This is a genomic window from Metamycoplasma hyosynoviae (assembly GCF_004365165.1).
Taxonomy (GTDB): Bacteria; Bacillota_I; Bacilli_A; order Mycoplasmatales; family Metamycoplasmataceae; genus Metamycoplasma; species Metamycoplasma hyosynoviae.
Genome location: NZ_SOCH01000003.1, coordinates 1 through 115,343, shown reverse-complemented (window position 1 = coordinate 115,343; position 115,343 = coordinate 1). Strand labels below are relative to the sequence as shown.

Sequence of the window (115,343 nt, the reverse complement as noted above, 5' to 3'; positions counted from 1 at the left end):
ATCTTTTTTAAGAAAAACAATTACTAAATTGTTTTCATATTTTTTAGATGTAGCTAGTTTAAGTGAATCAATAGATCTTTTCTTGCCCACCCTAATATGGTCTTCAGAAAAAGGCACTATGATTTGATTTTTGATTGCTATGTATGGTAATTTCATATTCAACTCCTTCATTACTAGTATATTTTAGCACTTTATAAAAAAGAGTGCTAGAAATTTTATTTATTAAAGAATATTTTTTTGCCTAGTTTGATATATTCTTCAATTTTTTCATCGATAGTTTTAAAAGCTTTGTCATAAACTTCACTTTTATAGACATCAATACCACAATTTTTTAATGTTTCAGTAGGTCAAGACCTATCACCCGAACATAAAAAGTTGGCGATATAGTTTTGCAGTGACACACTTCCTTGCATTTTATAATCTAAGAAAAATGAATTTGCAATAATGTATCCAAGAGCATATTTGTATACATAAAAGCCATAGTAGAAATGTGGAATGGTAACAGAATAAATGTTTTCTTTGTCACCTAATTTCAATTTTGTAGAATGACTATATCTATTATAAACCTCAGAATATAGTTTTTCCATTTCAGGATATGAATTTAGAAATTTGCCTTTATCAATCCCATTATAAAGTTCATATTCGAAATTAGCTCAAATAGTTTGAATCAACACCGTTCCTATGAAATTATTAATATCTTGATTTAATAAATAAAACTTTTCTTCATCAGATTTAGCGTGCGTGATTAAGTAATCACTAAGAAGGAGTTCATTAAATATTGAGGCTATTTCTGCTAAAAATAAAGGATAAGAACTTCTAAATATAGAATTAGACTTATCTGAATAATAAGAATGCATTGAATGTCCCAGTTCATGAATTAAGGTGAAAAGTGAATTGATTGTGCCATCAAAATTCATTAAAATGTATTTTTTATTAATACCATAAGTTTCACCAATTGAATAAGCACCACTCATTTTTGAACTTGTTTCAATATAATCAATTCATTTTTCATTGATTGCTTTTGAAGCAAGCTTGCGATATTCTTCAGGCATTACATTCAATGCATCAAGTACAGTTTGCTGCATTTCTTCGATTGAATAAGTGTTTTTGATATTCACTAAATCAACCGACGAATCTCATTTTTCAAATTTTTTGCCAAATTTCTTTTCAAAAAACATTTTTTTGTATTTTTTGAATTTAGTAAAAATCTTTGATTTTTCTATAACAGTAGCAAATAAATTTGAAAGCAAGTTTTCATTTATTTGATCATCTTCTAAAATAGCGTTAATGGTTGAAGGATATTTACGGTAGAGTGATTCAACCGACATTTTTTTGAAGTGGTTATATAAAAACTTAGTTAATGTGTCTTTATGTTTTAAAAAGCCATTAAAGTAATTAAAATAAGCATTTTTACGTACAGTTTCATCTAAATTTTTCATTAAAAGGCTTCTATTTGATTCTGTTAGAGGAAATTTTTCACCTTTTGAAGACAATACATCTTCAAATTTAATTTCAACATTAGTTAAAATACTGAATAGTTCTTCCATAGAAGGATTAGAAATAGCAGTATCATTTAAATAAGATTCGATTTTTTCATCCAATTTATGGTCGAATTGCTTTAAAGTAAATTCTAGATCTTTTTTAATATCTTTTAGGCGCGAGTCATTTAGTCAAGAAGTTATTTTATCTTTATTTTTATATAAATTATTTAGCTCACTTCCCATTTTAATGTCATAAGCTTGTGATTTTTGTTCAAAATCATTTGATATAGCATTAATTTCATTATCAACTAGGTTGATATTAAGTCTATTAGATAAATAATTTGTGATTTTGTTTTTTAAAAGTATTGATTTTTCACTTAATTTTAAAAACTGAATGTAGTTTTCAATATTTTCATATTTACTATCTTTGATTTTGATTTGTTCTTCGCAAAGTAAAAAATATTCATCGATATACTCTTGAATAGTTTTACCTTCTAAAATGTCTTCTAAATCTCACTTGTATTTTGTAGGAATATCGACATATGTTTTATATTTTTTAATTTTTTGCATATTTTATTGTTCATTTTCGCCAATGAAAATTAGATTTTCCACATCACATTTTAATCTCTTTCGAGCATCAAAACCTTCTAATTCCATTAATACAATAATTTTTGAAACATCAACTTTTTCTGATTCTAATAATTTTATAATAGCTTCTAATGTTCCACCAGTTGCAAGAACATCATCTATAATAACTGCTTTTTGTCCTGGTTTTGTTACGCCTTTTTGCAGTTCAAGTACATTTCTTCCATATTCAAGACCATAATCACAACTTACAACGTCGCCTGGAAGTTTACCTTTTTTACGTACCATAATAAAAGGTTTTTTTAATTTAGCAGCAACTGGGGTTCCAAATAAAAATCCACGTGCATCTGGTCCTACAATTATGTCAGCATCTTTTGCTAAATCTGCCATTTTTTCAATGGTGTAATGCAAAGCTTCGCCATTTGCTAAAAGTAAAGAAATATCTTTAAATGAAATTCCTGGCTTAGGAAAATCTTTTACTGTACGAATATATTTTTTCAAGTCCATAATTCAAATATTATAGTTTATAAACCCTTAAAAATGTTAATTTTGTGAAAGTGAATCTTTGGGTGGTTGGACTGTAGTTTAAATTAAAAAACTACCACACTGCGATGTGGTAGTTTGTTCGTAAGACGAAAGTTTTTTATTAATAAATTAGCGCAGTGTTTTATCGTAGTTAATCCCGACGGCTGCTGGGGCATGTGATTTTTTAGCTGTTGCCATAACCACAATTATTGTTACTAGATAAGGAACTAAATTTAGTATATCACGGTAATGTTTTAGTTCATAGATAAATGTTCCCGAGTAGTATGAAAATGAATATAGTAAGGCAAATATGAAAGTAATTACAGTAATTAATCCAATGTTTCATTGACCCATAATCATAATAGCAAGTGCTAAATATCCAAACCCACGCACGTCACCAGTTTTTAAATCACTACTAAATTCTTGAGCAAATATAACTCCAGCAACTCCTGCAATAACACCCGAAATGAAAATTCCTTGTCATTTATATTTATTAACATTAATTCCCGCAACATCAGCTGCTTGTGGATTTTCACCAATTGATCTGAAACGTAGTCCTCATATTGTTTTATTTAAAACAATAAATGAACCTACTATAATTGCAATTGTTAGAACTAGTTTAAATGAAATTATTTCTCAAGAACGACCTGCTGAATCTATAACTGAATATTTTAGTTCGTTTATGTTTGTATATGGTGCTTTTGAACCATGTCCAAAAATCCCAAGCAAAATGAAACAAATTCCAGTAGCTAGTAGATTTATTGCAAATCCCGAAATGGTATGTTCACTTTTTAGTTTAATTGTAGCAAGACCATGGAGTAATGCATAACATCCAGCAATGCCAGCAGAAATTGGTAGTGCTATAAGTTGTCATAGCATACTAGAAGCACCAGCTACACCAAATATTCTTGTGATAATATCTTGGAAGATGATATAAGATGTAGCTCCTATTACCATAATTCCATTAATACCAACGTTAACTATTCCAACTTTTTCACTAAACATTCCACCAATAGAAGCTAGGACGAAGATACAAAAGTATAAAATCATTGATGAATAAATTGCATTAAATAAATTCATTAATTGCCTCCTTTTGTATTGCTAGTGGCAGAAGATTTACCGAACAGTAGATTCAAGTATTCTTTAATGTAATACATTTTTTCTTCATAAAGTGCATTTACATTTTTGTTGTATTCATTTTTGAGCGTAAATTTAGCTGATTTATAGTTTTGTTTAAGATTATATTGTTGATTTCCTTTTAAAGAAGTGATTTGCTCATTTAATTCTCTTTTTAAAATAGAAATTCTTTGGAAGTTTTCAGCAACAGCAATACTTGTTTTATTACTTTGGCTGTCAAGTGTTTTTAAAAGTAAATCTTTTTCTTGTTGATTTGCTTTTTGTTTTAAGCTTTTAATACTTTGAACTTTTGAAGTTTGACTTATAGTAAATTGTTTAGTAAATTCTTCAAGGGTAAGCGGAATAAAATCTTTGATTCCGCTATGAGTTAATGAAGCTATTTTTTCAAAACTTAATTTTAAATTAGTTTGTGTGTTAGTGATTTGAGTTTTGATTGAATTAATTTCAGTTATAACTTCATTTTTATGAGTTTCAGTGACACTTTCATTAGATTTTTGTAAAACTTTTAATTCTTTTGAAAGTGTGATAAGTTTTAATTTTAATTCACTTACATTTTTTAAATCACTAGCATAAGGTAGCATTAATTCTATTTTTCTTAGTAAGAGAGTATGCTCTTTTTTTAATAAGTGAATTTTTTTATCAATACTGTTGATCATTGATAAATACTTAGTTAGAAGTTTATCTTTATTAGTTTCATCAATTGTTAAATCAATTTTGGTTAATATAACTTGTTTTTTGTATTCTAAATGATCTATTTTTTGCTTGCATTTATAACTAGCAGAGTAATTTTTAGCAAAAGGATGGGATTTTATGACAATTCATCTTCAAATGAAATTCATTGGTTTGAAATTGTTTAATACTTGACTAATTGCAGCTAGATATAAGATTAATGAAGTTACAATTCCATAATAATCAGCTGGTAAATATAAAGGAGCTAGTTGAGTGTAACTTTGACCGTTGTATAATAATGCATAAAATAGCGAAGTAAATGAAATTCCAATAGGAGAATTTAATGCTAGAAGCGAAATTGCAATTGCTTCAAATCCTAGGTTGTGAGGAGAGGATATACTATTAAAACTTTTTTCTTTTACTACAAAAAAGTAAAATCCACCAATTCCAGCAAATAGTCCAGAAATTCCCATAACAAGCATAGTAATTAATTTTTCATTAATTCCCATGTATTGTCCATTGGTTTTAGAAAGTCCTAACATTCTAAGTTTGTAACCCAATGTTGTAAAACGGTAGATACCTCACAAGGTTACAATTGAAGCTATTAGTAGGATATATCCAAATGTTAGAAAAATGTTTTCAACATTCTTAGATATAGAAAAGACTCCTGAAGTTCCTGGTTTAATGCCTAGAAATGGTTTTGCATATTCACCAAATAAATTAGAATCACGGGTGAAAAATGCAAGACAAATATTGACTATAATTCAGTTAATTAGAATTGTTGATATAACTTCATGAACATTTAAATAAGCTTTTAAAGCACCTGCAACTAAGGAAAATAGAAATGCTACTATCATTGAAAGCATCAATGATAAGAATAAATATCCACCAGTCATATTTCCTTGCTTGCGCATTATGAAAATAGCAAATGTGGTAAATCCAGCTGACATCATTTGGCCACTTATACCAATATTAAATAAGCCGGATTTAAAACCAATTGCTGAACTTAGTCCAATAAAACCAAATACTAAAAGATATTAGAAAAAGCTACGTTGTCCAGTACCACGCAAACTTTTAAATAAAATGCTAAAAAATAGAAAAGGGTTATTTTTGGTAACAATAGCAATAAATGCTAGTGAAAAAAGTAGTCCAAAAACAATTGATCAAATAGATGAAATTACTTTTCTAGCATTAGACTTTGTTTGTTCTAAACGAAAGAAAAAGCGAAGCTTTTCTCAAAAATTTAATTTTGATGTATCAATTTCACTATTTTGCATTTACTCCTCCTTTATTTTTAGCTGATGAAATCATATATTTTCCGATTTCTGCACGTGTTAGCTCACGTGCAGGTTTTGTTAACATCAAATGTCCTTCATTGATTACGGCAATTGTGTCAGCGAGTGCTATTACTTCATCAAGTTCATATGATATTAATAGAATAGCTTTACCTGCTGTTTTTTCAGCTAATATTCTATTGTGAATATTATTAATAGCACCGATGTCAAGCCCACGTGTAGGTTGAACTATGATAATAAAATCATGTTCTGATGTAAATTCACGTCCTACAATGAATTTTTGCTGATTACCACCCGACATTGAACGAGCAAAGCCATATCCATTATGAGATCCACGAACATCATATTCTTTAATTATTTGATCAACATATTTTCTAATTGCGGATTTTTTCAAAAATCCCATTTTTTGAAACTGTGGATCTCACAATCTTCTAATGATTGCATTTTCATGAATTGAATAATCTAGTATAAGTCCGTGGTGGTGTCTATCAGCAGGAACATATGCCATTTTAGATTTACTTCTTTTATAGACATTAACATTAGTTATATCAACTAATGATTTACCTTCACCACTAGCATTTGCGATTTTCATTGAAATTTTTCCAGCAGAAGGTTTTATCATTCCTGAACAAACTTTTTCAAGTTCATTTTGACCATTTCCTTCAACACCAGCTATAGCAAATATTTCACCACTATGAATTTTTAATGATAAATCGTGTAAGTTTTTATATTCTTTTTTGGTCGAAATACCTTCAAGCTCAAAGATTATGTCATCTGAATATTTCTTGCCATCATTTTGAATAACTTCAACTTTAGAACCAACCATTGCTTCAATAATTTGTTCCATTTTTGAATTCTTCATTTCAAAATTACCAGCTACTTTGCCTTTTCTAAGTACAGTAGCATAATCAGCAACTTGTTCTATTTCTTTTAGTTTATGTGAAATAAAAACAATGGTTTTACCAGAGGCTTTAAAAATCTTGAAAGATTTTAAAAGTCCTTGAATTTCTTTTTCAGTTAACACAGCAGTAGGTTCATCAAAAATTAAAATGTCATTGTCACGGTATAACATTTTCATAATTTCAACTTTTTGTTGAACTGCAACAGTGGCTTGTCCACTTTTTTGATTCAAATCAAAATGAAGATCATAAATTTCTTGCAATGCTTTGATTTTTTTAATGGCTATATTACGGTCAATAATATAACCTTTTTTAGTTCATTCAGCACCTAAAATGATGTTATCTAAATTAGAATAAACATCAACTAATTTAAAGTGTTGATGAACCATACCAATACCTAATGCATTAGCGTCATTAGGCCCTTTGAAAAATACTTTGTTTTCATTTATAAGAATTTCACCAGCAGTTGGTTCGTACAATCCAAACAAAATAGACATAAGCGTACTTTTACCGGCACCATTTTCGCCGATAAGAGCATGAATGCTACCTTTTTTGACGGTAAAACTTATATCTTCATTTGCTCGAATGCCGGGAAATTCTTTTGTTATATTCCTGAATTCTATAGCATTCATAATATTAAAATTTAATGTAATATCAAAAAAGAACTATTTAAATAATAGTTCTGATAATGCATCGATAGTTTCTTGACTATCTTTGTGTTCTATAGATCCAGCTTCTAATTTAGAACGTTTTGAGTTTAATCATTCTAAATCTTTTTGTTCTAGATTTTTGAATACATTTTTAGCTTTTTCAAAGGCTTCAGTAGCAATTTTACCTTTATCACCAGGTATTCTTGTAGGTGCTATTCCTACTCAGTTGTCTTTATATCCTTTATTTAAAAGTGCATTTTTCTTTCCAGGTTCATATCCAGTTGCATATTTATCTAATTGTTTTCCTGAAATTAGTGCAGAAACAACGTCATATGTAGCTTGTCCAATACCTTTTGTAATTGAAGTAAAGAATGTTTCTTGTTTTTTAGCAACTATTTGTGATTGATCAACATCAACACCAATGATGTATTTGTCTGAGAATTTTTCTCTTGAAAGTACTTCATCAGTAGCAGATCCCGCTACTGGAAGAACCATTTTAGCTTCTTGTGAAAGTACGTTATCTATAGAAGCAGTCATTGTGGGTCCAGGTTCATAACCAGTAGATAAGTCAACTTTTTTAGCTTTTGTATGAACTTCTTTTCCTGCATTTTTAGTGTTTCAGTAGTAAATACCTTTGTAAAATCCTTCGATGAAATCACCAGGTCCTGGGTCATTTGAACCACCAAATGATGATACAGTTCTATTTGCTTCTGCTGTTTCAGTTTCACTTAAGAAAGCACCTGCTGCATAACCAGCTAAGAATCCGCCTTCTTTGGTTTTGTATAAAATACTTACACAATCTCCAGGATCGGCTTTATTAGAAAAGTCAAAGTCAATTGTAATCAATACAACACCTTTTTCTTTCATAGCAGCTTTATTTGCAGCATAGAATTTGGTCATTGCATCAATGTGTGAAAATCCTGGTAGGATTCAGTATTTATAACCATTGTTTAGTGCTGCTTTATATCCATCATCAAATTTATTTTCTTTGATTTCAGCAGCATCATATTTATCGAATGTTAAATTATTTTGTTCTCCAAAAGCAATCAATCCTTCTCAAGATGATTGATTAAAAGATTTATCTTTTAAAGGACCACCATCAGTAATAACAATAGACTTTGGAGCATTTTTTGCTTGTTCTTCTGTTAATTTTAATTGGTCGTTAGTTTTAACACCTGCTACTATTTGTGCGGGTTTTTGGGGGTGAGTTTTTACACAACTTAATGCGATTAGCGGAAATGAGCCACTTGCTACTAGTAAAGTAGATAAGCCCAATATTAATTTTTTAATTTTTCTCATCTTTGCCTCAAAAATATATTTTAAAAATTTTACTTCTTAAATTTGAAGAATACAAAAAAAACATAGAAAACTACATAAATATGTGTAAATTCAAGTTATTTATCCTTACACTTTTTGAAGTTTTGAAGAAACTTAATGATTGATTTTGAAAGCTTATAAAATCGCTATGCTAAAAATATATTAATATTTTTAGCAGCAAAATATTTGCAAATAGTAAAATTAAAATATATACAAATGAAGAAAATATAATTTCAAAGTTTTTGTTCAATACATAGTATTGAACATACTAATGAAATTGAATAGAAATTGCATTTATCCATAAAAATGAGAGGGCATTAATGGTAGATGATGTTTTACCTTTAAATAAAATTTTACTAGGAGATAATATTGAACTATTTAAACAAATTCCTAATGATTCAATTGATTTAATTTTTGCAGATCCACCCTACAATATGAACTTGCAAAAAGATTTAATTAGATATGATGGTTCAAAATTTGATGGTGTAGACGACGAGTGAGACAAATATGAATCATTAGAAGAATATGATAAAGAATGTAAGTTGTGACTTGCAGAATGTTTGCGTGTTTTGAAAAAAGATGGTTCTTTATGAGTTATAGGATCTTTTCAAAATATCCACCACTTGAGATATATTTTACAAGATATGGGTGCTTGAATTATTAATGAAATAGTTTGAGAGAAATCAAATCCTGTTCCAAATTTTGGTGGAACTAGATTTGTTAATGCACAAGAAACTATGCTTTGGGTTACTAAAAATAGCAAAGCTAAATTTACTTTCAATTATAAAACAATGAAACATATAAACGGTGGAACTCAAATGAAATCAGTTTGAAAACTACCAATTTGCACAGGAAGCGAAAGATTGAAAGATGAAAGCGGCAAAAAAGTTCATTCAACACAAAAACTACTCGCACTACTAGAAAGAATAATTTTGGCTTGTTCAAAACCAAATGATATAATTTTAGATCCCTTTTCAGGAACCGCAACTACAGCTCATACTGCTAAAATGTTAGGTAGAAACTATATTGGTTTTGAAAAAGATAAAACATACTATGAACAAAGTATTTTGAGGTTAGAAAAAATCACAAAAGACAAAAGTAAAAACAATCTAATCAATGCTATTTATGACATCAAACCCAAAAAAGTAGATTTTGTAGATTTAATTAAAAACAACTATATTTCTACTATTGATAAATTAAAAATAATTGGTGATGATTATGAACTTTATTTTGACATCAATGGAAATATTTCCTTTGAGGGCAAGTTAATGTCTTCAAATAGATTGTGTAGAAAAATATTTAATAAACCCATTAATGCATGAGATGTAATTTCAGTTAATGGTGTAACATTAAGTAAAATAAGAGAAAAATATAGGGCAGAAAGCTAATTTCTGCCCTATTATTATTATTTAAAAAGTTTCTTAATTTCTTCTACTTTGTCTAATTTTTCTCAAGGAAGTGATAAATCAAGTCTTCCAAAATGTCCATAAGTTGCAAGTGGTTTATATTTTATCTTTTTCAAAGATAGGCTATTTATAATACCTTCCACGCTTAAATCAAAAATGTCTTCAATAACAGCAATAATTTTATCAACTGGATATTTACCATCTTTTATATGAGAAATTCAAATACTTTGGGGTCTAGGAAGTCCAATTGCATAAGAAAGTTGAATTTCAAGTTCAGAAGCTGCTCCTGCTGCTACTAAGTTTTTTGCTACATAACGAGCCATATAAGCAGCAGAACGATCTATTTTTGTAGGATCTTTACCGCTAAAAGCTCCGCCTCCATGGCGAGCAAAACCTCCATAAGTGTCAACGATAATTTTACGTCCGGTAAGTCCGGTATCGCCTTTAGGACCGCCGATTACAAAACGACCAGTAGGATTAATTAAAATTTCACAATCAATGTTAAATTTGAATTTCTTTAAGATAAATTCAATAATTTGTTCTTTGATGAATTTTTTGAAACTTTTTTCATCATAGTTTTCATCATGCTGAATTGAAAGTAAAACTTTTTTGATTTTGCGTGTGTTAGTTTCATCATCATATTCAATTGTAACTTGGCTTTTCATATCAGCTTTAGCAAACTTGAATGAGCCATTTTGACGTAATTCGTCAGCACGTCGCATTAATTCATGGGCAAGCACTAAAGTTCAAGGCATATAAAATTCATTTTCATTTGTAGCATATCCAAATAAAATTCCTTGATCACCAGCGCCTAATTCTTTATTTTGGGTTTTATTCACTCCTAAGGCAATATCTGCACTTTGTGGGCAAATAGCATTAATGATTTTAAAATCATTTTCTTTATATCCTAATGGTTTTAAAACATTTCACGCTTCTTGAATGGTATCAGCATATCCTTTAGTTGTAATTTGACCACCAATATAAATAAAATCATCGTTGGCAATAACATCACATGCTATACGTGAATCTTCATCTTGTTCTAAAAGTTTATCGACAATAGCATCACTTATTTGGTCGCAAATTTTATCAGGATGACCTGCTCCTACTGATTCAGAAGTCATTAAAATTTTCATAAATAAAAAAACCTTTCTACCATACATAGTATTGCAGAAAGATTTCCCAAAAAGTACATGTTGGTTTTACCCCTGGCTTTTCCACCTTGCAGCGTGACTTGTAGGTTGGCATGACTAAGCGAGCTCCGCTAATCAACTCTATATGTATGATTTTTGTATAGTTAGTTAATAATTAGTTAATAAATGTTATTGTTCTTATTGTTAGACGTTATTGAGATGCCTTTATATAAAGCCACTCAATAACAAAGTAAATTATAAATTATAAAATCGATATTTTTTCAGAATTTGCAAAATTCTTGTTATTTTTATCCCAAACGCTCACTTGAACCTCTCCAATATGGCGTTTTTCAAGTAAAAACATAGCAATTCTGCTTTGTCCAATGCCTCCGCCTATTGTAAAAGGGTAAGTTTCTTGAACTACTGATTTATGGTATTCACTTATTTTTGAAACTTCAGATGCAGTAAGTGAGTATTGTTTTAATATAGCGTCGCGATCTACTCTAATTCCCATACTACTTAATTCCATAGCAGAATCGTTAATTTCGTCATATACAACCAAATCACCATTTAAAGTTCAATCGTCATAATCTTTTGCTCGATTAGAATGAGGCAAATTATTAGAAAGCGGGTAACCAATTCCGATAATGAAAGTTGAGCCTTTTTCTTTAGTGATTGCTTTTTCACGTTCAGAAATTGAAAGGTCGGGATATTTTGCTTCAAGATCACGAGCGGTTATAAAATAAACATCAGGTGAAAGTTTAGGTTTTAATATAGGATATATTTCATTGATAGTAGATTCAGTTAAAAGTAAAGCGGAATAAATTTTTCTAACTATTGATTTTAAAAAATCAATATTACGATCTTTTTTTTCAATAATTAATTCTCAGTCTCATTGATCGACATAAAGCGAGTGATATTTATCAAGATCTTCTTCTTTACGAATAGCATTCATATCAGTATAAATGCCTTCATAAACTGAAAAATTATATTTTTGAAGCGCATATCGCTTTCATTTTGCAAGTGAATGTACTATTTCAATATCATCTTCAACAGTTTTTGTTTTGAAACTAACTGGTTTTTCACCGCTTAATGAATCATTTAAGCCGCTACTTTTTTCCAAAAATAAAGGCGCTGAAACTCTAACTAAATTTAAAGAAGAAGCTAAAGATGCAGAAAATATTGATTTTAATTTATCAATTGCATATTGAGTTTCTTTTAAATTTAATTTAGATTTCACCATTTATTTTCTAAAACTCCCATCTCTACTTTGGATTTTTATTGAAGTTGTATCATTTAAACTGCGTGCAAATTTAATTGCTTCTTCTTGGGTTCCAAAAGTTTTAATAGCTTTTTCTCCATTAGCATTTTTTACACATCAGCCGTTTTTATGATGCACAACATATCTGATAGCCATTTATTCTCCTTAAAATATTGTTAAGTAATTGTTAAAATTTAATGGTTATTGCAAGTTTATTGTTTATGTATATTAGAAAACTAATTAACATTAGTTAAAATTATAAGTAAAAATCGAAATTATTTACCTTTAATTTAAATTAAAAAAATTACTTCAAAATACTAAGTAATCTAACACTAAATATTTTTTGCTTATTAACTTAGATTTTAAAGAAATTACACATGTATAATCTTAATAAGACACTATAAAACTTTATAAAAACTTTAATTTATCAGTAAGTTTTAAAATATAAGTCTTTTAAATGTGTAAATACTATTTTATTATTAAGTCTTTATCTTTCTATTTATTACATAAATAGAAGATAAAGGTTATTTTAATAGTATTTAAAAACTTTAAAAAATGATTTTAAACCAACTCATAAATTAAAGTTTTTATAAAATAAAACAAACTGCTTAAAATCAATGATGATTTTCTATTGTTTTGATAAAAGAATAGGTTTTATTGTTTAAAACTTTAATAAAAAAACGCAGCAGAGATAAATATGCAAGCGTTTTATTATTAATAGAAAGAAAATTTTAGTTAAATTAATTTTTATTTATCTTGAATAGCATCTATTCCTGGAAGGGTTCCATTTTGAATGAATTCAATAGAAGCACCACCACCAGTTGAAATGAAACTAAATTTGTCTTGGTAGCCTAATTTATTAATAGCAGTAACTGAATCGCCACCACCTACTACTGAAAATACATCTTTTTTATTTGCAATAGTAATTGCAACTGATTTAGTTCCTTTTTCATATTCACTAAATTCAGTTACACCTAAAGGCCCGTTTCAGAAAATAGTTTTTGCATTTGAAATTTCAGAAGCAAATAATTTAATTGTTTCAGGACCTATGTCTAGTCCCATATATCCTTCAGGGATGTTGTCATTATCAGGAGTAGTAAATTTAGCTGGTAGATTTGCAAATTCTGTAGAAATAGCATTATCTATTGGAAGAACAATTTTATCTTTATGTTCTACTAAATATTTTTTAACATCTTCTACTCTATCAGGTTCAAATAGTGATGTTCCAATTTCTTTGCCCATAGCTTTTTTGAAAGTATAAGCCATTCCACCACCAATCAAAACCTTGTCAGCTATGCCAAAAAGTTTTTCTAATACTTTAATTTTATCGCTTACTTTAGCTCCACCTATAATTGAAACAAATGGACGTTTGAAACCTTTTAAAAGTTTTGAAAGGTTTTCGACTTCAGTTTGCATTAAAAATCCTAATGCACTTTCTTTGATAAAGTTTGCTATCCCAACAGTAGAAGCATGCGCTCTATGAGCAGTGGCAAAAGCATCATTTACATAAACATCAGCTAGCGATGCTCAGAATTTTGCTAAAACTTCACTATTTTTTGATTCAGCTTTATCGTTTAAATCTTCAAATCTAGTATTTTCTAAGAATAAAATTTGACCAGGTTTTAATGCTTTTGCTGCTTTTTCTACTTCTTCTCCACGAGTTTGGGCTAAGAATGTAACTCCTATTTTAGGTAGTAATGATTGTAATTTTTCAGCTACTATTTTTAATGATTTAGAAGCTTTATCAGCTTCTTCTTTAACTCTTCCAAGGTGTGAAAGAATAATAATAGAAGCTCCTTTATCTAATACATATTGAATTGTTGGAAGAGCGGCATCAATTCTTTTTGTGTCCATAATTTTGCCATCGGCAATAGGAACATTGAAATCCACTCTTAGAATAACCTTTTTGTTTTTTAAGTTTAAATCTTTAATGGTTTTTTTCATATTTGACTCCTCGCAAAAAATAAATAAAATTAATTAATTTCACATTATTATATATTTTTAATGAATAAAAATTAATTTATTAATTATAATTTTTTATAAATAAAGAGGCTAATATTTATGAAAGCAAAAAGACCAATAAAACTAAATGCTTTGAAGCAAAAAGATAAAAGGGTTTTAAATTATGATCCTGAAAAAGAAAGTATTTCTTTAATTATCAATCAATTTAGAACTTATTTAAAAAATGCAAACTACATTAAAGATTATTCTGAACTTGAAATCTTTGAATTTTTCAAAGAAATTTTTTGAATGCAAGCAACAGAAGAAAAATTAACTGAAAAAATCAAAGAATTTTCAAAAAGACAAGCGAAAATGAAAGCTAAATATAATAACTACGTAGAGTATGCTTCTTGATCAGAAAATCCAATAGCTGAATCTACCAAACCACTTTCTATTCGCAAAAGAATATTTATCATTCTTGGTTTTGCTTTAATTTTTATTATCATGCTTTTAATTATTATTGGTCTTAACAAATGGTGATAATATGAATCAAGTTTTACTCTACATTATAACCACACTTGCTGCCATTATATTTGCAATTCTAGCGGCTCATTATTTAGTAATTTTAGTTTTAAAATTCAAAAAGAATAAAAAAACTAAGTTAAGTTTAGGTGAATCTACAAGAATTAGATTAATTCACCAAATTCGTGAATCACTTGAATATTTATCAAAGAATAAAATTGGTGCTATTATCACAATTGAACAAAATGACAATCTTGATATGATGAGAACTGATGGAATTATCATAAATGCTAATATTTCAAGTTCTTTAATAATATCAATATTTAATAAACACTGTCCACTCCATGATGGTGCTATCATTATTCGTGATAATAAAATAGAATATGCTGCTACTTACTATAAAATCACACGTAAATCTATTGACAATAGGTTCGGAGCAAGGCATAGAGCTGCTTTGGGAATTTCAGAAATAAGTGACTCAATTACATTTGTAGTTAGTGAAGAAAATGGTGGAATTAGTATTGCAAAAAATGGTGCATTAAACTTAATTCAAAATGACCAAATTCAAGAATTTTTAATTAATATCTTCAAAAATTAAGGATGATAAATTGAAATCATTGTTCAAACTAAACTGGTTAACTTTCAAAAGAAGTGTTATAAATTGAATTCTAATCGGACTTGCTTCCGCACTTATATTTGTAATGACTGCTATCCAGTTTTTTAGTATGCGTTTTATTGGTAATGGTAAAATCGAAGTTTCAAATTTCTTAAAATTTACTTACATTACATTCTTTATTGCAAGTTTTTGGGTAATACTACTTTCATGTATTACTACCGCAAGGGTATATCAACTACCTAAAACAAATGGAATTTCATATATTTTATTCAGTAAACCAATATCAAGACCAAAAATTTACTGAACTAATTTATTAATTTCTTATGTTTTAAACTTTTTTAACAACGCTGTTATTTTTATAAGCATATTCATTTCTTCTATTATTATGCTTTCTGCAACCGATGCTACAGCACAAGCAAAAACTATAATGTTTATAAAATACACTTTTGCTTTTGCTGTAACTGTTACATTTATAATTATGTTCTTTATGGGCTTTATAGCACTACTTTCAGCTAAGTTAAAAGATAAAGCAACATTAGGAACTGTACTTGGAAGTTATTTTGGTTTGATGTTCTTTTCAACTATTATTTATACTATAAGCAGTTTATCAGGTTCTAAATGAGACTTTATAGCTGCCTCAGATGTAGCAATTAGCAAAAAAAATCCAACCAAATCATTGTTTAGTACTGGTTCTGTAAATCAATTTGTAAGAAAAACTTTCTTTACTGATAGAGAAAAACTAAAATTTGATGCAACAAATATTCTAGAATTAATTAATATTAATTCTATTACAAATCAACTTTTTACTGATTTAATGTCAAATAATCCATATATTAATGGATTAAAAGGTTCTTTAACTGGTAGCTATGGTTTATATATACCTAGAAAAGTAAATAAAAATGACCTTATTGGAAATTATCACACCATTTATTCATTTGATTCATTTGCAAGCCCTTTAAGTTATGACCAAAGAAAAGATGCTTATCTTCTTTTAGCAGATCCAGAAGAAACTAATTTTGTTCAAGAATTTATTAAAAAAATAGCTACTAAAAAATCTATTGAATTTTTTATCAGTAAAAAACACAATTTCCTAAATAACACTTTAAAAATAAGATCATTTAATGAAACTTATAAAAAAGAAATGGAAACTGAAATTAAAAATATAGCAGCATTTTCACAAGATGAACTTAATGAAATTAAAAAATTCCAAGATTTAATGGAAAAAGTACATAAAGATAAACTTTCTATTTCAATAAATGATCCTGATTTTATTAACTTCAAAACTAAATTCAATGAAATTATTGAAAATAAACTTAAAAAAATCTTACAGGTAATTTGAAAAAATATTGATTTCAAATTTAATGAAGAACAATTTGATAACTATGTTGATACTATAGTTAATGAAAAATTTAATGTTTATCCAGAATCATCAGTTAAAAAAGAATTAATAGAACAAGAATTAAAAAAATATAAAAAGTTTAAAGAAATTATTAAAGCTATTGATGTAAACAATCCCGAAACTATTCTAAATTTCTTTGAAGTACTCACAAATCATGAAATTGATATAGAATCATCTAATTTAAAACTATCATTAATAAAAAATTATTTATTAAGCGAATTGTCAAAAAATATTCTTACAAATAATTCAATGCCTAAAGAACTACTTTCTCCTAGTTTATATGAAGAAAGTTGAGGCAATATTAAATCTATTTCAATTGACGATAAAAAAATACATGAAATAACAAATGTAAAAGTTTATCCTTGATACTTTACTATTATTATCATCTTATCGCTTTCTATCGGTCTTCAATTCTTAGGACAACACTTATATAAAAAAGAAAGCTTTAAAAATTAAGGAGGAAAAATGCCTGAAAATAATGAAACTGTAATTGAATTTAAAAACGTTACTAAAACTTTTCAAAATTTAACTGCCTTAAATAACGTAAGCTTTCAAATCAAAAAAGGTCAATTCCACGGCTTTATTGGTGCCAATGGTGCTGGTAAAACCACTTTATTTAGAAGTATCTTAGGTTTTTATCCAGATGTAAAAGGCGAAATTCTAATTAATGGCAAATCTTGAAAAGACATATCTTTCAAAGAAAAGATAGGATATATTCCTGAAGTTGCTATGTTTCCTAAGAAACTAACTGTTTTAGAATATCTAGAAATTTTTGCTGGACTTTCAAATATTCCTTGAAAAGAAATTCGTCCTAAAGTTTTCCAACTTTTAGAACATTACAATATCACTTCTGAAATTTACAACAAAAACGGAAACAATCTTTCATCAGGGCAAAAGAAAAAAATTCTTTTAATTCAAGCGCTATTAAACGACCCTGAAATATTAATCTTAGATGAACCTGCTGCTAATTTAGATCCTAAAATTAGAGTAGAACTTTATGAAAGTTTAAAAGAACTAGCTAAAAAAGGTAAAACTATTTTTGTATCTTCTCACATTTTAACCGAACTTCAAGAATATATAGATAGTTTTACTGTACTTGATAAGGGCAATGTTGTAGAAACTAGCACTATAGAAGGCAAAATTTCTAAATCAAACTACAAATTTACTATTGAATCTGATGAAGTTAAAGCTATTGAAGAAATTTTAAAAAATGTTTTAAAGATTACCAAAACCAAAAACCTTGATAAATTTGAATTAAAAGAAAATATCTTTTTAATAATGTGTGGCCAAGATGAATTTGATAAAATCCTTCTTGAAATCATAAAACAAAAAATTCCTTACAAATTTGCTGGTAAATATATCCCTAAACTAAATGACATTTATTTTGATGTTTTAAAAGCAGAATAGCCAATTTTAAAACTAATTTCAAGAACTCAAATTATTGATTTCACAAACCCATTTTAGTATTAAAAATAAAAAATTATTTTGGTAAAATGTATATGCTCATACAAAACGCACTTTAATAATTGGACAGGATGTAGGTGAAAGACTACACTATGGTAGGTTAAACGCGTTTAATCATAATAATTAAATAAAAAAAACTTATAAGTATAAATATAAAAACGAAAGGAAAATTAATATGGCAAAACAAGATTTTGATCGTTCAAAACCACACGTTAATATTGGAACAATTGGTCACGTTGACCACGGTAAAACTACTTTAACCGCTGCTATTGCAACAGTATTATCAAAAAAAGGACTATCAGAAGCCAAAGCTTACGATGCTATTGATAATGCTCCAGAAGAAAAAGCTCGTGGTATAACTATCAATACATCACACATTGAATACAACACAGAAAAACGTCACTATGCTCACGTTGACTGTCCAGGACACGCCGACTATGTTAAAAACATGATTACTGGTGCTGCACAAATGGATGGAGCTATTCTAGTTGTTGCTGCAACAGATGGTCCTATGCCTCAAACTCGTGAACACATCCTTCTTGCTAAACAAGTTGGTGTTCCAAGAATCGTAGTATTCTTGAACAAAATTGACATGTTCAAACCAGAAGAAAGAGAAGAAATGGTTGGACTTGTTGAAATGGATGTTCGTGGATTATTATCACAATACAATTTCGACGGAGATAATACACCAGTTATTGCTGGTTCAGCTTTAAAAGCACTACAAGGTGTTCCTGAATATGAAGCTAACGTTTTAGAACTAATGGATGCAGTTGATACTTACATTGAAGAACCAAAACGTGAAACCGAAAAACCTTTCCTAATGGCAGTCGAAGACGTATTTACCATTACAGGACGTGGAACAGTTGCAACCGGTAGAGTTGAACGTGGCACACTTCAATTAAACGATGAAGTTGAAATCGTTGGACTAAAACCAACCAAGAAAACCGTTGTTACCGGAATTGAAATGTTCCGTAAAAACCTAAAACAAGCACAAGCTGGAGATAATGCTGGTCTATTACTTCGTGGTATTGAAAGAGACGAAGTTGAACGTGGTCAAGTTTTAGCAAAACCTAAAACAATCGTTCCACATACAGAATTTGAAGCCACTGTATATGTTCTTAAAAAAGAAGAAGGTGGACGTCACACTCCATTCTTTGAACACTACAAACCACAATTTTATTTCCGTACAACAGACGTTACTGGTGGAATCAAATTCAAACCAGGACGTGAAATGGTTATGCCTGGAGACCAAGTAGAATTCACCGTTACTTTAATAGCTCCTATTGCTGTTGAAGAAGGAACTAAGTTCTCTATCCGTGAAGGTGGTAGAACTGTTGGTGCTGGTTCAGTAGTTAAAATTATTAAATAATAATTCAGCAATTATTTATTTTAGATAAAAATCAACAATACTTTAATAGAAATCTAAGCCTTACGCTTGGGTTTTTATTTTTATAGTTTTTTTTAAAATACATTTCAAAACACTGTTAGCAAAAAAATCTCTTTTAAAAAAGCATATTTTTGCTTTTTGAAATTTCTTTAAACCGTTTTTTTTTTTTTTTTTTTTTTTAAATAAAATTCATTTGAATTTTACGTAAAAATTTAAGGAGAAAAAATGGCTGAGAAAAAGTTTCTATTAAGAGAAACTATCCATCCACAAACAAAACAAACTGTTTATTTGATTTCTGAAGTTGGAGTGCAAGCAAAACCGGTAGTCTTGCCAAACTTACTAGAATCATTAAAACAATTTGTTATGCAAAACGCTAAGGCTCCACAAACTATGCTTTATTTTTACTTTCAAAATAAAGTTTGTGGGATTTTAGATGTTTTAAAATCAAAACAACTTTTAGATAAATTAGTAGCTTTAAAAGTTGATATTAAAACTACCAATATTGAATTTTTGTTGAAAAACAAACTTTTAGAAATTCAAGCAGGTAAAACTGAAGAAATTAAACAAGTTTCAACAGCCGCTGCTAGTCAAACACTTGACGATTTGGCTTCAAAAGTAAAAATTGAATTACTTGCTAAAACTAAAAAAGCTAAAGATATTCAAAAAACTGATATTAAAGGATCCCTAGAAAACTTTAACGGCAAAATTGTTATTGAAAATACTTTGGAAAATGGTAGCGATGTTGATGTTTATTATTTTCTAGAACAAGACAAAACCAAATCCCAAATTTTCATTAAAACTATAGGTGGTCTTGGCACACCAACGCAATATTATTCAGAAGCAATTTTGGCAAGTTCTAAAATTTCTGAAATCTTGAAAAACACAGGTTTTGAAGCCACCGAATCAATCAAAATTTCTACTGTTAGATACAAAATGCCAAAATGAGTATTTGCAGTTATCGGCATTATTTCAGGCTTGTTTTTAATTAACTTAATTTTTCTAATCTTATCATTTGCAAAAATCTTGTAATTTAAGGAAACTAAATGAAAGAGCAAGAACAGAAAAATTTAAACACACAAGAACAATTGCCTCAGCAAAATCAAGATAAAGTTAAAAGTCAAAACCCTAAAACTAAGGTTATAGTATGATCTACTGCTGGTGCAGCTATTGCGGCATTATCATCGGTAGCCTCAATTACTACGGTTTTTTCAAGCCAAAGAAAAGTATCTTTTCTTGATAAAGTTTTACAATCAATCAAAATTGATGTAAAAGATAAAGAAACTAAGACAAAAGATGATATTAAAACCATTGCTAATTTTGTTTCATCTAATTTAGATACAAAACTTTATGAACTTGTGGTTGAAGAAGTTGATGGCGAAGTTAACAAGCAACCGCTTGATAAAGATAAACCTTATACTACCTTCCGTACTAAGTTTGCTATTCGTAATAAAATTACAAAAGCACAATCAAACTATAAAATTTTTGAATTTAGAGATATAAAACCTCCAAAAGAAAAAGTTGAACTTAATGAATTAGGTAAAATTAGTGAAAATGAAATTGATAGAGTCAATGATAAAGTCAAAATCGAATTCATCAATTTTAACCGCGAACAACACTTAGCTTCAGCAATTGCCGCTAAAGATGAAAGTGGTAAATTTAAACACTTTAACATTTATTTAAAACAGGATAATGATGACGCTTTACAATACGAAATTGTCAATGTTAATGTTGAAACTAACGATAATGAAGCCGAAGCCACATTTTCTTATCAATTAAAAGTTAAATCAATAGATGATGAAAAATTCATATCTGATAAACTTTCGATTAAATTCAAAGACTTTGCTATACCTTCAACACAATTAACTCATTATTTAAATAGTTTAGATATTAAATATAGAGATGCCGAAAAAACTTATCTTCAAGATGCTATTAAAGAAGGAATTATTGAAGGTACAACTTTATCAAATTCAAACTACAGTTTGGAATTTGAAAGTTTTGAAAAACTTGAAAACGAGCAAAAAGTTAAAGCAAAAGTTAAAATTACAGATAAAAACACAAAAGAATCTTCAAATCTTCGTGAAATTGAAATAGCAGGTTTTTATGATTACAAAAAAATTGCTAATGAAGTTTTAAATAAAATTAATTTTAATTACACAAGTAAGGATTTAACGTTCGCAAATGAAATTAATAAAGATCTACTAACAAATAATTTAGTAACACTTGATAACAATAGAGATTTAGCGATATTTGATTTAACTTATAAACAAGAGAATGAAGAAGATAGTTCTAAAAGAACTAATTTATTAGTAACATTTAAACTTTTAAACACTAAAACAGGTTTTAAAACGGAAGAAAAAAACTATTTAGTTTCAGGTTTTAAAAATTATTTAGTCGAATCCGAACTTGATGATTATGCTAAAACAATAGTTTTAAATGTCGAAGATAAAGAAAACAAATTCGCTAAAGATATTAAAACTTTCAATGAAATCAAAAAAGAAACATTTAATGATACAAAATACGAATTTAATCTAAATGATGTCAATATTTCACAACCAGTTGACTTAGAAACTGTAAGAGTTCACTTTTCTATTAGAGAAATTGGGGGCAAACAAAATATTAAAAGTTCACAACATTTTTTTGATATTAAAGGTTTCTCTCTTCCGATTGAAAAATTAAATCAACTAATTGAAAACGTTTCTATTACTATGCCTAGTGCAAGTTCTACATTCGCCTACGATATGTGAGATGATATTGGTTGAAATAAACTTACAAAATCACAATTATCAGATAAATGTGAATTTAACACCCACTTAGTCAAACAAATAGATAAAGATAAAATTAAAATCGAATTTACAATAAAACAAAAAAATAAAAGTTTATCTTCAAACACGAAAATAATTACAATAGAAAATTTCAAAGTAAATAATCTTCTAGAAGAATGAAAATATACGACATATTCATACAACGGGCATCAAGTTGCATCTTTAAATAAATTCTTGGACTCTGACTACAAAGACGTCACCGTACCATCACATATTGATGGATATGCGGTCAAAAAAGCCTCATATTTATTTGTAAATGATTCATACACATCAAAGTTACATACAATAACTTTTTCCAAAGGTATTGAAGAATTAGAAAATACTTTTTTAAACTATTTAAGAGTTGAAGAAATTATTCTTCCTAAAACCATTAAAAAAATTACTAATGGAATGATCGGATGTCCTAATATATCGAAACTAGCATTTTATGACAATATAGAAACTATAGATGGACTGATTGATAAATATAAAGAAAATATCAACATCACACTTAAAGAATCTTCTATTACTGAAAAAAAATTAAAACTAACTACAAATAGTAATTTAGAATTATTAACTTCACAAAACGGTGAAAAACTAATTAAAATATTTAATAAAAATAACACCAACAACATTCAAGAGTTGAAAATTGTAAATGATATTAAAGAAATCGCCGCACTTGCTTTGCATAATTTAAATATTAAAAAATTAAGTGTTGATAATAGTTCTAAATTAGAAAAACTACCATCTTATTTACTAGATAAAACTGAAAATATTGAAGAAATTGATTTAGAAAATGCTGTTAATTTAAAAATAATCCCTCAATCTTTCATAACTTCTAATAGTCTAAAAATTGTAAAATTACCTGATGGACTTGAAGAAGTGTTAGCTAATGCGTTTATTTATTCAAAAAATATAGAATCTATAAATTTACCTACAAAACTAAAGTTTATAGGTGACTCAGCGTTTTTTGGATTATCTAATTTTAATTTTTCAAATGAAATAAAGAAATTGGCTAATATAGAAAATATTTCAAATTATGCATTAGGAAATACTAAAACTGAAAAATTTGATTTAACCAATTTATCTAAACTTAAAAAAATTAATGGCGCAGCATTTTTAAATGATCCATTCTTCACTCATTCTATAAAAATGCTTATTCTTCCAAGCCATTGTTCATCTATTGAAATTGGAACTAAAATTATTCTAGATACTTCAGAACTTAAAATTTATGTAAGAGGTGTTTCATCAAAACCAAATAGTTGATCAAACACTTGATTTGCTGGTTGAAGTGAATCAAACCCAACTGCAAGCGGCAAAATAATTTGAAATTACAATGGTTCAAATCCTAGATAAAATTTTCTAAAATCTTAATTTTGCAAAATCCAGGCTAAACATTAAACAATATTAATGACAAATGCTTGGATTTTATTTGCATTCTTATATCATAAATTTATTTATTTTTCGAAAATATAGTATAATTTTTTAATTATTTTACATATTATGGTAATTGTTGGAGGTGCAAGTGAAAAACAATAAAAACATTCAGGAAATAATTAATCATTTAAAAGTTAGTGGTTTTGTATATCAAAACTCTGAAATTTATGGTGGATTAGTAAACACTTGAGATTATGGTCCGCTTGCTATCAACATATTAAATGAAATAAAAAATATCTGAAAAGAAGAATTTATCAGAAAAGAACAAAACTATTTAGTAGATACTAAAATCATAATGAATCCAAGTGTTTGAAAAGCTAGTGGGCACACAGAAAATTTTTTAGATTCATTAATTGAAAATAAAATTAATCATAAAAGATATAGAGCAGATCATTTACTAAAAGATTTGTTTCCTGATCTAAATGTAGAACAACTAACACCCATTCAAATGGAAACTATCATTAAAGAAAAAGTTAAAAACTATGATGGTTCTAATTGTGAGTGAGACAAAATTAAACCTTTTAATTTAATGTTTAAAACTACATTGGGTGTAATTGAAGATGAAACTAATTTAACTTATTTACGTCCTGAAACTGCCCAGGGTATTTTTATTAATTTCAAAAATGTACAACGTACAACAAGAGCAAAACTTCCATTCGGTATTGGTCAAATTGGAAAAAGTTTTCGTAATGAAATAACTCCTCGTGATTTTATTTTTAGAACTAGAGAATTCGAACAAATGGAACTTGAATTTTTTTGCTATGAAAAAGAAAGTGATAAATTCTACAAATATTGAATTCAAAAATGTTTTAACTTCGTTAACGCTTTAGGTTTAAACAAAAAAAACATTAGAATAAGAGAACACGAAAAAGAAGAATTAAGCCATTATTCAAAAGGAACAAGTGATATTGAATATTTATTCCCTTTTGGTTGAGGAGAACTTCTTGGAATAGCTAATCGTGGAAATTATGATTTAAGCCAACATATGAAACACTCAGGCCAATCACTTGAATATTTGGAAGTAGATGGATCTAAAATAATTCCTTATGTAATAGAACCTTCTATTGGTCTTGATAGATTACTTCTTGCTTTATTAATCGAAGCTTATGATGAAGAAAAACTCGAAAAAGATGATTCTAGAATAGTGTTACACTTAAATTATAAAATAGCACCAATTCAACTTGCAGTTTTACCACTTGTTAAAAAGTTAAATGATAAAGCTAAAGAAATTTATGATAAATTAATCAAAGAAACAAACATCCGTCTAACATTTGATGAAACTGGATCAATTGGAAAAAGATACAGAAGACAAGATGCAATTGGAACTCCTTATGCTATAACAATTGATTTTGACACACTTGAAAATGAAACTGTAACAATCAGAAATAGAGACAATATGAAACAAGATCGCATCAAAGTCTCTGAAATTTTCAAATATCTACAAAATAGCAACAAATAGAAATAGGTATAAATGAGCAATAATAATGATATTTGAAATTTAGTAATAGAGAAAAGCGACATTGTTTCAGTTATATCTGAACACATACAAATTTCTAAATATGGTCGAAATTTCCGTGCTTGTTGTCCTTTTCATGGTGAAAAAACACCTTCTTTTATTGTAAGTCCTGAAAAGCAAATCTTTAAATGCTTTGGCTGTGGTAAAAGTGGCAATGCCATAAAGTTCATTGAACTTTATAAAAATATAAGTTCAATTGAAGCTTTAAAAATCATTGCTGAGAAAGCAAACATTGATATTAGTGATTATGCTTCAAAGTATAGCAGTGAAAATTCTTTTTCAGAAGAACAATTAAAACTAATAGATGTTATGGCTGATGCTTCTATTTATTTCCAACAAAGATTAAACAAAAATACTTCTTTAGATTTAAAAAACTTTTTAGAAAAAAGAAAATTAACCAAAGATTTAATCAAAGATTTTGAAATAGGTTTTGCTCCCGAAGATGAAAGTATTTTTGAATACTTGCAACAAAAAGGACATGAAGATTTTTATATTGCAACTTCTTCTGTAATAAGTCAAAACATTATTAAAAAGAACTTTTTTAATAATCGTTTGATGTTTCCAATCAAAAATAAATATGGTAATGTTGTAGCTTTTTCAGGACGCGACATCATTGGCACTTCTGAAACAAAGTATTTAAATAGCTACGAAACACAAATTTTCAAAAAAAGCGATGTTTTATTTAATTACTATAATGCAATTTCACATACTCGTGACAGTAAAGATATTTATTTAGTAGAAGGTCAATTTGATGTAATTGCCTTACACCGCATAGGACATAAAAACACAATTGGTTTGATGGGAACTTATCTGTCTTATAACCATTTAAGTTTATTAAGAGATTTATGTATTAATATCTTTTTTGATAATGATAAAGCTGGAAATGAAGCTTTAAAGAAAAACCTTGCAATTATTTTATATTATGCAAAAGAGTTAAATTTAAAAGTAAGTATTATCCAAAACACCTTCCAAAAAGATGCTGATGAAGTTTATAAAGAAGACGAAGGTAAAACACTCGCAAAAATAGTTGATGCTAAAATTGATTTATCTCAATATTTAATTAACATTTATTGTAATAAAGAACAAATTAAAACTTCTTCAAGCGAAAAAAATATCCAAAATTGAAAAGAAATGTTTGAATATGCATATTATATGGATGATAATATCTACCTCATATTCAAAAATAAAATTATTGAAAACAAATTAATTGCAAAAGAAATCTATGAAGAATTAGAATCCAAATACAAAAAACCAAACTTTCCTTCAATCAAAAACTTTTCAACAATCGTAAAACAAAAAAACACACATTTCTCACATCCAAATCAAATAAATTCTACTTGAAACACAGTACCAAATCCACCGAATACAACAAATTTTCAACCGCAATATGATCCTTACAATAATTTAGTTGATGATAATACTATAGTTGAAAAACTAAGACAAAACAACCAAAAGAAAAAAAATCTTTCTAAATGAAAAAATAAGCCTTTGATGGGACGAGGATATGACATGCTAGCAATAATTAAGTATATATTATCTGATCCAAGTTATTTAGAAGATTTAAAAATAGATGAATTTATTAATTTCAAATGCGAAGGCGAAAATCAACGTCGAAAAGAATTAATATGTTATGCCGTTGAAAGTCAAAAAAAGCAAAAACCACTTGATCAAATAATTAAAGATGATGACCAAATAGATACCGTAAGTAAAACAATATATTTAAATATATTAGATGAAATTAAAAATATAGACACTGTATTAACTAAACCTGAATTCGATAAAATAGTAAAAAATATGATTAGTGAACCTAATTCTTCACCTAAAGAATTAATAAAGCTGACAAAAGAGGATACAAATGCCAAGAACTAAGAAAACTCAAGAAAACGAAATTAAAAAAGAACAAAAAAAACAAGTCGTAATTGTAAATAATTCATATGATGAAGCATTAAATACTATTCAAAAACATTTTAAAACTAAAAAACTAGCTACACTTTCACAAGATGATGTATTTCATATTCTAGAAAAAAATAATTTTGAATTATCAGATGATGATATGGAAAAATTATATGATGCACTTTTAACTTCAAAAATGTTAACAATGGATATTGACTTCACTGATGCAGCTGATGTTGAAGAAACTGACTTTTTTGATAGTATGAAAAAAGAAGAAGATGAAGATGACGTTGATGAAAGTGATTCTGAAGAAGAATTTGATGAAACAAAATTAAAAGAAATTGAAGATGATGAAGAACTAGATAAAGAAATTAATATTGATGAAGAATTTGATGATAGTTCATACCGTCAAACTAGTGATGACATTGACATTGATGAAGAAGTTAAAGAAGATGATGAATATAGCCGTAAGTATGTAAATCAATTCGAAGAAACCGATGAATTTGATGCAGAAGATCTACTTAAAGAATATGATACATTCGAAATTAAATTAGATGACAATCAACTTTCTTTAAAAGATAATGAACTTTCAAATAAATTAACCGAAACCAATGACATTGTTAAATGATATATGCGTTGAATTGGTAAATATGGAAAACTGCTCACTCCTAAAGAAGAACGTGAACTAGCTATTAAAATGGATGAAGCACAAAAAGCTAATAATTACTACAAGTTCAAAAGAGCAAGAGATATGCTTGTAAAAAGAAACTTACGTTTAGTAATTAATAATGCTAAAAGATATAAAAACAGAGGTCTAAGCTTTATCGACTTAATTAGCGAAGGTAATGCGGGAATTATGAAAGCTGTAAGTAAATATGACTATAAAAAAGGTTTCAAATTCTCAACTTATGCTACTTGATGAATTCGTCAAGCTATCACACGCGCTGTTGCCGACCAAGCTAGAACTATTAGAATTCCAGTTCATATGGTAGAAACTATCAATAAGATTCTAAAAATCGAAAGAGAATTACAACAAGAACACGGTTATGCTCCTTCTGATGAAGAAATAGCTAAAAGATATGGAAATGATTTTACCGCCGAAAAAGTAAGATACATTAGAAAAATCAACATTGATCCTATTAGTCTAGATAAAAACATTGGTAAAGAAGAAAATTCAAGCTTTTCAGATTTTGTTAAAGATGAAAGTGTTATGCGTCCAACCGACTATGCTTCAAATGAAGAATTGAATGCTATAGTAAATGAAATGATCGAAGATACACTTGATCCTGAAGATAGAATCTTAATCCGTAAAAGATATGGTATCGGAAAAGATCCTAATGGTAATTTATATAAACCTCATAGTTTAGATGAACTTGCTAAAGAAATGAATAAAACCAAAGAAAAAATTAGACAAATGGAAACTAAAATCTTACGTAAGTTAAAACATCCTCAAAAAAGAAAGAAATTAAAGGCTTATTTCTTAAATGAAGCTTACGACTTAGATTAATTCAGCTCAACACTTAAATAATCTCTTTATTGCAAACCAAAATCAACTTTCCACAGTTGATTTTTTTATACAAAAAAGCACAACCTTGTGCAGCGTTGTACTTTTTAAAATTATTCTTTATAGAAAGTTATTTATTGTCTTTATCCATATCTTTGTATAGATAACCATATTGAAGCATTTTTGCAATTAATACTATGTTATTTTTTTTATGATGTTTACTTTCTGTTTTATTGTAATTTACTATATATGCAGTAATTGAATCATCTGACCAATCAGTTCATTTTCTAAAATTATCATCACGTGAATTTTTACCTTCGGCATAACCTGCAAAATAGTGATCATCATAACTTATACTGCTTGTTAAACCAATGAATTTATGATTATTGCTTCCGTTATATAGACTTTTAATTTTAGATTTTAAGTTGTCTTTTTCTAAAACTTTCTTATAAGCAAATTGAACACCTTTTGAAATATAATTTTCTGGATAAGCACCTAATGTATATTGTCCTCATTTTACAAAATCTCAAAAACTTGGTTTAGGCATTCAGAATTCATCAGCTGACATATTTGAACATAACATTACAGACAGTGCTGTATAAACTCTTGAAGTTGCACGATATCCTGGCAATTTTTTAACTATTTTATTTAGTTCATCAACTGAAGAATATTTCTTTGTAGATACACTATTTAAGAATTGATCTACTGATGGGATAAATATTGAACCTATTAATTTATCAGCTGATATAAGACTTAATAATTCAAGACCTGTACCTATTTGTAAATCAATTTTGATATCTTCAACTTCTTCATATGCTTCTTGACCACGTGGCGGAATGCTTCTACGTGCTCTAATAGCAGAAGGAAGTATTAATCTTTCGCCTTTTACATTATTTTTAATTTCTTGTAAATATGTTGTAGCTTCTGCTTTAAATCTACCACCAAATAAGAATGAATATACACCAGCATCTAAATTAAATATTGTTGCATCAAATACATAGTTTATCATATTAGTGAATGCTGCTGAATCTATATGTTCAAATAAAGTAACAATATTATCTTTATAACTTCCAACTAAAGTAGGTAAGTGAATTGCTTTATCATTTCCAGTTTTTGTTACAAACTTAATTGCACCAAGAATAATCTTATTCTTGATTTCTTTCATTTGGTCTTTTGCTTTAACATTTACTGTTTTCAATTTATCAAATACATTATTAATTATGATAGTAAATAAATTATTTTCTTTTATTGAAGCTTTAAAAAATGTGTCTACAAATTTTTCAATTGTATGTTGATTGTCATCAATTACATTTCTTCTATATAGTGAAGGATTATCTTTTCAAGATTTCGTTAGAACAACATCAATTTGTTTAGCAAGAGAAGCATTCGGATCATTTAACATTGCTTTTACAAATTCTACAAATGTATTTTTCAATTCATTTGTGTCATTTTCAAAAACTACTCTTATAACTTCAATTCATCTTTTTGCGGTTTGAAGTTTATCTGAATTTGTAAAAATTGATAGTAATATTGCTTTAATAAATGGAAATAACTTCTCGTTTTTAATAGTATTTTTAATAAAGTCTTTTGTAATTGATTGAGTCGCTGGATCTTTGTTAATTAATTCAACTATCTTAAATTTATTTAAGAAAGTTTCAATTTTTTCATCATCTTTTTGGAATTCTCTAAAAATTTCATCAAACAATTTAACTATTTGATCAGCTGAAGTTTTAATTTGTTGTTGATTTAGTATACTTACTAAAAATTGAACCGAATATAATTCTTGGATAAATGTAGGATCTAATAATTTTTGAGATATTTTTTGAGGTTCTCTAATATTATCTAAAACAATGTCAAACATATAATCTAAAATAGGAGTATTTTTAACTTTAATATCATTCAAAATATCAAACATATTTTGAATTAGTTTTTTGAAAAATGCATCATGTTCATTTGATAACTCAATTTTTGTATATTCTTTAAAGTTAGCTTTAATTAATCTAACTAAAACATCTTGATTTGTAGCATTAGATACAAAATCTTTACCAATTAGTTTGATTTTATCTTTAATGTATTGTTTTTCTTTATCAACAAATTTGTATAAAATTTCTAATGGATTTGTAATTAAAAGATTATTGTAAGTAGTTGTATCTTTATCAATTTTGTCAATAATATCAAATATTGTTTCATATATCTTTTCATTATCAAATATTGATTTAAGAACATTAATTAATTCTGATTCTGAAATGTAATTTGAAACACTTTGTGGAAGCTTTTTAACTAATGAATCAGCATTTGCTTTTAAAATGCTCTTAATTATATTGAGATTTTCTGGTTGTTTAAATAATGCAACATTATTATTAATAAATTTAACTAGTGTTTTTAGATCCATTAATGAATCTAATTTTTCTTTAAATTTAGCAAATACAGTTTCTTGCAATTTTGTAATATTAAATCCATTAATTCCAAGCGAAGTAATAGCTACTTTCAAAATATCTTCAACTAATTTAAATTCAGTATTAGCTTTTTTAGCAAGTTCAGGAATTATATTAGAAATTAATTTGTCTATATCGGCATCATCTATTTTAATTCGTGATGAAGCAAAACCTTTGATTACAGATTTTAACAAACCTACAACTGATGGTTTTTTAATAATAGCATCAATATTATTTGAAATTAACGTAATTACTTCATCAAAAGCACTAGCATTTGAAAATGCTTGTTTAATAAATTCATCAAATGTTTTAATGGTTGCAAATTTGCCATCAACATTTTGAACTATTGCTTTTAATGTTTTTGCAAATATTTCTTTAATTTTGTCACTTGAAACAAATTCATTAATAAAATATCTAAGTTTTTCCTGAGTGAAATCTGAACCTAATTTACTTTTAATTTCAGAAGGAACTAATTTTCAAATAAATTCATCTAAGAAAGTAGATTGTTGAGATACTGTAACTCCAAATACTTCTTTAATAACATTGAAGAATTTATTTACAAATTCTTGTTCATTATTCTTAATTTTTGAAATTAATTTATCAAATACAACAAGTTTGATTTTTTCTAAATCAAAGCCGTTTGTAGATATAGAAGAAATAATTGCTTTTGATATATCTTCAAATAATTTAAACTGTTCTTCTAATTTCTTTAAAGAGTTTGGAATAAAGTTATCTACTATATCACCTACTGTACTATCATCATTTACACCTGAAGGTAATAAGTTTTTAAGTACTGATTTCAATATTCCTTTTATAGAAGATTTGTTTAATATTTCTGCTAAATTATTAGAAATTAATTTAATAGTTTCATTATAAGCTTCAGGATCTGAAAATACTACCTTAATAAAGTCATCAAATGATTTAATTGAAGTCATTTTACCTTCAACATTTTTAATCATTGCTTTTAGTAAAGAAGTTAGCAATTCTTTTGCTTTATTACTTTCAATAAATTGATTAAATAAATGTGTGAATTTATCTTCGTCAATAAATTTAGAAACATTTGATTTAATACCAGCCGGAATAAGATCTCAGATGAATTTGGTTAAAAAGTTTTGTTGAGTTGTATCTTGTAAGTTTAAAACTTCTTTTAAAGTTTCAAAAATTTTGTTGATAAATTCATCTTCATTACCTTTTAACATTGATAAAAGTTTTGTAGTGGTTTTAGCAGCAAAATCTTTTATGAATTTTGAAACATCAAATGATGAGATATTAGTTTCAAAATATCTCAACGCTCATTTAATTCCATTTTTCAAAGCAGAATGTTTATCTTCGGTTTCAACTACAAATTCAATAATCTTTTTAATGAATTTTTCAAAGTTTTCAGATGTAATTTTACCTTTTAATTTAGGGAATTTGGTTTCTAAATAACTTTTTACAAATGCAGCTATAATCTTTTGATTATCAGTTTCTTTAATTAATTTCTTAATTAATTCAACAACTTTGTCAGGAATGCTGTTATAGAAAGTAGAACCCTCACCAATTATTTTTTTAATTATTCTTGTTTTATCAAGGCTTGAAATATCTTCAAAAGTTAAAGAAGAAAATATTGTAAATATTGTTTCTGCTGATAAATCAATAATATTTTCGCTATCGTATAACTTTTTAAGTAATTTTTCAATGCTTCCATCATTCAATAATGCTATTATTTCTGCATTATTTAAACCTTTCAAGTATTTAATAATTCAAGTCTTTCCGCCTTGCATTATTGGTTCACTTAACAAGTCCTTAATTATAGACTTAACCTTTTCTTTAGTACCAAATAATTCTGTTTTAAGTGCTTCATACAATCTCTTATATACACTTTCTGAAGAAGGTGTTTTATCTAGAAGAATATCAGCAACAGTAAGAATGATTCTTTTTAAAAAATGTTGCTTGTCATCTAAATTAACACAAAGTGTTAAGAAATTACGCATTAAAACAGAAATTTGCTGCTCAGATACATATCCCATAAATGGAAGTGAGCCAAATTTTTGTTTTAATATTTTTGCAAGCACATCAGTTATTGATGTATTATCAATTAAATTACTTTTAATTAGATCTTTTAAAAGATCTAATGGATTTACAGAAGGAGTTTCGAGTATTTTTTGAAGTAATTGTTTTGGCGTGGTGACATTAGTTAAATCTAAATCTTTTACTGATAAAACATTTACAAAATAATCTGCTATTTTAGAAATATTTTGACTTGAAACTAATTTTGTGTAAATTGTTGAAATTTGTTCTTTGGTTAAAAACTTATTTAAAAATTCTTGTTTTTCAATAGTTTCTTTTAATTTAAATGATTTTTCTGCAAATTTAATTATGTTTTCAATTAATTTCTTCAATACATCTTTGTGATCTTTTAGTTGTTGTTCATCAGCTAAAAGTTTCAAAATTTCAAGTGCTTTTTCAAATGAACCAAATGTTTGTGAAATTTCACCAATAAATACATCTTTAAATTTATCAAATTTAAATGAAAGTCCATTTTGTGCAATTTCAGCCATTAATGCTTTTGCAAGTGAAGTTGATACATTAAATTTATCTTCAAATTTGATAAATACATTAGTAAATGCACCAATGATGTTTTTAATACCATCTGCTTCAATACCTTCAAATAATGGAGCAAATTGTGGATTAGATTTAATAAATTTATTTAAAACTCTTACAAGAACTGGATTTACATTAGGTTTTTTAATTATTTCTTGGAACAACTTGGTGAATGATTTTCCAATTTCACTGTTTTCATTTTGATTTGAAAATAGTAATTTAATTAGCCCTTCAAAAGAAGTAATTTTATTGAAAGTCTCTTCTGAACTTAGTTCAGTGTTTCCTGCGGTCAATATTGATTTTAGTGAAGTACCAAAAAATGAAGGAAGATTATCGGAATGGAAAATTTCTTTTAATAAAATTACTAAATCACTTTTATCAATGAAGTTTTTGTATTTATCTTCAAATTTAGCTGCAATAAATTCAATTACTGCATTTAATTTATTAGATTTAAATGCATTTTTGATAAATCCTTCAATTGCTTTTGCAAATCCATCTTTGAAATCTTTTGTAAAATCAGAAGCCAAAAATTCTTTTAGTAAGAATAAAAGATTTTGTTTATCAAAAAATGTTTTACTAAATAGTTCTAAAATATGTTGTTTTTTAAGAACTTTAATTCCTGGAATTCCATCTTTATCTCAGTCGGTTTCAATTAAAAGTTTTTGGAAATTATCTAATTGGTCATTTATGTACTTAGATTTTTTAATTCATTTAACTAATGCAAATGTTGCAGCCTCGCCATTTTCTTTGAAGAAACTTGGAATATTAGCTTCAGGATCAAGTTCTTGTAAATAACTTCAACGTTGGCTTTTTGTTAGTATAGATATAACAATTTCAGTAATTTGTGCATCAGTAAAACTTCTAAATCTTCTTGAAATATGGGTAAGTGAAATATGAGATTTTACAGAATCATAAACTGCATCTTCTTCATATAGTTTTTTAAGCGAATCTTCTTTATTGGTTCCAAAAGTTGATTTATAGAAACTTGTATAATCTTCATTATTAAGTTCTATAAATTGTTGATGAGTATTAGCATTATCATTTAAATAAGATTCAGTTCATCCAAAACGTTTTAAATTGGCTTTACTAATACTTGAATTAGTTAGTTTAATAAAAGCATCTGTTGCAAGCTTTTTGTATCCTGAAGTTGTTGGATGTAGGTCTAAAAATACAGAAGTTAGTTTATCTTGATTTTCAGCTCAAAACTCACTATCAAATATGTTTACAAAGCTTACATTGGGCTTAGCAGCTGCTTTTACAGCTGAATAAATTGCTTCTGATAAAGGTGAAATTAGAAAACTTATAATATCTTTACCTTTAATCATTGATTTAATACCATCAGGTAAAAAATCATATAAAGAAACCAGCAATCTTAAAAAAGGTGCTGGATAATTAAATACTGCAATATTAGTTTTTGAATTAAGTTCACTAATTTTTTGAATTAAAGTTTTTAATCTAGCAGTAATTTCTGTTTTAGCTTTACCAATAAATTCTAAATAAAAACTTAATAAAGCACCATAATCTAATGGTTTTCCTTGCTGAGTTGCCGCAATTACTTGTTCAATTATTTTTGAAATGTTGGTTGATCTTAAAAGTTCACCAAAAAATCTAAAAAAGTCATTAGCACCCAGTGTTAAAGTAATTAAATTTGATTCTTTAATTTCTTTAACTAATTGTTTTTTGAATTCAGTTTTATCTGTATATCTTCCATCAAAAGTGTGCTGATATACACTTTCTTCATTTTTAAAAATATCAGGATTAGCTGAAATGTATTCAGTGTCTAGTAAATCCAATCATTCTAAAATAGTAGAATTAGATGTAGCAAAGTTATTAAATTTTTCAACTCTATTTGCTTTATCTTTGTTTAAAAAATGTGCTAAATATACTGGATATGACATTCCCGAAAGTGATCCATCAGAATTTAGTGTTCCCTGATAATCTTTATCAAGAACGCCAGTAAATCCCGCTGTAATAGAATCGCCTAATGCTAAATATCTAACACGTTCATCTTTTTTGATGATATTTTTTGATTTTTGAACTTCAAGTTGTCTTGGATCAGAAGGAATAATTGGAGGATTTGGTTGATCTTCACCACCTCCTGGATTTGGAGATTGAGCTAATTTAAAACTATTAAGAGTGATTTTTTGAAGTTTTGAAACATTGTTTGTTTTCTTGTTTTTTAGTTGATAGTACACATCAACTGTACCTTGTGAGTTATTAGATTCTAACCTAATAACTTCACAAGTGTATTTTAAAGTGTCATAATTGTAAAATTTAACTTGATCTTTAGTTAGTTCAGAAGCTTTGATTTCTGATTTATTTGGAATCTCATGAATTTTTACGTTCTGGGCAATTTTATTTAAATCAGCTTCACGGCAAGAACAACTCATAGTTAAAAGAGTTGTTGTGGCAGAAGTAAAACCTAACGATGATAATATCATTAAAAGTTTTTTGTTTATTTTGCTATTACTCATAAAGTTCTCTTTTTAAATTTGAAAGGACATTCTATATGTCCTTGTATTCTTTTAACAATCAAGCTTCGTAGTTGTTACGTACTATTTCAACTTCTTTATAGGCTGCATGTCACAAACTTTTTGTCATCTTGTTGTCTTTACGCAACTTTTCAATGTTGTCATATGTTACACCAAGCGGTGTAAATATTCTCTTCAAGTTTAATCCAAGTGAAACATTTTTTAAGAATAAATCATCATGGTCTTTCTTGAATTTGTTGTACTCTTTTTGGGTTTTTTCAATATCTTTATTAACCGCTTCAAGTTCTGCAAGTAAACCTGGATCATTAATGTTTGTTTTTAATTTTTCATTAATTTCGTCTTTTTTGGTTACAAGTTTTTTAACTTGAGCATCTATATCTTCATATTTTATTTTCAGCGTACTTACTTCTTTATCACGTTTATCATAAACTTCTTTGTGCTTCTTTTGAAATCCAGATAGTTTTTGAATTAAAGTTAGTGTTTTTAATTTAGGCCCATGAATTGCTACAACTGAAGTTATAGTAATTATTGCCGCAGATGTAATCGGTACTAGTGTGGCTGTTAAAATTCTTCAATTCTTTAACATTGCAGTTACCTATTTTAATAGTTTCACCGAAACGTTATAGAATGTTTTGTATCCAGTACCTAAATCAATAATTGGAGCGCCTAATGACCATATTGCATCTGAAAATAGTTTAACTTTCTTTTGGTTTTCAGGTACATAATATTCTTTAAATAATTTATCTGCTGTTGTATGGTCATAATATTTTTCAAATATTTTGAAACCTTCTCTATCTTGTTCTTTAACTAGATTATTTCAAATGATAAGAACAGGTGCTAATTCATTTTCAAGCATTTTTTTAGGATCAGAAATATCAAGTGATTGAATTTTTTCTAATGCTTCTTTTACTTGAGGAATAACACTTTTAACAGGAGGATTCTTTTTGTCATTACCATAAATTTTGTCCACATAGTAATCAATATTTCATTGAGCAAATTCTACTAAACATTCTTTTTTAATGTTTTTTATCAACACTTCATTTTCAAGTATTGAATAGAATAATGCTGAATATGTTTTTTCAACAACTGGAGCAAATTTATCAATTAAATCAGATAAAGCAGCTGTTATTTTTTTAATTTTTCTTTGTATTGCTTTACTTAGAAAATCAAATCCAGCGCTAGTATCATCTTTTAATTCAAATGCACCTTCTAAAATAACAGTTGTCATAGTATTTATAAGTTCAGTAAATCCTAATAGTGCTTCCTCCATTACTTTTGAATCTTCTGATTTAAGTTGAAGACCAATAATTGCATTTGTAAATTGAGTAAATAATGATCTTATAGTTTTCTTTTGTGATTCTAAAAGAGTTTGAAATGCATTATGCATTTCATTAGGACTGGTTGATTGTGCTACTAATTGATTTCCATAACTATCAAGTCTAGTTTCAACATTGTGAACTGCTTTTTCTTCAGCTTGTTTTAAAGCTAAACGAATTTCATTAGCGTTTATGAAATTTTTGATTTTTTGATGGTTTTTGATATTTTCAAGAACTTTTCTTTGTTCATCTAATGCTTCATTTCCTGATAAAGGAGAATTTAGTAAATTTTCTGCTTTTTGAAGATTATCTTTAATATTTAATTTTAGATTTTCAATATCCTCATCATCTTCAGCACCAACTAGTTTTACTTTAAGTTCATTAGTTATAGTTTTTAGTGCATCATAACTATTCAATCAACTAAGGTTTTTGATTAAAAGATAAAAATCAATAATTTCTAATTTTACTTTAAAAGCATATTCAAGTGTGGTTCCCAGTACTTCAATTGCTTTCTTAGCTTTATTTATAGCATTATCTACATAATCCACATAGATACTATTTTTTGAAGAATTTTTCTTATTAACTAAATCTTTATAGTTTTGTGGTAATCCTTTAAATACGTTTTCAGCCGGATCAGGATTATCTGAGAATAAAGTTTTTAAAACTCCTGAAGTTTCAGCAAGTTCTTTTTCTGTAAGTTTTTTAATAACCTCATCAATGAATTTTTGGTATAGGTTTTTCTTTTCTTCTTCTGTAGTTGATGATTCTTTTAATTTCTTTTCATCATCTTCTGACAAAATTGTGTTTCCAAGTTTAGCAGTAGCTTTTGTTTTTACTGCTTCATATTTTTCAGAAATTGGTTTTGATTTTTCAGCAATTTCAGCTTCTAAAAGTTCTTTAATGAACTTTAGGTTTTCATCAATGTGCTTAAAAATAAAATAATTTCCAAAGAAATAATCAGATGTTTTATCTTTGGAATTTTCAAAAACGGCACTAGCGGTGTCTAAAAGTTTTTGTGAAATACTGTCTTTTTCCTGTTTTACAGTGTCTTTTCAGAAAGTATCATTCATATAATTATTAACAATTTGTTTTGATGGTTCAATAACTTTTGCAATTGTTAATTGGTAAATGTCATCAAATAATTTGAACTTACTTTGGATTTTGTTAAGTTCATCATCATTTCAATTTTCGTTATCTAGGAAAGTTACAAGGACTTTGTTATATTCACTATATTTTTGTTCAAATTTAGTTTGTTCAATATTATCTTTAAAAGTTGTGGTAATAGTTTCTCAATAAACTTTATTTTTTATGTAAAACTCATCGAAGAAAAATAGTCTATCTTTTATAGTTTTCTTGATTAAGTTAATATTGCTTCTTACTTGTTGTACTTCTTTTTTTCAAGTATTATAAGTAACTTTTTTAAGTTTCTTATCATGCTGAATTTTTAATCTTAATGATTCAATTTCAGATTTTGTATTGTTTGCAAGTTTACTAATACTATCGCTGTCACTCTGCTCATGGAATTTAATTTGAGGAGCTACATTTAACAAATTATTGTTTAAATTTGAAAGCAATTGAATTTCAGTCTGGAGTTGATCTACTAACTCTTTTTTAACTTCACCTTCACCACACCTTGCGGCTAACAAAGGTAGGGGTAAAATCCCTACTGTTGATAGTGAAGATAGTAATAAAACTTTTGTTTTTTTGTTCATTTTATTATTTCTCCTTGAATGTGAAAAACCTAGGGTTATAAAAAATATGTAATATTTTACTACAAAACAAAAAAAAAAAAAACGTTTAGTGTTCTGGGAGTTAAACACAAAAATTGCAATTTCTTAAAAATTAAGCAGGAAGCTATAATTTTTGCCTTTTACATTTCTATGAAATGTAAAATGTTCTTGTATAAACTGGTTTTTTCAGGATTTTGAATAAGATCAGATTTAATCAAATTTAAGATTAAAGAAGATACAGTCATAGGTCCAACCCCGCCTGGAACCGGGGTAATAAATGATGCTTTCTGGGCAAAAATTTCAAAGTCTAAATCACCTGAAATTTTGCCATTTATTTTATGAATTCCGACATCTACTATCACACAATTCTGCTTAATATCTTCTAGTTTTATTGGGTTTTTTTGACCTGTTGCAACAACAATAATATTGCTATTTTTTAGGTCATTTCTAGATGTATTTTCATCATAAACACGTACTAAATTATTAGTTTTTTGAAAGTAATGGGCAAGTGGTTTTCCTACTATTTTTGATTTTCCAATAATAGCAATATCATTATTTATAACATTAATTTTATACTCTTTTAAAAGCAAAATTATACCTAAAGCAGTAGCTGGAAGAAAAGCTTTTTTATGGTCTTCAAGCTCATAATTTATGTCATTTAAACCATCAATATCTTTTTCTTTTGGAACATAATTCAAAAGCTTTTCTAACTCATTTGCAGAAATTTTATTGCTCATTATAGGAAGTTGAATTATCATTCCGGTTGAATTATTTGCAGTTTCACAAATAGCATCTTTGATTTCATCAAAACTTGCATTTTCTGCTATTTTTTTGAAGTAAGTTTTAATGTTTAAATCTTCTGCAAATTTAAGTTTGTGTCTTATATAAATGTTGGATTGTTCTAAATCTCCAACTTGCAAAATTCCAAGTGTGATAGTATTATCTTTTTGGTCAATATTAGAAAAAATTTCAGCTAATTTTTCTTTAATTTCAAGTGAATATTTTTTGCCATCTAACAATTTATACATACTATCACCAATGATTATTAAATTATATATGATATAAATTTAATAACAACTTTAAATTAAAAAATTGCAAGAATTATTTTACAATTATTGAATATTAATTTAATAATTAAAAATGAAATTTAGTCTTTATATAAGAAACATTTTTTAACATGGTCATTAACAATACCAATTGATTGTATATAGGCATAAACACTTGTGCTGCCTATAAATTTAAAGCCAAGTTTTTTTAAATCTTTGCTTATTTTATCTGAAAGCAAAGATGTTGCGGGCATTTGGCTTTCATTATCAAAATGATTATAAATAACCTTATTTTGAGTATAAGATCAAATAAATTTATCAAAACTACCATATTTTTCTTGCACTTCTATGAATTTTTGAGCATTTATTATTGCTGCTTTTATTTTTACTTTATTACGAATAATTAACTCATTTTGCATAAGTTCTTCTTGTTTTTTATCATCATATAATGCAATTTTTCTATAATCAAAATTATCAAAAGCCTTGCGCAAACTTTCTCTTTTATTCAAAATTGTTATTCAAGAAAGTCCTGCTTGCATACACTCAAGCAGTAACATTTCAAATAAAATTTGCTCACTATGAAGCGGTTTTCCTCATTCTTCATCATGATATTTTTTATAAAGTTCAGTAGTAGCTCACGAACATCTTTGAATGCTATCTTTATTCATATTTTTGCCTTAGAAAATAATATTTTTGGATTATAAAAACACTAAATTAATTTTATCATTTAACACAATTTTTCTAATTTTAAGCCTTAAAAAAGATCATTTCTAATCTAATAAAATTAGATTAGATTATGAAATTTAGTACATTAAAATCTAATTATACCCTTAATGTACTTTACAGCCAGAAGCGTTAATTGAAATAGTGTTAATGTTTCTGCGAAAAAGCGTTTTATGTGCAAGATGTGCAAGGTCTATAAGATGTTTTTTCAAAACCCATTATAGTTAGCGTTCAAATATAGAAAAATTTAATTTATCAAAAAGGTTTTAAATGATTATTTTTATTAAAAAATAAGAATTTCAAATAAATAAGAATTTTTCACTCAATTATCGACATAGGAAGTTATTTATGGCAAAAGTTTGACATACATTAGTAGTTAGTTATGAACAAGTAGTAGCAGAATTTTATAATTCACTAATAATTGCAATGCCACAAAACAAAAAATATAAAAAATATTGTTTTTATTTTCCTAAGAAAATGGCAAGTTATAAAAATGATAGTTGATTATTACGTTTTACAGATGATTGAAATTTCAACGTATTTTTAAAAGTTAAAAATAATGTTGGTGAATATGAAACTATTGATGAAGTAAAACTTACAGCTCAAGAATTAATATTTCAATTTGAATTTTATAGGTAGATGATGGAAGATAACGATATAAAAAAAGGATATTTCTGGTTAGATTATCTACTAAAAAATAAATACAATTTTCTTTTCAAGAAAAATAGTTCTTTGAAAACAAATATAGATTTCTTTGATAGATTTCTAAATGGGCTTACAAAACAACAGTTTTATGTATTAGCTGCACGACCTAGTGTTGGCAAAACTACACTTTCATTAAATATCATAATTAATGCTATTAAATCACTAAAAGAAAAAGAAATTATTGTTTTCTTTTCACTTGAAATGAGTGCTGTTGAAATTTTAAACCGTATTAATGTATTAATTGAAAGTCAAAAAGAAATTATTAACATACAAAAAATAATAAATTCTAAAAAGTTATTAATAGTTGATTTTTCAGGTTTAAATGTAAAAAATATTAGAAATACTATCGAAAATTTAAAAGAAACATATGAAATTAAAGCTATTTTTATTGACCACTTACAACTGCTTGAACTAGATAAGATAACTAGCAATGCACCAAGGTATGAAAAAATAGCTAAAATCACAAGAGATTTAAAAATCTTAGCAAAAGAAAAAAATATAAATGTTTTTGCACTTTCTCAGCTTTCAAGAGATTTTGAAAAACGTGATGATAAAATTCCTTTTCTTAGTGATTTAAGAGATTCGGGAACTATCGAACAAGATGCTGATGTGGTTATATTCTTAGCTAAAAATAAAAATAATTACATCTTATACATTGCTAAAAACAGAAATGGAAGTTGTGCACAAACTATTTGCAACTTCGAAAAAGAAAAATTTTTATTCACATTTGAAACTATTTATGAGGATGACGATGAAAAAACAAGATAACAATGAACCAATAATTCCGGTTTGCATAGTATGCAATAAAAAATTACCAGTTAAAGAATCAAAGCATATTTGAAATGAAGTTCGATTATGTTCTCAAAAATGTTGAAAAGAATTTAGAACATATTGCCAAGAATATGAAATTTAATAAGCTAAATAATTAAATAATAGGAGTTTTTTGATGATTGATGGAGTACCTGTATTTTCTGAAAAAAAATTGCAAGAAATCTTGCATTATACTGATTTAAAAGAAAATCCCGTTTATAAATCATTTAAATCAAATACTTTCTTTGAACTACATTCAGGAGCAAAAGGTGTATCAAAATCTTTTGGTCAAGCAATAATTTCAATTTATAGGCTTGTGAATGATAAACGTTTTTGTAGTGTATGGTGTCGTAATCAATATAACCACATTAAGAAAACTTTACGCCCTATGTTTGAAAAAGTACTTTCATTTTTGAAAAATGAACATAACTTAGATTATACAAATTACATTTCAATTTATGATTCAGGGCTTTACTGAGAAATGGATGATGGTGGCAAGGGTAGAGCGATTTATTTTGAAAACTTTGAAAAAATTCAAGCTTTTCAAGGAATAACACTAAAAAACAATGATTTTTTATTTGGTGAGCTTGTAATAGATGAACCTATTGAAGATCCAGCCGATACTACCAAGCTTCCTCATCAATTAGAAGAACTTTATCGCTTGCAAGAACAAAAACTACCACTTTTAATTTCAAATACAGTAGCAAGATTAGAAGCACCTGAAACATTCCAAATAAAAGTTAAATTTTTGTACAACATTTTCACAACCGAGCATTGAATTATTAAAAACTTTCATAATAAAGTAATTACTTTATTTGAAGGTGATAAATTAAATGAAGAAGTAAAGAAAGAACTAGAAAATAAAAGCTATATTCAAAAAATTGATGAAACTTTCAAGGAAAATCTAGGTATTAGTTGCACAATGTATTCAAAATACTTTATTCCTAAAAAAGAAATTAGCGAAATTCAACTCAAATATTTAGAAAATTTAAAAACTGAAAACCACAGAATGTGAGTCGTTACTGTTTTAGGATTTGCTTTTGAAGATGAAAATAATAAACCAAATTATTTTATGCATCCTTATATTTTTAACGAAAATAACACATTACGTAAAGATGTACAAATAATAAAGAGTTTGGAAGAATTAGAAGATAAATCAATAATTGGAATTTATGATGGTTTTGACCCAGGTTTAAGTGATAAAAGTGCTTGGGTTAGAACACTTCTTTTACAAAATGGAAAAGTAGTGGTTTGAAATTTGATTGATGATTTTGGTTCTAAGTTAAAAGAAAAGTTTGCTCGACCTCGTACTGCAATTAATAATTTATTGGTTGAAATGATAAAACAATCTAATGAAGAGCTAAAAACCAAATTTATCTCAAAGCTAAAAAATCAAAATATTTCATCTATTTTATTAACTGATAACGACATAATCTGTGAAACCATTGGGCTTTTGTTTAATCAAAACAAAGTTAATGCTGCTACTTATTTAGCCAACCGTAAAGATAGTAAGAGTCAGAAATTTGGTATTGAAAGTAGGCAAAACTGGCAAAAGTGATTATTTAAAAGCAATAACATAATTTTCTTGCCTCACACATTGGGATTAACTAAATATTTAGCTAAACAAATGATTTTACCTTATGAATCAAAACGAGATGAAACAATAAACAAAGAAATTTATGATTTAGTTAATGCTTTTGAAATGAGTTGCTCAACTTTATATAAATATCAATATTACATTCAAAATCAACTTAGCAAATTAAATCAGGAGATATAAATGAGTCAAAATAAGTTTTCTACAATTAAAGATTATCTGCTTTCTGCTAATAATGCTACACAAGATGTTTTTGATATTGTAGGTTTTAATAAACCTAACAGTAAAAAAGCATATTTAAGGTTAGGAGCAAAAATTCAAGCTAATACACTAGCTTTTAAAATTCCAGAAGTTAAATTTACCAATCAAGAAGCTCAAAAATTGTGAGATCAGATTATTAATAAAAATCGATTTTTAGAAATTATTCAACAACTTGAAACAAATTTATATGAATTTGGATATTATGCAATCGGAATTATGCGCAAAGGTGATAATTACCAAATATCACTTGCAAAAGTTGAAAAATATAAATTACATAATAATAAATTAATTAAATTAGCTATTGTTATTGATAATTTTTCATCTAATTCAGAAAACTTTGAACTCATCAAAGAATATGATCTAACAAAGAACACTAAAAATGATTTTGTTTCAATGTATGCTAAACAAAAAGCTACAAAAGAAATCAAATCACTTTCGCAATTCCCAAATTTAAATTTTTCTTATCTAAATGAATTTTCGGATGATTTTATTCCTTGAGTAGTTATAAAAAATAATTATTTAGGAAATAGTGAAATAGATGATGTTGATCAATCACTTTTCCAAATGCTTGATAATTGCTTAGAATGTATCCTGCGGGATAATTTCTGATCTAACCCTTTTATTTTTGTAATTGATAATTACAATATGGATTCAGCTACTGATGTAAAAGATGCTATTTATGATTTCGGCAAGCGTGTTATTTCATCAAGTACAATGGCGCTTAACCAGCAAATAGGAAATCCAATTGAATTTCATCAAGGGAACAGTAATACAACTCATATTTTACAAAAAGTTGATAAATTAAATTATTTAATTAAAGATCAAATGTTTTTCAAAATGAATACCGGTGATTTTGGAACTAAGAATATGCATAACGCTGAATTTGAGAATATAAACTCAAATTTTAATGATTATGTAGAAGCAAAAGCTAATTCACGTGAAAGCTACTATCAAGATTTTGTTGAACTATTTTTAAAGCTAGCAAATTTACAAAGTGATTTTGAAATTATAGTACCAAATTCAACTAAATACTTGAAATCAAAAGAAGCTATTTATAATGTTGATTCAAATGGTGTTTTATTAAATCAAAATCCTCAAGCTCAAATTGCTGCATTAGAAGAAGAGGAAAGCGATGATTAAACTATCTGAATATGTAGATTATGAAGGTGAAATAAAACTATATAAATATCGCATTACTAATTTAGCAAATGGATATTTAAAATTTCACTTAAAAGCTAATGATTTAATTATTCTAGATTATGAAAGTACTATAACTGGATATATTCCACAATCAACTATTTCAATAGTAGAAAAACCAGAAGATGATAAAGCTTTTTATAATTTCATTGATAGCTTTCAATTCATAACAAATGATATTGTTTATGAACCTATTGTTTCAAGCAGAAATGATTTTTTCTTATTTTCATTAAAAGATAAAGAAAACATTGATTTTGAAAAAGATGAACTTTATTTTATAGATTCATCTTCTAGTGTTGATTATGATTTTTCACCCGAATCAAATAATGAACATTATTTGTATCAAATACAATTTGCTAATATTAAACAGCTTAAAAACTATGATATTAGAAAAATCGAATATAAATTCAAAGATGAAATAAATTTAAAACCAACTAAGCAAATTTATTTGAAAGTTGAACCTACGATTTTAATTAGTGATTTAGTTTTTAAAGGCAGAAAAGTTATAAATAATAGCAATATTTTACATAACTATGTACCTAACTATAAAATCAAAACTGATATAACACCAGTTAAATTTTATCCACATTTAGTGCATCCTATTAATGTACAAAAAGAATATGATTGTTGGTTGGATCAAACAAACATATTTTTCGATTTGTTTAACACACATTTTTATAACAAAGATAGAATTGAATGAAACACTATCTATAAAAATTTAATTTTAAGGTATTTACAAAATATAGAAAGCAAAGAATTAAAAGAGTTTCTTAATTTAATTAATGATTGTATTGGTGTCACAGAGACTATAGCCTCAGGATATAAAAAAATTTATGATGGTGGAGAAGATATAAAAGATAAAGATGCATTTCAAAATAGAATATATAGTGGAAATGACCCAAAGCAATTTTGTGATTTTAAAATTTTTAATTTTTTAAAATTCTTTTCATATGATAATCCAGCAATAACTAAAACATTAGAAACAATTTTATTGATGTTTTCTGAATATATTCCATCAAATTGAACATTCAAAGGTGGTTTAACACAAGAACACGAACTTTATTTGCCCTTTTACCTTGAAACATCACAAACAAGTGGTGTTTGAAATATAAAATCAAATTTTTATATTTTTAATTCTCAAAAAAATATATGAGAGCCAAAAGATAATTTATTATCTAATCATAATATATTTTCTTTTCATACAAAATTAATAGCCCTTCCAATTTTGCCTGAAAAAATAAGTGAAATTAATATATCAAATACACCACTTGACTTTAATACTTCTAACAGTCATAATTTTAATTATCTAATGTGAAATCCTTCCAAAGCTAGTGATATTGAAAAATATTTTGCAAGTTTAAAACCAGAGAAACCAAATTTAGAATACATTTATAAAAAAGTTAGTTGGAAGTTAGATACCAAACCACCACATCCAAGAAGTAGATTCGACGAACAACCTGATGAAGAATATTATCCAATTTATCCCAACGTTCCAGAAAACGCTGAAAACAGATGAAAAAGCTGAGATGATTTTTGAAAATTAAATAGTTGAAGACCTGAAATAAAAAGCATATTAGAAAATCCCGAATATAAAGATTATGATAAAGATTATTTAGCAAGAAGTATTCGAATTTGAAGAGAAAACTTTAAAACATCATATTCTCCTTTTAATTCAAATCACGGAGCTCAAAAAGGATGAAGCCTTTGCTTTGATGCTGAATGACTTGTTTTAACTTTTAAAATAAAAATTGATTTAAATAAATATGAATTTCCTAAACCTGATTTCTTGTATAAAAATGAGAGAGATTTTTTAAATACACTTAATGTAGATCATAGAGAAAAGCTTTTAATTTGTTTTGAAATTGAAGATGATGATTTTATTTTAGAAGATATAACAATAAAGTCAATTTATGCAAATGAACTTGATGTAGAAATTAAAGATTGTATGCACAAAGTTTATAAATTAAATTACAACGAATCCAAAACAGCAGGCGAAACAAAAATAATTATTTAGCTTTTTATACGAACCGATTGCGTATTCAAATAAAGACGGAGTTTTTCAAAATATTAAGGAATTAAAATATGAAAAAATTTATTGAAAATTTAGCTTCACTATTCAATTTGAAAGTTGATGAAGTTAAAGAAAAATTAAATATTACAGATGATACTGATTCAAAAGCTTTGGCAAAAAAGTTAGGTGTTTATTCACTTTATTTAGAAAAAGAAGATCATAGCAATTACTTAAATAGCAAACTTGCTAATAAAGAAGAGTTAATCAGCAATCAAACAAAAGAATTAACTAACAATAAAGAAGTAATAGCTTTACAAAAAACTGAACTTGAAAACCTAGCAAAAGAAAAAGAACATCTTGAAAATATTAAAAATAAGCTAAATAATTCAGTTAAAGCTGAATGACTAAAATTAGGCATAAAAAGACCATTTGAAAAAGAGAACATTGATATTTATTCATTAGATTATTCTAACCTTTCAAAAAGCATTATTGATTATGCTAAAAATGAAGGCTTAGCAATTCAATCACCAAATTATGATGATTTATTGCCCGCAAATTCAAAAAGCATTTCAATAGAAGATGAAGATGATGATAATCAGTTAATCATAGTAAATGGTGCTATTAAAAAATAATTAAGGAACAATAATGGGGAAAATTAAATTACTAGAACTTGAAATCGCACAAGCGATGGAAGAGAAAAAAGACTCATCTGGTCAGCTCGAATACGTAGGGGTTAAATTAAACGAACTACAAAATGCAAAGCTATTATCATTTTGAGTACAAAAATCACTAATTATGGAAGCTTCAAAAGATGTAGGCATAGATACATCTGACCAAAAATCTGTTAAATTTAGTGTAGTTTTACGTGGTAAGAAACATAAAAAAGGTGAAATCCTTGGAACTGGTGAATTTGATAAATATTCTATTTCAAAACCATTTTCAATAGATTGAAATGAACCAGATGTATATAAAGAAGGATTGCCTGCTTATGCAGTTGCAAACTTTCCAGCAACAGTAGCTAAAAAGCTAGACGCATTTATGGATCAAGATTCAAAAGACTTTGAACGTCAAGGTTTTGCGATTTTGGAAAAGAAAGCAAAAGAAAACAAAAAATTCAAACCAATTGAAATTGATATAGCTAATGCTACTGGTCAGGATTTATATACAACAATAGTATCAGCTGCTGATGCACTTACTGAACTAGTAGATCCAAAAGTTGGAATTGATTTAATTAGAGCAAATCAAATTGTTATTTTTGCAAGACAAGATATTTTAACTAAAATTTCAACTTTCACTATGAAAGGAGACAATGCAGCAGTATCTGCAAAACTTGGAGCATATTCACTTGGAATGTTAGGAGGATATAGCACTTTTTCTTGCCCTTATTTAAAAGAAGCAAGTGTTATTATAACCACAACATTTTCAATGGGAAATGCAAGAAAAATCATCGCAGCTAATGCTGGTAAAATTGATAACCTATCAAATGACTTGGGTGCATATTTAGAAACTACAAATATTTCAGATGTATTATTCAATATGATCCCAACCGCAATAATTCATAAACCAAAAAATGGCTAAAAAAAATGGTTTATTACGGAACTAATTCAGCAGTTAAAAAAGGATTACCTGAATTAAAAAAGCTAAAAAGTAAAACTTGAAATTGGCTTTTTCACGCAGCAAATCTTATTTCAAATTTAATAATCGATATTGTTTCAAGTGCAATTTCTATACTGCCCATTCCTGGCGCAAAGCTAATTGGTAATATCGTTGAAACAACATTGGGGGCAATTAGTGATATTGCAATACCTTTAATATTTGGAAGGTCAGTAGATTATAAAGAAGTTGGAATTAATGCTGCTTGACGTTTCTTCACCATAGGCTCATTTAGTGTTTTAAAAGGAATTAGAAAAATTTATAAAAAAATTCCTGTTGTAAATAAAGCTATAAGATTCTTTCAAAGAATAGCAAGCTTTGCTAAAAATCCTGTTGGATTAATTCATTATGTAGTTAATAAAACAACATATAAACTAAAAGTAAAATTAATAAAATCATTAGGCAGAAAACAAGCTAGCTTTATTATTAAAGGTATTCGTAAAGCTTACAGAACCACTATAAAAGCATCAGTTTTCACAGTTTCACTTTTAACAGCTAAAAATAAAGAAGATTTTCTAAGACAAAGACTTTCCAATTTAATTAGCTTTGGAATTAAAAAAGGTTTTAGGATTATTAATAAAAAGATTTTTATTAAAGGTATTAAAAAGCTTGCTGCTTCAAAATTTAGTACAAGAGAATCACTTAAAAAATATGTAAAAGTAAAAAATCAAACTTGAATTCCATTTTATGAATCTAAATGAATTGATGGAGTGAAAATTGTTGATGATAAATGAGTTTATGAAGAAGATCAAAAAATGATATCTTATTTTGTATTTTTTAACAAACTAGCAACCAAAAATAAAAAAAGCTTAATTTTCTTTAATAGACCAATTGAAGAATTTAAAGAATTTTTAACTACACCGGATAAAGGTAAATGATACTTAGATAATTTAGCTTGGGGTTGAGAAGTCGGTGCTGCTATTCGTAAGAAAAACAAAAAGCCTTTTTTGATAAATAAACTAGAAAAAACTAAATATAATCAGCATTTTTTATCATCAGTAAAGCAATTCGAAAATACAACAGACAATGCTATTGAACGCTTACGTGATAAATTTAAAGTTTTATCATCTGCACGAAATCGTAATTTGGGGAACAAAATTGTAATTGAATGAAATGACCAAAAGGTTGATTTCTTTTCAAGAGATGATGCTTCTAAAGCTACACATTTTGACAGTAAATTTCTATACAAAGGTAAAAAGATGAAATCAATTAAAAAAGCTTTTTCATTAGTTAAAAGTATTAAAAAGATTTAGAAAGGAGCAATATGAACGAAAAAATTCTAGAATTATTTCAATTTAACGTTGAAGACTATAACCGAAATTTTTATAACATCTCAAATGCTTTTTTTATCCCTAAAAAGCTATTGGGATTTTATCAAAATAGCCAAAAACAAATAACAGAAGTTGAAATCAAAAAATGTTTTAATGCAATAGCTTTAAGCATACTAAATCAAATTGATTTGTTGATAGGACAACGTATTTCACATTTTGTTTCACTATCAAAAACATTAGATGAATTTAAATCACAAGTTGGCGCTAGTAGATATGAAAATTTAAGATTAGCACTTTATGAAGAAATAAAATATCGATCAATATCTAATAATTTTCCTGAATTCTTTAACAAAATATCACTAATACCTAATTCTATTAGCAAAAGTGGTCAAGGTCGAGATTTTGCTACAATTGAAAATTATCTATCACCAGTAGCTACTGCTTTAATTATAAATTCAAGTTGGCATAAGCTTTCAATCCCTGAATTTGATAAGGTTAAAACATTTTTGGATAACAGTGAAGAAAAAACTAAACAATCATTAGATGAAATCAAAAATGAATTTAAGAGTGAATTTAATAAGTTTAATAATGATTTGCAAAATAAAATCGACACAAAAGAAGACAAACTAAATCCAGTTTGAAAAAAATTTTTTAATGAAAACATAAAAGGGGATTACGAATTAGGATTAAAATCGCCATCTGAAAATGGATTGTTTTTAAATTTTGATCCAAATGATACACCTAGTATTGATATAATGGGTGAAGAATATTCAACTAATATGTCAGCAGGCTATATCGCACTTAATTCTCATCCTAATGAAAAAATGATTTTATCAGACAATTCATTAAGATTTGAAAAAATAATAGAAAATGATCAAAAGAAAAAAGCTGTACTAAATCTAGATAATTTGACTTCAATTTTAGAAATCACTAAGAAAACACCAACAATTGAAGCGAAAATTACAACGTTAGAAAATGATTCTAAAAAATTTAAAGAAATTGATATTAAACTTGAAAAGTTATTGAAAGATAATTCACAATCTGACGAGAATTTAAAATTATCATTTTCACAATTCAAAACTGAACAAATAGCTATAAATGAAACTAAACAAGATAAAGAATCATTTAATAAATTCAAAGTTGAGCAATTAGCTGAAAATGAAAAAATTAAAGCTAATTTAACCACTTTAAATAATGCAAATCAAACAATTGTAAATGTAGATAAAGAAATTTCAGATTTAAAAGCTAAATGTAAAAATTTAGAGGATTCATTAAATGCTCAATTAATTAATGGAAGACTTTTAAAAGGTTTATTGTTAGATTTAATCGAGAAAAATGAAAGTGCTTTAAATTTAAGTTTCATAAGTGAATATTCATACCCTGTAAGATGAGGACAACAGCCGCCAAATCATTATCCAGGAGAAATATATAATAATGGTAATGAATACCACTTATTTATCAAGTGAATAAGTCGCAAGCCGACAGGACCAGTAGATCCTGATAAACCATATTTTGTAAGATGAAAATATTATAAAATTTCATAAAACAACAAGGAAAATATGAAATTCTTTAAATGAATTTTTGGAACAATAATTAGCTTAGTTTTTGTTTTCTTTATACTTCTTTGAATATACAGAAATTTTGATATACATTGATTAAATTGATTATTTGAAAAGTTAAAAATAATTATTAAAAAATAACAAGGAGAAAAATTTGCAAATAAAAGAATGAATACCAATAGTGATTCCATTAATAACTTCGCTTATTGGTTTAATACTAACAATTATATTTACTTCAATTGCCCAAAGTAAAAAAGTTAAATATATTAAAACAAGAGTTGAGTTTCTCGAAAGAGAAAATGCTAATATCAACTTAGATTTCAAGCTTTACAAAGAGAAAACTGATAATTGAGCTTTTGATATGAAAATTGATTTGAAAAAAGCTTCTGATGAAAATATGCTTTTAATCAAGAAAATTGAAATGTATAAAACAAATTCTAATGTTGAATATAATCAAGAACTTGAAAATAAGCTAAGAGAATATTTAAAAGCTAGTGATACATTATCTAATGAGCTTTTAAAACAAAAGGATATTAACACCGAATTATCAATAACATTAGAATCATATAAATTCCAAAATGAACAACTTCAAAATAAAGTTAGTTTTCTTGAAAAAGAACTAAATCAGCAATCAAACTTTTTAAATAATCTTAAAAAATTTGAGCAAACTTTCCAAACCTTAAAATTTCCCGAAAAAGTTTCACAATCAAAGCCACCTATTAATGAAAATATTGATTTAAGTAGTAGTTTTAACGCTTATAACGAACCAGAAACGTTGAAGTGGGAAAATACCAAGGAAAACAAAAAAGGCACCGTGTAGTGCTTTTTTTAGTACTTTTTTAGTATTCTCAAATATCTATATACCGAACACAATTATATTCAACATCATCTTCTGTATCAAAGTTGTACATTTTAATATTAATTAATAGATTTCTAATCCATCTTTTACCATTTGTTTTAAGATTTTGGCATCTTCTTAGCTTATCAACATTAATATATTTTGTGATTTCTTTAAAATCCTTTTCATTTTCTTCATCAGATTTATCAGATTTTTTAAAATATTTCTTTAAATCTTCTTTTGATTTTTGATGTAAATTCAATGATTGAATATAAAGCTTACCAGTAATTCCTAGTTGTCGACGTAAAAGGTAATCTTTTTCTGAGTTTCTAATGTATTTTATAGCTAATTTATATGTTGGAGGATATGTTATAGTTAGTGGTTGAAATCTTGATAAAATACCATTATGCCTATACTCATAAGTATTAAAATAATGAAAATAATGATTGAATTGATATTCAATACTATCAATATTTAAAGCTTTTTCTTTATATGTAGAATATCTACCCTTTAATTCTTGGGGGAAATATTTTACGAACATATCAAAATTTTCTTTTGCAGTGTGTTTTTCTTTGTTATAACAAGAAATTAAGCTTAAAGAAATAGGAAAAATGGGTAAAATGCTAATAATTTGTAAGGAAATTTTTTTCATATAAAAAATTATAGTGAAAATAATTTATTGTAATAAATTAATTAATTTATATTAGCTAGATATGCATTTTTAAGAAATATAATTTATAATATTAGTGGGTTGTTAAAAAATTACTTTTTTAATAATCTATAAACAAAAAAACCTAGCAAGTACAGGTTGCTAGGCAAAAGAACATTATACCATATTGTGGTATATCAAATCCTTTTTTTGCCTAGTTTATGCAAACCAAATAACTAGGTTCAAAAGGATTTTTTTAGTACTAAAATGAAAAAATTAATTGAAGAAATAAAAATTTTTATAAACACACACTACAAAAATTATAATTCTAGATCAAAAGCTATTGATGCTTTAAAAAGAATCGAAAATCTTGAAAAAATAGACATTGAATCTATTAATAAATTGTATTCTAGTATTCCAACTAGCAAACTTTCAAATTCATCAAAAATGACTGAAATTTCATATATAAAGAATTTTTTAAATAAAGTTGGAAACTTTAAAAGAAGAGTTTTTAAAGTTGATGATCTTCTTAAATTACCAAGTGATACCATACCAAAAGAGACATTTGATTTAATAGAATTAGAAAATATTCAAAACTATTTAAAGCTATTTAAAAATGAACAATTCCGTTTGATATTTAATCTTCTACTTTTTAATGGATGCAGACTTGCAGAATTTTGTAGCACTGATTGAAAATCAATGAAAGTAAATAAATATCAAATGAGAATTAAAGCTAAAAAACACGGTAATTTTCGTATAATGACAGTTCCTGACCATTTAATTGATGATTTTGAAAGAATAGGTATTTCATATTCTTATAATACTATTCAAAATTTATTTAATGAATTTAGTAAATTTGTTAAATTTATTGATCCAAATTTTAGAAAACGTATTTCAGCTCACGTATTACGTGCACAAATGATAACACATTTGCATTTAGCAGGAATGTCATCTGGTGAAATACAAAATGTAACTGGTCATAGTAATTCAAATACTATTGAAAGAATTTACATAAAAACTTCTGATTCATACAAACGTCAAATAATGGAATTAGCAGCTATGAATCCTATTGAAAGTATGGAAATTAACAAATTACACGAATTCATTAATTATCAAAATAAACAAATTATTGAATCAAAAAATCAAATTAATTTATTAAAGCTTCGTTTAGATGAAGAACAAAATAATGAAAATAAAGATACCAACTTGCAAGAAGTTGAAAATAAACCTAAAATATTACTTAATTAATAGCAATCCCAAAACTTTTAATGAATGAAAAGCTAAATATGAAAATTTGTTTTTAAAATATTTAAAATCTTGAATGTATAAAGAAAACATTGATTTTAAATTAATTCCTAAATATTATGAAGTAATGTTTTATTGAGGATTTATAAACTATAAAAGAGAAACAAAACTAATAAATCTACTTCTAAAAAACAAATATGAAGTAAAAAGATCAAATTTAAAGCTAGATGCTATATTCAAAGTTGATTTAATAGCTATAAAAGATAAAACAAAATACTTCATACAACTAAAAAACACAAAATCTAACCTTTCAAAAGATGAAAGAATGACTTTAATACATTATTCTAACCTTAAACAAGCAATACCAATTTTGGTTTATGTGAAACAAAAAGATTTTATTTTCTTAAACCTAACTAATAATTCAGAAATCAAATTATTAGATCACTATTAATATTTAATATATATTAAATAATAAATATAGGAAATTACAGGGGTACAGCAGTAATTTCCTATATTTATTATTATTTACTATTATATATTTGTTTACTATATTATATATTACATTTTAAATATATATACTTATAAATAAATATTTTAGATATTTATTTATAAGTTAATAATACTTATTAATTGATATTTGTAATATATCAATTAATAAGTATATACATATATATTATTATTTATCTTTTTATACTAGATAAATAATAATATATATGTTATTAATAATAGATTATAAAAACCCCTACTAAAAACACCCGGGGTTTTTATAATCTATTATATCTTTTACAAATAAAACAAACGGATAATTCATTAAAACTAAAACTTGTAATTCCTACGCACATACGTTTGTTCTGCGATAGTCATTACAAGCTTTTAGCTTATTGCAAGTTGATTTCCGTTTGTTTTATTTGTTATAAGCAAAGTACATTATTTCACTAATGTACTTTTTTATGGGTATTTTTGCTATTTTAGGGGGTAGAAAAAAAATTAGTACTTTTTTTATTTAATGTGGGGTATAAATTGTATTATAATATTTATGTTTGGATGTTCGCTAGCTTAAACGCTTATATTCCTTAGGAAACCTTTACGGAGATAAGTGGTTAGGCATTAAGTACATTACAAGTAGATTATACCCTTAATCTACTTTTTTTATTGTGGAGCTATATTGCATAGTCAGATATAAAAAAACGAAAAATCTTGGCATAATACCAAGATTTGCTCGATATGGTGGAGATGCGGGGAGTCGAACCCCGGTCCACACATTCTAATTTATCAATGTCTACAGTTTAGTAAATTTTTGTACTGATATATAATGTAAAAAACTCACAAAACACTATATACAGTTTAGTTAGAATTTCATACTACTAGCAACTAAAAAACTAATAATACTAGTCGGTACTTTGTTTATTACCACCCGACAAGGTAATAAACAACTAATTTAACTAAGCGTAAACTAGATTTGCATTGTTTTGTGCATTTAGCACAAAGTTAAGATCAATTTGTTGATCTTCGTTTTTAGATTTTGCGTTTAACAAAAGCCTAGTCGCATTATGGTTTGCGATACCACTGCAATATAATAAACTAAAATGCCTGTCAAAGCCAGTACACCCCCATTTATTACAATTTATAATTTTAGTAAATTATTTTTTTAATTATTTTATTTTGTTCTTCTTTTTTGATTTTTTGACGTTTGTCATATTTCTTCAAGTGTTTTACACTTGCAATTTCCACTTTTATTTTGTTTTTACTTCAAAAAATAGAAAGTGGAATTAAAGTTAATGCATTTCTATCAAGTTCGTTTTTTAGACGTAATATTTCTTTTTTATGCATCAATAGCTTACGTGAACGGTAAGGTTCGCATTTAACTAACATATATTGAGAAACATTAGCATTATTTAGTCATAGTTCGTTTTTGTTTGATATAGAGCAAAAAGCATTAGTTAATTTTACATTTCCAGCACGAATACTTTTAACTTCTCAACCTAATAGTGAAATACCACAGATATATGTGGATGCAATTTCATAGTCTGATTTTGCAAATTTATTTTTAACTATAACTTTAGACATAATTGAAATTATATTATTATCTTACTAATAAAGCATTAATTTTGCCTTTTTCATTATCAATAGAAGCAATTTTAATTTTGTAGTTCTTACCAACTTTTAAAGAAATCTTGCTACCAGCAGCTTCAAAATCACTAATTTTTAAGACCTTATCAGTTTCTATTGTATCAAAGCGAATTAAGATACTTGTTTGGAATTTTTCTATGTTCATAAAAACACCAAATTTTTCAACACTAACTAATGTTGCATCAAACTCCTGCCCTATAAATTGCTTAAAGAATTGTGATTTTCAAAAATCAACAACATCACGTTCAATTTGAACAGCAACTTTTTCTGATTCGGTATTGCGAATAGCAATTTCATTAATTATAGAAGTTAGTTTTTCTATATCTTCAGGGATTATTTTTTCGCCTTCAATTAAATATCTTCTTACCAAGCGATGTAGCAATAGGTCAGGATATCTTCTTATTGGGCTAGTAAAATGAGAATAAGCTTCAGAAGCAAGTCCAAAGTGTCCTATATTTTTAGTTGAATAAATAGCCTTTTGCATAGTTTTTAATAAACTAAATTTGATGTTGTCATCAAATGCTTTGGTCTTAATTTTTTGAACCATATTTTCAAATGATTTTGGTTTACCATCAAAAGGAACAGAAACTTGTATGCCTAAATAAGTCAAAAAGTTTTGTAAATCTATTAGTTTTTCATTTGAAGGTTTTTCATGAATACGATAAATTGAAGGGATTTGATTATGTTCCATCATTGAAGCTACTGTTTCATTAGCATGAACCATAAAAGCTTCGATTAACTTTTCACTCTTTCCTTCTTGCGTGATATAAATTTTTTCAACTTCAAGTTTATCATTTAACACAATTTTTGGTTCTTGGATTTCAAAATCAATATAACCTTGTTGTGATTTTTTGTTTAAAATGATTTTTGAAAGTTCATAGGCATCTAACAAATTATTTTTAATAAATTCAGGAATATCATTTTTCTTATTTTCTAAAAAGTCATTAACTTCATTATAAGTTAAACGAAAATCAGATTTTATAACACTAGCATATAATTTTTCTTCAATGTTGTTACCTAGTTTATCTACTAAAACTTCAAGAGTTAAGCATGCTCTAATTTCATTTGGGTTAAGTGAACAAATACCATTTGAAAGTTTAAAAGGAAGCATTGGAATAACTTTGTTAGGTAAATAAATACTTGTTCCACGAGCAAGTGCTTCAGTGTCAATTACACTATTTTCTTTAACATAATGTGAAACATCAGCTATATGAATATGAAGACGGTAATTATCACCTTCTTTTTTGCAAGATATAGCATCATCAAAATCTTTCGTATCCATTCCATCAATGGTTACGGTTTGAAGATTAATTAAATTAGTACGTCTTAAAATTTCGTCTTCTGAAACAAAATCAGGAAGTTTTTCAGATTCATTAATAACTTCTTCATTGAAATTTAAGTTAATATCACTAGTTGAAAGAATTTTCTTCACCATAAAATCTTTTTCATCTAGTGAAGTTACTTTTTTATCAAATGATATTCAAACAAAATTTCCTTTTTTGTTTTCTAAAATTTTCATTCTGAAAATATCTTTTTCAAAATCAAATTTTTTAATTATAAGTGGATTTGTATTTTCAATAATGAAATTAGTTTTGTTTTTTTCATCAAGAGGGGTAAAAGTTAAAAAATCATTGCGATAAAATAATTTACCAATGATGAATTTACTACCTCTTGCAATTAATTTTTCAATATTAGCTATATAAAGATTTTGATTATTTTCATTTATATAAGAATAAATTTTTGTTAATAAAACATCACCATCAAGAATTCCCTTTAAAGCATCAGGAAAAATAATTGCAGAATTTGATTGTCCATTTTCAAGTTCAAAATCAACAAAACCCAGTCGTTTGGTTGAAATTGAAACAACATTTTCTTGTTCAAATAAAAAGTTTAATGTAGTGTAATTATTATTTCTTAATTGAATTAATTTATTTTCTTTTAATAATTGATTTAAGTGTGTAGTTAGTTTTTGGTTATCCGAGATTTTTAATTTTAAAAACTTGGCTAATTCTAAAAAAGTGGTAGATTTTTTTTGCTTAATAAAATCTAAAATTTTCTTGTCATCAAATTTTAGATTTTTATTATTTTCTTTAATTTGGAATTTATGATTATTCATTTTAGCCTTTTTGCATTACTACACGCAAGACTATGGTGAATATTAGAAGCAGGGTGCCAAGTGAGTACATTGATCATTTTAAAACTTTTTTAACACCACGTTCTTTTGATACTTTGAATAAATCCAAATCACCGCTACCAACTAATGCACCACTAAAACTGTTTGAATCAGGAGCTAGGAGTAATGAAATAAAAATAATAGCTAGTGAAAATATTAGCAACATTATAGTTAATATAATTCCACCTGTTTTCATTTAATTTATCCTCCAATAAGCTAATTCTATATTATACATTATTATTTTTCGACTTTTAAACAATAGTCTTTTAGTTGATCTTCAGTTACTTCTGAAGGAGATTGAGACATTAAATCAATACCTTTTGCATTTTTAGGAAATGCAATAACATCTCTTATTGATTCTGAATTTGTTAAAATCATTAAAAGTCTTTCAATTCCAAAACCAATTCCACAATGTGGTGGTAAGCCATAATCAAATGCTTTTAAGAAAAAACCAAATTTATCTTGTTGTTCTTTTTTTGTTATTTTCAAAACATCAAACATCATTTCTTGAACTTTAGGATCGTTTATTCTTACTGAACCTGATGCAAGTTCAAAGCCATTTAAAACATTGTCATAAGATTTTGCTCTAACTTTTTCGTATTCATTTGTTTTTAAATATTTTAAAGTTTCTTCTTTAAACTGAGTGAATGGATGGTGAGCAGAAACATATTTTTGCTCATTTTCATCATACTCAAACATAGGTCAATTAACAATTCATAAAAAGTCTAATCTTGTTTCATCAGCTAGTTTATAAATTTCATTTATGTAAGTTCTTAAAGCGCCTAAAGCTTTTAGAGTTTTTTCTTCATTGTTCCCTAATGAAAGTAAAATGAATTTAGGATGTTTCACAGGACTATATTTCGTAAGAGCATCAAAATATTTTGAATTTTCTTGAAGTAGTTCTAATTTTTCGCCAGCATTTTTGAAAAATAATTCATTTATTTTTTCAATAACTTTTTCATCTTCAACTTTAAAATCTAGAAAAATAGCTTTTTTGAATTGATAGTTTAACTCTTCTAATTTTGGATTATTTGAAAAATCATTAATTAGATATTCATATCTAGTGTCAGGTTTATCTGTTCCGTAATTATTTAAAGCATCAAAAAAGTTCATTCTTGGAAATGGTGTTTTAATTTTATAACCAAATTGCTTTAAAACATCTTTTCACATCTTTTCACATAACGCAAATATATCTTCTTCATTTGCAAATGAAAGTTCAATGTCAAGCTGAGTAAATTCAGGTTGTCTATCTTTACGCAAATCTTCATCTCTAAATACACGTGCTATTTGAAAGTATTTTTCAACACCAGAAGCCATTAAAAGTTGTTTGTAAAGTTGTGGCGATTGAGGTAAGGCAAAAAATTTACCAATTCTTCTTGTTGGAACTAAATAGTCTCTCGCTCCTTCAGGAGTAGATTTTGAAAGAATAGGTGTTTCAACTTCAATAAAGTTTTGTTTATCAAAAAAGTTTCTAAGAGCTAATAAAAATTTATGTCTAAATTTTAAGTTTGCAAGTTTCTTTTCTTGTCTTAAATCTAAAAATCTATATTCAAGTCTTAAATCTTCATTGGCAGAATTTTCTTTTGTTATTTCAAATGGAATTTGTTTTGAACTATTTAAAATTTCATAACTACTTACAACAAGTTCAATTTCACCAGTTTTTAAGTTAGGATTAATTTCAAGTCTTCTACGAATGGTTCCTGTTACCCGAATGCAAGTTTCTTTAGTTAAAAGTGGATCAGAAACATTCTCAAATATAACTTGAATAATTCCAGTTGAATCACGAAGGTCAACAAAAGTTAAACTCTTAAATTTCCTCTTGTTAGAAATTCAACCATATAAAATTACTTCTTTATTTTCGTCTTCCAACGAAAAATTCCCGCAATAAAATTTTTTCATTTTAGCTCCTTTGTTGATACAATCAACAATTATTTAAACTCTTTAATTAGTTTTTCAAAATCTTTTAGATTGGTTAGTTTTGCAAGTTTTTCTTTTTCTTTATCAATTTTTATTTTGAATTCAAATGGTTTAGCATTTAATTCTTTGAAAATTGTATATTTTGGCTTTAAAGTAAATTGTTGTTTGAAAAGGTTTTTAATATCGGTTTTTTCATTTAATAGGCAAACTGAGTATTTTTTTCTCAGATCATAAGCAAGTGATGTAATTTCATCTTTTTCTTCTTCGTTTAAATATCCAATCAATACATCAATTTGATTATCAATTTCAGGATATTCTTTTTCATTAAATGCAATAATTTCCATTAAACGATCAACACCAAACGCAAAACCAATCGAATCATTTTTAGGTCCACCGAATTCTTCAATCATTCCATTGTATCTTCCACCACCTAAAATAGTAGATTTAGCCCCTAATGCCTGTGATTCAGAAACAAATTCAAAGACTACATCATTATAATAATCAAGACCACGCACTAAGAAATTATCAATTTCATATTTAATGCCATATTTTTTTAGCATTTCAAGTAATGAATTAAAACTATTTTTTTCTTCATTCGATAGAAAATTTCATAAAATAGGTGCATTTTTTACAAAATCTTTTTCGCCATCTTCTTTATCATCAAATATTCTCAAAACATTTTTTTCAAGTCTAATTTTTGAAAGATCAGATAATTCGGATTCATAGTTTTTAAAATACTTACGAAGTTCTTGAATATATTTGTTTCTACTTTCATAAGTTCCAAGATTATTGATTTTTAAAACAAAATCTTTGATTTTGACTTTTTCTAAAAAATCAGAAGCAAGTTTAATTGCTTCGAAATTTGACATTACTGATTTTTTAGCTATTAATTCAACACCACCTTGATAAAATTGTCTAAATCTACCTTTTTGTGGTCTTTCATAACGAAACATTGGTCCAAAATAAGCAAGTCTAGTTTCACCTTGAAAATTATTGATCTTATTTTCTACATATGCCCTTATAGTAGAAGCAGTTGCTTCGGGACGTAATGCTACAAGGTTTTCACCATTATCTTTGAAAATGTACATTTCTTTATTTACAATATCGCTGGTTTCACCAACAGCACGAATAAATAAGGAAGCATTTTCTAAAACAGGAGTTTCAATGAATTGATAGTTGTAATTTTTAACACATTCGAAAAATGAGTTTTTGATGTAATTAAGTATATTTGCATTTTTACCAAATATATCACGCATTCCTTTTAACTTTAAAAACATCTTTTCTTCCTTTTTACATAGCAAAATCATTTATGCCATTAATCATTTGTTCTTCAACAGATGATTTATTTTTTCAATAGTTTGTATTAATTCTTTTTTCTTTGTTTTTATAAACTCTAATCAAAGTGTGAAGTCAAATGTTTGGAATTAAGAACATATTTACAAAGAATAGAGAAATTAGTGAGTATGCAAAACCATATGTAAAGATTTTACTTAATTCTGACATTAGTTTCAATTGGGCTGGGATAATTACAATTGCAAATAATGCAAACATTATTTGACGATCAAATGAATCAATAACATGTTTTTTGAACATTAGTTTTAAATCATCTGGTTGATAAATAAAATTTTTGGTGTTCAATTCTTTTTTTAATTTACCAGTAATTTTAGCGCTTGAAATAACTGAATCATGAGCTATAACAATTGCAGATACAAGTAAAGTATCTAAAACATTAATGTTTATTGGAGCGTAAGTTAGAAGCATTGTTAGTACTGAAAAACTTAATACAAATACCATTTTCAACACAAACATAACCATCGAAACTCAAGTGTATCTTAACAAAATGTAAAAAGAAGTTAGAAATATAAATATAGCTAGAATGATGAAAAACGTATTAATGTCACTCAATAAACTTAGTGGTACCGATTCAATTCCAGTAATAGTAATTTGATTTATTGACGTAGTTCCATCAGCCATCAACTGTTGGATTTTTGTAAGTTTATCAATATTTAATTTATCGAAAATATTTGATGAAGATGAAACTAAAACTGAATAATTTAATTTGTTCGCTACTTCTTCAATTAAAACAATTTGAGCATTAGTTATATTTTTGATGTTTAAGACTTTTATATTAGCTAGAAGTTTATTGGCTTCTGATTGGCTTAAAAGAGTGCCGTTTGGAATAAATAAATAGTTGTATTCACTTTTTAACTCATTTGAAAGGTTAAGTCCATTGATTAATGATTTATTTGCAATGCTTAATGAAAAATATACAGCAAGAGCTATAAAAGCAAACACACCAAACCCAATGCTGAAGTATTTTGATTTAGAAATTAAATCAACCTTATATACAGCTTGTGAGTATTTATTTGACCATAATATTGCTTTGGATGTTGTATCAAAACTTTCAGTTTTGGTAAGTGATTTTAATATAAGCGTTTGAATTAATCCTATTATTACAAAGCCAATTATAGTTATAGTGAAAATTGTTATTCCAATTACTGTACTATAAGAAACACTGATGTAAATTAGCAGAATCGCCCCAACAATTGAAATAAATGTAGTGTCCAGTGATGAGAATAGAGAATACTTAGCACTTTTACCAACAGCCTTGGTTGCATTTGATCCTTTTTGAATTTCTTTTTTAATGATGCTTAATTGGTTGTTGATTAAATCCATTACTAGCAGAAGTAGAACAATAATTGTAAATGCAATAATTGAACTAATGAAAATGTTTAGTAGAGTTAATACTACAATAACCATAAAGATGAAGAATGCAATAGAAACGGCAGCTACTAACCCAAAAAATCTGTATCTTGCAATCAAGAATACTGCAAATAGTGAATATAAAATTGCAATAACTACTAAGAACTTATTTTTTGCAGATGCATCAGTTATAAAGTAGGAATGTTGTGATTTTAAAGTAAATGGAAGAAGTGAAAAATTAATTGCACTAGCTAGTTCAACATCTGTATATCCATCTTTATTTTCATTGTAGATAAAAATCTTGGTGTCTAAAACTGAGTTAGATGGAATCATTGAAATAGGATGTCCTGAAAAAACCAAGTATTTTGCAAACTCAGGTTTAATATAAGGATTAACTTTAAAGTTTGTTGGTTTATTGTCTTTATCTTTTAATTCTTCTGGATCTATTTTTCCATCTGCAAAAGCATAAGTTACAGGTCCGTTTTGTCAAGTAGGATTACTTTGATTTTCTTTAACATATTTTTTGAAGTTTAATCATATGTAAGCTGATGAACGACCAAGTCCTGTACGGAAGTATTGTTGGTACATATCATTAGCAAACTTTATATATTCAGATCATCCATTTTCGGTGAAAGTAAGTGAAACTCTTTTTGAATATCCTTGTTGGTTGTGTGAACTTGCAGGATTTTTCACCAAATCAGGCATAAAGTCTTCTGGATTACCATCTACTAAATCTTTGAAAGTTTTTCTTTCATTAGCTGGAAGCGAAGCTGATTGATATTTACCTTTATAAAATAAAGGATTACCTTCTCAGTCAGTAAATGTTAGATAAGGTTTTTCTTCAAGTGAATAAATAAAGTCTAGCTTTTGTTGATTAGTCTTACTGTTGTAGTTTGAAATTGTAATTTGATTTTTACCACTCAAAGACACATCATAAGCTGAAAGTAAGTTAGCATTATGTAAATATTTTTTAGTAGCATTTAAAATTTCTTTATCAGAAGCTTGGCTACCACTATTTAAATTTTTCTTAATTTCAAGAGTGGTTTTTACTCCTTGAATACCAGAATCTGTTTTATTAACAAACTTAGGTTTTAGATAAAATATTGAACCAAAAATTATTGTTATTAGCATAGCAATAATTATGAAAATATTTATAATTCATCTAAGTTTTCTATTAAGAATTCTCTCTTTTTTCATAGTTTGAAATTATATAATAAATTACATAAAATTAAGTAAATAATCTATACCACGTTGAGTAATCCTTCTACCCCTTGGACTCTTTTCGATAAATTTATAATAAAGTAAGAGTGGTTCTATTTCATTAATAATCGTATTTCTATCATCTCTAACAATACTTCCAATAGTTTCTATTGAAGCATAAGAATCATTAAATACTTCATGCAATGCTTTTAAATAATCAATTTGTGTACTATAAAGTCCGAACTCATAAATCCCAATATGTTCAAATGCTTTTTTAACAAGTTGCAATGTAATTTGAGGCTTATTTTCATAGAGTGTGAAATCATAAACACGTTTAAGCAAATTATTTGCAATCCTTGGAGTTTGACGTGAATGACGCGCTATTTCAGCAATTGAAGCATCATCAATTTTGATATTGTTTCTAATTGCTGAATTAAAAATAATTTTTTCAATTTCTTTATCAGTGTAATTTTTTAATTTGCCAATATAGCCAAAACGATCTTTCAATGGTTTTGATACTAAGTTAAACTTAGTAGTAGCTCCAATTAAGGAAAACTTGTTTAAACGCATCCGCATAATGCGTTTATCCCCATCTACTCCAATAACAACATCGACCACACCATCTTCAAGAGCTGAGTAAAGTAATTCTTCAATGTTTTTATTAATACCATGAATTTCATCAATAAAAACAATGTCATTTTCTTTTATCGAAGATAGCATAGTGAGTAAATCACTCTTACGTTCAATTAAAGGCCCTTGAACATAAGTGATGTTGCGTTTTGTTTCATTGGAGATAATTTTAGCAAGTGTAGTTTTACCAAGTCCCGGAGGACCATAAAACAAAATATGATCTATTGGTTGATGCAATTTTTGTGAACTTGAAATCATTACTTTCAAAGTTTCTTTTAATTTGCTCTGTCCTATAAAATCATTGAAATTTTCAACTCTAAATTCTGATCTCATTTTGATTTTGACTAATTAGTTTAATTGCATCTTCTATGCATTGCTCAATATTATCGGTGATTGTAAGTTTTTCAAGTGCATATTTAATTTGATGTCCTTTAAAACCTAGCATTTTCATAGTTTCTTCAAATTCTCGAATATAACTGTTGCGAGGTTCTACTTTTACTTTTCAATCTCCTACATTTTTAATATTTTCAATAAACTTGATGTATTTTTCGTGGTATGCAAGCACAATATTATTTGCAGTTTTCTTTGATACATAATTTATAGCTGCAAGTTCTTCTTTATTTCCTTCTGCAATTAATTGAACTATTCTTTCTCATCCTTCATTTAGCAGGGTTATTGCAGTTTTAGGACCCAATCCTTGTAGGTCAATTAAATCTTCAAAAACAACAAGTTCTTTAAAACTTTCAAAACCATAAGTTTTCTTATTGTATTCATTTTCTATTTCATAAACAAAAATTTTTCTTACTTCATCTTTTTTAAATCTTTCAATATTTGGAACATAAATCATTTCACCAGCACCACTATGTTCTAAGATGATATATTCTTTGCTTACGTGAACAATTTTTCCGTATTTGTAAATTAACATTTTTTTCTCCTTGCAAAAATTATTTTATTTCCGCAATTTTTAAAATTTGTAAATTTGAGAAACATTTGAGAAAGTTTTGAGAAAGCTAAAAGATTTTTTTGCTAAAACTAGCATAATAAACATTTTGATTTATAATAAATAATTATGAAAAAAATCGAAGTTAATATTGAAATTTCAAAAGACTCAAAAATCAAATATGAATACGATCGTAAAACCAATAAAATTAAAGTTGATCGTATTTTAAGAGGGGATTTTAAATACCCTTGCAACTATGGATACATTCAAGAAGCGCTTGACTGAGATGGAGATGAGCTTGATGTATTAGTTTATTCAAGTGAAAGTTTTTTGCCAGGAACATCATTAGAAGCTCGTGTAATCGGTGCAATGAAAATGATTGATGCAGGTGAAACTGACACTAAATTAATTGCAGTTCATGCAGATGATTATAGACTTGACCATATCAAAAGTTTAAAAGATGTAGATCAAATGTGACTACAAAGTGTAAAAAATTTCTTTTCAACTTATAAAAACTTTAAAGGTGAAAATATAACCATTGTAAGCGGTTTTGAAGATATCGCTTGAGCTGAAAAAGAGTATCTTGAATGCTGTGAGTTAATGAAAAAATATGGCAAAATGGATAAAGACGAATTCATTGCCAAGATGAAAAAAGAACATCCCGAAAAATACATTTAATTAAAACTATAACTTTAAAACTCAGTTGCTGTCAAAATATTAGCTTGCAACTGAGTTTTTATTAACTTATATTTTTTTAAAGCTTAATTTGAAAGTAGAATTTAACCCATTTTTCCATTTAATAAATTAATAAAATTACACATGATATGCGTGTATATGCTCTAAAACTTAAAGTTTTACGCTGAAAAATTACAAAAAAAATTTCCATTTTTATATATTTAGCGGGGGTAAATATATAAACTTTTTTACATAAAAAAATATATAAAAAAGCAAAATTTTTTGTATTAGAATTAAATGACGAACAAGATTGTTTTACATTGAGGAGAACAAGACCTTAAAATGGGCAACAAAGAGAAGTTTGCAACAATTCTAAAATACTTTAATTTGATAAAAAATACAAAAAATTTAAAAACTCAAAAAGATATTCAAATTGTTTCTGAATGTCAAAAAATACTTGGCAACACTGATAAACTTTTAAAACTTAGAAAAATGCTACTTGCATCACATAGTCTTTTAATGAAAACATTTTTAGCTTCACTTCCTAGTGAATATAGACTAATTTATGACAATGATATTTTGCAACAAGTACCAAATAGAAAATGATATTTGCACTTTTTTTCTAAATCAACTTATTATCGTAAGTTGAATGAACTTCTTTCAATTATTTGATTTTTAATGTTTTAATGAAACTAGCAAAATTTTTTATTTATGTAATAAATAAGCAATTTTCATAGTTTCAAAATTGAAATTTTTGAAATTTCTACTGCTTAAAATAATTATGTCTAGATATCTAGACACCCACAATTAGGAGAAAAAATGAGAGATATATTATTGTGACATTTTAATGCAGAAGCGGCATTAAATTATCTTAATAATTTCAAGAAGTTTTATATTGATAAACTCAAGAATTTTGTAAAAGAGAAGGGTTTTAATGCTGTCAGTTTATAATGATCCTAATGAAATAGTAAATTATAGGTTGATTCAGCAAAACTTTAATAGCAACTTTGTAAACCAGGTACCAGAAGAGCTTTTACCTTGAAAGGGATGAAGATATTCAGAAGGGAATATTTGAAGGGTTACTAATTCTGAAAAATATTTATCACGTAAATATCCTGTGTTTATAAATATCAAACGTAATTTCACAGATAATAGTGCAATATTTACTATAAGATGACATAAGGCTGAAAAAAATGGTGAATATTTTGGTTATAACCATACTTGCTTATGACATTTAGATAGAAAAACTTTCAAAAATGTAGGTAATGGTTTTTACGAAGTTAGTTTTTATGCTGATGATAAGGGTAGAAAAATCAATTTTGATGATTTAGAATCTATTGAATTCATTGACCTTGAAACAAGAGGGAAACGTAACACTGAATTTGCTCATCATTGAATAACAATTAAAAATATGAAGCTTTCACCCGAAACAAAAAATCCACAAAATTTTGATGGTAAAAACAATAAAATGAGATTTATTTATGAAATTAATTATACCATTGGAGCAAACGTGAAAAAAGGAAGTTTTATTAACAATAAAGATTGTAGTGTCAAATATCTTGAAGTTGATACTAAATTCAATGATTTATCAAACATAAAAGGTAGTGAAAAAATAGCAGAAATAAAATATCAAAATTTAACTACAAAAGATAAAAAACCACTTCAAATGGAACAAAAGTTTATGAATTTATTTACATTAAATAGCCTTAATGTTGAATTAAATAGTAAAAAGCATTATCTCGAATATAAAACAAATGTAAAAAAATCAGATAATCATTGAGATGTTGAAATTTATAATGATGCAACACACGAACTTGATAAGAAAACCAAAAATTGAATAGCAGCAGAAAATGGACATGAAAAAGGTTTTTTACTGCCATTAAATTTTTCAGGAGAGGTTAAACACTTTTATCATTTTAATACAAAATTTCATTGATCAAATTATCATGAATACTCGCAACAAATTGAAGAAAAAATATTAGATTTTACCAAAGGTAAAATTAAATTGTATATGGATAATAAAGAAATAGATTGACAAGCTCTTGAATTAAATCAAGAAGTTAATTGAAAATTTATTTCTTTAGGATAAAAATTAATAATTTAAAAGTAAAAGAAAATAACTTAGCTCTTTATAATCATTCATCACATCCACACTCATATTCACTTTATACTCACAAAAATCATTTTCAAATCAAATCACTGCATAAAGTTATTTTCCCAAATAGTCTATCTTATAGGTTCTGAGAAAACCTCTTTTGATAGGCTTTTTAATTAGGGTTTTAGCTTATAATTTATAAATTTTAATTGATTTATTAGGTAAAAAGGAAATTTAAGAAGGAGATTAAAAAGCCATAGCTTAAATTTCTATTCACCAATAATTTTTCACAGCTTTTATACTTTTTCACAAAATTTCTGAACTTTTTTTGTAATTCTTAAGTGCTTTCACTTTTCTTTAAAATCAAGGAATTACTTTGGTAATACAATTTTTGCATTTTGATTTTTTACATTTATTAAATTTTCAAAAATAAAACATAAAACATAAGTGTTGCGCTTGATATTTCATTTAAGTAATGTGAAGTTTTTTTATAATATCTTTTTTAGTTTTCTTAGCTAATTTTATTAATTATTTCATAAGCTTTTTTTAATATGATTATTATTTATTCATACATTATAATCGCCTATTACATATAATCTATATTTAGCTCTAGTAACTGCAACGTTAACAATATTACTATTTACAAATTTAGTTATAGCATAATTATTAGTCTTATCATCACAACCTAACTCAAAAATAACTTCAGATGCTTCTTTACCTTGAAATTTATGGACTGTCCCTAAATTATTATTTACTCATTTATAACCATCACTTTTTTCATCCAGATTAAATTCTTTTATTAATTTTTTTTCTAATTCATTAATTACTGATTTAAAAGGAGAGATTATAAATAATTTCGGATAATAATTTGGAGAATGTTTGCGATTTTTTCTTAATAAATTGCAAGTCTCCTGCCCTTGTTTTTCAACATAATGATTTTTTTCACTTTTCTCTTTGCCTTTTACATCAAGTCATTTTGCTTCAATATCTTTTTCTAAAAAAGAATCTATTTTTTCTTGATCAGGTTCTTTGGTTTGAATTTTCATAATTCCGCCATATGAAATTGCATTTGAAATATCAAACATAGTTTTTAAACATCCACGGTGTACTAATAGTGGACATCCAATTCATTCTTGATTAACATATGTTCCATAAGAGTTTATTTGATCAGCGAAAGATTGAACCGAAATAGTTTTACTCTTATATTTTTCTAAACATTTATCTTTAAAGTTTTCTTTTAATATCTCTAAATAATCAGTAACAACTGGTTCAACTTGTTTAGGATCTCCCACAATAATAGTTTTTTTTACATCTAAATATAGATCCAAGTGCCATATATGGTTGTGCTTGTCCCGCTTCATCCACTATTAAAGTTCCTAATGATTTTGGTTCTTTTACATATTTAAACATTCTACCAGCTGATGAAAAAGTTGTAGAAATACAGGTATTAAAATTTGCAAACTATTAAATGCATGAGCAAACATCATTTCCTTTTCGTCCTTTTTATAATCACAATTACTAGAATATAATAAATCGAAAATAATGCTTAAGTTTTCTTTTAAATAAGAGGAATTATAAATAAATGATTTAGTTAAATTTAAGGCACATTTAAATAATTCCATTCTATTATTATTCATATTTTGTGTAAATCAAGGGTTTTTAACATGAGCTTTTGTTGATTTCTCTACGTTTTCATTTAGCAAATCTGATAAGTAATCTTTATGAAAAGAAATGATGTGCTTTTTATTGAATTCTTCTTTTAATTCGCCGCGCAATATATCTTCAAGATTAAAATCATCATTTAAATTCATTTCTTTATAATATAAATACTTTTTTATACTTTTTATTGTCAATATCATCAAAAATTTCAAAAATTTCTTTATATTTCTTTTGATCTAAAAAAATCCAAATGAAATCAATAATTAAGTATTTTTTGTTTATCATCCATATTTGCCTCTTATTTATAGTTATTATATCAATGAATAAAGCAATTATTTTTTAAATAATTGAATAGTATTATTAGATAAAAAATAATAAAACTAGTATTTAAAATACTAGTGGGCATATGTAGAATTTTGGGTAAACTTTGTTCTTTCTCTAATAGAAAGAATCGTTTTACACAGCATCTAAAAATATTACCAATAAAGTTGAAGAACAAAAAATAGAGATTTAATATATAATCAAAATTTTGTCGGTTATGTATTAATATTAGGTAAATATAAAGCTAGTGGTTATTACACTTTTAATGTAAAAGATTTATCTAATTGTTCCAATCAAGAATATTTTTGATAAATTTATCATAAACATTAACAATTATTAAATCACCAAATTTTAATTTTTCTAATTTGTAGCCTTCAAGTCAAAAACAAAAAAATGCCCCCACTATGCAGTCCAAAGGCATTTTTACGTTATACAAAACTTTACTTAAGTTTTGGGCCTTTTGGAATAAGAGACACTTTATGTAAACTTGCTTTGTGTAGGCTTTTAATTCGTTCACTTATTTCAGATGACACCAAATGTTCATCTATAAGTCAACGTTCAAATTGGTCATAAGTAAAACCCAAACTATCTTCATCTGATGTTGCAGTACATAGATTAGCAGTTGGTTTTTTTTCAAGAATTGTTTTGGGAATATCAAGCAATGTCCCCAAAACAAAAATGTCTGATTTTTGTAAATTAGCAAGTGGAAGCAAGTCCACTCCACCATCGCCATATTTGGTAAAATAGCCTAAATAATATTCGGCAAAATTATCAGTTCCAATTACAAGTGTATTATGCTTTTGACTTAAAGCATATAAACTTGTCATAAAAAGGCGTGATTTTATGTTGCTTTTTATAGGAACTTGAGTAACTTTGAGTGTTTTTGTTAATGCATTGAAGTTTTCAGTTAAATCAACTGTAATAATTGAATTGTTAAAATATTGCTGCAATTTTACAATATCATTTTCAGTTTTACGGTCGGTTTTAGTTTTAAAATAGTAAAAATGTGCATCATCTTTAAATTCTTCATATGCAATTAACGCTAGTACTGTAGAATCAATTCCACCTGATAAGCCTAAAGTGATTCCACTTGTTTTAGAAGCTAAAACTTTTTGGCGTAATCAGGTTTTGATTTTTTTTATCAAAATAGAATATATCTTATATTCTTTGGGAGATAGGATGCCAGATTGCTTAAATTTTTCGAATATCTTGTAGTACATATTAACTATTTTAGCAAAATTTTATATTATAATTTTTTATATTTTAATAACTCAAATACTATTTAATACTGATCTTAAGGGGAAGATATGATAAGCGTTAATGATTTACGTCCAGGTTTTACTTTCAAACATGAAGATAATATTTACATTGTTTTAGAAGCAGCACATTCAAAACAAGGTAGAGGGCAGGCTAATGTTAAAATTAAAGCCAAAGATTTAAGAAGTGGTTCTATCACTGTAAAATCATTCACAGGTGGTGAAAAAGTTGAAAGAGCAATGATTGATAAAGCTAAAATGGATTATTTATATAATTCAGGTGAAGCTTTAGTTTTTATGGATCAAGAAACTTTTGAACAAATTGAAATACCTGTAAAAAAAGTTGAATGAGAAATGAATTTTCTTAAAGAAGGAGATAAAATCCAAGTAAGAAAATTCCAAGAAGAAATTTTAGATATTGAGCTTGAAGTTAATGTAGCTTTAAAAGTAGTATCTTCTCCTGAAGCTGTGAGAGGAAATACTGCGCAAGCTGCTCAAAAGAAAGTTATTGTAGAAACAGGTTTTGAAGTTGAAACTCCACTTTTCATCAAAGAAGGTGAAATCATTCTGATTTCAACAGAAACAGGTAAATATGTTGGAAGAGCATAATGATTGTTTTGTTTTAGTACCTACTAAAATGAATTTTTCTTACAAAGTTTCAACTTCTCTTATTCAAGAAGAAATTTTAAAAATTTGCAGACAAGAAACAAAAACTCAAATTACTAGTATCAAAATTTTACTTGACAAGTTAAAACATAACATAAACATTAATCTTGAATACAAAATTAATGATTTCAAAGAATTCACTTTTCAAACTAAAAAAGTTATTTTTGTCATAAACCAAAAAGTTTTATCTTTAATTAATACAAAACCAAATAACATAAATATGATTTTCAAGGGTTGCAATGAGCAAGCTAAATAAGAAACTTGACCAACTTGCTGTTGATAGCATCAAAATGAATGCTTGTGCAATGATTGAAAAATTTGGTTCAAGAAATTATGGATCTTCAATTGCTGCTACTAAATTATTGCACACACTTATTTTCTATCACTTAGTATTTAATCCAAATGATTTAAATTGAGTTAATCGCGACCGTTTAATTATTTCTGATCAACAAATCCTTCCCGCTTATTATGCAGCACTAAGACTTTGTTCAATAATTTCAAAATCAGATCTAGAAAACTATGGTAAATCTGAAAACACCCCTTATTTTTTATCAACTTCAAAACAAACACTAACTGAAGTTGGATTTAACAGTAATGGATCTGCTTTTTGCAATGGTATAGGTCTTGCAATAGCAGAAACTATGTTAGCTAATGAACACGAGGAAATAAACCACAAAACTTACATTATTTGCAACGATGAAGATATGCAAAGAGGTAATGTTCAAGAAGCTTTAAGTTTAGCTGGAACTTTAAAACTAAAAAATCTAATCATCCTATACTCTTCTACTGAAATTAGTAAAGACTCATTTACTTATAGTGTCAACCACGAAAAAACTCGTGCTAAATATCAAGCTATGGGTTTTAATTACCACCAAATAAATGATGAAATTAAATCAATTAATAAAGCAATTAAACTTGCAAAATCATCACACAAACCAACATTGATAGAAATTAATACAGTGCTAGCTAAAGGAACTCCTTATGAAAACACAATTAATGGCTTTCATAATAAAATCACAAAGCATGATATTTCTAATTTAAAAGACACACTACTATTCAAAAAATCAGATAACCTTGAAACCTATTCAGATCTTTTAGATTATTATAAAAATAAAATTGACCAAAAAATCGCAAGTCATTACAATAATTGAAATTGCTCAAGTAAGCTTGAACAATTTCTAAGCAATGATTTTATGATTAACTTAAATGACCTCAACACTCGTAAAATTGATGGCGACAATGATTTATACAGTTTAATCATCAACAATATTTCAACAAAGTATTCTAATATAGTATTTTGTTCTCCTAATATGGAAAACATCACCAAAATTAAAAATATTTCTAATGTCTATGCTTTTAATAATAAAAGCGGAAGAAATATTTATTTTGGTGAAAGACATAATTGTATTGGAAGTGTGGCCAATGGAATATCACTTCATTCAAATTTCAGACCTATAATTTCAACTTTATTAGAATATGCACACAATAGCATTCAAGCTATTATTGAAGCTAAAAAAATTTCACTAAATCCACTTTACATCTTCACCAAAAACACCAATTATGAAAACACTGACATCACCAATTCTTTAAATTTAATTAAAGATATTGATAGTATTTGTCCAATTACTCCTTATGGCATTGAAGAAGTAAAAACTTGTTTTGAAAATGCAATTAACACTAGCAAAAACTTACCTTCAATTTTAATTGCTGATGCTAAGAAAAAAATCACAAACAAATTTACTAATTTTGATAAAAGTAAGTTTTCAAGTGGTTCTTATTATGCTGTAAATCATCCTAATTCATACACTTTAATTTGCTCAGGACTTGATTTTAACTTGGTTTATGAAATAGCACAAAACCTAAAACTTTCACTTATTGTAGTAAATGATTTTTGTGGACTTAAAAATACAAAATACAATATTGATAAATCAATATTTATTTCTACTGATGATTTTAGCAATTTAAACATCGCAAAACATAATGTAAATAAATTTAATTTCACTAAGCTTTTTAAAGCAAAAGATACACTAGAATTTAATAAAGAAAATCTAACTAAATTTATTGAAGAAATAATTAAAAAGCAAAACTAAGCAAGTAGTTTTGCAATCACGCTAGAATTAATTTTCTTTTGTTCTCCTATTTTTAAATCTGCATCTGAAAAGATTCAAAATCTTTTACGGTGTAGATTTTTTACTGAATTATTTATTGCCAAAAACATATTTTTTACGTGGTGATTTCTACCTTCACATAATTCCACTTGATAAACCAATGGACTTATTTTTTTCACTACTTGCTTTGAAATTTTGCCATCTAAAATAAAATTATTTGAATTCAAAAGTTTTAAATCTTCATTAGATAATTCTTTTTCTACAGTTGCAATATATTCTCGTTTTATCTGGTTTGAAGGATGAGATAAATAATTTGTAAGTTCTCCATCATTGGTCAATAAAATTACACCAGTAGTGTTATAATCCAATCTTCCCACTGAAAATAAATATTTATTTTCAGCTACTAAATCAAATATAGTCCTGCGCCCTTCAGGGTCATTACGCGTGCAAATTACTGCGCGCGGTTTATTTAATAAAATGTAAATTTTTTCTGGTGTTTTAGTTTCAATTTTCCTACTATCAAGTAGTATTTGATCACTTTCACAAACAGTGTCACCCAGCTTTGCTATTTGACCATTAATTTTAATTCTTTTAGCTTCTATTAATCTTTCAACTTCACGACGTGAAGCTACACCTTTATTACTCAAATATTTTTGAATTCTAATCCTAGTAATTTCTTTTTCCATGGGAAAAATTATAAACTATATTTATTTATAAATAAATATAAGCTTTTTCATTTTCCCATTTATTTAAAATGTACGAAATTTTAGAGTGTAATTGAATTACCCAAAGGGGAGAGGAGAGAGACAAATGTTAGATACACAAAGTGTAAATGTTCAACAAAACTTATCATCGCTTTATGCAAAGAAACGTTTTATAAAAGAATATTGCACAGCTGAGAAATTTAAAGAGGGTAGGAAACTTGGTAAATTTCAAGCAGATAAAATATCTTCATTGGAAATATTTTTAGCAAGCCTTGAAAAGGATATGCAAAAAATATTTATTGAAAATTTCATTTTCACCAATCCGGATAGCGAATGATATTTGGATTATTGATCAAAAGGAACTTACTATAAAAGACTCAATGAAGTTGTAAATTTGTTTTTGGGGTACATACATGATAGATATTAACGAAATACAACAAGTACATCGACTTACACAACTAAATGAAATGAATGAAGAAGTAAATTTTCAAGTCGATAAAAAAGTTTTTAACAGAGATTTTATAAATCCAAATGAAAATTTTCAATTACACATTAGAAGAATTATTCAAACAAATGAAATGATTTTAGATTTTATTTATGAAAATAGTGATTCAAGAATCTTAGATAGCGAAATTAAATCTACAATCAATAATAAAGAAGTTAAATTTAAATATGCAGGAAAAGTTGATGGTAGATACCATTTTCAAGCAATTTTACCAGAACAGAGTGGATTTAAAAATTTTACATTTTCTGATCTTAGAAATGTTTTTGTATCACTAGGAATTTATAGACAAGCTAAGAAAAAACCTGAATATGTAAATCTTTACACCTTAAACTTCAAAATTCAAAAACTTCCTATGAAGAAAACTTTGAAAATAGAAAAAGCAGGAGTTAACATTAAGACTATTTCAAGACTAAAAATGAAATTGTATAATGCAGAACCTGAAGCTCAAAGTCTATCAGAAAATAGTGATATTGAATATTTGAATATGGAACTTAAACCACTTGAAATTAGTCAAACTAAATACAATGAAAAACTTTACAAAATTAACCTTTATAAGCAATGAAAAGAAAATAAATATAAGACTTTAAAAATTGATCAAACTGATTATTTGGGAATTAATTTTGTCTGAGATAAAACCAATAAATTATTCCCTGAAAAAGTAGAACTTGGCATTCAAGGAGATAATAACATCACTGATGTAATAATAAATTCATATAGTTATTATGATAAAAAGACTAAAGAAGTGATGCTTTCAAGTGAAAGTAGTGAAGCTAAAAGAGGGTTGGTGCTTCCATTAAATTTTGCTGGCACATTTACTCATAATATAGATTTATCTATTGGTAAAGCTATTGAAAACATTAAATTAACCTATAATGAAGTTTTTGAAAAACCTATCCTAAATTATGCAAATGGAAAAGTAAATCTAAAAATTATTGAAAATGAAGAATATCCAGAAAAAATCAAGCAACAGTGAAACACTATTAAATATAAAAACATCAAAGAAATAATTGAAAAAGCGCAAACTTTAAATGAACTAATAGAACTAGGAGTTAAATAATGGAAAAGAAGAAAAAAATATATTTAGGATTAGGTTTGTCAACAGTTGCAGCAATAGCAATTGGTGCAACTGTAACTGCCATACTATTAAAAAAGAAGAATGTTAATAAAAAAGTAATAGTAGAAGTAGAAAAAACTAATCCTGAAACTAAAAAGCCAAATGAAAACAACACAGGTGAAATCTTACCCGGACTTCCAGCAGAAGAAGTGGAACCTAAAACAATTTTTGAAAATAAAAAACTTGCTGAAGTTGATGCTAATAAAATTTTCCCAGTTATAGAACTTTCAAATTATTATGATAAGTTAAACTTCAAAGATGGGCAAGCCTGAATTGATGATGATATGCTACTTTATATCATAAAAGATATAACTGGAAGACTTGCAATAAGTGATGGGGTAGTAAAATATTCAATCGACCGTGAAGATCAAAAAACTGTAACATTAAATTTCATTTGATTTAATAGTACACAAAAATCATTCAAGAGCTATAAAATTTTCACTAATACTATATAATAGAAACACTATGGACATTAAAGAAAAAATTTTTTCAGAACTAAAAAGACATACAAGAAAAAGTTTTAGTGAAGACACCATCATTAAAGATTTAAGTATTGATAGTTTAGATCTTTTGATGTTAGTTACTGAACTTGAAAAAGTATTTTCAATTGCAATTTCTGATGAAGAATTACTAAATATCAAAAAAGTTGGAGATATTTTGCGCATTGTAAATCAAAAAATGCAAAAATAAATTAATAATTAATGTAAAATGTAATGGTATTTGTAGGGGTATAGTTCAATGGTAGAACAACGGGCTTCAACCCCGTGTGTTGTGAGTTCGAGTCTTGCTACCCCTGCCATATCATTTACTGAACTAAAAAAACTTTGCTCAATCTGGCAAGGTTTTTTAATTTGCTTATTTTTAGGAATTTTTTTGTTTTGCAAAAAAAGATATTTTCAAAAAAAATATGTAAGATATGTATAATTATATAGAAATTTCAGCCGTCTTAGCTCAGTTGGTAGAGCAACTGACTTGTAATCAGTAGGTCGTAGGTTCAAGTCCTATAGACGGCACCATGCGCGAGTGGTGAAATGGTAGACACGTTAGTCTTAGGAACTAATGCTCCTCGGCGTAAGGGTTCAAGTCCCTTCTCGCGCACCATATATCGAAAAGATACCGAATTATACTTTTATAGTATAATTTTTTTATATTTAGAGGGAGATTTTTTATGGATAATAACCAATTAATGATGCAAAACCAGCAAGAAGATATAAAGAAAAATAAATGAAATATTTTCTTTATTGTCTTTTTTGTTCTTCTTAGCTTTTGAATTTTTTATTCATATTTTCCTATTTTAGTTATTGCATTTAAAACTTTGATTTTTGCAATGCTAGTTGTTGCAAGTTTTGGACTTATTTTAATAATTGATGAGAATTTTAACAAAAATTATGAAAAATATTTCACTTACCAATCAATTGGATGATTATATATTTCAGCTATTATAGTTGCAATCATCATAATTGCTTTTGCAATTAGTGCAATCTGCTATTATTCTTTGTCTAAAAAAATTAAAAGACCTACTAAAATTACTTGTTTAACGCTTGGATCTATTTACCTTACACTAGAACTAATAGCACTCTGTGCTAATATTGTAATTCTTGCAACACTTCCTAGATAATTAACTTTTGTTCGATTATTATGTTTTATAAAATATATAAAAAGAAGAATATTTCTTCTTTTCTAGCAATACGCCAATTTGCTAAAAAAATGGGCATTGAAAAAATTGGACATTGCGGAACATTAGATCCGCTTGCAACCGGACTTTTAATTGTAGCAACTAATCAAGATACTAAACTTCTTGATTATATTTCTTCACAATCAAAAGGATACACCGTAACTGCTAAACTTCATTTTTCATCAGCAAGTTATGACGAAGGCGAAGAAATTACAGCACTTACTAAAAAAGAAATTACATTATCCGAGTTAAAAAAAGCTATAGAAGAAATTGCTAAAACAACCTCACAAATTCCGCCTATTTTTTCAAGTAAAAAAATTAATGGCATTCGTTCTTATGAACTTGCTCGTAAAAATAAGTCCGTTCAGTTAAAGCCTTCCTCTATTAAAATTCACAAATTAAAACTACTTTCATTTAACTTCAAAAAACAAGAATTTAAATTGAGGTGTGAAGTATCAAAAGGAACTTATATTCGCTCATTAATTCATGACATTGGCGTATTGTTAGAAACTGATGCTATTATAACTAAACTCAATCGACACAAGGTAGGTAATATTACCTACAAGCAAAAAAAATATAAAAAAATTACAAATTTAAAACGTCTTTTTGATGTATTATTATATAAGTTAAATTTTGAACAATTATCTAAAATTTACAAGCAAAAGCAAGTATTTTTAGGTGATAAAAAAAACACAAATAGTAATTATTTATTTCTTTATAAAAAAGAAATAATTGCATATGGACATATTAAATTTGGAGAAATAAATTTATCCAAAGTTTTTTATAGCCGCATAGAAAGAATATTAAAAATGTCCAAGCAAGACAATAAATAGAGGTCCTAAGAAATGAACAATAAATACAAAATAATAGTATTTGATATTGATGGAACACTGCTTCCTTTTGGAGTTGATGAACTAACTCCAAGAACAAAGGAAATGTTTGAAAAATTAAAGGCTAATGGCTATATCAATGTCCTATGTTCAGGTAGAGATATTTTCACTGTTGGAAAACAAATAAATAATCCTTATGTAGATTATTTTATTGGCGCAAATGGAACTTTTATAATGGATTTGAAAACTAAAGAATATGTTTTTGAAAGAACCATTAGTTATGAAGATTTCTCAAAATTTTATGCATATGCCAAAGAAAGAAAATTTCCTTTTTCATTTGTTGGAAACAAATGAGGATATTATAATGAATTATTCAATATCGACCACTGATTCTACAAACCATTCAAAAAAAACTTTATTTCAGTAGAAGAATTTGAAAAACAAAATGACAAAAACTATTTAATTACCATCAATAGTAAAGAACCTCATAAACTAGCAGTTGAATTAAATGAATTTTTCACAAGAGAAAAACTAGACATGTGAGTTTTGGCTGAATGAGCAGGTGGAGTATTTATTTCTGCCCGTGGAATTACAAAAGCTACAGGTCTTCAAGTGCTGGCTGATCTTCTTGATAGTTCACTTGATGAAATGGTTGCATTTGGTGATAGTGAAAACGATGTTGAAATGTTGAGCGCTGTAGGACTTGGTGTTGCTATGGGAAATGGTGAAGACGTAACTAAAGACGCAGCTCATGAAATTTGTCTTCCCGTAACAGAAGATGGACCTTACTTTAAATTAAGACAAAAAGGCTTCTTCAATTAATTCTGGTTATCTTCTAATTTTGTATAATTAATTACAAATGAAAATTTATAATTGAAATTTAAAAGATAAGTTGGAAATTTCTGATCCTCTCATAATGTGTCTTGGTTCATTTGAATCAATGCATATTGGCCATTTAAAAATTTTCAGAGAAGCTTTTTCTATTAAAGAAAATTACAGTAGTTATAAAACTGCTGTTTTAATTTTTAAAACCCCTATAAAAAATGGAACTTTAAAAGATAAAAAGCTTCTTCAATTAAAAACTAGATTAATTACTCTATCCAATTTAAAGTTTGATTATTGTTTTATAGTTGATTTTGATGAAGAAGTCAAAAATACTGAAGCAAGTGCATTTATTGAAAAACTAGTTCAGCTAAACACAAAAGCAATTTGTTGTGGTGAAGATTTCAAATTTGGTTTTAATAAAACTGGCAATATTGAACTCTTAAAAAAATCATTCGAACTAGTTTCAGTAAGCAAAATTACAAAAATTAAAACTCATAAGATTTCATCTTCTCTAACCAATCAACTAGTTTCTGATGGAAATATTGAATTTTTAAATTCTATTTTAATAGATAAATATGCAGTTATTGTAAACACTATTAACTTTGAATTTTCACTTCCCGAATCACTTACCTTGCTTCGCGCAGGAATTTATGTTGTAAATTGCATAATAAAAAATTTTGAATATCATGGCATTTGTCTAATTTCAAATCCTGAATTTTCAGAACAAGATAATACAAACAAAATTTACTTATATGATATTGAATATATTCCTGGCAAAAAAGAAGAATTTTATATTGAATTTTTAGACAAAATTAGATTCACAAACAATAAAAAAACTAATTTTATAACTCCGGAAGACATAGAAGCTGGAAAGAAGTTTTTTTATTAGAATATTTAATGTACTTTTCACTTATTCTTTTGATAAGATTTTCAAAGAAAATAAGCATTTAAACTAGTTAACATATAAGTAAAAATATGTTATAATATACAAAAATTAATTTATATCTTGGTTTGAATGATTCAATTCTTGCTAGGTTATGAAAGGAAAATTAATGATTTCTAAGCAACAAAAATTAGAAATAACTAAAAAATTTGGTCGTAATGCAAAAGATACAGGGCATTTACCTGTGCAAATTGCAATATTGACCGCTGAAATTGAAGATTTAAAAATCCACTTTGAAAAAAACAAAAAAGATTTGCATTCAATGAGAGGTTTTTTAGCAAAAGTTAACCACCGTAAAGATCTTTTAAATCACTTAAAAGAAAAAGATTACAAACTTTACGAAAAAACAATCAAAGATTTAAACATAAGAAAATAATTTTCTTATCAGATTGAGTTACTTATAGAGTAACCATTCTAAACAGGTTATAAATCTATCATAAGATAGTACCTTAAAGATGCGACAAAATATAAGGAGAAAAATGTTTGCTATCATCGAAACCGGTGGAAAACAAATCATTGTTAAAGCTGGAGACATAATTTATATTGAAAAAATTGAAGGTAAGGAAGGCGATGAAATAAAATTTGCTAGCGTATTAGCTACAAATGAAGAAATCGGAACTCCTTATCTAAAAAATGTAGTTGTTACTGGAAAAATTGAAAAACAAGGTAAAGCAAAAAAAATTGTAGTTTATCGTCATAACCCTAAATCAACTCACAAAAGAAAATTAGGACACCGTCAACCATATACTCGGGTAAAAATTCTTGCAATTAAAGGAGTTAAATAATGGCACATACAAAAGCTGGTGGGACAACTAGAAATAGTCGTGATTCCGCAGGAAGAAGACTTGGAGTTAAAGCAACTGATGGTCAATTTGTAACTGCTGGAAGCATTATTTATCGTCAAAGAGGAACAAAAATTTTCCCAGGAAATAATGTTGGACTTGGAAGAGATTACACATTATTTGCACTAATTGATGGTATTGTAAAATTTGAAGACAGAATTAACAGAAAATTTGCTTCTGTATATCCTGAAAAGAAAGCAAAAGAAGTAGAAGTTAAAACTGCTAAAAAAACTACAACGACTAAAAAAGTTGTAGCTAAAGAAGAAACTGAAACTAAACCTGCTACCGCCAAAAAACCACTACAACTAAAAAATAATTAATCAAGGTACATAATAAATGTACCTTTTTTATTTTTCAATTTTCTAAAGGTATCAAAATTTATAACATTTGAAAAATTAGTAATAAAATATTAGAGGAAGAAAAAGGAGTGGGACGAAATGAACAAACCAAAGAAGGTTTTCCTTACTATTGCTAGCATAGCATCCTTATCTGCCTTACCTATAGCAGCTATTTCTTGTGTTAGATTAACATCAATGCAGAAAAAAGTAAAAAGTAAAATTCTAGAAATCAAGAAAATTGCTAAAGAAAAAGGTATTAGTGAAAGTACAATAGGCATCATCAATAAATATACAACTGACGAGGAGATTGCTAAACTTTCAGATGATCAATGCGCCGCATTAATTCTTGCATTGGATGCAGTACTTGCAACTATTAATAAATAGTAATAGTCAAAACATTTCAACAAAAAAAGGCTACAACAGATATCTAGCCTTTTTTTGTTTAATTTTTTTATTTAGATATTTTTTGAAGGATAAAAAAGTCTTTTTTACCTTTTCTTAAAATGGCATAATTTTTATCAAAATTTTCAAACACTATTTTATCTTCTGGTGACTTGATAGCTTTTCCATCTAATAAAATGGCACTATTTCCTATAAATTCTCTAACTTCACGATTAGATGAAAGAATATTATTATTTTTCAGCACATTAGTTATAGTGTCATTTGCTTTAACTTTAAATACTGGTAAAAACCCTTTTAATAAAGATATTTCATCTAAATCTAAATTTAGTATCAAATTACTATCTTTTGAAAATAAGATATTACTTATTTTTTCACATTTATCAGCTGTTTGTTTGTTATGTATATTTTTCACAACTTCATAAGCAAGAGTTTTTTGAGCATATCTTAAATGCTTTGCTTCATTATGTTTTTTGATTATTTCTTCAATTTCTGAGACTTCAATAAAAGTTAATCATAATAAAAGTTCATTTACTTTTTTGTCTGATTGATTTAATAAAAACTGATAAATCGAATAAGGACTGGTTTTTTTAGAATCAAGCCACAAACTTCCACCACCAGTACTTTTTCCAAATTTTTCGCCTTGTTCGTTTAATAAAAGATTAGCAGTTATTCCAATAGCATCAGCTTCTTCACCATGAACTTTTCTTATTATTTCAAGTCCGGTGGTGATATTTCCTCATTGGTCGCTACCACCTAATTGAATCTTAACATTATTTTCTTTAAATAATGTTTTGAAATCTCACGCTTGAAATAATTGGTAAGTGAATTCAGTATAAGTAAGGCCATTATTAATTCTTGTTTTGATACTATCTTTTTCAAGAAGATAATTTACATTTATTAATTTACCAATTTTTCTCAGAAAATCAACTAATGTTCAATTTTTATAAAAATCATAGTTATCAATAACTTTAAGCCCAAAAGATTCTAATTGTTTTTTAATTTTTAATTTATTAGAAATTAAAACATCTTCTTCTAAAAATTGTCTTTCGGTTTTTCTAAAAGAAGGGTCACCTATCATTCCTGTAATACCACCAATAATAGCATACGGGATAAAACTAAATTGTTTGAAGCGTTGTAATGTAATTATTTGAATATAGTTTCCTAAATGCAAACTATCAGCAGTAGGGTCGAAACCTGTATAAACACCAATACCATTTTTTAAATTTAAGGAATTAAACTTTTCTTCGGATGAAATATTGTTAAAAATTTTTCTTGATTTAAGTTCACTTAAAATATCTTTTTTCATTCGATTTTTCTCCTTTATGTGGTTAAATTAATTCAAAAAATGTGTATTAAATTAGTATAATTTTTATTACAAATTATTATATATTTAAACAAGGAAATTATATGAAAATTAAAATAATTTTGGATTCATGTGCTGGGCTTGATGAAAAGCAAGCAGAAGAATATGGTTGAACTTTACTTCCTTTGCAAGCTAATATCAATGGTAAAAATTATTTCATTGGTAAAGAATTAAATTGCCTTCAATTCGCTGAAATATGAAACCAAAACCCTAAATTATGTAACGCAAGTACATCTGCCTGCTCGCCTGGAATGGTAATGGAAATGGTAGAAAAATTTTCAAAAGAATATGACAAAATTATTATTTATTCCATTTCAGTAAAACTTTCAAGTCAAATTCAATTACTTAAAAACTTATTTGCAGGCAATGATAAAGTTTTCATTGTTGAAAGCAAGAAATTATCATATTTAATTATTTATGACCTAGTTCAATTTGAAAACAAAATTAAAGCTGGCGCTAGTTTTGAAGAAGCTTGCAAAGTGTTTGACTATATACCTCAAAAAACCTTATTGATACCAGAATTCAACGATGCACTTGTAAAAGGTGGAAGATTATCTAAATCAGCAGCTGCTATTGCTAAACTATTAAAAATAGTTCCTATCATTGAATTTGACAAAGAAGGTGCATTAGTTAAGTATGGTATTGGTAGAATTTTCAAAAAAACATTATTAAATCAAATTAAAAAACTTAAAGAAATGTATCAACCACTTTCAGATAATTCTTACTTGTTTTTATTACATGCTGCACAAGAAAAAATCGATGATATTGCTAATGAAATCAAAACTACATTGAATATAGATAATGTTTATTCAATGTTACTAGCTCCCGATATTGCGATTCATACAGGTGTGGGCGCTATTGCATTTGGTATTCATAATTTATCAGCTGAAACCAAAGACCAAATGCTAAAATTTTTCAAGAAACATTAAATTTCAATCTATTTTATTAAGTAAATTAAAACCCTCTTAGTTTGAAGCTAAAAGGGTTTTAATTTTGGTTTTTTGAACAATAAATTTTATTGAAATGGTGCGAACGAATGGACTTGAACCATCGACCTCACGATTATCAGTCGTGTGCTCTAACCAGCTGAGCTACGCTCGCATATAACAACAGATAAATTATATTATATACCTGTTGTAATGTTGAAATTTTTTAATTATTAATATTAACGTTTTGAGAATTGACGAGCACGTCTTGCCTTACGCAATCCGTATTTCTTTCTTTCTTTCACACGTGCATCACGTGTTAAGAATCCAGCATCTTTTAATTTGTTGTGGTAATCATTATTAGAAGCTTCTAATAAAGCTCTAGCAATACCAAGTCTAATAGCACCTGCTTGACCTGTTAAACCACCACCATTTACATTTGCAATAACATCGAATGTGTTGCTTGTTCCTGTAACTTCAAATGGACTTAAAGCATCTTTAATTAAAATATCTGAGTTTAAGTATTGTTTAGCTTCTTTAAAGTTGATGGTGAATTTTCCACTACCGGGAAGAATGTAAACTCTAGCAACAGATGATTTTCTACGACCTAGACCATAGTATCTAATAATTTCTTTTTTTGGAGTTTTAGTAGTTTTTGCTGCTGCCATTATTTAACCTCCAACTTAACTGGTTTTTGTGCTTGTTGACGGTGTTCTTCTGCTGGATAAACAAATAAATTCTTGAATTGTTTGCGACCTAATTTTGTATGTGGAAGCATACCTCTAACCGCTTTTTCTACCAATGCTTCTGGGTGTTTTTCTTTAAGATTTTTAGCAGTAATCTTCTTTAATCCACCAGGATATCCAGAGTGGTGGTAGTAGATTTTCTTTTCATCTTTTTTTGCTGTTAAACCAACAAGTTTTGCATTGATAATAACAACATTATCACCCATGTCTACATTAGGAGTAAATGAAGGTTTTGTTTTTCCACGTAATATAGATGCTACATATGCTGCCAACCTTCCAAGAGGAACGTCTTTGGCATCAAGAATATATCATTTCTTGTCAACTGTTTCTTTTTTGATTATTGTTGTTTGACGCATATTTTTCTTTCTTATTTAACTAAAATGAGACAAAAATTTATTTATAAATAAAATTCTTAACTATTATAACACAATTAATAGTTTTGTAAAAAGTCATTTTTACAATTTAAATTACTTTAGAAAGCATATATATTAACGCGGTTTCAGATCTTAATATGCTTTTGGTCAATGATACAATTTTAACATTTTTTTGTTTTGCTTTTTCAATTTCGTTTAAAGAAAATCCACCTTCAGGACCTACAATTAAAACTATGTTTTCATTAACTTTTTCAAGAGGTGAATTCTTAGCATTTTCATAAGCTAAAACCTTGTTTTTATAGTCTAAATTAATTAATTCATCAAATGAAATTACCTTAGATAATTCAGGTATAACATTTCTAAAAGATTGTTGTGCTGCTTCAAGTAAGATCTTTTTATTGCGATCAATTTTATTTACAACATTTATATTGCTTTTATCAGTGTGTTCTGAAATAAAAGGAATTATTTTACTTGCACCTAATTCAGTAGATTTTTGTAAAGCTATTTCAAAATTAGCTTGTTTAATTATAGGAATAGCCACAACTACTTCAAAACCAAATTCATTATTGATATTAAGTTTTTCAATTATTTTAGCTTTAGAATAATCTTCTAAAAAACATTCATAAAAATTAGTCTCATAATTAACCAAGATTTTTTGGTTTCTAAGACGTAAAACTTTTAAATGGTGAGCTTGTGTTTCATCAAAGATGAAATCATTGTTTTCTTTTTTTGTTGCAAAGATTTTATACATATCCATAAATTATATTGAAAAAGGTAAATGGTGAAAAATATTCTTGTTTATTTTAAAATTCAAATTGTAACAAAAAAACCAGAGGCAGTCTCTGGTTTAGTTGGATGTGAGATTATTTATAGAATTTAGCTACTAAGAATTTTTTGTATTCTAATAAAAATTCATTTAATGGCTTTTCAATTATAGTTTTACCATCATCTATTGAATAATAAACAGTGGATTGAGTGTTATAGAATAAATCTTGAACGTCAGCATCACGGTAAGTTAATCAATTGTTTTTATTAACTGATGCATACATAGGATCTTGTGAACGAACAGCTTGATAGTATTCATCATATTTTTTGTTGTATTCTTTAGCGCTAATAGTGTTTTTTAGATTTTCAGCAACGGCTTTATTATTAACATTTTCAGCCATTTCTTCCATTCAATTAATTTCTTTTTTTACCTTAGCATCTTTATCAAGTTCATCTTGATTAGCTGCTTGTTTTTTTATGTTTTGTTGAGCTTCTACATAAGATAGTATTTCTTCTTCTTTTTGTTTTTGTTGTTCCATAAATAAAAGTGTGTCAGCAAAGAAATTAATCTTAAAGATTTGATCTAAGTAAATTTTGTATTTTTTAATTAATGGAAAAGTGTCTAAAATTGAATAAAAATGTAAGAATTTAGAAATAACTTTGGTTGCTAATATGTTTCTAGCTTGCATTTTATCAGCATCAATTTTGATAGTTTCGGGTATTTCTGATGCTTCTATTGAAACAATTTGTTTCAAACTTTTAAATTCTTCTGGTAGTTCTGATTTTTTGGTTTTATATTGAGGATAGTTAAATGAAACAAAATAAATTATTACGATACCTAAATTAAATGCAAGAGCAGTAATTAAGGTTAAAAGCATAACTGCAAAGTAAAATGCTGTGTAATTATTAGCTCATTTCAGTGTGCTATAAACTTTACCGAAACCTAATGAAGATAAAATTAATAAAATACCAATAATTATGTCTATCATTATGATGTTAAAGAATGCACTTGAAGCTCATTTCATTCCTTGAACATAAGGCATAATTAATTCACGTCCTAGAATTTGTTTCGTTTTTTTAGCACTTCTATGGAAATTCAATAAGAATTTAAATGCTAAATATATTGAAACAACCATTAGTAAAATTAAAATAATTACAAGCGTAGTTTGTTGATAATTCATTTTACCTCCTTAATTTATAGTGTTGTTGCCATCATCTTTTTTAGGTTTATCTTCTGGTTTTGAAATTTCTGGTGTAGAAGAACGAGATGAAGTTTGCTTATTATCATTTTCGAAAATGTGTGAAATTTTTTCAATTAATTGTTCTTTTGAAAATGATTCAGCACCATAAATGTTTAATTTTTGAGCCATAATAATCAATTTATCTAAAGATAAAGAATTTAAATTACTTTTATAAAAATCTGCATTAGTTTTATTTGCTTGTTCTGAAAGTGTGCTGTTAGGTTCGGAATTAAGGTCATTTAAATTAATGTCATTAGCTTTATTGAAATTACCACTTCCATCAAAATTAAAGAATTGACCATTACCCATAGCTTCTTTAGAATTTAATAAAATTCTTAATTTTATAAATTCGCCAACAATTCTTTTAATTATATAAAATATAACAAATGAAAATAGGAAAATACCTACATTAACTAGTAAAAGAATATAAGCCACATTTCAAGCACTAATATTGAATAAACTTCTGTAATTAAAAAAGATATTGAAAATTAAAATAAATGTAATAAATGAAAGTGTGTAGAAAAAAGCAGGTTGAAATTTACCAAAATCTTTATTCATCACTGATTTTGCAAAGTTAATAATATATCAAATTATGATTCCTAAAATTGCTATGAAATAAACAAAATTTTCAATAATATTGACTTTTCACTGTGTAAAAGCACGGGTAGCGGGTTCTACATTTGCTACTGAACTTCATATTTTAGTATATTCAGTAATGTACACATCTTTTTTGATAAACAAATGCAAAATAGCTGTCATTGTAATAAAAAACATTACAGTTAAAATTAATAAATACCCTATAAATCAAGGAATGTATGATCTTTTGTTTTTTTCATACATTTCCTTAGCATCCTGATAGGGAGGAATTTGTGGCGTAAATTCAGGATTCATAATTCTCCTTTTTTGTATATTAAATTATATTTTATAATGAAGTTTTTTCTTAATTATATTGCATAATCTTAAATTTTGTTTTTAAGATCTTCTTGAAATTTTTTAGGAAGTGGTGAAATAAAAGTTTGTTCAACTCCTTTAGAATCTATGAATCTAAGTTCACCAGCATGCAATCTTTGACCAAAAGCATCAATTTCTTTGTTGTAAATAGGATCTCCATAAACTGGATGTTTTATATAAGCAAGATGTACACGGATTTGATGTGTACGTCCAGTTTTTAGGTTGCATTTTATAAATGTTTTAATTTTTCCATCGATTAAAATATAGTCTTTTACTTCAATAGAAGTAAAAGCATATTTTGAATTAGTCTCTGTAACACAATATTTTTTGCGATCTTTAGAATCACGTCCTATAGGAAGTTCAAGATTGATAAACTTGTTTTCTATCTTACCATCACATATTGCATAATAAGTTCGTTGGATCTTATGTTCTTTTAAAAGTTTAGCCAAATAATTATGGGTTTCATTATTTTTAGCAACTATTAATAGCCCACTTGTATCTTTATCAATACGATGAACTATTCCGAGGCGAAGCGCGCCATTTACATTACTCAAATTATTTTCAAAACGATATATCAAAGCATTAACTAGTGTGCTTTCTTTATGACCTGGCGCTGGATGAACTACCATACCTGAAGGTTTATTAATAATTATGTAGTCATCACATTCATAAACAATGTCAAGGGCAATATTTTGCCCTTCAAGATGCATTTTTTTATCAAGTAGTTTAGTAATTTGGATATTGTCTTCTTCTTTAACTACAAAACTACATTTAGCAATTTGCTTGTCATTAACAAAAACATATCCCTCATCAATAAGAACTTTTATATCATTACGGGAAATATCACTATTGTTTGCAATATATTTATCAATGCGTTCAGAATAATTAACTACTAGGTTTAACATGCCTAAATTATAACAACAATAAGATATAATATAGCAAATATGAAGATATTAGAAATCAAAAAATCTAAGTTTATAAGTTATAGTTTTACCTTAAATTCTAAAGAAGAATTTAAACAAAAACTTGCCTTTTTAAAAGAAGAACATAAAAAGGCAAAACACATAGTATATGCTTACATTATTGAAGATAATAAAACAAAAATCACTGGATATTCTGATGATAAAGAACCCAAGGGCGTAGCAGGACTTCCGCTTTATAAGCTACTGGAAAATAAAAATCTGACTAACAAAGTTATTTTTGTAGTCAGATATTTTGGTGGCATCGAACTAGGCAAAAGCAATTTATTGCGTGCTTATTTGAAATGCGCTGAAGAAGAACTTAATTTTATTGATTAATAATTTGTTCAGGTTGACTTTGAAGGTTTTGGTTTTTTTGACCTTCTAGTTTAGCAAGCTTTTTGCATTTGCAACGATACATAATGATTGCAATAAATTGCATACCATATACAGTTAGTGAGATAAATTGTCAAGCTAGAGCAGGCGCTACTTTTGTTCATTCTTTTTGTAAGCTAAGTGCAGGATTTTCGGCATATGCTGCAAAAGGAGTTAACATAAAGTAAATTACTCAAATTGTATTGTTTGCTAAAAATAGCAGGGGCATTCAAGGAGTAATTCCTTGGAAGTTTTTTTGTTTTAAATTAATAATAAATTGAGGTAAGAAAGCAAGAGTAGTTAGAGAAGGGGCAATTGCTGAAATTACAGAAACATGCGCTGGTTCTAATATTGGAATACGATTTTGTTCGTTAGGTACTTTTGCAATTTTAGCATCGTACATCATAATTCCAAATACAATTAGCATTGCAAGCGTGAACATTGCAAAAACTGAAATTGCTGAAATTACTCCAATCATCATTTTTCTTGTTTTTTGCTTGTAGTAATAGTACAAGAAAAACATTGTGAAAGAATAAATAATCATGCAGAAAAAGTTAGCAAAAAATACTTGTCATAGTGCCGGTCCTCCAAATACACCATAGACTACTCAAAATAAAATTCCTATATAAAATATTCAAAAAGAAGCAAAGTTTACTTTACCTGTTTCTTTAGTTTTTAATTGTTCAATAAGTTGGGGAATACCTAGTCCTATTGTAATTAAAGCACCAATGACTCCCAAAACTTCTTTAGTTATGTTCATAATGCTAAATATTATATTCAAAATTCAAAAAATAATAGTAAATAATTAGCTTTGCTAATTTTAACTTACCTCGTTTTGAACTTTGAAATACTTTAAACCCATTGTTTTTAAAATTTAAAATTTTAATGCACGACGTTATCAGTTTTTCGCTTGCATTTTATAGTAAAATATATAAACTACTTTTGATTTATTGCCTTATATTTTCTGCAATAAATTAGCCAAACTTGTCAAAGTAAGGAGACTAAATGAACAAAAAATTTGATGATGAAAAATATTTGCACTTAATTGATAAATGATTTAGAGCAGCTAATTATTTAAGTTTAGCACAAGTTTATTTAAGAAATAATCCTTTAGTTAAAACACCTCTTACCAAAGATGATGTTAAATTATATCCTATTGGACACTGAGGAACTATCCCTGGACAAAACTTTATTTATGCACATTTAAATAGAGTAATTAATAAATACAACCTTAATATGTTTTACATAGAAGGTCCAGGTCATGGTGGTCAAGTTATGATTTCAAATTCATATCTTGATGGATCTTATTCAGAAATTTATCCTGAAATTGATGAATCAGAAGAGGGAATTAAAAAACTATGTAAACGTTTTTCATTTCCTGGAGGTAGTGCTAGTCACGCTGCTCCTGAAACACCAGGATCAATTCATGAAGGTGGAGAATTAGGATATTCACTATCGCATGCTACTGGAGCAATATTAGACAATCCAAATGTTATAGCAGCTACAATTATAGGAGATGGAGAAGCTGAAACTGGTCCTTTATGTGCTGGTTGATTTTCAAATGTATTTATTAACCCTGTAAATGATGGAGCCGTTCTTCCTATAATGCATTTAAATGGAGGAAAAATTTCAAACCCAACAATTTTGTGCAAAAAAACTAATGAAGAATTAAAACAATATTATGCTGGAATGGGATGAAAAGCTTATTTTGTTGAGGCGCAAGATGACATTATGGCAACTCACAAGCAAATGGCTGAAACATTGGATAAAATAATTGAAGAAATTCATACAATCCAAAAAGAGGCACGTAAAAAGTCAGCTGATAAAGCCTTGATGCCTAATTGACCTGTACTAATTTTAAGAAGTCCAAAGGGTTGAACTTGTCCAAAAACTTGAAACAATGAAGCCATTGAAGGTAGTTTTAGAGCACATCAAGTTCCACTTCCTGTTTCTTCTTTAAATATGACACATGTTGCCGAACTTGAAAAATGATTAAAATCATATAAACCAGAAGAATTATTTGATGATAGTGGAAAAATTTTAAAAGAAATTAGAGACTTAGCACCAAAGGGTAATGCTAGAATGGGAGTTAACCCAATTACTAACGGTGGAATTAATTCAAAACTTTTAAAACTAGCAAAATGAGAAGATTTTGCTCTTAAATTCTCACAACCTGGCGAAATTAAAGCTCAAGATATGGTTGAACTTGGCAAATACTGTGCCAAAATAATCACTGATAATAAAACCAATTTCAGAATCTTTGGCCCCGATGAAACCAAGTCAAATAGACTTCATGAAGTATTTAAAGTAACTAAAAGGCAATGACTTTCTCCTATTTCTGAAAAATTAGATGAATGGCTGTCACCTGAAGGTAGAGTAATTGATTCTCAATTAAGTGAACACCAAGCTCAAGGTTTTCTAGAAGGATATGTCCTAACTAGAAGACACGGATTTTTTGCAAGTTATGAAGCATTCTTGCGTGTAACTGATTCAATGATGACTCAACATATGAAATGACTAAAAAAATCACTTGAACTAGGTTGAAGAAAAGATTATCCTTCATTAAATATAATCGCAACTTCTACAGCATTTCAACAAGATCACAATGGTTATACCCACCAAGATCCAGGGCTATTAACACACTTAGCGGACAAACGTCCTGAACTAATTAGAGAATTTCTTCCTGCTGATACCAACACTTTACTTGCTACAATGAAACACTCATTAGAATTAAGAAATACAATTAACTTAATCATAGCTTCAAAACAACCTCGTGATCAATTCTATTCAGTTGCAGAAGCAAATGAACTTGTAGAAAGAGGTTACAAAATTATAGATTGAGCTTCAAATTGCAAAGGTGATCCTGATATTGTATTTGTAGCTTCTGGAGTTGAACCTAATTTAGAAGCATTGGCTGCTATTAGTTATATAAATACAGCATTTCCACAATTAAAAATAAGATTTGTATATGTTCTTGATTTACTAAAATTAAGACATCCTTCAATAGATCCTCGTGGTATGTCAGATGCCGAATTTGATAAAGTATTTACAAAAGATAAACCAGTTGTATTTGCATTCCATGGATATGAAGGGTTAATTAGAGACATATTCTTTAGTCGTCATAACCACAACTTATTTACTCACGGATACCGTGAAAATGGAGATATTACTACAAGCTTTGACATACGTCAATTAAGTGAAATGGATCGTTTCCACATAGCAATTACTGCAGCAAATGCAGCATTAAATGATAAAGCAAATTCATTTGTAAAAGAGATGAATAAAAAACTTGAAGAACATACAAATTACATTCGTGAATATGGCTACGATATGCCTGAAATTATCGAATGGAAATGAAAAAAAATTAAATAATATATGTTAAAATAAAACAAGTATTTTTACTTAGGTAACTAAAAGTTAGTTTCAAAACAAAATAAGGAGAGAAATGAAAAAGCAAATTCATCCTAAATATCAAGATATCACTGTTACTTGCTCTTCTTGCAATACTGAACACAAATTCGGTTCAACTGTAGAAAAAGCTTCTATCGACATTTGCTCACATTGCCACCCTTTCTATACAGGTAGTAGAACAACTGCTAAAGCTCGTGGACGTGTTGAAAGATTCAATAAAATTCTTGAAAAAAGTTCTGCAAAAAAATAATTTATTTTATTAATACCAAAAACCCGCAGCTGCGGGTTTTTACTTTGTAAAAACTTAAAAAATAGGACTAAATGCAATAAAACATAGGTGTATTCACAGTTACATTTTCAGTGTTATCTCATTTATAATCTGTATCTTTTTGTTTAATTTCACCTTTTGTTGAAGTTGATGATTTTACAAGACCAACTATAGAACCAACAATGTTAATGCCGGCTGGTATTAATTGAGTCATCAAAGTAGTTATAAAACTGCTTACAGCAAAACCACCTTCAACATTCTTCATTTCCTGTAATGATAATTTTCTAAAATTTTCCATATTTCTCTCCTCTCTTAAACTAATGATAAAAAAATTTCCCAAAATTAATAATATTTTGAGAAACATTTGAGAAACTTATTAGTCTTTTACAATAAAGTTAATAATCTTACCTTTTTTGTAAATTTTATTAATTATACTTTTGCATTCTAATCATTTAGCAACTGAAGGAATCAATGCAGCTTCTTCTAAGGCTTTTTGTTGAGTTCAAGAAGGTTTAATTTCAATTTCACCTCGAACTTTACCATTTACTTGAATGCCAATAACTGGATTTTTCTTCAATATCTTATCAACTTCACAGAATGGTCATATTTGTTGGTGAATTGGTTGCTCATTTAACTCTTGTAGTAATTCTTCTGCAAGATGCGGAGCAAATAAACTTAATATAACAACAAATTTTCTTAAATGTGAAGATGAGTTGATTTTTTCAAGAGTTTGAAGATAATTAATAAATACCATTAATTTGCTAATGATAACATTAAATTTATATTCTTTTAATAGTTCTTCACAATCTAATATTAATTGGTTAATATTACTTTCAAGTTCAGGAAGTTTTAAATTAGGGTCTTGATTTGATGCTTTTGAAAAATAACTTATGTGATAATGCACTTTATCAAGTCATTTACGAATACCATCTAGTGAATCAACATTTCAAGTTTTTGTATCAGTTAAAGGACCCATAAACATTTCATAAACCCGTAAAGCATCAGCTCCATGTGATTCTACAATTTCATCAGGATTAATGACATTACCTAATGATTTAGACATTTTTTGGCCATCAGGTCCAAGAATAATACCTTGATTTACCAATTTTTGGAATGGTTCTTTTGTAGGAAGCAAGTGTTGGTCAAATAAAAATCTATGTCAAAATCTAGCATAAAGTAGGTGAAGAACAGCATGTTCTTGACCACCAATATATAAATCAACCGGAAGTCATTCTTCGAAACGTTTTTTTGCTTCTTCTGAATTTAATGGTAAATAAGTTCCATCATCATTTTTTAGAATATAAGCTAGATAATATCAACTCGATCCTGCTCATTGAGGCATAACATTTGAATCATGGTGATAAGTTTGTTTTCCGATTTTGAAATTCATTCATTCAGAAATATTAGCAAGTGGACCTTTTCCAGTTCCTGATGGTTTGATTTTATCTGTTTTAGGAAGTTCAATTAATTCTTTTACTAAATACAAATTATTTTTATCATCATAAATTACTGGAAATGGTTCTCCTCAGTATCTTTGACGTGAAAACACTCAGTCTCTAAGCTTATAGTTATTAATTTTACGAGTAGCACGTAATTTTGTTAGTGCATTATAAATTTTTTCACTTGCAGAAGAGGCAAATTTAATGTTATTAATGATGTCACTATTAATATGTTTACCATCTCCTAAATAAGGAAGAGGTTCTGAAGTTTCAATAACTGGAATTATGTTCAAATCAAATTTTTGTGCAAATTCATAATCATTTTGGTTGTGGGCTGGTACTAGCATTATCGCACCTGAACCATATGATTTTAAAACATAATCTGATATTCAAATAGGAATATCCTTTTTAGTTAGTGGGTGCATTGCATAAGCACCAGTAAATACACCAGTTTTTTCTTTAGAAAAAGCAGTTCGGTCTAAATCTGATTTTTTGGCAGTTTCTTCTATATATTTATTCACCAAGTTTTTAAACATTGGTGTAGTAATTTTATTTACAAGTTGATGTTCAGGACTTAAAACAATAGCAGAAACACCATAAATAGTGTCAAGTCTTGTAGTAAAAGTGGTGATACTATTAACTGAGTTTTTTAATTTTCAATATACATTATGACCTTCACTTTTACCAATTCAATTTTTTTGAAGTTGAATAACACTATTAGGTCATTCTACTTCTTCAAGACCTTCTAAAAGTTCTTCTGCATATTTTGTAATTTTTAAAACTCATTGATCCATTGGCTTACGTACAACAGGAAAATTTCCTCTTTCACTTACACGCACACCATCTTTTTCAATTATTTCTTCATTAGCAAGAACTGTTCCTAACCCTTCACATCAATTAACATCAATTGATTCAATTGAAGCTAGATTAGCTTTATATAATTCTTTAAAAATTCATTGAGTTCAATAATAATACTTAGGATCTGTAGTGTTAATTTCTTTATCATAGTCATAAGAAAAGCCCATTGCTTTTAATTGTCTTCTGAAATTATCAATATTCTTTTGGGTAAATTCCATTGGATTATTCCCAGTTTTTAAAGCATATTGTTCCGCAGGAAGCCCAAATGCATCTCAACCAATAGGATGCAATACATCGTATCCATTCAGTCTCTTAAATCTACTGATGATATCAGTAGCAGTATAACCTTCCAAATGTCCAACATGAAGTCCAGCACCTGAAGGATATGGAAACATATCTAAAATGTATGCTTTTTTTGAATTATGATTAGTAGTTTTAAAAGTTTTGTGGTCTTCTCAATACTTTTGTCATTTTTGTTCTATTGCTTTATGATCGTACATAGTATTAATAATTTTAATATATTTTTAGTAAAAAAAATAGCATATTGCTATTTTCATAAATGGTCATTTTTCAATGTAATGGCTGCCCCAGTTAGATTCGAACTAACGGATGGCGGTACCAAAAACCGCTGCCTTTCCGCTTGGCTATGGGGCAAAATGGTGGAGGGGGAGGGATTCGAACCCCCGAACCGTGAGGAAGTGGGTTACAGCCACCCGCGTTTGGCCGCTTCGCTACCCCTCCATAATTTGCAAAAATTATTATATATTATTTTTATTAAAAATATTATTTTTATCCAAATTATATATTCAGAAAATTTAGATAAGCTATTTATTAATAATAATTTACACTAAACTAAATAGAACTATATTTAGTAATGCGAATTTTTAATTACCTTATAATTTATGTTTGCTATGATTAAAAAAAGTGTAGTAGATTCTTGAAAAATAGTTAGACGTGGCAATATGTTTATGCTTGCCATTGGTCTTTTATTAGGAGCTTCATTCAACACTGTAATTTCTTCTCTTGCAAATGATGTTATAATGGCATCAATTGCAAAATTATGAAACGCAAGTAGTGTTGAAAGTCTATCAGTCAATGGGATTTTAGTTGGAAAATTTATTGGTGCATTAATTTCATTTTTCATTGTTTCGCTTGTTATATTTTTAAGTTTGTTTTTGTTTTTCTTAATCAAAAACTTAATTTGAAAATATCATACAAAGAGACATCCTGAACTATTGATAGAAAAACCAAAAGAACCAACAATTGAAGAACAAATATTAGCTGAACTAAAAAAATTAAATGCTAATTTCAACCAAAATAAAGAAAGTGAATAAAAATATATAAAAACAATCAGGGGACATTCTCTGATTTTTTTGTTACTTAGTTTTGGTTTTTAATTTCATTAAAAAAATTCAAACGTTATTGCTTGAATTTTTTTGTTTAGTAAATTTATTATTCAAAATGTAGATCAAAGAATGTTGGACAGTGGTCAGAAATATATCCATAGACAGCACCATTAGTAGCAGGAACTGATCCAGGGTAATAGGTATCACAGTAATCTTTTCATGCTTTATATGAAGTAATTCCGCTTTGTCAACCAAATATATCATCTTTAATAAAATTTCATAATTTATAAAATCCTGGATTTGAGTATTTCAATGAAGATTTTAAAATCATTTTATCATATGGTTCACTATATGTATCAATTGATTTTTTTAAAGAAGTTGCATTTTCTCTATTATCATTCATCAACATTTTCTCATCACTTTTTAAAGAAGCAAAAGCTTTATCTGCATAACCACTTGGAATATTAGTGTCTCCTTGAAATACTAAATCACTATCTTTGAATTTATCCTTCATTCAAGAAAATACATTAGGAATATTTCAAGCTTCATTTGCTTCACGACTTCCAATTTGACCACCCAGTCCAGAACTTACTTCACCACCTTTTACACCAGGTCCATCAAAGTGAGATATGGCAAATACAAAATCTTTATTTGTTAATGATTTATTTAATAATTCTCATTTTACACAAAATGGTGTACGTGCATATTCATTATAATCACCACCAAAATGTTTTTCAAAATTACCATTATCATAAAAATGACCTGATTTATTGTCAACTTTTACTGGTCTAACTTTATTTTCTTTATATAAAAAGTCAGCTGTTCTATCTATGTTTTGAGTTATTGAAACTCCATAACTTTTTTTATAATCTCCAGATACAAAATTTCATTTATTATTTGTACCTTTTTTAATTTCTAGTTCATTTAATAATTCAACCATTTTTGGTGCTACTTCTAATGAACCTACTTCTGTTAATCCAATAATGTCAAATTTTTGATTGTGAATTATTGAAACAATAGCATGTGCTTTTGCTTTTGGTTTTTTGATGCCAGGAAGTGGAAGTGCATTTTTAGAAAATCTGCATGTATTTCAATGAGCTAATCTCAAAGTTTTTTCAGTTGTTTCACCACCTATTGGGGGTTCTGGAGGAGTTGGTGGAAGTGGAGAAGTTTCTTTTTTAAACCCAATTAATGTTCTTTCATTATTTTCACTTACATCGCTAGAAGATAAATCACATAAATTAAATTTGATTGTTATTTTTTGTTCTTCATTATTAGCTAAAAATTCTTTAATTTCAACTTTATAATTATTAGAATCATAATCATATGCTTGAACATCAGATCTTTTAATTTCAGAAGCTAAATAGTCACTAGCGTTTTTTGATTTTAATTTGAATTTAACATTTTGAGCAATATCATCAATACTAATGATGGTTCCACTTGAATTTTTTAGATATTTAATTTTTGAACTATGAGTTTTTGAAGTTTCTTGACCATCATTTGATTTTAGTATATATTGAAGTTCAAGTTCACCTTTAGCATCATCAGAAGTTTTACTTTTGATTTCAATAGTGTATTTGCTTTCGTCATAACCACTTATCATTATTTGATCATCTTGAATTGAAGAAGGTAAAGTTTCACTTGGAATTAATCCATCTTTTAAAGCAAATGTTACTTTTCTTGCTTGTTGGTCAATGTCTTCTTTTAAAGAAAAGTCTAATTTAATTTCTCTAACATTTGATTCTTCACCATTACTTTTTGACTTTAAATAATAAAGTATTTTTATATTACTTTCATTATCATCACCAATTAAATCATCTACAACAACTTCATATTTTGTATCATCGAAATTGCTAATATCTAAATCATTAGTTTCAATTTCGGAAGGCAATTTTCCTTCAGAAGATGAAGCAAAATCAAATTTAACTTTTTCAGCATCTTGCTCAATTTCAGAAGCTTTTTTAGGCATAACAAAAGAAATAGATTTTTGTTCAGAAATTTCATTAGTAGCTTTATTTTTTATGTAATAAGTTATAGTTATTGCTCTTCTACTACTATTTCTATTTGTTATTTTTACAAAAATAACTTCATATTGTGATTTTTGTAAAGAATTATTATATTTAAATTCAATATCTGAATTTTGAACATCGTCTATTGTCTTATCAGTATTTTTTAATACAGCAGTAACACCACTGAAATTTGCTCAAGAATTTTTTTTACAATTCGTGGCTACTAAAAACATTGGCATCGAAGTTGCTAATGCTAATGATAATAGTAAGGCTTTTTTACGCATTAAATATCTTTTTTTTGTTTGTGAACCTTATCGAAATTCGTTCTTTATTTTTAAAAAAACAACAATAAAATTATACCATACTATAACTATATGTAGTTATAGCCACAAAATAAATTAAAAATCCAATTTGAATTATGGTTATAAAAAACATCTCCTTAGTTAGAGATGTTATGTAATTATTAGTTTGTGCTATATTAGCTAGTTTTTAATGGAGCAAGTGTAAATATTGTTTCTTCACTTTGTTCATTGGTTTTAATATTAACAAGTTTGAATTTAATGTCTAATTCACCTTCAACATCTTTTGGTGTTAGACTAATTATTTCAACTTTGTATAATGATTCATCATATAAAGATGCAACAAGATCTTCATTTTTTACTTGTGAAGGTAGGGTTTCATCAGGATCTTTTTCTTCTTTTAATTCAAATTCGACCTTTCTAGCTTCACGATCAATTTCATTTTTTAAAGTTAATTTTAATTCAAATGTATGAACTGTAGATTCACTATTATCTTGTTTATTTCTAATAATAAAAGAAATAATTATTGTACCTGCTGAATCATTTGCTTTTAAATCTTGAATAGCAATTTCATATTTTGATGTATCTAGATCTTTAACTTCTAAACTTTCGTCATCTACTTCAGAAGGTAATAAATCTTCAGAACCGCTTTCAAGATTGAACTTAACTTTTTTAGCATCTTGATTTATTTGAGAATTTGGATCAGTGTTTTCTTGGCCACCACCTCCCGGTTGCTCGCCTTGACCATTTTGGGCAGTAGATTTAATTTCTTGTGATTTTTCTTCTGATAAAACACTACTTGATTTATTTTTAACGTAATACTTTATAGTTAAAGTACCTTTTTGAAGATCTTTTGTAACTGTTGGAGAAAGTATTTCATATTGACTTGCTTGAGAAGCATCATTGAATTTAAATTCAATGTCATCTTCAGTTATATCTTTTAAAGTCTTTTTAGGATCTTTTAAAGATGCATTAACTCCAGCAAAATTCTTTCAAGGATCTTTACATTTAGTTGCGGCTAAAAATAAAGGTACAACAGAAACCAATGATAATGGTAGAAAAAATGTACGTTTTTTCATTATTAATATTTATAAACCTTAAAACATTTTTGTCTTCTTTAATTGAAAACTTACACATAACATTATATCAAATACAAAGCGTGTTGAACTTTCAAAAATAAAAAAACCTACATATGATTTTGCTAAAACATTTATGTTTTAGAAATTTTATCTTATATTTTGTAGGTTTAATTTTAAATAAATTATGATTAAGAAATTCTTTGGTTTATGGTTTTTGCTGCAATAGTTCCATCATTTGTAGCAGTAGTAATTTGTCTAATTTTTTTACTTACAACATCACCTATTGCAAAAACATTTGAAACGGTAGTTTCATAATCTTCATTTACTTTAATAAAACCTTTTGCATCTAATATTTCAATGTCTTTTATAAATGAAGTTGCGGGTTTAAAACCTATATAAGGGAACAAACCTTTAATTTTGAAGTTTTTGATTTTACCAGCTATATTCACATCAGCTGATTCTAATGAATTAGTACCATTTAGCTTTTGCACTGTTGCATTTTTATAAACAAAAATGTTTTTTTGATTTTTGACATCATCTTGAATTTTTTGTTCAGCAATAATTTCATCTCTTACAAATATATGAACTTCTTTAGCTATTTTTGAAAGATAAAATCCTTCTTCAAAAGCGCTGTTACCACCGCCTATAATGCCACAAACTTCATTTTTGAATAATGCCCCATCGCAAACCACACAATAAGAAACACCTTTTCCTCTAAATTTTTCGATGTTTTCAACTTGCTCAGGTACTAAGTTTTTCATCCCAGTAGCAATTAGAATGTATTTGCAAGAATAAATGTCACCATTTTCCAGTGTAACTATTTTTTCAGATTTTTTTAAATCTAATTCTTTTACTTTGCCAAAAATCATTTTGGCACCATTTTGAATAGCTTGATTGTACATTGAAGTAGCTAAATCTATTCCTGAAACATTAGAAAAACCAGGATAGTTTTCAATTGCTGATTGTTCAATTAATTTTCCACCAGGTGCATAATACTCAACAAAAGCAACTTTTACATTGTTTCGTGCCAGATATAGTGCAGCTGTTAATCCCGCAGGACCGCCACCAATTATAATTACATCATAATCTTTAATCATTGTAATCCTATTTTTTTAACATTATCTTACTTTTTGTTCATAAATTATGAAGTAGAAATACTTAGCTAGTTTTTCATTTCTTGTTAGAGGAATCTTATAAACATTGTAATTTAGTTTCATAATAAATTCAAATAGCACAATAAAAGTAGCTCCAGCAAGTAGGTAAAGTACAGAAATAACTTTATAAATTGTGTAATTATCTTGACGCAATGGTTCCATACCTAGACGAATGATACCATAGTATAAAATGTAAATTCCACCAGTTGTACCTGGGCGTAATCAGTTGAAGAAATTTAGTACTCAAACAATTAATACATATCCAATTAAGTTTGCAATTGATTCATATAAGAATAGTGGAAAACGATATGCTTTATTGATATACATATGGTCTCTAATCAAAGGAGTTAAGATTTTGAAAGCAAGTGAGTTTTCAGACATAATGCCACCATAAAGTTCATGGTTAGCAAAGTTTCCTCAACGTCCAATGGCTTGTCCAATTAATACAGCAGGAAGGATGATTGAAAATGCTTTTCTAATATTGATTTTTTTAGCACGTTTGCCAAATAGTAGGTAAATAAGGGCGCATATAGTAGAAACAATAACACCACCATGAATAGAAAGCCCACCTTCTCAAATAGCATAAAATCGTTTAACTGTTTCTCATTGTTTATCAATTGCTTGTTGAATAATGAAGAACATTCTAGCACCAATTAAAGCAGTTGGAAGGGTGATTAAAACTAGAATAGCAAGTTGTTCAAGAGGATATTTTTCACGTTTTCAAAAATAAAAAATGGTTAGAATTGCAGATAGCATTCCGATCATCATAGTTAATGAATAGACATAAAAAGGACCTACTTTAAGCTGTTGACCGGCAAAATCAATGCGTTCCATAATTTCCTTTCGAAATCTTAACTTAAGTTAATTATTAGTATTGAAATTATATTATATTTACTTTAATATTTTTCTTAAATATTCAGCAGTATAAGATATCTCCGACTCACTAACTTGTTCAGGAGTACCTGTAGCAATTACACGCCCTCCACTTTTGCCACCACCAGGACCTAAATCAATAATATGATCAGCCGATTTAATAACATCTAGGTTATGCTCAATAACAATAACAGTATCTCCACCATCTACAATTTTGTTTAAAACAGCAAGAAGTTTTTTAATATCATAAGCATGCAATCCCGTAGTAGGTTCATCTAAAACATAAAGTGATTTACCAGTTGGTTTTTTCTGTAAATAAGTAGCTAGTTTAATTCTTTGTGCTTCTCCACCACTTAAAGTTGTTGATGATTGACCTAATTTAATATAATCAAGACCAACGTCCATTAAAAGTTGAAGTTTGTCTCTAAGTTTTGGATTAGTGATAAAAAAAGCATAAGCTTCTTGAACTGTCATTTCTAAAACATCATTGATGTTTTTACCATGGTATTTGATTTCAAGAGTTTCAGAATTATATCTTTTACCGTCGCAGTGATCACAAGTTACATAAACATCAGGTAAAAAGTGCATTTCAATTCTTAAACTACCATCACCATAACATTTATCACATCTACCGCCTGGTACATTAAATGAAAATCTAGATTTATTAAATCCACGTTCACGAGAAGCTTCGATATTTCCAAAAATATCACGAATGTCATCAAATACACTTGTATAAGTTGCAGGGTTTGATCTAGGAGTACGACCAATCGGTGATTGGTCTACTAAAATAACATCATCAACAAAATTTCAACCCTTAACTTTGGTGTCCATTTTTTTAATGTCATTATGTTCAAGTAAAAATGAGTATTTATTATATAAAATACTTTTTAGATTTTTAACAAGTTCACCATTAATTAAAGAAGACTTACCTGAACCTGATACTCCTGAAACTACAATGAATTTACCCAAAGGAAAATTAACTGTTAGATTTTTTAGGTTATTTAAGTTAGCATGTTCCAAAATTAAATTTTTGCCATTGCCACTTCTTCTGGAAGAAGGCACTGCGATTTCTTCTTGACCCGACAGGAATTTTCCAGTAATGGAATTAGGACTTTGCTTAATATTTTCAAGCGAACCACTTGCTATAATCTCACCACCATTTTTACCAGCTAAAAGACCAATATCTACTATATAATCAGATTGTCTAATTGTGTCTTCATCATGTTCTACAACAATTAAACTATTACCAATATCAACCATTTTGCGAAGTGAATTAATTAATTTTTGGTTGTCTTTTTGATGTAGACCAATTGAAGGTTCATCCATAATATATAAAATACCAGTTAGATTAGAACCGATTTGAGTAGCTAATCTAATTCTTTGTGCTTCTCCACCACTTAGAGTTTCAGCTTTACGATTTAAAGTTAAATATTCAAGACCAACATTAATTAAAAAACTTAGGCGATGATTTAATTCATTTAGAATTAAATTAGCAATTTCTTTTTCAATGTCTGTTAGATTCAAATTTTGCACAAATTCATAAATTTCATCAATTGGAAGTGTGCAGACATCATAAATATTTTTGTCATTTAATTTAACCGCAAGTGCATATTTGTTTAATCTTTTTCCATGGCATACACTACATTCAGTTTCGGTTAAATACTTACTAAAATATTTTCTAGCATCATTTGAAACAGTTTCAATATAGCGTCTTTCAATTTTATTTAATATACCTTCAACAGTTCTAGCAGTATCATACCGATTACCATTAGCACTTACCCGAACCATTGGAACAGGTTCATCAGAACCATATTTTATAATTTCAAGTTCATATTCAGTTAGTTCATCAAGTGGTTTATCCAAATCAATAGAATAATAATTTAGTAAGTTTTCAAATTCTTGTCATTCTAAATTTACTGAATCAACTAGATTTTTATAATATAAAATTCCACCTTCTCGAATTGAAAGTTTTTTATTTGGAGCAAGTAAGTCAAAACTTGCTTTTTGTAAAAAACCTAAGCCCTTACAATTTTCACACATCCCAGCAGGCGAGTTAAATGAAAATAGTTTAGGATCTATTTTAGGCATATCAAAATCACCAAATTCACAACTATGTTGAATTGAAAATGTTTTTGATGTTCCTTCTGGATTTTCAATAGTAACAATACCATGTGAATAATTAAGTGCAATTTCAACAGCTTCAACTATACGGCTACGTTTTTCTTCTGATAATACAATACGGTCAATAACAATATCAATATTTCACTTTTTGTTTTTGTCTAAATTAATTTCATCATCAAGGGAGTAAATATTATCATTTATTTTTACCCGTAAAAAACCTTCGTTTTTTAGCTTGCGTAAAATATTTTGGTGTGTTCCTTTTTCACCGATTACAACAGGTGAAAGAATAAAAATTTTTTCGCCTAGCGAAAATTCAAAAATCGTTGAAATAATGTCTTTTAGTTTTTTAGCTGAAATTTCTTTTTTATGGTTAGGACAATAAGGTTTTCCGATTCTTGCATAAAGCAATCTAAAATAATCATAAATTTCTGTAACAGTACCAACAATACTCCGAGGGTTATTATGAATTGTTTTTTGTTCAATAGAAATAGTAGGAGATAATCCTTCAATAGAATCAACATCAGGCTTTCGAGTACCACCTAAAAATTGACGAGCATAACTTGAAAGACTATCTACATATCTTCTTTTTCCTTCTTCATAAATAGTATTAAAGGCAAGTGATGACTTGCCTGATCCACTTACACCTGTAAATACAACAAATTTATTCCGAGGAATTTCGAGACTAACATTTTTTAAGTTGTTTTCTCTTGCACCTTTAATGATTATTTTTTCTTGCATAATTGTCCTTAATAACACTACAATTAATTAAATGTTATATTTTTCTTTAAGAATTTCTTTCATTTTTTGCACTTGTGTTTTAATTATTTTCTTAACACTATTGAAATAAGAAGAAGGAGCTGGGTACTCTGGATGATTCTTTAACTTGAATTTTTCTAAAAGTTTAACTCACATAGCGTGTCTTGGACATAAATTGTCATAAAGTTGTTTATCAAAACTTTTATAAAATTTAGTTGAGCGCATAGAATAATCGGCTATATTTTGTCTGCCAATACTACTTTTATAATATTTGAAATCAAATATTAAAGAACGACCATTGTCGTAAATTGGAGCATTATCAACTATTCTTCTAGTTCTAGAATCTACTAAAATTCCAAAATTTCCTAAGTGTCTATCGTTATTTAAAATGATGCTATCAAATACCATTAAATCTTCAAAATATTGTTTTGAAAAAAACTTAGTTACAAATTTTTGCATATTTTCTTTTGAAGATTTATCGCCATGATAAAGATTAGCAAAAGGTAAATAACTTAATTTTTTACTAGTAAATAGCTTACATTTATTTACCATCTTAGTTTCATGTTCAACAATTTCGTAATCAAGGCAGTTAAGTGATAAAAGTTTTGCTATTTTTGAAGCAAAATATTCAGCATAAACCTCATAAAGTTCTATTTTATCTTCAAACTTTGAACTAGTTTTTAATAAAAAAATACCCTCTCCATCTTGAATTCAAGTTTTAGGTAAATTTCCACGAGTGAAATAATCAGGACTTTTCTTGGTTTCAAGTTCTTCAAGAGACATACTACCTTTATCATATATTTTTGCAAGATCATTTGTAAAATGATCGAAGTGATTAATGTTTAATCAATTTAATGATTTTTCTTGGTCAGATACTAATCAAAAATTATCTTCTAAATTAAGTCCATAATTTTTTAAATAAATTCTAAAAATATCACGATCATCTAAAAATTGACCAGAAAAATCAGCACGAGATTCAGCTAAAAAGCGAGTATGAAATAAATATTTGCGAATTGAGCGCTCATCAAATTTGCCTAAAAGTGGCAAAATAAGAGCAAGACCAACATGTTTTTCAATGTTGGTAAGTTCATCAGTTTCAATGTTGTATTCGAAAGAAAAACAATCAATATCTAAATTTTTAAATATATACCTGGACATTAGATTTTAATTTTTAATTAACTGTGTCTTCTGATTCATCATCAGCAGGATCACTTGATGTAGTTGATGATTTATTATTTTTTGCTGAGTTTTTGGTATTTTTAGATGCTACTTTTTTCTTTTCTGATATTTCTTGTTGGCTTTGGTTGCTTTTTTTATTTTGGCCAAGTTGTTCATGTAGTTCTTTTAACATTGCTTCTAAAAATGCCGAGTTATTAAATAGATTATCTTCACCATGAGCTTCGGTAAATTGTTCAAGTGATTTTATAAAATATTCTTCCATTTTATCATCTGATATACCACTTAGTTTAGCCATATCATACATTTCTTTAACCATAGATTTTATATAGCTAAATACATTTCCCATTTCAGAACTATCTTCATCAAACCCCATAACTTCTTCATCATCAGATGAACCAGGAATTTTAAACTTGTATTCACCACTATCCATTAAATCTGAATAGTTAATTTTCATCATATTTTTTTTTCTTTTTTTCGGTGCTTCACCAGGTCTTCAAGGAATTTCATAGAAATCTATTCAAGGGCGTACATTTAAATAATCAGAATTGTATTCATCATTGTAAAGACAAATAACAATTGCATTTATATCATCTTCCATTCTTGAAAGAAAATTAGTTTTGTCTTCTTCTTTGGTTTTATTTAAATAGTTTATTTGTTTTTTAAGTTCGTGTAATTTCAAATTAAGATGAGGAATTTTGGTGTATTCTGATACTAGTTCTTGATTTAATTCAGTTTCTATACTTTTAAAAATGAACATATGTTCTTCTAAATCAGATTTTTTACCTTTTATTGTAGCTTTTACTTCATATACGTTTTTAGAGAATTTTTCAGTTTGTTCATCATCTTGAAAAGAAACATACATTTTGTATTTAGGATTAGTGCTAATAACATCTAAATAATGAGACATTGAAACTGAAGAATCTATATAAGGAGATTCAAGCAGGCAATCTTCTGTAAGTTTTTTGTTGGGAAAAATTTGCATAAAATTAGTTTCTTCACATAAAACTTTAACATCTCCATAAGTAAAACGCGATCTACCAAACACACTTAATGTAAGATGAATTAAAGCAAAAAAACTCATACTTTCTTCACATTGAAATTTCAGTTTTTTAATTATGAATGAGTTATTTTGCTTTTTTCATTCTAAACTTTTGTTATCTTTTGAAGGAACTAATATTTCTTTTGAATTAACTAATTCAATCTCATAAATTTTTTTAACGTTCTCAGTTTTCATTTTTTCTCCTTATTTTTTATGAAATAAATACTCTTTTGCTAAATTTTTAAAACGGTATAGATAATCTAATATGGCCTCACCCAATCCATTTTGTTCAACAGCACTTGTGAAATAATGTGCAGTTTGTAAAATTAGTTTACTTGAATTAGCCATAGCATATGAATATTCCGATAATTTGATCATTGAATAATCATTATTGCTATCACCAATTGTCATAATATCCTTAGTTGTTAACTTTAAATTATTATACACGTTTTTTAGCATTCACTCAGCAGCTGATGCTTTATTAATTCCTTCGGCTTGAATTTCAATATCAGTTCAAGTTTTTACAATATCAAGATCATTTATGCCTTTTAATTTATCCATTATCGCATCTAATCGCGCTTCTAGATTTTCATAACTTCCGGCATAAATTTCAATTTTTAAAGGCTTAATCACTTCGCCTTCATAGATTTTAGGGAATGATGCGCGCATTTTATCAGTTAGAAAATGGTATTCCAAAATTTCTCTATTTCAAGCACTATCTTTTTTAGCCATATAATATTCTTTATCAGTTCAAAAAATTAATTGACAATCTGTTTCTTTAAATAAGTCATAAATTTTTTTAAATTGATCTCAGGCAATTTCAGCTTTAAAAATTGTTTTATTAGTTTCTAAATCAACAATATGTCCACCTGATGATCCTATGAAATAACGCACGGGAACTATTTTGGATAAATTTTGCATTCTTTCAAAATAAGGATTACCAGTACATAAATTAAAATCAGCCCCATTTTTAATAGCAAAATTTATGTCTTCTAATGTTTCGGGTGACACAATTTTTCTAGCATCATATAAAGTGCCATCTATATCAGAAAAAATTACTGGTTTTTTATCATTTGTTAATTCAAACATTATTTTAAGCCTCTTTTTGCTCTTGATTTTTTAACCAAAATCATTACTACTATATAAATTATTAATCCACCTATTGCTACTACTGGAATTACAATTCCTAGGATAGTAAAAGTTTTATTGGTGTTATGTTGTTTGGTTACAATTTCTTCTTCGCCTTTAAAACCTTGATATCTAGCATATCAATTATTGTAGAAAAAATAATAATCGTTTTTCTTACCTTTATAAGAATATGATGAATTAAGTGGCATTAAAGTTAGTTGGAATGTAACAGAAAGTTTGTCTTGATTGTCAATAACTACAATTATAATTTTGTATTTTTTATGGAATTCATCATATAAATTGTTGGCTTTAAGTTCTTTATAAAACTGAGAATCATCATTAAGTCTAATTTTTTTAATTCTATCCTGGAAATTTTCTTTAGGTTGATAGATGATATTTTGAACAAAATAAGTTGGATCTCATTCCTTTAATAAATCTCCTGATGATTTTAAAGGGTCAGCATAAATATTCAAATTTTTGATAAAAGCAAGCTTTTTATCAAATAGTTCATCAACAATTTTTTGTTGTGTGACAATAGCGGCAGTATCTTCTGGTTTTTCTTTTTTTAGTTTTCAAAGCTCTTGTTTAGCTTCAGATAATTTAACTGAAACATTGTCTTTTTCTTCAACTAAATTATTCAAAGCTTGCTTGTAAAAACTATAGTTTTTATCATCTTTAGGTTCATCTAATTGATCTTTTTGTTTGCATGATATTACTACAAGAGGAACACTACAAGCACTAAACAAAGGAAGAGATAATTTTTTTATTCATTTCATATTTTATTATTTTACTAAATAACACTAGATTATGTTTACTAAATGTTTATCAAATGTTTGTCAATTTATATATAATTTAAAATTATGTTAGACTTTATCCAAAAAAGAATGCAAAAATCAGTGGACAAAATTAATAAAAAAATGTCCATTACTGAAGATGATATTGCTGAAATTCTAAGAGAAGTAAAACTTTCGCTTCTAGAAGCTGACGTTAACCTAGAAATTGTACGTTCATTTACCAAAGAAGTTAAAGAAAAAGTACTTGAAAGCAAAATCATCGGAAAGCTAAATCAACAACAAACATTTTTAAAAATATTCAAAGATGAACTTGTAAAAGTTTTGGGGCAAAAAACTTGCGAAATCAAGTTAAAAAAAGTACCGACTTCAATTTTACTTGTTGGGCTTCAAGGTTCTGGTAAAACTACAACCGCTGCAAAACTTTCAACTTTTTTGAAGAAAAAGAAAATTGCCAAGAATCCACTTCTTGTAGGAGATGATATCTATCGTCCTGCTGCTCGTGAGCAACTACAACAACTAGCTAAGCAAACTCAAACTGATTTTTTCACACTTCAAGAAAATAATGCTTTAAAAATTGCAAAGCAAGCTTTTGAAGAAGCTGAAAAAAATAATAATGACTTTGTCATTATTGATACAGCTGGTCGTCTTTCAATTGATGAAACTTTGATGAAAGAACTACAAGATATCAAAAAATATACACACCCAGATTACATTATTTTAGTAGTTGATGCAATGAGTGGCCAAGATATTATTAATGTAGCAAAAATTTTCCACGAAAATTTGCAATTAAGCGGAACTATTATTACTAAACTTGATAGTGATGCTCGTGGTGGCGGCGCTTTAAGTATCGCTTATTTACTTCAAGTTCCAATAATGTTTATTGGGGTTAGTGAAAAGATCTCAGGTCTTGAAGTATTCCACTCAGATCGTATGGCGGATCGGATTATGGGAATGGGTGACGTTATGTCACTTATTGAAAAAGCATCTGAAGAAGTCGATGAAAAAATGATGAAGAAAATCGGCTATAAGATGATCACTGGTAAATTTGACCTAAACGATTTAATGAATAGTTTAGCTCAAATTAAAAAACTAGGTAAGATGAAAGCAATTTTAAAAATGATTCCAGGTCTTGGAAATAAAATTGATGAAAGCAAAATTGAAGAAGCTGAAAAGAAATTCAAAATTTACACAATCTTAATGAATTCAATGACTGAAGAAGAGAGAAAAACGCCAAAACTACTAAAAAATGCTACCCGTAAGCAAAGAATTTTACAGGGCAGTGGCAGAACAGCACATGAGTATAATTTACTCTTATCTGACTTTGAACGTATGGCTAAGCAAATGAAAGATATGGCTGATGGCAAACTTCAATTAAAACCAGGTTTATTCTAAATAAATTAAACTAAGAAAAAAATATTAGACTCAAATTTTAGCTTTTAATATAGACTTCTCACATTTGTTGAGGAGTTTTTAAATTAAATTTTTCAATAAATCTTTAATTATTATATCAATCAATAGATTCTTTAATTTTGCTTTTTGATTGCTTGACAATTTTGTTAAAATTAGGAAAAATTTCTATTTTTAATATTAAAAAGAAATATTCAATTTCACAATTATCTAATGAATTGTCAATTCTAGATATTGATATTTTTTCATTAATTTTTCTCAAATATATTTGTTATTTAAACATAGTTAATGATGAATAAAAATTATTTAATTGATATACAAAAGCATTATTTTTATTTTTTTGCCAAGAAAAATTCTAAATGCCGTGTTTAGATAATACAAATTTATCTACTTTTGATGGCTCTGCATCAGGTTTGTCTGGGTCATATTCGATAATTTCAAAACGATAACTTACAAATTTAAGAGGATTATAATTTCCATAATTTTCTAAATATTCTCTATCTATATCAGATGGTCCATAATCAAACGACTTTTTATATCGTAAATTCAAAAATTTATTATTTGAATATGATTTTTCGAGACCTCTAAAAGATTCAAATGTAACTTTTGGTTTTCAATCACCTTTTCCTTGATATTGTTCTTCACCTGCAGGATATGTCATAAAATGTTCATTTTTATAATAAGGTTTTGGAACAGAAAAAATGTCTCTCATTTTTTCTATTGTGTCGGAATATACATATTCATACATTGCTGTAATATTTATTTTGGAATAGTATGTTTTAATATTAAAACTATTAAATAAATCTCAAATAGGAGATTTAACTGATAAATTTAAATTTAAATTAGGGATATTAAATAGTCTTACAATTCTTTCAAAACCACCATTAAATAATTGAATATAATATGACTGAGAGGGGATTCCTCTAGAAAAATCAAATTTCACTTCTTTAACATAATATAAATGAATTGGATCAGCATTAATATTAGGGTTTTTGTATTCTATTATTTCTTTTGAAGCATATTTGTTCATAACTTTTTTAAAAATATTAAATTTATGTTGAAAATCATTGTATCATTTGTCAAAATCACCATAAAATAATCCAGTCAATCAATATTTTTTTATATTTCTATCTGGTTTAGCTCATAAATATTCATCTTTTTTTAGTTGTTCTTCAAAATATTCATCCTTCATTTTAAACTGTTCAAAATCATCAAAAACATATTTTTGCTTATCAACATATTCTTTTTCATATTTTTTAGCTAATTTTTCATCTTTTTCTTCTTGTGTTTCTTCGCGAAAACACGAAACTGCAAGAGGAATCGGCGCTAATAAAGCAGGCATTAATAAAAGTAATTTTTTCATTATTTAACTCCATTTCTTGTAATAGGTTTTGCATTTAAATTTACATATTTAATAATAAATTTAGTAACATCACGTGAATTTTCAAAATAATATTTTTCATTATTTAACTCAATATTTCATAAATTAAAATACTTAAGATCCATTAAATATTTATGTCCATTATTTACATAAAATATTTTTTCAGTTGAAGGTAGAATTAATTTTTGCAATATTGCACGATAATTATTAGTAATAGTACTTGGATCATTAAAACCTAGTTCATTAAACAACATTTTAATGCCGTGTGAACTTAATGTACTTTCAAGACCAACTATTATATATCTAGCTATGGGTTTAATTCCATCAATTTTAATTTTTCTTAAATAATCAGCTATTTCGGCATCATCTTTAAATGTAGTTAATGATGAATAAGGATTATTTAATTGATATACTAAAGAATTATTCTTGGTTTCTTTGAACTAAGAAAAATTCTAATCACCATGTTTAGATAATACAAATTTATCTACTTTTGATGGCTCTGCATCAGGTTTGTCTGGGTCATATTCGATAATTTCAAAACGATAACTTACAAATTTAAGAGGATTATAATTTCTGTAATTTTCTAAATATTCTCTGTCTATATCAGATGGTCCATAATCAAATGACTTTTTATATCGTAAATTCAATAATTTGTTATTTGAATTTGATTTTTTAAGACCCCTAAAAGATTCAAATGTAATTTTTGGTTTTCAATCACCCTTTCCTTGATATTGTTCTTCACCTGCGGGATATGTCATAAAATGCTCACTTTTATAGTATGGTTTTGGAATAGAAAAAATGTCTCTTATTTTTTCTATTTCATTCAATGAAAGATAATTAAACATAGCTGTAATATTTACTTTTGAATAATAAGTTTTAGTTATTGAAGCATTATTCAAAATATTTCGTTTAAGATAATCTAGTGATAAATTTAAATTTAAATTAGGAATATTAAAAAGCTTTAAAATTTCCTTAAATTGATATTCAATTAAATCAACATAATATAACTGTGGAGACATTCCTCTAGAAAAATCAAATTTTACTTCTTTAACATAATATAAATGAATTGGATCAGTATTAATATTAGGGTTCTTGTATTCTATTATTTCTTTTGATGCATATTTGTTCATAACTTTCTTGAAAATATTAAATTTATGTTGAAAGTCAACATACCATTTTCTAAAATCAGCATCAAATTTTGGTGTTAATACATAAGCTTTTATTTCTCGATTTGGATTATTTCATAAATATTGATTTACAGTTGCTTCGAGAAAATATTCATCCTCCATTTTAAATTGTTCAAAATCGTCAAAAACATATTTTCCCTTATCAATATCTTTTTCATATTTTTTAGCTAATTTTTCATCTTTTTGTTCTTGTGTTTCTTCACGAACACATGAAATTGCAAGCTGAATTGGTGCTAATAAAGCAGGCATTAATAAAAGTGATTTTTTCATTATTTAACTCCATTTCTTATAATAGGTTTTGCATTTAAATT

The 115,343-nt window shown here is 27.1% G+C and carries 100 protein-coding genes, 6 tRNA genes, 1 other RNA gene and 1 pseudogene (1 of these 108 running past the window's edge); 51 read left to right on the top strand and 57 right to left on the bottom strand.

The annotated features are described in order from the left end of the window. The 8 genes from lon to JN03_RS09100 form a co-directional block, all read right to left on the bottom strand. A protein-coding gene (lon, locus tag JN03_RS09130) for an endopeptidase La (protein ID WP_036444837.1) crosses the window boundary here: on the bottom strand, window positions 1-156 show its 5' end (the start). It extends 2,325 nt beyond the left edge of the window; 156 of the gene's 2,481 nt are visible here — the first part of the coding sequence; it begins with the start codon at window positions 154-156; its stop codon lies beyond the left edge, outside the window. Between the two features lie 59 nt (window positions 157-215). After that, on the bottom strand, window positions 216-2,051 hold the full coding sequence (pepF, locus tag JN03_RS09125) for an oligoendopeptidase F (protein ID WP_134076584.1): 1,836 nt from the start codon (window positions 2,049-2,051) through the stop codon (window positions 216-218). 3 nt (window positions 2,052-2,054) lie between these two features. After that, window positions 2,055-2,573: an adenine phosphoribosyltransferase gene (locus JN03_RS01675; protein WP_036439859.1), complete on the bottom strand. Its 519-nt coding sequence runs from the start codon at window positions 2,571-2,573 to the stop codon at window positions 2,055-2,057. A 147-nt stretch (window positions 2,574-2,720) separates the two neighbouring features. Further along, window positions 2,721-3,671, bottom strand: coding sequence for an ABC transporter permease (locus JN03_RS09120; RefSeq protein ID WP_051599449.1), 951 nt, complete (start codon window positions 3,669-3,671; stop codon window positions 2,721-2,723). After that, a complete protein-coding gene (locus tag JN03_RS09115) occupies window positions 3,671-5,413 on the bottom strand; it encodes an ABC transporter permease subunit (protein WP_277870480.1) in 1,743 nt (580 codons plus the stop codon). The genes JN03_RS09120 and JN03_RS09115 overlap by 1 nt, the downstream gene beginning before the upstream one ends. 21 nt (window positions 5,414-5,434) lie before the next feature. After that, complete coding sequence (locus JN03_RS09110; RefSeq protein ID WP_134076582.1) at window positions 5,435-5,674, bottom strand: hypothetical protein; 240 nt, start codon at window positions 5,672-5,674, stop codon at window positions 5,435-5,437. After that, window positions 5,664-7,223 carry an ABC transporter ATP-binding protein gene (locus JN03_RS09105; protein WP_134076581.1) on the bottom strand — a complete coding sequence of 520 codons (1,560 nt, stop codon included), beginning with the start codon at window positions 7,221-7,223 and terminating at the stop codon, window positions 5,664-5,666. Before JN03_RS09105 ends, JN03_RS09110 begins: the two co-directional genes overlap by 11 nt. A 33-nt stretch (window positions 7,224-7,256) precedes the next feature. Continuing rightward, window positions 7,257-8,540: a BMP family ABC transporter substrate-binding protein gene (locus JN03_RS09100; RefSeq protein ID WP_134076580.1), complete on the bottom strand. Its 1,284-nt coding sequence runs from the start codon at window positions 8,538-8,540 to the stop codon at window positions 7,257-7,259. A 338-nt stretch (window positions 8,541-8,878) separates the two neighbouring features. Between JN03_RS09100 and JN03_RS09095 the strand changes: the two genes are divergently transcribed. After that, entirely contained in the window at window positions 8,879-9,946 is a 1,068-nt protein-coding gene (locus JN03_RS09095) for a DNA-methyltransferase (RefSeq protein WP_134076579.1), read from the top strand. 17 nt (window positions 9,947-9,963) lie between these two features. Here JN03_RS09095 and metK read toward each other — a convergent pair whose 3' ends face one another. From metK to JN03_RS01625, 4 genes are all read right to left on the bottom strand, one after another. After that, window positions 9,964-11,097: a methionine adenosyltransferase gene (gene metK, locus JN03_RS01640; protein WP_134076578.1), complete on the bottom strand. Its 1,134-nt coding sequence runs from the start codon at window positions 11,095-11,097 to the stop codon at window positions 9,964-9,966. 259 nt (window positions 11,098-11,356) lie between these two features. Further along, window positions 11,357-12,337 carry an aspartate--ammonia ligase gene (asnA, locus tag JN03_RS01635; protein WP_134076577.1) on the bottom strand — a complete coding sequence of 327 codons (981 nt, stop codon included), beginning with the start codon at window positions 12,335-12,337 and terminating at the stop codon, window positions 11,357-11,359. Then, on the bottom strand, window positions 12,338-12,511 hold the full coding sequence (locus tag JN03_RS09090; RefSeq protein WP_080696270.1) for a DUF2188 domain-containing protein: 174 nt from the start codon (window positions 12,509-12,511) through the stop codon (window positions 12,338-12,340). Between the two features lie 591 nt (window positions 12,512-13,102). Beyond that, on the bottom strand, window positions 13,103-14,299 hold the full coding sequence (locus JN03_RS01625) for a phosphoglycerate kinase (RefSeq protein WP_036441228.1): 1,197 nt from the start codon (window positions 14,297-14,299) through the stop codon (window positions 13,103-13,105). A gap of 117 nt (window positions 14,300-14,416) precedes the next feature. On the opposite strand from JN03_RS01625, the gene JN03_RS09085 reads away from it, so the two are divergent. The 10 genes from JN03_RS09085 to JN03_RS09055 all read left to right on the top strand — a co-directional run bounded on the left by JN03_RS09085 (window position 14,417) and on the right by JN03_RS09055 (window position 28,838). Continuing rightward, window positions 14,417-14,839, top strand: a complete 423-nt coding sequence (locus JN03_RS09085; protein WP_036441226.1) for a hypothetical protein — start codon at window positions 14,417-14,419, stop codon at window positions 14,837-14,839. Between the two features lies 1 nt (window position 14,840). Then, window positions 14,841-15,416, top strand: a complete 576-nt coding sequence (locus JN03_RS01615) for a diadenylate cyclase (RefSeq protein ID WP_036441224.1) — start codon at window positions 14,841-14,843, stop codon at window positions 15,414-15,416. 10 nt (window positions 15,417-15,426) lie between these two features. Further along, window positions 15,427-17,289, top strand: a complete 1,863-nt coding sequence (locus tag JN03_RS09080; RefSeq protein WP_036441221.1) for a transporter permease — start codon at window positions 15,427-15,429, stop codon at window positions 17,287-17,289. A gap of 9 nt (window positions 17,290-17,298) precedes the next feature. Further along, on the top strand, window positions 17,299-18,240 hold the full coding sequence (locus JN03_RS09075; RefSeq protein ID WP_036441219.1) for an ABC transporter ATP-binding protein: 942 nt from the start codon (window positions 17,299-17,301) through the stop codon (window positions 18,238-18,240). Between the two features lie 232 nt (window positions 18,241-18,472). Further along, entirely contained in the window at window positions 18,473-19,666 is a 1,194-nt protein-coding gene (gene tuf / locus JN03_RS01600; protein WP_036444859.1) for an elongation factor Tu, read from the top strand. A 243-nt stretch (window positions 19,667-19,909) separates the two neighbouring features. Continuing rightward, on the top strand, window positions 19,910-20,713 hold the full coding sequence (locus JN03_RS01595; RefSeq protein ID WP_036441200.1) for a hypothetical protein: 804 nt from the start codon (window positions 19,910-19,912) through the stop codon (window positions 20,711-20,713). Window positions 20,714-20,727: 14 nt separating this feature from the next. Further along, entirely contained in the window at window positions 20,728-23,841 is a 3,114-nt protein-coding gene (locus tag JN03_RS09070; RefSeq protein WP_134076576.1) for a leucine-rich repeat protein, read from the top strand. A gap of 169 nt (window positions 23,842-24,010) precedes the next feature. After that, window positions 24,011-25,381 (top strand): glycine--tRNA ligase, encoded by a 1,371-nt coding sequence (locus JN03_RS09065; RefSeq protein WP_036441194.1) that lies wholly within the window; start codon window positions 24,011-24,013, stop codon window positions 25,379-25,381. A 12-nt stretch (window positions 25,382-25,393) separates the two neighbouring features. Continuing rightward, window positions 25,394-27,307, top strand: coding sequence for a DNA primase (gene dnaG / locus JN03_RS09060; RefSeq protein ID WP_051599354.1), 1,914 nt, complete (start codon window positions 25,394-25,396; stop codon window positions 27,305-27,307). Next, window positions 27,294-28,838, top strand: coding sequence for an RNA polymerase sigma factor (locus JN03_RS09055; RefSeq protein WP_080696273.1), 1,545 nt, complete (start codon window positions 27,294-27,296; stop codon window positions 28,836-28,838). The genes dnaG and JN03_RS09055 overlap by 14 nt, the downstream gene beginning before the upstream one ends. A 127-nt stretch (window positions 28,839-28,965) precedes the next feature. Here the strand turns inward: JN03_RS09055 and JN03_RS09050 are convergent, their stop codons facing one another. The 5 genes from JN03_RS09050 to JN03_RS01550 all read right to left on the bottom strand — a co-directional run bounded on the left by JN03_RS09050 (window position 28,966) and on the right by JN03_RS01550 (window position 41,105). Then, window positions 28,966-36,327 carry an SGNH/GDSL hydrolase family protein gene (locus JN03_RS09050; protein WP_134076575.1) on the bottom strand — a complete coding sequence of 2,454 codons (7,362 nt, stop codon included), beginning with the start codon at window positions 36,325-36,327 and terminating at the stop codon, window positions 28,966-28,968. Window positions 36,328-36,358: 31 nt separating this feature from the next. Next, on the bottom strand, window positions 36,359-36,931 hold the full coding sequence (locus JN03_RS09045; protein ID WP_134076574.1) for a hypothetical protein: 573 nt from the start codon (window positions 36,929-36,931) through the stop codon (window positions 36,359-36,361). A 9-nt stretch (window positions 36,932-36,940) separates the two neighbouring features. Then, window positions 36,941-39,373, bottom strand: coding sequence for a hypothetical protein (locus tag JN03_RS09040; protein ID WP_134076573.1), 2,433 nt, complete (start codon window positions 39,371-39,373; stop codon window positions 36,941-36,943). 158 nt (window positions 39,374-39,531) lie between these two features. Next, window positions 39,532-40,419: a bifunctional 5,10-methylenetetrahydrofolate dehydrogenase/5,10-methenyltetrahydrofolate cyclohydrolase gene (locus tag JN03_RS01555; protein ID WP_134076571.1), complete on the bottom strand. Its 888-nt coding sequence runs from the start codon at window positions 40,417-40,419 to the stop codon at window positions 39,532-39,534. A gap of 119 nt (window positions 40,420-40,538) precedes the next feature. Continuing rightward, window positions 40,539-41,105 carry a DNA-3-methyladenine glycosylase I gene (locus tag JN03_RS01550; protein WP_134076569.1) on the bottom strand — a complete coding sequence of 189 codons (567 nt, stop codon included), beginning with the start codon at window positions 41,103-41,105 and terminating at the stop codon, window positions 40,539-40,541. 403 nt (window positions 41,106-41,508) lie between these two features. Between JN03_RS01550 and JN03_RS09035 the strand changes: the two genes are divergently transcribed. The 11 genes from JN03_RS09035 (at window position 41,509) to JN03_RS01500 (ending at window position 53,041) form a co-directional block, all read left to right on the top strand. Then, window positions 41,509-41,799: a hypothetical protein gene (locus JN03_RS09035; protein ID WP_134076567.1), complete on the top strand. Its 291-nt coding sequence runs from the start codon at window positions 41,509-41,511 to the stop codon at window positions 41,797-41,799. 3 nt (window positions 41,800-41,802) lie between these two features. Next, the gene (locus JN03_RS01540; RefSeq protein ID WP_166666757.1) at window positions 41,803-42,633 is read left to right on the top strand and encodes a DnaB-like helicase C-terminal domain-containing protein; all 831 of its coding nucleotides are present in this window, start codon (window positions 41,803-41,805) and stop codon (window positions 42,631-42,633) included. After that, window positions 42,617-42,778, top strand: a complete 162-nt coding sequence (locus JN03_RS09030; protein ID WP_166666756.1) for a hypothetical protein — start codon at window positions 42,617-42,619, stop codon at window positions 42,776-42,778. Before JN03_RS01540 ends, JN03_RS09030 begins: the two co-directional genes overlap by 17 nt. A gap of 33 nt (window positions 42,779-42,811) precedes the next feature. Continuing rightward, window positions 42,812-44,452, top strand: a complete 1,641-nt coding sequence (locus JN03_RS09025; RefSeq protein WP_134076564.1) for a hypothetical protein — start codon at window positions 42,812-42,814, stop codon at window positions 44,450-44,452. Beyond that, window positions 44,453-45,670 (top strand): hypothetical protein, encoded by a 1,218-nt coding sequence (locus JN03_RS09020; RefSeq protein ID WP_208317683.1) that lies wholly within the window; start codon window positions 44,453-44,455, stop codon window positions 45,668-45,670. Beyond that, window positions 45,663-47,741, top strand: a complete 2,079-nt coding sequence (locus JN03_RS09015) for a hypothetical protein (RefSeq protein ID WP_134076563.1) — start codon at window positions 45,663-45,665, stop codon at window positions 47,739-47,741. Before JN03_RS09020 ends, JN03_RS09015 begins: the two co-directional genes overlap by 8 nt. A gap of 68 nt (window positions 47,742-47,809) precedes the next feature. After that, a complete protein-coding gene (locus tag JN03_RS09010) occupies window positions 47,810-48,370 on the top strand; it encodes a hypothetical protein (protein WP_036457848.1) in 561 nt (186 codons plus the stop codon). Between the two features lie 13 nt (window positions 48,371-48,383). Continuing rightward, window positions 48,384-49,316: a hypothetical protein gene (locus JN03_RS09005; protein WP_036457849.1), complete on the top strand. Its 933-nt coding sequence runs from the start codon at window positions 48,384-48,386 to the stop codon at window positions 49,314-49,316. Window positions 49,317-49,321: 5 nt separating this feature from the next. Continuing rightward, window positions 49,322-50,644 (top strand): hypothetical protein, encoded by a 1,323-nt coding sequence (locus JN03_RS09000; protein ID WP_134076562.1) that lies wholly within the window; start codon window positions 49,322-49,324, stop codon window positions 50,642-50,644. Between the two features lie 11 nt (window positions 50,645-50,655). Next, the gene (locus JN03_RS08995) at window positions 50,656-52,206 is read left to right on the top strand and encodes a hypothetical protein (protein WP_134076560.1); all 1,551 of its coding nucleotides are present in this window, start codon (window positions 50,656-50,658) and stop codon (window positions 52,204-52,206) included. Window positions 52,207-52,375: 169 nt separating this feature from the next. Next, entirely contained in the window at window positions 52,376-53,041 is a 666-nt protein-coding gene (locus JN03_RS01500) for a hypothetical protein (protein ID WP_036457729.1), read from the top strand. A gap of 19 nt (window positions 53,042-53,060) precedes the next feature. Here the strand turns inward: JN03_RS01500 and JN03_RS01495 are convergent, their stop codons facing one another. Then, complete coding sequence (locus JN03_RS01495) at window positions 53,061-53,600, bottom strand: hypothetical protein (protein ID WP_134076559.1); 540 nt, start codon at window positions 53,598-53,600, stop codon at window positions 53,061-53,063. A gap of 375 nt (window positions 53,601-53,975) precedes the next feature. On the opposite strand from JN03_RS01495, the gene JN03_RS08990 reads away from it, so the two are divergent. Then, window positions 53,976-54,956, top strand: coding sequence for a tyrosine-type recombinase/integrase (locus JN03_RS08990; protein ID WP_134076557.1), 981 nt, complete (start codon window positions 53,976-53,978; stop codon window positions 54,954-54,956). Beyond that, window positions 54,895-55,404 (top strand): excisionase, encoded by a 510-nt coding sequence (locus tag JN03_RS08985; RefSeq protein ID WP_134076556.1) that lies wholly within the window; start codon window positions 54,895-54,897, stop codon window positions 55,402-55,404. The genes JN03_RS08990 and JN03_RS08985 overlap by 62 nt, the downstream gene beginning before the upstream one ends. A gap of 774 nt (window positions 55,405-56,178) precedes the next feature. Here JN03_RS08985 and ssrA read toward each other — a convergent pair. The 9 genes from ssrA to ruvA all read right to left on the bottom strand — a co-directional run bounded on the left by ssrA (window position 56,179) and on the right by ruvA (window position 66,631). Further along, window positions 56,179-56,565, bottom strand: a transfer-messenger RNA (tmRNA) gene (gene ssrA / locus JN03_RS01480). Window positions 56,566-56,585: 20 nt separating this feature from the next. Next, window positions 56,586-57,020, bottom strand: coding sequence for an SsrA-binding protein SmpB (gene smpB / locus JN03_RS08980; RefSeq protein ID WP_036441429.1), 435 nt, complete (start codon window positions 57,018-57,020; stop codon window positions 56,586-56,588). A 16-nt stretch (window positions 57,021-57,036) separates the two neighbouring features. Then, complete coding sequence (gene rnr / locus JN03_RS08975) at window positions 57,037-59,199, bottom strand: ribonuclease R (RefSeq protein WP_134076555.1); 2,163 nt, start codon at window positions 59,197-59,199, stop codon at window positions 57,037-57,039. 1 nt (window position 59,200) lies between these two features. After that, a complete protein-coding gene (gene secG, locus JN03_RS01465) occupies window positions 59,201-59,452 on the bottom strand; it encodes a preprotein translocase subunit SecG (protein ID WP_036443585.1) in 252 nt (83 codons plus the stop codon). A gap of 41 nt (window positions 59,453-59,493) precedes the next feature. Beyond that, window positions 59,494-61,155: an aspartate--tRNA ligase gene (aspS, locus tag JN03_RS08970; protein WP_134076554.1), complete on the bottom strand. Its 1,662-nt coding sequence runs from the start codon at window positions 61,153-61,155 to the stop codon at window positions 59,494-59,496. A gap of 29 nt (window positions 61,156-61,184) precedes the next feature. After that, a complete protein-coding gene (hisS, locus tag JN03_RS08965) occupies window positions 61,185-62,450 on the bottom strand; it encodes a histidine--tRNA ligase (RefSeq protein WP_134076553.1) in 1,266 nt (421 codons plus the stop codon). Between the two features lie 13 nt (window positions 62,451-62,463). Then, entirely contained in the window at window positions 62,464-65,073 is a 2,610-nt protein-coding gene (gene secDF, locus JN03_RS08960) for a protein translocase subunit SecDF (protein WP_134076551.1), read from the bottom strand. 21 nt (window positions 65,074-65,094) lie between these two features. Continuing rightward, complete coding sequence (gene ruvB / locus JN03_RS01445; RefSeq protein WP_036441410.1) at window positions 65,095-66,039, bottom strand: Holliday junction branch migration DNA helicase RuvB; 945 nt, start codon at window positions 66,037-66,039, stop codon at window positions 65,095-65,097. Next, a complete protein-coding gene (gene ruvA, locus JN03_RS08955; protein WP_134076550.1) occupies window positions 66,023-66,631 on the bottom strand; it encodes a Holliday junction branch migration protein RuvA in 609 nt (202 codons plus the stop codon). The genes ruvB and ruvA overlap by 17 nt, the downstream gene beginning before the upstream one ends. 144 nt (window positions 66,632-66,775) lie before the next feature. On the opposite strand from ruvA, the gene JN03_RS08950 reads away from it, so the two are divergent. The 3 genes from JN03_RS08950 to JN03_RS08945 all read left to right on the top strand — a co-directional run bounded on the left by JN03_RS08950 (window position 66,776) and on the right by JN03_RS08945 (window position 69,410). Further along, on the top strand, window positions 66,776-67,324 hold the full coding sequence (locus JN03_RS08950) for an inorganic diphosphatase (RefSeq protein ID WP_134076548.1): 549 nt from the start codon (window positions 66,776-66,778) through the stop codon (window positions 67,322-67,324). A 339-nt stretch (window positions 67,325-67,663) separates the two neighbouring features. Continuing rightward, complete coding sequence (locus tag JN03_RS01430) at window positions 67,664-68,008, top strand: MG284/MPN403 family protein (protein ID WP_036441401.1); 345 nt, start codon at window positions 67,664-67,666, stop codon at window positions 68,006-68,008. Between the two features lie 247 nt (window positions 68,009-68,255). After that, window positions 68,256-69,410: an MHO_1580 family protein gene (locus JN03_RS08945; protein ID WP_134076546.1), complete on the top strand. Its 1,155-nt coding sequence runs from the start codon at window positions 68,256-68,258 to the stop codon at window positions 69,408-69,410. A gap of 530 nt (window positions 69,411-69,940) precedes the next feature. Here JN03_RS08945 and JN03_RS08940 read toward each other — a convergent pair. The 4 genes from JN03_RS08940 to nadE all read right to left on the bottom strand — a co-directional run bounded on the left by JN03_RS08940 (window position 69,941) and on the right by nadE (window position 72,616). Beyond that, on the bottom strand, window positions 69,941-70,777 hold the full coding sequence (locus JN03_RS08940; RefSeq protein ID WP_134076545.1) for a DEAD/DEAH box helicase: 837 nt from the start codon (window positions 70,775-70,777) through the stop codon (window positions 69,941-69,943). 33 nt (window positions 70,778-70,810) lie between these two features. Beyond that, entirely contained in the window at window positions 70,811-71,227 is a 417-nt protein-coding gene (locus JN03_RS08935; RefSeq protein WP_134076544.1) for a hypothetical protein, read from the bottom strand. A gap of 4 nt (window positions 71,228-71,231) precedes the next feature. Then, window positions 71,232-71,360: a hypothetical protein gene (locus JN03_RS08930; RefSeq protein ID WP_277870478.1), complete on the bottom strand. Its 129-nt coding sequence runs from the start codon at window positions 71,358-71,360 to the stop codon at window positions 71,232-71,234. Window positions 71,361-71,836: 476 nt separating this feature from the next. After that, window positions 71,837-72,616: an NAD(+) synthase gene (gene nadE, locus JN03_RS01410; RefSeq protein ID WP_134076543.1), complete on the bottom strand. Its 780-nt coding sequence runs from the start codon at window positions 72,614-72,616 to the stop codon at window positions 71,837-71,839. Window positions 72,617-72,703: 87 nt separating this feature from the next. Between nadE and efp the strand changes: the two genes are divergently transcribed. Genes efp through JN03_RS08920 form a run of 3 tightly spaced genes read left to right on the top strand, consistent with a single transcriptional unit; the run spans window position 72,704 to window position 75,408 of the window. Further along, window positions 72,704-73,261 (top strand): elongation factor P, encoded by a 558-nt coding sequence (efp, locus tag JN03_RS08925; RefSeq protein WP_036441393.1) that lies wholly within the window; start codon window positions 72,704-72,706, stop codon window positions 73,259-73,261. Continuing rightward, window positions 73,248-73,574, top strand: coding sequence for an MMB_0454 family protein (locus JN03_RS01400; protein WP_123772480.1), 327 nt, complete (start codon window positions 73,248-73,250; stop codon window positions 73,572-73,574). The genes efp and JN03_RS01400 overlap by 14 nt, the downstream gene beginning before the upstream one ends. After that, window positions 73,558-75,408, top strand: a complete 1,851-nt coding sequence (locus JN03_RS08920) for a transketolase family protein (protein WP_036441388.1) — start codon at window positions 73,558-73,560, stop codon at window positions 75,406-75,408. Before JN03_RS01400 ends, JN03_RS08920 begins: the two co-directional genes overlap by 17 nt. Here JN03_RS08920 and JN03_RS01390 read toward each other — a convergent pair. Next, the gene (locus JN03_RS01390) at window positions 75,405-76,112 is read right to left on the bottom strand and encodes a pseudouridine synthase (RefSeq protein WP_036442957.1); all 708 of its coding nucleotides are present in this window, start codon (window positions 76,110-76,112) and stop codon (window positions 75,405-75,407) included. The two genes, JN03_RS08920 and JN03_RS01390, sit on opposite strands and share 4 nt — an antisense overlap. Window positions 76,113-76,236: 124 nt before the next feature. On the opposite strand from JN03_RS01390, the gene JN03_RS01385 reads away from it, so the two are divergent. From JN03_RS01385 to JN03_RS01315, 15 genes and pseudogenes are all read left to right on the top strand, one after another. Next, a complete protein-coding gene (locus tag JN03_RS01385; protein ID WP_134076542.1) occupies window positions 76,237-76,557 on the top strand; it encodes an MG284/MPN403 family protein in 321 nt (106 codons plus the stop codon). Next, the gene (locus JN03_RS08915) at window positions 76,544-77,692 is read left to right on the top strand and encodes an MHO_1580 family protein (protein WP_134076540.1); all 1,149 of its coding nucleotides are present in this window, start codon (window positions 76,544-76,546) and stop codon (window positions 77,690-77,692) included. Before JN03_RS01385 ends, JN03_RS08915 begins: the two co-directional genes overlap by 14 nt. Beyond that, entirely contained in the window at window positions 77,692-78,204 is a 513-nt protein-coding gene (locus JN03_RS08910) for an MHO_1590 family protein (protein WP_036441374.1), read from the top strand. Before JN03_RS08915 ends, JN03_RS08910 begins: the two co-directional genes overlap by 1 nt. A 10-nt stretch (window positions 78,205-78,214) precedes the next feature. After that, complete coding sequence (locus JN03_RS01370; protein ID WP_051599357.1) at window positions 78,215-78,439, top strand: acyl carrier protein; 225 nt, start codon at window positions 78,215-78,217, stop codon at window positions 78,437-78,439. 34 nt (window positions 78,440-78,473) lie between these two features. Next, window positions 78,474-78,548, top strand: a tRNA-Trp gene (locus tag JN03_RS08905). A gap of 141 nt (window positions 78,549-78,689) precedes the next feature. Further along, a tRNA-Thr gene (locus JN03_RS01360) sits at window positions 78,690-78,765 on the top strand. A 1-nt stretch (window position 78,766) separates the two neighbouring features. Further along, a tRNA-Leu gene (locus JN03_RS01355) sits at window positions 78,767-78,850 on the top strand. Between the two features lie 67 nt (window positions 78,851-78,917). After that, window positions 78,918-79,367: a hypothetical protein gene (locus JN03_RS08900; RefSeq protein ID WP_036441353.1), complete on the top strand. Its 450-nt coding sequence runs from the start codon at window positions 78,918-78,920 to the stop codon at window positions 79,365-79,367. A gap of 20 nt (window positions 79,368-79,387) precedes the next feature. Next, the gene (gene truB, locus JN03_RS01345; protein WP_134076538.1) at window positions 79,388-80,257 is read left to right on the top strand and encodes a tRNA pseudouridine(55) synthase TruB; all 870 of its coding nucleotides are present in this window, start codon (window positions 79,388-79,390) and stop codon (window positions 80,255-80,257) included. A gap of 12 nt (window positions 80,258-80,269) precedes the next feature. After that, entirely contained in the window at window positions 80,270-81,076 is an 807-nt protein-coding gene (locus JN03_RS08895; RefSeq protein WP_036441349.1) for a YcsE-related riboflavin metabolism phosphatase, read from the top strand. A gap of 37 nt (window positions 81,077-81,113) precedes the next feature. Beyond that, window positions 81,114-81,968, top strand: a complete 855-nt coding sequence (locus tag JN03_RS01335) for an FAD synthase (protein ID WP_134076536.1) — start codon at window positions 81,114-81,116, stop codon at window positions 81,966-81,968. A gap of 163 nt (window positions 81,969-82,131) precedes the next feature. After that, complete coding sequence (gene rpsO, locus JN03_RS01330; RefSeq protein ID WP_036441341.1) at window positions 82,132-82,398, top strand: 30S ribosomal protein S15; 267 nt, start codon at window positions 82,132-82,134, stop codon at window positions 82,396-82,398. A gap of 103 nt (window positions 82,399-82,501) precedes the next feature. Next, a complete protein-coding gene (gene rplU / locus JN03_RS01325) occupies window positions 82,502-82,807 on the top strand; it encodes a 50S ribosomal protein L21 (RefSeq protein ID WP_036441340.1) in 306 nt (101 codons plus the stop codon). Further along, window positions 82,807-83,061: pseudogene (gene rpmA, locus JN03_RS01320) on the top strand (50S ribosomal protein L27); the annotation flags it as partial. The gene rplU and the pseudogene rpmA, both read left to right, overlap by 1 nt. A gap of 240 nt (window positions 83,062-83,301) precedes the next feature. Beyond that, entirely contained in the window at window positions 83,302-83,586 is a 285-nt protein-coding gene (locus tag JN03_RS01315) for a hypothetical protein (protein WP_036444770.1), read from the top strand. A gap of 67 nt (window positions 83,587-83,653) precedes the next feature. On the opposite strand, the gene tyrS is transcribed toward JN03_RS01315, so the two are convergent. After that, window positions 83,654-84,910 (bottom strand): tyrosine--tRNA ligase, encoded by a 1,257-nt coding sequence (gene tyrS / locus JN03_RS08890; RefSeq protein WP_036444774.1) that lies wholly within the window; start codon window positions 84,908-84,910, stop codon window positions 83,654-83,656. Between the two features lie 101 nt (window positions 84,911-85,011). Between tyrS and JN03_RS01305 the strand changes: the two genes are divergently transcribed. Then, complete coding sequence (locus JN03_RS01305) at window positions 85,012-85,896, top strand: DegV family protein (protein WP_036441328.1); 885 nt, start codon at window positions 85,012-85,014, stop codon at window positions 85,894-85,896. 95 nt (window positions 85,897-85,991) lie between these two features. Here JN03_RS01305 and JN03_RS01300 read toward each other — a convergent pair. From JN03_RS01300 to JN03_RS01270, 7 genes are all read right to left on the bottom strand, one after another. Next, window positions 85,992-86,068, bottom strand: a tRNA-Ile gene (locus JN03_RS01300). Between the two features lie 64 nt (window positions 86,069-86,132). Then, the gene (gene rpsI / locus JN03_RS01295; protein WP_036441326.1) at window positions 86,133-86,561 is read right to left on the bottom strand and encodes a 30S ribosomal protein S9; all 429 of its coding nucleotides are present in this window, start codon (window positions 86,559-86,561) and stop codon (window positions 86,133-86,135) included. Then, window positions 86,561-86,995, bottom strand: a complete 435-nt coding sequence (gene rplM, locus JN03_RS01290; protein ID WP_036444777.1) for a 50S ribosomal protein L13 — start codon at window positions 86,993-86,995, stop codon at window positions 86,561-86,563. The genes rpsI and rplM overlap by 1 nt, the downstream gene beginning before the upstream one ends. Window positions 86,996-87,101: 106 nt before the next feature. Then, window positions 87,102-87,770: a 16S rRNA (uracil(1498)-N(3))-methyltransferase gene (locus JN03_RS01285; protein ID WP_241852027.1), complete on the bottom strand. Its 669-nt coding sequence runs from the start codon at window positions 87,768-87,770 to the stop codon at window positions 87,102-87,104. Window positions 87,771-87,876: 106 nt separating this feature from the next. Then, entirely contained in the window at window positions 87,877-88,959 is a 1,083-nt protein-coding gene (locus JN03_RS08885) for a hypothetical protein (RefSeq protein ID WP_134076535.1), read from the bottom strand. Between the two features lie 9 nt (window positions 88,960-88,968). Continuing rightward, the gene (locus JN03_RS08880; protein WP_036441320.1) at window positions 88,969-89,910 is read right to left on the bottom strand and encodes a hypothetical protein; all 942 of its coding nucleotides are present in this window, start codon (window positions 89,908-89,910) and stop codon (window positions 88,969-88,971) included. Window positions 89,911-89,978: 68 nt separating this feature from the next. Next, on the bottom strand, window positions 89,979-90,875 hold the full coding sequence (locus JN03_RS01270) for an RluA family pseudouridine synthase (protein ID WP_134076533.1): 897 nt from the start codon (window positions 90,873-90,875) through the stop codon (window positions 89,979-89,981). Between the two features lie 39 nt (window positions 90,876-90,914). Between JN03_RS01270 and JN03_RS01265 the strand changes: the two genes are divergently transcribed. Beyond that, window positions 90,915-91,268 carry a YigZ family protein gene (locus JN03_RS01265; protein ID WP_036441314.1) on the top strand — a complete coding sequence of 118 codons (354 nt, stop codon included), beginning with the start codon at window positions 90,915-90,917 and terminating at the stop codon, window positions 91,266-91,268. Here JN03_RS01265 and JN03_RS08875 read toward each other — a convergent pair. Then, window positions 91,258-92,064 carry a PQ-loop domain-containing transporter gene (locus tag JN03_RS08875; protein ID WP_051601246.1) on the bottom strand — a complete coding sequence of 269 codons (807 nt, stop codon included), beginning with the start codon at window positions 92,062-92,064 and terminating at the stop codon, window positions 91,258-91,260. The genes JN03_RS01265 and JN03_RS08875 overlap by 11 nt on opposite strands. A 245-nt stretch (window positions 92,065-92,309) precedes the next feature. On the opposite strand from JN03_RS08875, the gene JN03_RS08870 reads away from it, so the two are divergent. Both JN03_RS08870 and rpmE read left to right on the top strand, forming a co-directional pair. After that, the gene (locus JN03_RS08870) at window positions 92,310-94,676 is read left to right on the top strand and encodes a phosphoketolase family protein (protein ID WP_134076532.1); all 2,367 of its coding nucleotides are present in this window, start codon (window positions 92,310-92,312) and stop codon (window positions 94,674-94,676) included. Window positions 94,677-94,749: 73 nt separating this feature from the next. After that, entirely contained in the window at window positions 94,750-94,965 is a 216-nt protein-coding gene (rpmE, locus tag JN03_RS01250; RefSeq protein ID WP_036441309.1) for a 50S ribosomal protein L31, read from the top strand. A 67-nt stretch (window positions 94,966-95,032) separates the two neighbouring features. On the opposite strand, the gene JN03_RS01245 is transcribed toward rpmE, so the two are convergent. From JN03_RS01245 to JN03_RS01230, 4 genes are all read right to left on the bottom strand, one after another. Beyond that, window positions 95,033-95,281, bottom strand: a complete 249-nt coding sequence (locus JN03_RS01245) for a hypothetical protein (protein ID WP_036444792.1) — start codon at window positions 95,279-95,281, stop codon at window positions 95,033-95,035. A 78-nt stretch (window positions 95,282-95,359) separates the two neighbouring features. After that, window positions 95,360-97,780, bottom strand: a complete 2,421-nt coding sequence (leuS, locus tag JN03_RS08865; protein WP_134076531.1) for a leucine--tRNA ligase — start codon at window positions 97,778-97,780, stop codon at window positions 95,360-95,362. 79 nt (window positions 97,781-97,859) lie between these two features. Continuing rightward, window positions 97,860-97,934: transfer RNA gene (locus tag JN03_RS01235), tRNA-Gln, on the bottom strand. Window positions 97,935-97,937: 3 nt separating this feature from the next. Next, window positions 97,938-98,021 (bottom strand) — tRNA-Tyr (locus JN03_RS01230). Between the two features lie 170 nt (window positions 98,022-98,191). Between JN03_RS01230 and JN03_RS08860 the strand changes: the two genes are divergently transcribed. Then, window positions 98,192-98,614 (top strand): large conductance mechanosensitive channel protein MscL, encoded by a 423-nt coding sequence (locus JN03_RS08860; RefSeq protein ID WP_134076530.1) that lies wholly within the window; start codon window positions 98,192-98,194, stop codon window positions 98,612-98,614. Window positions 98,615-98,732: 118 nt separating this feature from the next. Here JN03_RS08860 and JN03_RS08855 read toward each other — a convergent pair whose 3' ends face one another. The 9 genes from JN03_RS08855 to JN03_RS08820 all read right to left on the bottom strand — a co-directional run bounded on the left by JN03_RS08855 (window position 98,733) and on the right by JN03_RS08820 (window position 111,039). Beyond that, a complete protein-coding gene (locus JN03_RS08855) occupies window positions 98,733-100,919 on the bottom strand; it encodes an MnuA family membrane nuclease (protein ID WP_134076529.1) in 2,187 nt (728 codons plus the stop codon). Between the two features lie 194 nt (window positions 100,920-101,113). Continuing rightward, window positions 101,114-102,013 carry a lipoprotein 17-related variable surface protein gene (locus tag JN03_RS08850; protein ID WP_134076528.1) on the bottom strand — a complete coding sequence of 300 codons (900 nt, stop codon included), beginning with the start codon at window positions 102,011-102,013 and terminating at the stop codon, window positions 101,114-101,116. Between the two features lie 188 nt (window positions 102,014-102,201). After that, complete coding sequence (locus JN03_RS01210) at window positions 102,202-103,110, bottom strand: NAD(P)/FAD-dependent oxidoreductase (RefSeq protein ID WP_134076527.1); 909 nt, start codon at window positions 103,108-103,110, stop codon at window positions 102,202-102,204. Window positions 103,111-103,131: 21 nt separating this feature from the next. Further along, window positions 103,132-104,001, bottom strand: coding sequence for a prolipoprotein diacylglyceryl transferase (gene lgt, locus JN03_RS08845; RefSeq protein ID WP_134076526.1), 870 nt, complete (start codon window positions 103,999-104,001; stop codon window positions 103,132-103,134). A 57-nt stretch (window positions 104,002-104,058) separates the two neighbouring features. Continuing rightward, window positions 104,059-106,899 (bottom strand): excinuclease ABC subunit UvrA, encoded by a 2,841-nt coding sequence (gene uvrA, locus JN03_RS08840; RefSeq protein WP_134076525.1) that lies wholly within the window; start codon window positions 106,897-106,899, stop codon window positions 104,059-104,061. Between the two features lie 27 nt (window positions 106,900-106,926). Beyond that, window positions 106,927-108,075, bottom strand: a complete 1,149-nt coding sequence (locus JN03_RS08835) for a HipA family kinase (protein ID WP_134076524.1) — start codon at window positions 108,073-108,075, stop codon at window positions 106,927-106,929. A gap of 13 nt (window positions 108,076-108,088) precedes the next feature. Further along, window positions 108,089-109,330 carry a hypothetical protein gene (locus tag JN03_RS08830; RefSeq protein ID WP_134076523.1) on the bottom strand — a complete coding sequence of 414 codons (1,242 nt, stop codon included), beginning with the start codon at window positions 109,328-109,330 and terminating at the stop codon, window positions 108,089-108,091. A gap of 9 nt (window positions 109,331-109,339) precedes the next feature. Next, entirely contained in the window at window positions 109,340-110,224 is an 885-nt protein-coding gene (locus tag JN03_RS08825) for a Cof-type HAD-IIB family hydrolase (protein WP_036444077.1), read from the bottom strand. Then, window positions 110,224-111,039, bottom strand: a complete 816-nt coding sequence (locus JN03_RS08820; RefSeq protein WP_036444079.1) for a hypothetical protein — start codon at window positions 111,037-111,039, stop codon at window positions 110,224-110,226. The genes JN03_RS08825 and JN03_RS08820 overlap by 1 nt, the downstream gene beginning before the upstream one ends. 84 nt (window positions 111,040-111,123) lie before the next feature. Between JN03_RS08820 and ffh the strand changes: the two genes are divergently transcribed. Next, window positions 111,124-112,449, top strand: a complete 1,326-nt coding sequence (ffh, locus tag JN03_RS01175) for a signal recognition particle protein (RefSeq protein WP_119863943.1) — start codon at window positions 111,124-111,126, stop codon at window positions 112,447-112,449. Window positions 112,450-112,819: 370 nt separating this feature from the next. Here ffh and JN03_RS08815 read toward each other — a convergent pair whose 3' ends face one another. From JN03_RS08815 to JN03_RS08805, 3 genes are all read right to left on the bottom strand, one after another. Next, window positions 112,820-113,827: a hypothetical protein gene (locus tag JN03_RS08815; RefSeq protein WP_134076522.1), complete on the bottom strand. Its 1,008-nt coding sequence runs from the start codon at window positions 113,825-113,827 to the stop codon at window positions 112,820-112,822. Then, on the bottom strand, window positions 113,827-114,099 hold the full coding sequence (locus JN03_RS08810) for a hypothetical protein (protein ID WP_277870477.1): 273 nt from the start codon (window positions 114,097-114,099) through the stop codon (window positions 113,827-113,829). Before JN03_RS08810 ends, JN03_RS08815 begins: the two co-directional genes overlap by 1 nt. 198 nt (window positions 114,100-114,297) lie before the next feature. Next, complete coding sequence (locus JN03_RS08805) at window positions 114,298-115,302, bottom strand: hypothetical protein (RefSeq protein ID WP_134076521.1); 1,005 nt, start codon at window positions 115,300-115,302, stop codon at window positions 114,298-114,300. Window positions 115,303-115,343 lie beyond the last annotated feature (41 nt).